Annotated in this window: 98 protein-coding genes and 2 pseudogenes (2 of these 100 running past the window's edge); 28 read left to right on the top strand and 72 right to left on the bottom strand. The window is 66.2% G+C overall.

Annotated elements, in window-relative coordinates:
• The 3 genes from ACSBPQ_RS11970 to ACSBPQ_RS11980 all read right to left on the bottom strand — a co-directional run.
• Window positions 1-2,698 carry the 5' portion of a diguanylate cyclase gene (locus tag ACSBPQ_RS11970; protein WP_442682359.1) on the bottom strand. It extends 242 nt beyond the left edge of the window, so 2,698 of the gene's 2,940 nt are visible here — the first part of the coding sequence; it begins with the start codon at window positions 2,696-2,698; its stop codon lies beyond the left edge, outside the window.
• Window positions 2,699-2,806: 108 nt separating this feature from the next.
• Window positions 2,807-5,968 carry an efflux RND transporter permease subunit gene (locus tag ACSBPQ_RS11975; RefSeq protein ID WP_442682360.1) on the bottom strand — a complete coding sequence of 1,054 codons (3,162 nt, stop codon included), beginning with the start codon at window positions 5,966-5,968 and terminating at the stop codon, window positions 2,807-2,809.
• 3 nt (window positions 5,969-5,971) lie between these two features.
• The gene (locus ACSBPQ_RS11980) at window positions 5,972-7,102 is read right to left on the bottom strand and encodes an efflux RND transporter periplasmic adaptor subunit (protein ID WP_442682361.1); all 1,131 of its coding nucleotides are present in this window, start codon (window positions 7,100-7,102) and stop codon (window positions 5,972-5,974) included.
• Window positions 7,103-7,206: 104 nt separating this feature from the next.
• Here ACSBPQ_RS11980 and ACSBPQ_RS11985 point away from each other — a divergent pair, with 104 nt between their 5' ends.
• The 3 genes from ACSBPQ_RS11985 (at window position 7,207) to ACSBPQ_RS11995 (ending at window position 10,031) form a co-directional block, all read left to right on the top strand.
• Window positions 7,207-7,869: a TetR/AcrR family transcriptional regulator gene (locus ACSBPQ_RS11985; RefSeq protein ID WP_442682362.1), complete on the top strand. Its 663-nt coding sequence runs from the start codon at window positions 7,207-7,209 to the stop codon at window positions 7,867-7,869.
• Between the two features lie 136 nt (window positions 7,870-8,005).
• Window positions 8,006-8,653: a protein-L-isoaspartate O-methyltransferase family protein gene (locus ACSBPQ_RS11990; protein WP_442682363.1), complete on the top strand. Its 648-nt coding sequence runs from the start codon at window positions 8,006-8,008 to the stop codon at window positions 8,651-8,653.
• Window positions 8,654-8,672: 19 nt separating this feature from the next.
• Window positions 8,673-10,031, top strand: a complete 1,359-nt coding sequence (locus tag ACSBPQ_RS11995) for a TolC family outer membrane protein (protein ID WP_442682364.1) — start codon at window positions 8,673-8,675, stop codon at window positions 10,029-10,031.
• 117 nt (window positions 10,032-10,148) lie between these two features.
• On the opposite strand, the gene bcsZ (ACSBPQ_RS12000) is transcribed toward ACSBPQ_RS11995, so the two are convergent.
• The 16 genes and pseudogenes from bcsZ (ACSBPQ_RS12000) to ACSBPQ_RS12075 form a co-directional block, all read right to left on the bottom strand.
• Window positions 10,149-11,282, bottom strand: a complete 1,134-nt coding sequence (gene bcsZ, locus ACSBPQ_RS12000) for a cellulose synthase complex periplasmic endoglucanase BcsZ (protein WP_442682365.1) — start codon at window positions 11,280-11,282, stop codon at window positions 10,149-10,151.
• Window positions 11,266-13,161, bottom strand: coding sequence for a cellulose synthase subunit BcsC-related outer membrane protein (locus ACSBPQ_RS12005; RefSeq protein WP_442682366.1), 1,896 nt, complete (start codon window positions 13,159-13,161; stop codon window positions 11,266-11,268). Before ACSBPQ_RS12005 ends, bcsZ (ACSBPQ_RS12000) begins: the two co-directional genes overlap by 17 nt.
• Window positions 13,158-13,334: a cellulose biosynthesis protein BcsR gene (gene bcsR / locus ACSBPQ_RS12010; RefSeq protein ID WP_442684578.1), complete on the bottom strand. Its 177-nt coding sequence runs from the start codon at window positions 13,332-13,334 to the stop codon at window positions 13,158-13,160. Before bcsR ends, ACSBPQ_RS12005 begins: the two co-directional genes overlap by 4 nt.
• Window positions 13,334-13,597 carry a cellulose biosynthesis protein BcsG gene (gene bcsG, locus ACSBPQ_RS12015; protein WP_442682367.1) on the bottom strand — a complete coding sequence of 88 codons (264 nt, stop codon included), beginning with the start codon at window positions 13,595-13,597 and terminating at the stop codon, window positions 13,334-13,336. The genes bcsR and bcsG (ACSBPQ_RS12015) overlap by 1 nt, the downstream gene beginning before the upstream one ends.
• Window positions 13,598-13,673: 76 nt before the next feature.
• A pseudogene (gene bcsG / locus ACSBPQ_RS12020) lies at window positions 13,674-13,856 on the bottom strand (cellulose biosynthesis protein BcsG); the annotation flags it as partial.
• Window positions 13,857-13,891: 35 nt separating this feature from the next.
• Window positions 13,892-15,070: a nicotinate phosphoribosyltransferase gene (pncB, locus tag ACSBPQ_RS12025; RefSeq protein ID WP_442682368.1), complete on the bottom strand. Its 1,179-nt coding sequence runs from the start codon at window positions 15,068-15,070 to the stop codon at window positions 13,892-13,894.
• A gap of 78 nt (window positions 15,071-15,148) precedes the next feature.
• Window positions 15,149-19,561, bottom strand: coding sequence for a cellulose synthase subunit BcsC-related outer membrane protein (locus tag ACSBPQ_RS12030; protein WP_442682369.1), 4,413 nt, complete (start codon window positions 19,559-19,561; stop codon window positions 15,149-15,151).
• Window positions 19,543-20,712 (bottom strand): cellulose synthase complex periplasmic endoglucanase BcsZ, encoded by a 1,170-nt coding sequence (bcsZ, locus tag ACSBPQ_RS12035; RefSeq protein ID WP_442682370.1) that lies wholly within the window; start codon window positions 20,710-20,712, stop codon window positions 19,543-19,545. Before bcsZ (ACSBPQ_RS12035) ends, ACSBPQ_RS12030 begins: the two co-directional genes overlap by 19 nt.
• Window positions 20,713-20,714: 2 nt before the next feature.
• On the bottom strand, window positions 20,715-23,027 hold the full coding sequence (gene bcsB / locus ACSBPQ_RS12040; protein WP_442682371.1) for a cellulose biosynthesis cyclic di-GMP-binding regulatory protein BcsB: 2,313 nt from the start codon (window positions 23,025-23,027) through the stop codon (window positions 20,715-20,717).
• Complete coding sequence (bcsA, locus tag ACSBPQ_RS12045; RefSeq protein ID WP_442682372.1) at window positions 23,024-25,174, bottom strand: UDP-forming cellulose synthase catalytic subunit; 2,151 nt, start codon at window positions 25,172-25,174, stop codon at window positions 23,024-23,026. Before bcsA ends, bcsB begins: the two co-directional genes overlap by 4 nt.
• Window positions 25,175-25,265: 91 nt before the next feature.
• Window positions 25,266-25,586, bottom strand: coding sequence for a hypothetical protein (locus tag ACSBPQ_RS12050; protein ID WP_442682373.1), 321 nt, complete (start codon window positions 25,584-25,586; stop codon window positions 25,266-25,268).
• A gap of 22 nt (window positions 25,587-25,608) precedes the next feature.
• Window positions 25,609-26,067: a cellulose biosynthesis protein BcsD gene (gene bcsD / locus ACSBPQ_RS12055; RefSeq protein WP_442682374.1), complete on the bottom strand. Its 459-nt coding sequence runs from the start codon at window positions 26,065-26,067 to the stop codon at window positions 25,609-25,611.
• A gap of 307 nt (window positions 26,068-26,374) precedes the next feature.
• Window positions 26,375-27,211 carry a glycosyltransferase family 2 protein gene (locus ACSBPQ_RS12060; RefSeq protein WP_442682375.1) on the bottom strand — a complete coding sequence of 279 codons (837 nt, stop codon included), beginning with the start codon at window positions 27,209-27,211 and terminating at the stop codon, window positions 26,375-26,377.
• Window positions 27,208-28,071 carry a glycosyltransferase family 2 protein gene (locus ACSBPQ_RS12065; RefSeq protein ID WP_442682376.1) on the bottom strand — a complete coding sequence of 288 codons (864 nt, stop codon included), beginning with the start codon at window positions 28,069-28,071 and terminating at the stop codon, window positions 27,208-27,210. The genes ACSBPQ_RS12060 and ACSBPQ_RS12065 overlap by 4 nt, the downstream gene beginning before the upstream one ends.
• A gap of 188 nt (window positions 28,072-28,259) precedes the next feature.
• The gene (purL, locus tag ACSBPQ_RS12070) at window positions 28,260-32,141 is read right to left on the bottom strand and encodes a phosphoribosylformylglycinamidine synthase (protein WP_442682377.1); all 3,882 of its coding nucleotides are present in this window, start codon (window positions 32,139-32,141) and stop codon (window positions 28,260-28,262) included.
• Between the two features lie 133 nt (window positions 32,142-32,274).
• Window positions 32,275-33,066: a DsbC family protein gene (locus ACSBPQ_RS12075; RefSeq protein WP_442682378.1), complete on the bottom strand. Its 792-nt coding sequence runs from the start codon at window positions 33,064-33,066 to the stop codon at window positions 32,275-32,277.
• A 209-nt stretch (window positions 33,067-33,275) separates the two neighbouring features.
• Between ACSBPQ_RS12075 and ACSBPQ_RS12080 the strand changes: the two genes are divergently transcribed.
• Window positions 33,276-33,740 (top strand): RDD family protein, encoded by a 465-nt coding sequence (locus ACSBPQ_RS12080; RefSeq protein ID WP_442682379.1) that lies wholly within the window; start codon window positions 33,276-33,278, stop codon window positions 33,738-33,740.
• A 14-nt stretch (window positions 33,741-33,754) separates the two neighbouring features.
• On the opposite strand, the gene lptG is transcribed toward ACSBPQ_RS12080, so the two are convergent.
• Together lptG and lptF are read right to left on the bottom strand one after the other, a co-directional pair.
• Window positions 33,755-34,858, bottom strand: coding sequence for an LPS export ABC transporter permease LptG (gene lptG / locus ACSBPQ_RS12085; protein WP_442682380.1), 1,104 nt, complete (start codon window positions 34,856-34,858; stop codon window positions 33,755-33,757).
• Entirely contained in the window at window positions 34,855-35,937 is a 1,083-nt protein-coding gene (gene lptF / locus ACSBPQ_RS12090) for an LPS export ABC transporter permease LptF (protein ID WP_442682381.1), read from the bottom strand. The genes lptG and lptF overlap by 4 nt, the downstream gene beginning before the upstream one ends.
• Window positions 35,938-36,042: 105 nt before the next feature.
• On the opposite strand from lptF, the gene ACSBPQ_RS12095 reads away from it, so the two are divergent.
• From ACSBPQ_RS12095 to ACSBPQ_RS12110, 4 genes are all read left to right on the top strand, one after another.
• Window positions 36,043-37,515, top strand: a complete 1,473-nt coding sequence (locus ACSBPQ_RS12095; protein WP_442682382.1) for a leucyl aminopeptidase — start codon at window positions 36,043-36,045, stop codon at window positions 37,513-37,515.
• Between the two features lie 84 nt (window positions 37,516-37,599).
• A complete protein-coding gene (locus ACSBPQ_RS12100; protein WP_442684580.1) occupies window positions 37,600-38,025 on the top strand; it encodes a DNA polymerase III subunit chi in 426 nt (141 codons plus the stop codon).
• A 10-nt stretch (window positions 38,026-38,035) separates the two neighbouring features.
• Window positions 38,036-38,224, top strand: a complete 189-nt coding sequence (locus ACSBPQ_RS12105) for a YqaE/Pmp3 family membrane protein (protein WP_442682383.1) — start codon at window positions 38,036-38,038, stop codon at window positions 38,222-38,224.
• 34 nt (window positions 38,225-38,258) lie between these two features.
• Window positions 38,259-41,099 carry a valine--tRNA ligase gene (locus ACSBPQ_RS12110; protein ID WP_442682384.1) on the top strand — a complete coding sequence of 947 codons (2,841 nt, stop codon included), beginning with the start codon at window positions 38,259-38,261 and terminating at the stop codon, window positions 41,097-41,099.
• A gap of 51 nt (window positions 41,100-41,150) precedes the next feature.
• Here the strand turns inward: ACSBPQ_RS12110 and rimI are convergent, their stop codons facing one another.
• The 3 genes from rimI to pssA are packed head-to-tail and all read right to left on the bottom strand — an operon-like array spanning window position 41,151 to window position 42,873.
• Window positions 41,151-41,648, bottom strand: coding sequence for a ribosomal protein S18-alanine N-acetyltransferase (gene rimI, locus ACSBPQ_RS12115; protein WP_442682385.1), 498 nt, complete (start codon window positions 41,646-41,648; stop codon window positions 41,151-41,153).
• The gene (locus tag ACSBPQ_RS12120; RefSeq protein WP_442684581.1) at window positions 41,645-42,037 is read right to left on the bottom strand and encodes an alanine acetyltransferase; all 393 of its coding nucleotides are present in this window, start codon (window positions 42,035-42,037) and stop codon (window positions 41,645-41,647) included. The genes rimI and ACSBPQ_RS12120 overlap by 4 nt, the downstream gene beginning before the upstream one ends.
• 56 nt (window positions 42,038-42,093) lie before the next feature.
• The gene (gene pssA / locus ACSBPQ_RS12125; RefSeq protein ID WP_442682386.1) at window positions 42,094-42,873 is read right to left on the bottom strand and encodes a CDP-diacylglycerol--serine O-phosphatidyltransferase; all 780 of its coding nucleotides are present in this window, start codon (window positions 42,871-42,873) and stop codon (window positions 42,094-42,096) included.
• An 82-nt stretch (window positions 42,874-42,955) separates the two neighbouring features.
• Between pssA and ACSBPQ_RS12130 the strand changes: the two genes are divergently transcribed.
• From ACSBPQ_RS12130 to ACSBPQ_RS12140, 3 genes and pseudogenes are all read left to right on the top strand, one after another.
• Window positions 42,956-43,342 carry a DUF4124 domain-containing protein gene (locus tag ACSBPQ_RS12130; protein ID WP_442682387.1) on the top strand — a complete coding sequence of 129 codons (387 nt, stop codon included), beginning with the start codon at window positions 42,956-42,958 and terminating at the stop codon, window positions 43,340-43,342.
• A gap of 86 nt (window positions 43,343-43,428) precedes the next feature.
• Complete coding sequence (locus tag ACSBPQ_RS12135) at window positions 43,429-45,123, top strand: proline--tRNA ligase (protein WP_442682388.1); 1,695 nt, start codon at window positions 43,429-43,431, stop codon at window positions 45,121-45,123.
• A gap of 195 nt (window positions 45,124-45,318) precedes the next feature.
• Window positions 45,319-45,693, top strand: a pseudogene (locus tag ACSBPQ_RS12140) (H-NS histone family protein); the annotation flags it as partial.
• 72 nt (window positions 45,694-45,765) lie between these two features.
• Here ACSBPQ_RS12140 and ACSBPQ_RS12145 read toward each other — a convergent pair.
• The gene (locus ACSBPQ_RS12145; RefSeq protein WP_442682389.1) at window positions 45,766-47,025 is read right to left on the bottom strand and encodes a threonine/serine ThrE exporter family protein; all 1,260 of its coding nucleotides are present in this window, start codon (window positions 47,023-47,025) and stop codon (window positions 45,766-45,768) included.
• An 84-nt stretch (window positions 47,026-47,109) separates the two neighbouring features.
• Here ACSBPQ_RS12145 and ACSBPQ_RS12150 point away from each other — a divergent pair, with 84 nt between their 5' ends.
• The 4 genes from ACSBPQ_RS12150 to ACSBPQ_RS12165 are packed head-to-tail and all read left to right on the top strand — an operon-like array spanning window position 47,110 to window position 50,620.
• Window positions 47,110-48,222: an MlaE family ABC transporter permease gene (locus ACSBPQ_RS12150; RefSeq protein WP_442682390.1), complete on the top strand. Its 1,113-nt coding sequence runs from the start codon at window positions 47,110-47,112 to the stop codon at window positions 48,220-48,222.
• 4 nt (window positions 48,223-48,226) lie between these two features.
• Window positions 48,227-49,039, top strand: a complete 813-nt coding sequence (locus tag ACSBPQ_RS12155) for an ABC transporter ATP-binding protein (protein ID WP_442682391.1) — start codon at window positions 48,227-48,229, stop codon at window positions 49,037-49,039.
• 1 nt (window position 49,040) lies between these two features.
• Window positions 49,041-49,967 (top strand): MlaD family protein, encoded by a 927-nt coding sequence (locus ACSBPQ_RS12160; RefSeq protein ID WP_442682392.1) that lies wholly within the window; start codon window positions 49,041-49,043, stop codon window positions 49,965-49,967.
• A complete protein-coding gene (locus ACSBPQ_RS12165; protein ID WP_442682393.1) occupies window positions 49,964-50,620 on the top strand; it encodes an ABC-type transport auxiliary lipoprotein family protein in 657 nt (218 codons plus the stop codon). Before ACSBPQ_RS12160 ends, ACSBPQ_RS12165 begins: the two co-directional genes overlap by 4 nt.
• Here the strand turns inward: ACSBPQ_RS12165 and ACSBPQ_RS12170 are convergent.
• Complete coding sequence (locus ACSBPQ_RS12170; protein ID WP_442682394.1) at window positions 50,565-51,179, bottom strand: alpha-ketoglutarate-dependent dioxygenase AlkB family protein; 615 nt, start codon at window positions 51,177-51,179, stop codon at window positions 50,565-50,567. The two genes, ACSBPQ_RS12165 and ACSBPQ_RS12170, sit on opposite strands and share 56 nt — an antisense overlap.
• A 116-nt stretch (window positions 51,180-51,295) precedes the next feature.
• Here ACSBPQ_RS12170 and ACSBPQ_RS12175 point away from each other — a divergent pair, with 116 nt between their 5' ends.
• The gene (locus tag ACSBPQ_RS12175) at window positions 51,296-53,368 is read left to right on the top strand and encodes a glycoside hydrolase family 99-like domain-containing protein (RefSeq protein WP_442682395.1); all 2,073 of its coding nucleotides are present in this window, start codon (window positions 51,296-51,298) and stop codon (window positions 53,366-53,368) included.
• A gap of 38 nt (window positions 53,369-53,406) precedes the next feature.
• Here the strand turns inward: ACSBPQ_RS12175 and ACSBPQ_RS12180 are convergent, their stop codons facing one another.
• Window positions 53,407-54,039, bottom strand: coding sequence for a CoA transferase subunit B (locus tag ACSBPQ_RS12180; protein WP_442682396.1), 633 nt, complete (start codon window positions 54,037-54,039; stop codon window positions 53,407-53,409).
• A gap of 1 nt (window position 54,040) precedes the next feature.
• Window positions 54,041-54,778, bottom strand: a complete 738-nt coding sequence (locus ACSBPQ_RS12185; protein WP_442682397.1) for a CoA transferase subunit A — start codon at window positions 54,776-54,778, stop codon at window positions 54,041-54,043.
• Window positions 54,779-54,923: 145 nt separating this feature from the next.
• On the opposite strand from ACSBPQ_RS12185, the gene ACSBPQ_RS12190 reads away from it, so the two are divergent.
• A complete protein-coding gene (locus tag ACSBPQ_RS12190) occupies window positions 54,924-56,270 on the top strand; it encodes a phosphomannomutase (RefSeq protein WP_442682398.1) in 1,347 nt (448 codons plus the stop codon).
• A gap of 8 nt (window positions 56,271-56,278) precedes the next feature.
• A complete protein-coding gene (locus ACSBPQ_RS12195; RefSeq protein WP_442682399.1) occupies window positions 56,279-57,682 on the top strand; it encodes a mannose-1-phosphate guanylyltransferase/mannose-6-phosphate isomerase in 1,404 nt (467 codons plus the stop codon).
• A 99-nt stretch (window positions 57,683-57,781) separates the two neighbouring features.
• On the opposite strand, the gene rfbD is transcribed toward ACSBPQ_RS12195, so the two are convergent.
• Genes rfbD through rfbB form a run of 4 tightly spaced genes read right to left on the bottom strand, consistent with a single transcriptional unit; the run spans window position 57,782 to window position 61,186 of the window.
• Window positions 57,782-58,681, bottom strand: coding sequence for a dTDP-4-dehydrorhamnose reductase (gene rfbD, locus ACSBPQ_RS12200; RefSeq protein WP_442682400.1), 900 nt, complete (start codon window positions 58,679-58,681; stop codon window positions 57,782-57,784).
• Window positions 58,678-59,235, bottom strand: coding sequence for a dTDP-4-dehydrorhamnose 3,5-epimerase (rfbC, locus tag ACSBPQ_RS12205; protein ID WP_442682401.1), 558 nt, complete (start codon window positions 59,233-59,235; stop codon window positions 58,678-58,680). The genes rfbD and rfbC overlap by 4 nt, the downstream gene beginning before the upstream one ends.
• Complete coding sequence (gene rfbA / locus ACSBPQ_RS12210) at window positions 59,232-60,119, bottom strand: glucose-1-phosphate thymidylyltransferase RfbA (protein ID WP_442682402.1); 888 nt, start codon at window positions 60,117-60,119, stop codon at window positions 59,232-59,234. The genes rfbC and rfbA overlap by 4 nt, the downstream gene beginning before the upstream one ends.
• Before the next feature lie 11 nt (window positions 60,120-60,130).
• Window positions 60,131-61,186, bottom strand: a complete 1,056-nt coding sequence (rfbB, locus tag ACSBPQ_RS12215; protein ID WP_442682403.1) for a dTDP-glucose 4,6-dehydratase — start codon at window positions 61,184-61,186, stop codon at window positions 60,131-60,133.
• A 244-nt stretch (window positions 61,187-61,430) separates the two neighbouring features.
• Here rfbB and ACSBPQ_RS12220 point away from each other — a divergent pair, with 244 nt between their 5' ends.
• The 4 genes from ACSBPQ_RS12220 to ACSBPQ_RS12235 all read left to right on the top strand — a co-directional run bounded on the left by ACSBPQ_RS12220 (window position 61,431) and on the right by ACSBPQ_RS12235 (window position 64,883).
• Entirely contained in the window at window positions 61,431-62,177 is a 747-nt protein-coding gene (locus tag ACSBPQ_RS12220) for an electron transfer flavoprotein subunit beta/FixA family protein (RefSeq protein WP_442682404.1), read from the top strand.
• Complete coding sequence (locus ACSBPQ_RS12225; RefSeq protein WP_442682405.1) at window positions 62,177-63,115, top strand: electron transfer flavoprotein subunit alpha/FixB family protein; 939 nt, start codon at window positions 62,177-62,179, stop codon at window positions 63,113-63,115. The genes ACSBPQ_RS12220 and ACSBPQ_RS12225 overlap by 1 nt, the downstream gene beginning before the upstream one ends.
• A 114-nt stretch (window positions 63,116-63,229) precedes the next feature.
• Window positions 63,230-63,922, top strand: coding sequence for an NAD-dependent epimerase/dehydratase family protein (locus ACSBPQ_RS12230; protein ID WP_442682406.1), 693 nt, complete (start codon window positions 63,230-63,232; stop codon window positions 63,920-63,922).
• Window positions 63,915-64,883, top strand: coding sequence for a glycosyltransferase (locus tag ACSBPQ_RS12235; RefSeq protein WP_442682407.1), 969 nt, complete (start codon window positions 63,915-63,917; stop codon window positions 64,881-64,883). Before ACSBPQ_RS12230 ends, ACSBPQ_RS12235 begins: the two co-directional genes overlap by 8 nt.
• 55 nt (window positions 64,884-64,938) lie before the next feature.
• Here ACSBPQ_RS12235 and ACSBPQ_RS12240 read toward each other — a convergent pair whose 3' ends face one another.
• The 24 genes from ACSBPQ_RS12240 to ACSBPQ_RS12355 all read right to left on the bottom strand — a co-directional run bounded on the left by ACSBPQ_RS12240 (window position 64,939) and on the right by ACSBPQ_RS12355 (window position 92,100).
• Window positions 64,939-65,775, bottom strand: coding sequence for a glycosyltransferase family 2 protein (locus tag ACSBPQ_RS12240; protein WP_442682408.1), 837 nt, complete (start codon window positions 65,773-65,775; stop codon window positions 64,939-64,941).
• Window positions 65,775-66,242: a GtrA family protein gene (locus tag ACSBPQ_RS12245; protein ID WP_442682409.1), complete on the bottom strand. Its 468-nt coding sequence runs from the start codon at window positions 66,240-66,242 to the stop codon at window positions 65,775-65,777. The genes ACSBPQ_RS12240 and ACSBPQ_RS12245 overlap by 1 nt, the downstream gene beginning before the upstream one ends.
• A 115-nt stretch (window positions 66,243-66,357) precedes the next feature.
• On the bottom strand, window positions 66,358-68,145 hold the full coding sequence (locus ACSBPQ_RS12250) for a hypothetical protein (RefSeq protein ID WP_442682410.1): 1,788 nt from the start codon (window positions 68,143-68,145) through the stop codon (window positions 66,358-66,360).
• Window positions 68,138-71,467 carry a glycosyltransferase gene (locus ACSBPQ_RS12255; protein ID WP_442682411.1) on the bottom strand — a complete coding sequence of 1,110 codons (3,330 nt, stop codon included), beginning with the start codon at window positions 71,465-71,467 and terminating at the stop codon, window positions 68,138-68,140. Before ACSBPQ_RS12255 ends, ACSBPQ_RS12250 begins: the two co-directional genes overlap by 8 nt.
• 52 nt (window positions 71,468-71,519) lie before the next feature.
• Entirely contained in the window at window positions 71,520-72,887 is a 1,368-nt protein-coding gene (locus ACSBPQ_RS12260; protein ID WP_442682412.1) for an ABC transporter ATP-binding protein, read from the bottom strand.
• Complete coding sequence (locus tag ACSBPQ_RS12265; protein ID WP_442682413.1) at window positions 72,877-73,755, bottom strand: ABC transporter permease; 879 nt, start codon at window positions 73,753-73,755, stop codon at window positions 72,877-72,879. The genes ACSBPQ_RS12260 and ACSBPQ_RS12265 overlap by 11 nt, the downstream gene beginning before the upstream one ends.
• A complete protein-coding gene (locus ACSBPQ_RS12270) occupies window positions 73,694-74,860 on the bottom strand; it encodes a cystathionine gamma-synthase (protein ID WP_442682414.1) in 1,167 nt (388 codons plus the stop codon). Before ACSBPQ_RS12270 ends, ACSBPQ_RS12265 begins: the two co-directional genes overlap by 62 nt.
• A gap of 159 nt (window positions 74,861-75,019) precedes the next feature.
• A complete protein-coding gene (locus tag ACSBPQ_RS12275) occupies window positions 75,020-76,108 on the bottom strand; it encodes an acyltransferase family protein (protein ID WP_442682415.1) in 1,089 nt (362 codons plus the stop codon).
• A gap of 286 nt (window positions 76,109-76,394) precedes the next feature.
• The gene (locus ACSBPQ_RS12280; RefSeq protein ID WP_442682416.1) at window positions 76,395-77,795 is read right to left on the bottom strand and encodes a hypothetical protein; all 1,401 of its coding nucleotides are present in this window, start codon (window positions 77,793-77,795) and stop codon (window positions 76,395-76,397) included.
• Window positions 77,796-78,420: 625 nt separating this feature from the next.
• Complete coding sequence (locus ACSBPQ_RS12285) at window positions 78,421-80,643, bottom strand: type II secretion system protein GspD (protein ID WP_442682417.1); 2,223 nt, start codon at window positions 80,641-80,643, stop codon at window positions 78,421-78,423.
• 80 nt (window positions 80,644-80,723) lie between these two features.
• Window positions 80,724-81,179, bottom strand: coding sequence for a hypothetical protein (locus tag ACSBPQ_RS12290; RefSeq protein WP_442682418.1), 456 nt, complete (start codon window positions 81,177-81,179; stop codon window positions 80,724-80,726).
• The gene (locus tag ACSBPQ_RS12295) at window positions 81,176-81,826 is read right to left on the bottom strand and encodes a hypothetical protein (protein WP_442682419.1); all 651 of its coding nucleotides are present in this window, start codon (window positions 81,824-81,826) and stop codon (window positions 81,176-81,178) included. Before ACSBPQ_RS12295 ends, ACSBPQ_RS12290 begins: the two co-directional genes overlap by 4 nt.
• Window positions 81,819-82,841, bottom strand: coding sequence for a hypothetical protein (locus ACSBPQ_RS12300; RefSeq protein WP_442682420.1), 1,023 nt, complete (start codon window positions 82,839-82,841; stop codon window positions 81,819-81,821). Before ACSBPQ_RS12300 ends, ACSBPQ_RS12295 begins: the two co-directional genes overlap by 8 nt.
• Window positions 82,834-83,901: a general secretion pathway protein GspK gene (locus ACSBPQ_RS12305; protein ID WP_442682421.1), complete on the bottom strand. Its 1,068-nt coding sequence runs from the start codon at window positions 83,899-83,901 to the stop codon at window positions 82,834-82,836. The genes ACSBPQ_RS12300 and ACSBPQ_RS12305 overlap by 8 nt, the downstream gene beginning before the upstream one ends.
• Entirely contained in the window at window positions 83,891-84,493 is a 603-nt protein-coding gene (locus ACSBPQ_RS12310; protein WP_442682422.1) for a prepilin-type N-terminal cleavage/methylation domain-containing protein, read from the bottom strand. Before ACSBPQ_RS12310 ends, ACSBPQ_RS12305 begins: the two co-directional genes overlap by 11 nt.
• Window positions 84,490-84,912: a PulJ/GspJ family protein gene (locus tag ACSBPQ_RS12315; protein ID WP_442682423.1), complete on the bottom strand. Its 423-nt coding sequence runs from the start codon at window positions 84,910-84,912 to the stop codon at window positions 84,490-84,492. The genes ACSBPQ_RS12310 and ACSBPQ_RS12315 overlap by 4 nt, the downstream gene beginning before the upstream one ends.
• Entirely contained in the window at window positions 84,899-85,264 is a 366-nt protein-coding gene (locus ACSBPQ_RS12320; RefSeq protein WP_442682424.1) for a type II secretion system protein, read from the bottom strand. The genes ACSBPQ_RS12315 and ACSBPQ_RS12320 overlap by 14 nt, the downstream gene beginning before the upstream one ends.
• A gap of 37 nt (window positions 85,265-85,301) precedes the next feature.
• Window positions 85,302-85,748, bottom strand: a complete 447-nt coding sequence (gene gspG, locus ACSBPQ_RS12325; RefSeq protein ID WP_442682425.1) for a type II secretion system major pseudopilin GspG — start codon at window positions 85,746-85,748, stop codon at window positions 85,302-85,304.
• Window positions 85,749-85,764: 16 nt separating this feature from the next.
• A complete protein-coding gene (locus ACSBPQ_RS12330) occupies window positions 85,765-86,967 on the bottom strand; it encodes a type II secretion system F family protein (protein ID WP_442682426.1) in 1,203 nt (400 codons plus the stop codon).
• Between the two features lies 1 nt (window position 86,968).
• Complete coding sequence (locus ACSBPQ_RS12335) at window positions 86,969-88,672, bottom strand: GspE/PulE family protein (protein WP_442682427.1); 1,704 nt, start codon at window positions 88,670-88,672, stop codon at window positions 86,969-86,971.
• Between the two features lie 64 nt (window positions 88,673-88,736).
• Entirely contained in the window at window positions 88,737-90,113 is a 1,377-nt protein-coding gene (locus ACSBPQ_RS12340; protein ID WP_442682428.1) for a pyridoxal-phosphate dependent enzyme, read from the bottom strand.
• Between the two features lie 168 nt (window positions 90,114-90,281).
• The gene (locus ACSBPQ_RS12345; protein ID WP_442682429.1) at window positions 90,282-90,500 is read right to left on the bottom strand and encodes a YdcH family protein; all 219 of its coding nucleotides are present in this window, start codon (window positions 90,498-90,500) and stop codon (window positions 90,282-90,284) included.
• 332 nt (window positions 90,501-90,832) lie between these two features.
• On the bottom strand, window positions 90,833-91,714 hold the full coding sequence (locus tag ACSBPQ_RS12350) for an OmpA family protein (protein ID WP_442682430.1): 882 nt from the start codon (window positions 91,712-91,714) through the stop codon (window positions 90,833-90,835).
• Window positions 91,714-92,100: a DUF4398 domain-containing protein gene (locus tag ACSBPQ_RS12355; RefSeq protein WP_442684582.1), complete on the bottom strand. Its 387-nt coding sequence runs from the start codon at window positions 92,098-92,100 to the stop codon at window positions 91,714-91,716. The genes ACSBPQ_RS12350 and ACSBPQ_RS12355 overlap by 1 nt, the downstream gene beginning before the upstream one ends.
• A gap of 98 nt (window positions 92,101-92,198) precedes the next feature.
• Between ACSBPQ_RS12355 and ACSBPQ_RS12360 the strand changes: the two genes are divergently transcribed.
• On the top strand, window positions 92,199-93,332 hold the full coding sequence (locus ACSBPQ_RS12360) for a PilT/PilU family type 4a pilus ATPase (RefSeq protein WP_442682431.1): 1,134 nt from the start codon (window positions 92,199-92,201) through the stop codon (window positions 93,330-93,332).
• Window positions 93,333-93,676: 344 nt separating this feature from the next.
• On the opposite strand, the gene smeE is transcribed toward ACSBPQ_RS12360, so the two are convergent.
• Both smeE and ACSBPQ_RS12370 read right to left on the bottom strand, forming a co-directional pair.
• Window positions 93,677-96,820 carry a multidrug efflux RND transporter permease subunit SmeE gene (gene smeE / locus ACSBPQ_RS12365; RefSeq protein ID WP_442682432.1) on the bottom strand — a complete coding sequence of 1,048 codons (3,144 nt, stop codon included), beginning with the start codon at window positions 96,818-96,820 and terminating at the stop codon, window positions 93,677-93,679.
• Between the two features lie 12 nt (window positions 96,821-96,832).
• Window positions 96,833-98,014 carry an efflux RND transporter periplasmic adaptor subunit gene (locus ACSBPQ_RS12370; RefSeq protein ID WP_442682433.1) on the bottom strand — a complete coding sequence of 394 codons (1,182 nt, stop codon included), beginning with the start codon at window positions 98,012-98,014 and terminating at the stop codon, window positions 96,833-96,835.
• A gap of 226 nt (window positions 98,015-98,240) precedes the next feature.
• On the opposite strand from ACSBPQ_RS12370, the gene ACSBPQ_RS12375 reads away from it, so the two are divergent.
• Together ACSBPQ_RS12375 and ACSBPQ_RS12380 are read left to right on the top strand one after the other, a co-directional pair.
• A complete protein-coding gene (locus tag ACSBPQ_RS12375; RefSeq protein WP_442682434.1) occupies window positions 98,241-98,921 on the top strand; it encodes a TetR family transcriptional regulator in 681 nt (226 codons plus the stop codon).
• A 244-nt stretch (window positions 98,922-99,165) separates the two neighbouring features.
• Complete coding sequence (locus ACSBPQ_RS12380) at window positions 99,166-99,576, top strand: hemerythrin domain-containing protein (protein WP_442682435.1); 411 nt, start codon at window positions 99,166-99,168, stop codon at window positions 99,574-99,576.
• 130 nt (window positions 99,577-99,706) lie between these two features.
• On the opposite strand, the gene hslU is transcribed toward ACSBPQ_RS12380, so the two are convergent.
• From hslU to ACSBPQ_RS12420, 8 genes are all read right to left on the bottom strand, one after another.
• Entirely contained in the window at window positions 99,707-101,080 is a 1,374-nt protein-coding gene (hslU, locus tag ACSBPQ_RS12385) for an ATP-dependent protease ATPase subunit HslU (RefSeq protein WP_442682436.1), read from the bottom strand.
• Window positions 101,081-101,191: 111 nt separating this feature from the next.
• A complete protein-coding gene (gene hslV / locus ACSBPQ_RS12390; protein WP_442682437.1) occupies window positions 101,192-101,743 on the bottom strand; it encodes an ATP-dependent protease subunit HslV in 552 nt (183 codons plus the stop codon).
• Window positions 101,744-101,793: 50 nt separating this feature from the next.
• On the bottom strand, window positions 101,794-102,138 hold the full coding sequence (locus ACSBPQ_RS12395; RefSeq protein WP_442682438.1) for a DUF3079 domain-containing protein: 345 nt from the start codon (window positions 102,136-102,138) through the stop codon (window positions 101,794-101,796).
• 113 nt (window positions 102,139-102,251) lie between these two features.
• Window positions 102,252-102,929, bottom strand: a complete 678-nt coding sequence (locus ACSBPQ_RS12400; protein WP_442682439.1) for a DUF484 family protein — start codon at window positions 102,927-102,929, stop codon at window positions 102,252-102,254.
• Entirely contained in the window at window positions 102,926-103,777 is an 852-nt protein-coding gene (gene dapF, locus ACSBPQ_RS12405; protein WP_442682440.1) for a diaminopimelate epimerase, read from the bottom strand. The genes ACSBPQ_RS12400 and dapF overlap by 4 nt, the downstream gene beginning before the upstream one ends.
• On the bottom strand, window positions 103,770-103,979 hold the full coding sequence (gene lptM / locus ACSBPQ_RS12410) for an LPS translocon maturation chaperone LptM (RefSeq protein ID WP_442682441.1): 210 nt from the start codon (window positions 103,977-103,979) through the stop codon (window positions 103,770-103,772). Before lptM ends, dapF begins: the two co-directional genes overlap by 8 nt.
• Window positions 103,980-104,073: 94 nt before the next feature.
• Window positions 104,074-104,478 (bottom strand): YbaN family protein, encoded by a 405-nt coding sequence (locus ACSBPQ_RS12415; RefSeq protein ID WP_442682442.1) that lies wholly within the window; start codon window positions 104,476-104,478, stop codon window positions 104,074-104,076.
• A gap of 17 nt (window positions 104,479-104,495) precedes the next feature.
• A complete protein-coding gene (locus tag ACSBPQ_RS12420) occupies window positions 104,496-106,607 on the bottom strand; it encodes a S9 family peptidase (RefSeq protein WP_442682443.1) in 2,112 nt (703 codons plus the stop codon).
• Between the two features lie 127 nt (window positions 106,608-106,734).
• On the opposite strand from ACSBPQ_RS12420, the gene ACSBPQ_RS12425 reads away from it, so the two are divergent.
• A complete protein-coding gene (locus ACSBPQ_RS12425) occupies window positions 106,735-107,922 on the top strand; it encodes a pyridoxal phosphate-dependent aminotransferase (protein ID WP_442682444.1) in 1,188 nt (395 codons plus the stop codon).
• 92 nt (window positions 107,923-108,014) lie between these two features.
• Here ACSBPQ_RS12425 and ACSBPQ_RS12430 read toward each other — a convergent pair whose 3' ends face one another.
• Both ACSBPQ_RS12430 and ACSBPQ_RS12435 read right to left on the bottom strand, forming a co-directional pair.
• Complete coding sequence (locus ACSBPQ_RS12430) at window positions 108,015-110,162, bottom strand: prolyl oligopeptidase family serine peptidase (RefSeq protein WP_442682445.1); 2,148 nt, start codon at window positions 110,160-110,162, stop codon at window positions 108,015-108,017.
• Between the two features lie 68 nt (window positions 110,163-110,230).
• Entirely contained in the window at window positions 110,231-110,548 is a 318-nt protein-coding gene (locus ACSBPQ_RS12435; RefSeq protein WP_442682446.1) for a hypothetical protein, read from the bottom strand.
• A gap of 139 nt (window positions 110,549-110,687) precedes the next feature.
• On the opposite strand from ACSBPQ_RS12435, the gene ACSBPQ_RS12440 reads away from it, so the two are divergent.
• Window positions 110,688-111,287, top strand: coding sequence for a lipocalin family protein (locus ACSBPQ_RS12440; protein WP_442682447.1), 600 nt, complete (start codon window positions 110,688-110,690; stop codon window positions 111,285-111,287).
• Window positions 111,288-111,383: 96 nt separating this feature from the next.
• Here ACSBPQ_RS12440 and ACSBPQ_RS12445 read toward each other — a convergent pair whose 3' ends face one another.
• Window positions 111,384-112,349, bottom strand: coding sequence for a helix-turn-helix transcriptional regulator (locus ACSBPQ_RS12445; protein WP_442682448.1), 966 nt, complete (start codon window positions 112,347-112,349; stop codon window positions 111,384-111,386).
• A gap of 161 nt (window positions 112,350-112,510) precedes the next feature.
• On the opposite strand from ACSBPQ_RS12445, the gene ACSBPQ_RS12450 reads away from it, so the two are divergent.
• Window positions 112,511-113,287, top strand: coding sequence for a DUF481 domain-containing protein (locus tag ACSBPQ_RS12450; protein WP_442682449.1), 777 nt, complete (start codon window positions 112,511-112,513; stop codon window positions 113,285-113,287).
• A 113-nt stretch (window positions 113,288-113,400) separates the two neighbouring features.
• On the opposite strand, the gene hemC is transcribed toward ACSBPQ_RS12450, so the two are convergent.
• The 3 genes in view from hemC to ACSBPQ_RS12465 are tightly spaced (at most 40 nt apart) and all read right to left on the bottom strand, a layout consistent with a single transcriptional unit that may run on beyond the window.
• A complete protein-coding gene (gene hemC, locus ACSBPQ_RS12455; RefSeq protein ID WP_442682450.1) occupies window positions 113,401-114,312 on the bottom strand; it encodes a hydroxymethylbilane synthase in 912 nt (303 codons plus the stop codon).
• 31 nt (window positions 114,313-114,343) lie between these two features.
• Complete coding sequence (locus ACSBPQ_RS12460; protein ID WP_442684583.1) at window positions 114,344-115,084, bottom strand: LytR/AlgR family response regulator transcription factor; 741 nt, start codon at window positions 115,082-115,084, stop codon at window positions 114,344-114,346.
• 40 nt (window positions 115,085-115,124) lie between these two features.
• Window positions 115,125-115,343, bottom strand: the 3' end of a protein-coding gene (locus ACSBPQ_RS12465) for an alpha/beta hydrolase (protein ID WP_442682451.1). 444 nt of this gene lie beyond the right edge of the window; only the last 219 of its 663 coding nucleotides appear in the window; its start codon lies beyond the right edge, outside the window — the gene reads right to left on this strand; it ends in the stop codon at window positions 115,125-115,127.

Raw genomic sequence — 115,343 nt, forward strand, 5'->3', positions numbered from 1 at the left:
CGCCGCCATGGCGGGAAATGAACTGGCCGCTGCCCAGCTGCAGCTGCAGCAGGCCGGCCACATCGCGCAACACCCGGTCGCCGGCAGCGTGGCCGTGGACATCGTTGATGCGCTTGAAATGATCGATATCCACCAGCGCCACGGTCAGCGGTGCATCGCTGCCATCGCCCAGCAGGTACTGCAGGTGCGCATTGGCCGCGCGCCGGTTGGGCAGTCCGGTCAGCGCATCGTGGGTCGCCTGGTGGGCAAGCTGGTCCAGCAGCCGGTCATGTTCGGATGCGGCCTGCTCCAGCGCCCGGTTCTTCTCGCTCAGCTCGCGGGTGTGGCTGGCTATCTCCCGGGCCAGCTGCCGCTGCCGGCGCCGGTATGCGGCCGTACGCCAGCGGATGAACAGCACCAGCAGGCCGGCTGCGGCCACCAGCAGCAATGCCTGCATCCAGGGCCGCTGCCAGTAGGGCATTGCCACCTCCAGCGACAGCGTGGCCTCGCCGATGCGCCGGCTGTCGGTCCAGTCCAGCGGCAATGGCATCGACTGGATGCGCAACCGGTAGCGGCCCGGCGGCAGGCTGGTATAGACCAGCTCGGTGCGGCTGCCGGCTTCCACCCAGTCGGTATCGAACCCTTCCAGGCGATAGCGGTAGCGCAGCTTGTCCGGCGCCCGGAATCCGAGCCCGCTGTAGCTGACCGCGATGCGCTCCACGTCGCGGGGCAGCAGGTAATGGCTGCGCAGCGGCTGCTGTGCACCATCGATGCCGACACTTTCAATGGCCATCGGCGCGGTCTGGTCACGCCGATGGTCGACCCGCTGCGGATCGATCAGCGCCAGACCGGCGGACGTGGCGAACAGCAACTGCCCGTCGGCGGTCTTCCAGCCAGCTGGTGAAGAGGCGCCATTGGCCTGGGAACTGGGCATGCCGTCGCTGTGGTCGACCACATGCACCGCCAGCCTGGGGCGCGCGCCTGCGGCCACCGCGATCAGGTCGTGCCGGTCCAGCCGGAACACCCCCTGGTTGCTGGACAGCCACAGGTGATTGGCGCCGTCATCGAGGATGCGGAACACCCGGTCGCGCGGCAATCCGCTGGCGTGATCGAACACCTGCAGCGACAACCCACGGCGGCGCAACAGGCCGCGATCGGTGGCGATCCACAGATCACCATTGCCATCGCCGAGAAAATCGAAAACATAGCGCGCCGGGAAATCCCGCCCGGGGCCGGGCCATGCCTCCACCCGCCCGGCCGCATCGAGGGACGCCATGCCGTTGTCGGTACCGATCCACAGCACACCGGCCTGATCGCGGTACAACGCGTGGACCACTGCTGCCGGCAGTCCCTGTTCGACACCGTAACGCTGCAGGTCACCGCGCTGGTGGCGATAGAGGCCATCACTGCTGCCGATCCACAAGGTGCCGTCATCCTCGGCCAGCAGGGCCCGCACCAGCGGCTGCACCGCTCCTGGCAGACGCACCTGACCCAGTACCCGGCCCTCGCCGTCCAGCTCGAAAACCCCGCGATCGTAGGTCCCCGCCCAAAGCTTTCCGGGCTGCTGCGCCAACGCTAGCACCGAGGCCTGGCGTGCCACTCCCGGCTCCAGCGGCACCATCGACAGCATGCCGTCACGTTGGCGGTCCAGGCCTGCGGAGTGGCCGATCCAGATCGTGCCATCGGGCGTCTGCATCACCGCGCGGACATAGTCCGACCCCAGCCCATCGGCGACCGTCAGTCCACTGGCCGCCCCCTCGTCGATGCGGAACAGGCCATCGGTGCTGCCCGACCACACCAGTCCCTCGCGGTCGATCAACAACGCCTGGCTGACATGGCCAGGCACCGGCAGCGGCTCGACGCCCCCGTCCACATACCGTTCAAGCCGTCCGGATGACAGGCTCATCCACAGCGCGCCGGAAGCATCGAGGCGGACCGCATCCACGCGTTCGCCGGCCTTCAGCTGCTCGATCCCGCCATCCACATGCAGCCAGTGGATGCCGTCATCGGCAGCGACGATCCAGCCCCCACTTCCATCGTCGATGAAATCACGCACCACCCAGCGGGACGATCCCTTCCACGGCTGCAGCTTTCCCTGCAGCGCGCGATGGATACCCGCTTCGCTGGCGATCAGCACCCCGCCTTCGGGATCGGCGCGCAGCGCGGTCACTTGCACTGGCGGCAACCCCAGCCGGCTGCCGGCATCTTCCAGCTCACCGCCGGGCAACAGCCGGTACAGATGGCCGGGGGTGGCGATCCACAGCACGCCTTCGTCATCCGGCAGCAGCGCCACCACGGAAAGGTTGCGCGCGTCCTCCCCGCCCAGCGGCTGCCACTGGCCCTTGTGATAGCGGTACACGCCATTGCTGGCGGTGCCGAACAGCATCGCGCCATCGGCTTCGGCCACGATGCTCAGGATTCCCGACAGCTCCACACCCGGGGTGTTATGGCGATCGAACACGGTGAAATGGCGACCGTTGAAACGCACCACGCCTTCCCAGGTACCGATCCACAGGAAGCCATCACTGCCCTGCGCCAACGACTGCACCAGGTTGTGCGGCAGCCCTTCCTCCATGCCCCAGCCGACCACGGTATGCCGGCTGCCGGCCTGCCCCGTCACGGGCAGCAGCGCCGCAAGCAGCAGCATCAACGCGACCAGCACCCCGCCGCGTGCCCGCCCGGCACGGGAATTGCGGTTACACGGGAAAATCGGCAGCACGTTCGCATCCAGTCACAACGGTCCCCCCGCCTGTGCGCCAATTTACCATCGCCCGGGGCGGCCGCCCCGCATGGGGGCGGCACCCGTGGGCAGCCACCGGGATGGGCGTCAGCGGCCGGCCTCTTCCGGCTGTACCCGGAACCAGGCCGCGTACAGCGCCGGCAGGAACACCAGCGTCAGCACCGTGCCGACAATCAGCCCGCCCATGATCGAGATCGCCATCGAGCCGTAGAACGCGCTGCGCGAGAGCGGGATCATCGCCAGCACCGCCGCCAGCGCGGTCAGCACGATCGGCCGGAAACGGCGCACGGTGGCATCGATGATCGCGTGCCAGCGGTCATGTCCCGCATCGATGTCCTGCTGGATCTGATCGATCAGGATCACCGAGTTGCGCATGATCATGCCGGCCAGCGCGATCGTGCCCAGCATCGCCACGAACCCGAACGGTACCCGGAACAGCAGCAGGAACAGGGTCGCGCCGATGATGCCCAGCGGTGCGGTCACCAGCACCATCGCCGCCCGCGAGAAACTGCGCAGCTGCAGCATCAGCAAGGTCGCCACCACCGCCAGGAACAGCGGCAAGCCGGCCTTGATCGAATCCTGCCCGCGCGCCGAGTCCTCGACGGTACCGCCGGTTTCCAGCAGGTAGCCGTCCGGCAGCGCGGCGCGGATCTGCGCCAGTGTCGGCAGGATCTGCTCGACCACGCCCACCGGCAGGGTGTCATCGCCGATATCGGCCCGCACCGTCACCGTCGGCAGGCGGTCGCGATGCCAGATGATGCCGTTCTCGAAAGTGGATTCCAGCGTCGCCACCTGCGCCAGCGGCACCGCCGCGCCGCTGGCCGTGGGAATGGCCAGGCTGGCGAGCATCTCCAGCCGCGCGCGTTCATCCTCGGGCCCGCGCAGCAACATGCCGATCTGGCGGTTGCCTTCGCGGTAGGTGCTCACGTTCATGCCCGACAGCGAGCTGGTCAGGAACTGTGCGACCTGCGCACTGCTCACGCCCAGCGCTCGGGCACGCTCCTGGTCCACCACCAGCCGCACCACCTTGCTCGGCTCGGACCAGTTGAGGTTGACGTTGGCGGTGTGCGGATTCTCGCGGACCTTGTCGGCCACTTCGCGGGCGATGGCCTGCACACGGTCGATGTGCTCGCCGGAGACGCGGAACTGCACCGGATAGCCCACCGGCGGGCCGTTCTCCAGCCGGGTCACGCGCAGCTGCACGTCGGAGAACTGTGGCACCACCTCGTCCAGCAGCCACTGGCGCACGTCCTCGCGCGCGTGGATGTCATCGGCCAGCACCACGAACTGGGCGAAATTGGTCGCCGGCAGCTGCTGGTCCAGCGGCAGGTAGAAGCGCGGCGACCCGCTGCCGACATAGCCGACGAAATTGGCGATGCCGCTGCGCTGCTTCAGCAAGGCCTCGAACTTCTCCGCCTGCGCCTGCGTGGCGGTCAGCGAAGCGCCTTCGGCCAGCTCGATGTCCACCATCAGTTCCGGCCGGGTCGAGTCGGGGAAGAACTGCTGCGGCACGAAGCGGAACATCACCAGCGAGAACACGAACAGGCCGATGGTGGCGAAGATCACCAGCCAGCGCCGGCGCAGGCTGGCATCGAGGAAGCGGCGGAAGCGCTGGTAGAACGCGCTCTTGTACGGGTCGTGGTCGTGCGCCAGCTGCTTGGGCGCGATCAGGTTGGCCAGCGCCGGATTGCGGTCGGCCCAGCGCAGCCGCAGCGCGTGCCAGCGCCCGGCAAGCGTACCCGGCTTCGGCGGCTGCGGGTTGTGCAGGTCCGGCAGCATCTTGTCGCCCAGGTACGGGATGAACAGCACCGCGGCGATCCACGACACCACCAGCGCGATGGTCACCACCTGGAACAGCGAGCGCGTGTACTCGCCAGTGCTCGATGCGGCGGTGGCGATCGGCAGGAAGCCGGCGGCGGTGATCAGCGTGCCGGTCAGCATAGGGAACGCGGTGCTGGTCCAGGCGAAGCTGGCCGCGCGCAGGCGGTCATAGCCCTGCTCCATCTTGGTGGCCATCATCTCCACCGCGATGATCGCGTCATCCACCAGCAGGCCCAGCGCCAGCACCAGCGCGCCCAGCGAGATCTTGTGCAGGCCGATGTCGAAGTAGTGCATCACGAAGAACGTCATCGCCAGCACCAGCGGAATGGTCACCCCGACCACCAGCCCGGTACGCAGGCCCAGCGAGAAGAAGCTGACCAGCAGCACGATGATCACCGCCTCGGCCAGCACCTGCACGAACTCGCCGACCGATTCCTCCACCGCATGCGGCTGGTCGGACACCTTGCGCAGCTCCATCCCGGCCGGCAGCGTCTTCTGCAGCCGTTCGAATTCGGCATCCAGGGTCGCGCCGAGTTTGAGGATGTCACCGCCCTGCTTCATCGCCACCGCGATGCCGATCGCGTCCTCGCCCATGAAGCGCATCTTCGCCGAGGCCGGATCGGCAAAGCCGCGTTTGACCTGCGCGATATCACCCAGATGGATGGTGCGGTCGCCGGCGCGGATCGGAAACTGTTCGATCGCCTCGACCGAATCGAACTGCCCGGTCACGCGCAGCTGCACGCGATCACTGGCGGTTTCGAAGAAACTGGCTGGCGCAACCGCATTCTGCTGCGCCAGTGCCTGTTGTACCTGCTGCAGCGAGATGCCCAGCGTGGCCAGCTTGGTGTTGGACAACTCGATCCAGATCTTCTCGTCCTGCAGGCCGAGCAGATCGACCTTGCCCACGTCGGCCACCCGCTGCAGTTCCAGCTGGATGCGGTCGGCATAGTCGCGCATCAGCGCGTAATCGAAACCCTTGCCGGTCAGCGCATAGATGTTGCCGAAGGTGTCGCCGAACTCGTCGTTGAAGAACGGCCCCACCGTTTCCGCCGGCAGCTGGGTGCGGATGTCACCGACCTTCTTGCGCACCTGGTAGAACAGCTCGGGCACGTCCTTGGAGCGCATCGAGTCGCGCGCCATGAAGATCACCTGCGATTCGCCCGGCCGCGAATACGACTGGATGAACTCGTACTGGCCGGTGTTCATCAGCGCCTTCTCGATCGGCTCGGTCACCTGCCGCGAGACCTGCTCGGCGGTGGCGCCGGGCCACAGCGTCTGCACCACCATCGCCTTGAAGGTGAACGGCGGATCTTCGGACTGGCCCAGATGCTTGTACGACCAGGCACCGATGACCGCCATGGCGATCATCACGAACAGCACCAGCGGACGGTTGCCCAGCGCCCACTCGGAAAGATTGAAGCGGCGCACGCCTCACTCCCCCTGCCGGGTGGCAGCAGCCGGCACGAGTACCGGCTGGTTCTTGCGGTCCACGGCGATCACCGCCTGGCCTTCGCGCAGCAGATGACCGCCGGCGGCGACCACCCAGTCATCGGCTTTCAGGCCTGACAGCACCGGCACCTTGTCCGCGCCGTAGGCACCCAGCACCACCGCGCGCGCCTTCAGCGTGCTGCTGGCCGGCTCCACCACCCAGACACTGCTCTGCTGCGACGAACCGCTCTGCTGCACCGCTGCCAGTGGCACGCTCAACGCCGCCTGCCTGTCCCCGGTCCCGGTAGCGAACACCCGCGCGCTCTGGCCCAGTTCCACCGCATCCAGCGCTTCCGCCGCCAGACTCACCCGCGTCGCGTACGTGCGCGCCTGCGGATCGGCGACGGCCGCGATCTCGCGGATGCTGCCGGGCCAGCGCCGGCCCGGCTGGCTCCACAACTCGACCTGCACCGGCTGGCCGACCCGGAAATCACGGATGCCGCCTTCCGGCAGCGCGATCGCCACCTCGCGGGCGCCGGCAGCGGCCAGCGTATAGACGGTCTGCCCCGCCGCCAGCACCTGCCCGGCCTCGGCCTGGCGGGTGGCGATCACCCCGTCCTCGGGCGCACGCAGCTGCGCATAGGCGGCCTGGTTGCGCGCAACCTCCAGATTGGAACGCGCGGCGTTGGCCTGCGCCTGCGCGGCCTTGAACGCGGCGGCCTGCGCGTCCAGCGCGGAGCGGCTCACCAGTTGCTGCGCCGCCAGCGCCTCGTAACGCTTGTGGTCATCGCGCGCCCGCACCAGATCGGCTTCGGCCGCCGCGTATTGCGCCTGCGCTGCACGCGCCTGCAGCGCGTAGTCGGCTGCGTCCAGTTCCGCCAGCAGTTGCCCCTTCTTCACCTGCGCGCCGGCATCGACATGCCGCCGCAGCAGCTTGCCGCCGACACGGAACGACAGCGCGGCTTCTTCGCGTGCGCGCACTTCACCGGGGAACGCCAGCGCCGCCGCCCCTTGCCCGGCATCCGGCTGCGTCACCAGCACCGGCACCGCTGCCACCGCGGCGGGTTCGGAGTTGCCACAGGCGGCAAGCATGACCATCAGCAGGGTGCCGCCAATCCATCGAACATTTTTCATGGGGAGGAGTCGCATTGTGTGGGGGAAGGTGACGGCAGTTGCCCGCCGTTACTGTACGGATTGGTATGGTATAAATATCAAACCAGCTGGTCTAGTATTACCTGATGTCCTCCCGATCGCACGCCCCTGCCCACGCCAAGCCCACCGCCCGCGGTGCCGGTCCCGGCCGCCCGAAGGATCTGGGCAAGCGCGCCGCCATCCTCGAGGCCGCCAAGGAGCTGTTCATCGAACAGGGTTTCAATGGCATCAGCATGGATGGCATCGCCGCCGCCGCCGGTGTCTCCAAACTCACGGTGTACAGCCATTTCGGTGACAAGGAGACGCTGTTCTCCGAGGCCATCCAGGCCAAGTGCGTGGAAATGTTGCCTGATGAGCTGTTCGTCACCGACTGCGAGGGCCCGTTGCGCGACCAGCTGCTGGGTATCGCCGAGGCGTTTTTCACCCTGGTCAGCAGCGATGCGGCCATTGCCACGCAACGGACGATGATGACCGCCGAGACCGACGACCGGATCCGCCAGATGTTCTGGCAGGCCGGCCCGGCCCGTACCGAGGCGGCGCTGGCCGACTTTCTCGCCGCCCGCGTCGCCCGCGGCGAGTTGCTGATCGACGACCTGCAACTGGCCGCGCGCCAGTTCTTCTGCCTGGTCAAGGGCGAGTTGCACGCCCATATGATGTGCGGCCTGTGTCCTGCGCCCACCGCGCTGGATGCCCGCGCCCACATCACCGCCAGCGTCGACTTCTTCCTGGCCGCCTATGCGCCGCGCTGACAACCTGAACGAACCGGTGGTCGTGATGACTTCCGGCACTGCGGGCCGGGCGGGACGGCAGCGATGCTTGCCCCGCACCTGCGCCTCCTAACCGGTAAAATGGCCGGCCCACTGCGCCGGAATGATGAGCTTTCCCATGACGATCGATTACGCCCACGCCCGTGAAATGATGGTTGAACAGCAGGTACGTCCGTGGGACGTGCTCGACACCCGCGTGCTGGAGGTCCTGGCCCGCCTGCCGCGCGAGGCCTTTGTCGCTGAAAGCCACCGTGCGCTGGCCTATGCCGACGTCGAACTGCCGCTGGGCCATGGCCAGAAGATGATGAAGCCGGTCATCGAAGGCCGCATGCTGCAGGCACTGGACCTGCAGCCGGGCGATGAAGTGCTGGAAGTCGGCACCGGCAGCGGTTTCATCACCGCCTGCCTGGGCGATCTCGCCCGCGAAGTGCTGAGCCTGGAGATCCAGCCGGAACTGGCCGAGCGTGCGCGCCAGAACCTGGATGCCACCAAGCTCGGCAGCAACGTCCGCATCGAAGTCGCCGACGCGCTGGACTGGCAGACACAGCGTCATTTCGACGCGATCTGCATCACTGCCGCGGTGGACACGATCCCGCCGCAGTTCCTCAAGCTGCTGCGTCCGGGTGGCCGCATGTTCATCATCCAGGGCAACTCGCCGGTGATGGCAGCACAGCTGGTCAGGGCCGATGGCAGCATCGAGTCGCTGTTCGAAACCGATATCGCCTATCTGCAGGGCGCCGCTCCTGCTCCCCAATTCCAACTCTGAAACATCCAAGGAAGCCGCAATGACCCGCCGATCCCTCGCTCTTGCGCTGGCAGTCGTCCTTACGCCCCTGACTTCCCACGCCACCGATCTGCTGCAGGTCTACGAGATGGCCCGCAACGGCGATCCGCAGCTGTCCTCGGCCGAATCCGAACGGCTGTACACCAAGGAAGGACAGGTGCAGGCGCGGGCGGCACTGCTGCCGCAGATCAATGGCGATGCATCGCTGGGTCGCACCCGTACCGAGCTGGACGGCATCAGCGGTTCGACCACCAGCAAGAGCCGCGATTACCGCGTCACCGGCAGCCAGACCCTGTTCAACTGGAGCCAGTTCGCCAACCTGCGGGCGCAGCGCGACATCAGCAAGGCCGCCGACTTCACCCTGGATTCGGCCAATGACGAACTGATCGTGCGCTCGGCCACCACCTACTTCAACGTGCTGGTGGCGATCGAATCGCTGACCGCGGCGCAGACCAACGAAGCGGCGGCCAAGAAGCAGTTCGACTACGCCGACAAGCGTCTGGAAGTGGGCCTGGCGCCGATCACCGACGTCCACGAAGCCCGCGCCCAGTACGACCAGGCCCGTGCCAACACCATCCTGGCCCGCAATGCGCTGGAAGACGCCTATCAGGCCCTGACCGAACTGACCGGCCAGCCGGTGCGTGGCCTGCGCGGCCTGCCGGAAGACTTCCGTCCGGAACTGCCGGCCAACCGCGGCAATGTCGACCAGCTGGTCGCCGAGGCTATCAGCCGGAATCCGGCACTCAAGGCGCAGGAGCTGCAGGTCAGCGCCGCCGAATCCAGCGTCTCGGCCGCCCGCGGCAACCACTACCCGACCCTGTCACTGGGCGGCAGCTGGGGCAAGAACGCCAGCTGGGGCGACAGCATCGGCGGTTCCTCGCGCACACCGGACAGCACCAGCAACACGATCGGCCTGACCCTGAGCGTGCCGATCTTCGCCGGCGGTGCCACCCAGTCGCGCGTGCGCCAGGCGCTGGCCCAGCGTGACATGACCCAGGATGGCTACGAGCAGCAGAAGCGTGCGCTGGACCGCAACACCCGCAACGCCTGGCAGACGGTCGTGGCCGGCATCAGCGAAGTGGAAGCCCGCCGCCTGGCGGTGGTGTCGGCGCAGAGCGCCTATGACGCCTCGCAGGTCGGTCTGGAAGTCGGCACCCGCACCGTGCTGGACGTGGTGCAGAACCAGCGCACCCTGTTCCAGGCGCAGCTGGACTACGCGCAGGCGCGTTACAGCTTCCTGCTCAGCCGCCTGCAGTTGAGCCAGGCCGTGGGCAGTGTCGACATCGCCGAAGTGCAGGAGATCAACCGCCTGCTGACCCACGATGCCGAAGCCAGGCTGCTGCCGGAAAGCAGCCAGTAAGCGACACGCCGTGCAACCGTCACCTTGCGCGCGGGGTGACGGCACAGGAAAGGGAGCATGTACGCATGCTCCCTTTTTGTATCCACGGTTTGCACAGGTGACGGTTGCGCCGCGGGATCAATGCCAACGTGGCCGCAACCGGCCATCCACGGCGAAGCGGTAGCGGCCTTCGGCCCAGCCGCGACCGAACAGGGTCAGCATCTGCGCGTAGTAGGCGGGCGCGTCGCGGCGCTGCTGCTCGTGCGTGGGCAGGTTGGACTGCAGCGTCTGCGCCAGCGTGCGTTCCCCCTGCGCCAGCAGGTACGGCACCAGCGCCGCGCGGAATCCGTAACCGCCCTCGCCACTGCCTGCACCGCTGCCGGTGTCGACCTTCTCCCACATCGGCCCGCCACCACGCAGCCGCTGCAACGGCCCGGACAACACTTGCAGCTGCGTACGGAACAGCGGATCGCGCGGTGACAGCAGGCCCGCCCACAGGTAGCAGCGGATCGCGTCGTAACTGCCGACCGCGCCCTTGACCGGATCGGTGATGAAGCCACCGGCGCGCCACGCCGCCCAGTCGGGAGCGAAACCGTGCGGCGCGCTCCGCCGCAGCAGTTCCATGGTATTGGCGGCCAGCGCCGCCCACGGCCCTCGGCCATCGACCGCGGCGAAACGGCGCAGCAGCGGCAAAGGCAGGTAACTCGGATTGATGCGGGTGGTGCCATCCTCGACGAACCCGTGCGGGCCCGGCAGCAGCATCGGCCCCAGTCCCGGCAGGTCGACGATCTCCACACGCCGTACCTGCGCCAGCATGTCCGCACCGATGCGCTCCAGCGCGGGGCGGCGCCACAGGCGGCCGCCTTCAAGCAGACCGTAGGCCAGCCACAGGTCCGAATCCGCGGCCGGGTTGTCGTCCAGCACGCCCCAGCCGCCCTTGCTGTCGCGCCCCCACAGCCACGCCGGCAGGCGCTTGCCCATGTCGCCGTCGGCGAGGTTGTCCACCGTCCAGGCCAAGATGCGGTCAAACAGCGCCTGGTCGTTGTCGACCAGGGCGAAGAACAGCGCGTACGACTGGCCTTCCGAGGTCGAGCGCAGGTCGTCCTGGCTGCGGTCGATCATGCGCCCGTCGGCGCTGAGGCTGCTGTCCACCAGCACCCGCCATTCCGGCCAGCCGGTGTCCGCGCATGCGGCTGGCAAGACGCCCAGAAACGGTACGGCGGCCATCGCCTGCAGCAGCGCGCGGCGTGTGAGGTCAGCGGAATTCGCCATAGGACACCAGCGGTGAGACCGGTAGCGGCAGATTGCCCTGCCAGGGTTTCAGGGTGGAGCGCAGATAGATCTGGAACGTGTTCGGCGAATAGTCCTGGCTGCGCTGCACGGTGCCGGCGGCACCGAGTACCAGGCGGTCACCAAGCCGGCGCTCGACCGCCATGTACAGGCGGTGGCCGGTACCGGCGCTGCTGGAGTCGGCGGTGTACAGGCCGGCCGGGTCCAAGGTGAGCGGGCCGAACAGCGGCTGCAGCTGTTCGATCACCCGCCCGATCAGCGACTGTTCGGGGAAGCGGCTGATCGACGCGGTGCGCGCATTGGAAACACTCAACGAAGCATCCACGCGCAGCGACCAATCCTGGTTGCGCCAGGCCAGGCTCAGCGGCACGCTCAGCGAGGCGTAACGCTGCGGGCTGTAGTAACCGCCCTGCCCCAGCGAATAGCCGCCCAGGTCGTACGCGTAACGCCAGTACATGCCGGTCAGGCCGACGTCCAGGCGCAGGTCCGGGCGCTGGATCAGCTTGTGGTACCAGCCGGCCATGGCGCGCGCGCGGTCGTTGTCCATCACGTTGCGGCCGGTCAGGCGGTGCCAGCTCCAGTTCGACCAGATGCCATTGCGGCCGCCTTCGTCGTAGCCGAGGCTGAAGGTCACGCCGTTGGCGGTGACGCCGCCCCAGACGATGCCGCTGCGCGGGTCGATGGCGCCGGCCTGCGACAGCAGCGAGTTGGTCATGGGCCGCCGCGAGAGCGTGGCGCCCCAGCCGAGCCGGCCGAGGTCGCCGTTGACGGTGACGCCGCCGAGCCAGTTGCCGACCGCGTAACCGGCGGGCGTATGGCCGATGTCGAGGTTCCAGCGGTCGTCGAGGGTGCGCCAGCCCACCGCGAAGCCGGCGCTGGAGTTCATGCGCTGGCGCAGGCGGGTGTCGCAGCCCGGCGCCTGCAGAGAGCTGCCGTCGGGGCGCAGCAGCGAAAGGTCGCAGCTGCCGAAGTCCTGGTCGTGGAAGCCGTTGGCGTCGGTTTCGAAACGGCGCGCATCCAACCGCACCTGTTCCAGCCGCGCCCAGCCCAGTCCGCCGGCGAACGGCGCGTCGAGGTGGACAATGCGGGTGTCGCGCGAGAGCCTGGAGATGCCCGGCGTGCCGTCGCTGCGCCGCCCCGAGTCCTGCATCACGGTCAACGTCGGGTTCTGCTGCTGGTACAGCGTTTCCACGTCGCTGCGCAGGCTGCGGCGCAGCCACTCGTCGCCGGCGGTCTCGCGGCTGGCGAAGGTAAGCGCGCGGTTGTCGCGCGGCTGCGCCTGCTGTGGCGCGATCAGCCCGTCTTCCTCCATCGCGCGGGCGTACATGTCCAGCGCCTGTTGCGGATCGCCGGCGCGCAGCAGCCGCGCCAGGCGCAGGTTGCGCAGCTCGTCGGCGTAGAGCGCGCGCTGCGCCGCCGGCAGGCTGGCGGCATAGGTTTCCAGCTGGGACGGATCGGTGCGCCCGTAGAACTGCACCAGCTTGCGGATCACGTTGGCGTCGTTCGGCGCGATGCGCCGCGCGGCCTGCAGCTCGCTCCAGAGCCGCGGTGCCTGCCGCAGGCGCTCCTCCACCGCTTCGACCTCCTCCGCATCGGCGAGCGCCCCATGGGGCAACAGTGCCAGCCCCGGCATCGACTCGAAGGCGGCATCACGCCAGTCGGCATCATCCAGCCAGGCCCGCGCCCAGCCCAGTGTTTCGGCCATGGGCAGGCCCAGGTGCAGGCCAAGCAGGTGGTCGGGGCTGCATTCGACCAGCAGCACCCGTTCCCCCTGCGCGTGCAGGGCATGACCGAGCGCGACAACCATCGTCGTCACCCCGACGCCACCACGCACCCCCTGCAGGGACAGCGTGGTACTCATCGCCGCGGCTCCGCCGCCAGCTCGGCGAACAGCGGCCAGCGCGCAAGCGCCTGCGACCGCGCGCGCTGCGCGGAGAAGTCCAGGTACGGCAGCTCCGGCATCTGCAGGTGCTCGCGCAGGATGTCGATGTCATCCAGTACCGAAGTCAGGTTCATATCCGGTCCGATCGTCATCACCGTTTGTCCTCCGGGTAGGGCGTCCAGTCCTGGCCCTTGAGCTGCAGCCACGGCTTGCCGTCGTACTCCATCACCTTGGCGCCTTCGTTCTCCGACACCGACGGGGTCGTCGGCAGCCCCTGCAGCAGGCCGTCCCAATTGCGCTCGCCGGCGCTGGCCTGGGCGTTGAGCGCATAGATCCGCGTCACCAGTTCGGACAGCGCCAGGTAGCTGCTCGGGGCGGTCACGTGGCGCGGACCGGCCGCAGCCGGGATGCCCATGCCGACCAGCTTCACCCCCACCCGGGACGTGGGTGATGGACGGGCTGGGGATTTCGCGCATGCCCGGGATCTGCATGCGGTCGCCGTGCAGGGCCGCACCGTGCTCGGGCACCACCACCTCGCGGCGTCCGTTCTTCTCCAGCACGTCGATGAACCCCTGCAGGTCGCCCAGCATCATCTGCGCGCGCCTTAATATCAGTTGCTCACCGCGACATTGACACAGAACACTTCCACAGCGCATGTAGAACGTCACATTCATTTTTGTGATGAATGGGTAACCATAGCCGCCCTTGTTCAGGGCGCTGGCGGCAAGCCGAATACCTGCCGTAGATAGGCCAGATATCCCGGGTCGTCACACATGCTCTTGCCCGGCGAATCGCTCAGCTTGGCCACCGGCTGGCCATTGCAGCGGACCATCTTGATCACGATGTTCAGCGGCGTCGGGCCGAGGTCGTTGGTCAGGTGGGTGCCGACGCCGAACGCCAGCTGGCAGCGGTCGCGGAAATAGCTGTACAGGCGCATCACCTTCTCGATGTTCAGGCCATCGCTGAATACCAGGATCTTGCTGGCCGGGTCGGTGCGATTAGCCTTGAAGTGCTGCAACATCCTGTCGCCCCATCTGAAGGGGTCGCCGGAGTCATGCCGTACACCGTCGAACAGCTTGCAGAAGTACATGTCGAAATCGCGCAGGAACGCATCCATTCCGACCACGTCCGACAACGCGATGCCCAGATCGCCGCGATACTCGCGCGCCCACGACTCCAGCGCCGCCACCTGCGAGTCACGCAGACGCGGCCCCAGCGCCTGGAACGCCTGCAGATATTCGTGCGCCATGGTGCCGTGCGGGGTCATGCCGTAGATGCGGGCGAAGTGCACATTGCTGGTGCCGACAAACTGCGGCCCCAGCGCATCCCGCAGCAGCGGCAGCATGTGGCCGTGCCACTGCCGCGAATAGCGGCGGCGGCTGCCGTAATCGGCGATGCGGCAGTTGTCGAAGCCCGGCGTATCGCGCAGCAGCGCCGCCTTGGCCTGCAGGCGGCGCTCGCCTTCGGCGAAGTCCGGCGTCGTGGTGTTGCGGAACCAGACCTCGTTGATGATCGCCAGCAACGGCACCTCGAACAGGATGGTGTGCAGCCACGGCCCGGTGATATCCAGCTCGATCTCGCCGGGCACGGTTTGTGAGGCGCGCAGGTCGATGTACTTGCGGTCCAGATGGAACAGGCCGAGGAAATCGATGAAATCCGGTTTCACGAAACGCAGCCGGCGCAGGTAGTCCAGCTCCTCGGCGCTGAAGCGCAGGCTGCACAGGTGGTCGATAGCCGCATTGATCTGGTCGAGGTAGCGCGCCAGATCGATGCCGGGCGTGCGGCACTTGAAGCGGTACTGGACGAGGGCACCGGGATGCTGGTGCAGCACCGCCTGCATCATCGTGAATTTGTAGAGGTCGGTATCGAGCAGGGACGGGATGATCATGGGCGCATTATGCGCCGCCCTCCCCTGCGCACCGCGTGCAGGACGCGCCCGGCCCGGGCCGGGCGCGCGCATGGACGTTTATTCGTCGCCAGCGTAGGGCGAGCGCAGCGGCCGCGGCTGCTTGCCCAGGCCCGAGCCAAGACGGTCGAGCAGGAAACGCAGGTAGAGATTGGTGCCGAGCTGGCGGTAGTCCCGGGCATTGTTGAATTCCATGCGCCCGCCCAGGAACAACTGCGAGGACAGTTGCCACTCGGCCGCTGCACTCAGGTTGTAGGACACGCCGGTCTTGGTTTGGCCGTCATAGACCGGCGCCACATAGCGCGGGGTCAGGCCCAGCAGCGCCGCCAGCGATGCTGCATCGTAGGCCTCCTGCTGCATCACCGGGTCCAGCGGGAAGTAATCCGCCGGGTCTTCCTTGAAGCTCTGTACGCCGACGCTGGCATCGATCTGCCAGGCCAGGCGCTGCGCGGCGTCGCGCCCGTTCCAATGCAGCGGCACGCTCACGTCGACGTAGCGCTGCGGACTGAAGTAGCCGCCGTGGCCATAGGTGAAGCCACTGAGGTTGCGGTCGTACTGCATCGCGGTCAGGTTCAGGCCCGCGGTCAGCGACTGGTTCGCCGTTTCCAGCGCATGCACATAGACCCCGGCGCCCAGTTCCTGGCGGTCGTTGTCGGCCACGTGGGTGCCCTGCAGGCGATGCCACGCCAGGCTCGCGTAGCCACCGAGCAGGCCGTTGTCGACGGTCGCGGCCATGCGTGCGCCGGTCGCGGTGACGCCCCCCCATTGCAGGCCGTTGCGCAGATCGCTCACGCCGGCGAAGGACAGCAGGCTGTCGGTGACCGCACGCCGAGAAGCTTCGCCCGACCAGGTCAGGGTGTCGCCGATCTGGCCGCGGTAACCGAGGCCGCCGACGATGTTGGATTCGCCAAAGCCCAGCGGCGTGGTGCCGACATCGGCGCTGAAGCCGCCCTGCTGGAACCCGACCGACACGCCGGCGCCGCTGGCATCCTGCGACCCCAGGCGGCGCGCGCCGGCGGCATTGGCCACCATCGCGTACAGCGTGTCCTGGAAGGCCAGCGGGGTCTGCGAAGCGCTGCTGCCGCCAGCCAGGGCCTTCAACTGGGCCTGTTCGGCCGCGCTGAGTCCACGCAGCAGAGCGCTGTTGCCGAGTACCTGCCGGGCGATGTCGGCGATCGGCGTATTGCCTAGGTCGCGGCCGAGCATGTAGTCCGGCAGCGGATCGGCATACAGCAGTTCCAGCGTGGCCTGACGGCGCTCGGCCGCGGTGAGCGTGGCGTCGGTCTGGTTGAACAGCTCCTGGTAGCGGCCGTTGTCCAGCGCACGCTCGTAGATGAGGTTGCGGGTCGCGGTGGTGGCGCCGTTGGTCAGCAGGGTCTGGTACAGCGACGATCCGACCAGGTCGTCGACCGGAGCCCGGTCGGCGGCGAGCGCGCCGGACAGGGCCAGTTGCGGACCTGCGCCGAAACGGCTGCTGGAGGCGTAGGCGGCGTAGGCGCGGCCGGCATCCAGCACCGTCGGCGTCACCGAGACCTGGAGCTTGCCGTCGCCGACGGCGAAGCGGGCTTCCAGCGGCACCTGCAGATCGGCCAGCTGCCCCAGCCCGGCCTCGCCGTCGCGGCTGCGGTAAGCAGCGCCGGCTGCCAGCGCGCTGCTGTTGTCGGCGCGCAGTTCGCGCAGTTCATCGATCACGCCGCGCACCGGCGCGGGTGCCGACAGTGGGCCGGTCATCGAGGCGGAAGCCACGGCGCGTTGCGGCACCGGCGCGGCGGGAGCGGCGGCGAGCGCCAGCACCGGTGCCGGCAGGCCATCGGCACCGATCTGCGGCGCAGGCAGGGCCGCCGCAGCCAGCGGCGCATTGCCGGCGAGCGCGGCGGCGCTGGTCGGCAGCGGCGCGGGATCGGCGCGCAGGGCGACCGGCCGGGTATTGCCGCGGGTGATGCCGGCAAAGGGATTGAAGGCGCGGCCACCGCCGGCCAGGGCGGTACTGGCGCGCGGATAGCCATTGTCCAGTTGCCCGGCACCACGCGCGGCGGCGGCGATGGCCGCCTTGAAGTAGCTCTCGGCACGCCGGTTCTTGCCCGCCGAGCGGTACACGCGGCCGGCCGCGGCCAGCACTTCCGGCGACTGCGGCGACTGCGCCAGCGCCTGCTCCAGGTACTGCTCAGCGGTCCCCAGGTCGCGCATCGCCGCGGCGCTGCCGGCCGCGGCCACCATCCCATCGACGTCGCCCGGGGCCAGCTGCAGCTGCTGCTGGTACAGCGCCAGTGCCTGGCCATGATCGCCGGCCGCGGCATACAGGCGCGCGAGCGCGGCGATGGTCTGCGGATCCTGCGGCTGCTGCGCCAGCACCGGTGCCAGCACCTCGTAGGCGCCTTCCAGGTTGCCGAGTTCGCGCAGCGCGTCAACCTGGCGCAGCACATAGGCGCTGCGCAGCTCCTGCAGGCGCTTGAGCTGGGGCGCAGTGAGATCGGCCTCGCCCAGCTGCCGCAGCAGGGCCGCCAGTTCGGCGTCCTGGCGTGCGCGCAGCAGCACCTGGCCGTACTGCAGGCGCTCCTCCACGCCGGGGTTGCCCTGCATCAACCGCTGCGCCAGCGCCAGCGCGCGCTGCTGGCTGCCGATGTCCGCATAGGCACCCGCCAGCGCCGCCGCGATGGCGGGCTGGGCAGCGCGCGGGCCCAATGCCGATTCGGTCCGGGCAAGCAGCAACTGCGCCTCGCCGACCCGGTTGCCCTGCACCAGCGTGCGCGCCTGAGCGGCCTGCAGCTGGACCCAGGCGGTGTCGTGCAGCGCGCTCATCTCCGCATCGCGCGATGCCGCCGGGATCTTCTCCAGCAGCGCCCAGGCGCCGTTCCAGTCGTTGCGTTCGCGCGCGAACAACGCCTGCGCGAACAAGGCCTGCGGCGAGCTTTCGTCCTGCGCGCGCAGGCCGGCCATGAGACCATCGGCCTGGTCCGGGCGTCCCTGCCGCTGGTAGAGCCGGGCGAGTTCCAGTCGCAGCCACGGATCGCGCGGCTGCTGCAGCACGGCATCCTCCAGTTCGATCTGCGCCATCTCCAGACTGCCCGAGGCGATCGCCTGCTGCGCACGGGCGCGGGCCAGGTTGGCCCGCAGCATCGCTGCGCCACCGGCGCGTTCCTGCTGTTCCGGGGTCAACCGGTCGAACAGCGCCGCCGCCTCGTCGGCGCGCCCCAGACGGCCGAGCAGGCCGCCCAGCCCCTGCAGCGCACCGGCGTTGCCGGCATCCAGCTCCAGCGCCCTGCGGTAGCTCGCCTCGGCCGTGGCGGCGTCGCTGGCGCCCAGCAGGTCGCCCAGCAGTACATGGCCGGTGGGTTCCTTCGGCTGCAGGGCGATGGCCTCGCGCACCTTCGCGACCGCCTCCGGCCCCGGTTGCCGGCGCGCCTCCTGCAGGACCAGCCAGTAGCGCGCGGCGTTGGCCGCACTGCGCCACTTGCCGTTGGCCGATGCCGCCGGGCGCAGCAGTTCGGCGGCCTCGCCGAAACGCTCTTGGCGCAGCCGCACCGAGCCCAGCCCGCCCATTGCCTCGGAATTCTTCGGCTGCGCACGCAGCACCTGGGCAAAACGCGCCTCGGCCACATCCAGGGTACCGGCCTGCAGAGCGCGGAAACCCTCGCCCAACAGGCGCTGGTTCGGATCCGGCGCCGCTTCCGCACGCGCTGCCTGGTCGCGCAGCTGCGCCTGCCGCGCGGCGATTTCACGGTCGTTCGGCTGCTGTTCGAGGAAGGCCTGGAACAGCGCCGCGTCGGCACGGGTGGCGTTGAGCCACAGCAGCGCCTGGCGCCAGGCGGCGCGCGCCGGACCGGCGGTGTCCTGGCGCTGGCTGAGCGTCCTGAGCTGGGCGATGCCCTCGCGCCGGCTCGGTTCACGGTAGGTCAGCACCTGCGCCAGCGCGAGCGCGGCGGCGCCGTTGTCGCGGTCGGCAGCCACCAGCCGGCGCAGGCCGTCGCGCGCGCGCGCCCAGCCATCCTGGGTGCCGGCCAGTACCTGGTAATACTCCAGCGCGAGGTTGTCCGGCGGCCCGCCGGCGCCGAACACTTCGTCGTAGGCCTTGATCGCTTCGGCATAGCGGCCGGCCGCGGCCGCGCCGCGCGCCGCCTGCAGCGAGCCCGCGCCGGCGGCGGCGCCGCCACCGGCAAGCGCCGCACGCAGCCGCGCGGTCTGCGCCGCCGACGGGTGCTTGGCCTGCAGCTGCTGCAGGCGCCGCTGCGCGTCGCCGCGGCGCCCCTGGTTCAGGTCGATCATGCCCAGACCCAGAAGCGCATCGGGCTGCGCCGGGTCGGCCGCCAGCAGCTTGCGCCATGCATCGGCGGCCAGATCCTCGCGCCCTTGGTCGAGCCAGTAGTTGCCCTGGTTGACCAATTGCTGCGTGGACGCGGCGTTCTGGCTCCATGCCGGGGCGGTCAGCACGCACAAGCCGAGCAGGCAGAGGGGTTTCAGGTTTTTGCGGAACATGTGTGACTCCACGCGGGCAGCAGGCGCCCATCGGCAGCAAAACGGAAACGGCGATCCATCCAGCCGCGCCCGAACAGCACCAGGACGCGGTCGTAATAACCAAGGGCGTCGGCCGCGGGGCCTGGCGCCGGAATGTGGGCGGCCTGCGCGGCGGCCATGGCCGGTTGGCCCAGTGCCGACAGGTAAGGCAGCAGCGCGGCGGAGAAGCCGGCCGGCGCGGCGCCGGTACCGGAACCGCTGCGCGTCTGGATCTTCTCGGCGAAACCGCCCTGGGCGCGCAGCAGCCGTACCGGGCCCGGCAGCGCGTCGAGCAGTTGCCGCCGCAGCGGTTCGCCCGGATCGGTCATGCCCGCCCACAGGTAGCAGCGGATAGCGTCGTAACTGCCCACCGCGCCCTTGGATGGATCGGCCACGAAGGCCTCGCCGTTCCAGGCGATCCAGTCCGGCGCGAAACCGGTCGGCGAGGCCGCGCGCAACATCGCCACGCTGCGTTCGGCCAATCGCGCCCAAGGACCGCGCGGCTCCACCGCGGCGAACCGGCGCAGCGCGAACAGCGGCAGGTAGCTGGGATTGAGGATCCAGCGGTCACGGTGCACGAAGCCGCGGTTTCCCGGCAGCAGCATCGGGCCGAATTTCGGCAGCTCGACCACTTCGGCGCTGCGCATCAGCCCCAGGATCTGGCGCCCGGCCTGGGCCAGCCCGGGCCGGTTCCACAGGCGGCCGGCCTCGAGCAGTGCGTAGGCGATCCACAGTTCGCCGTCCGAAGCGGTATTGCCGTCGAGCACGCGCCATTGCCCGTCGCCGGCGCGTCCCCACAGCCACGCCGGCAGGTTTAGGTCCGGGCGCCCGCCGCACAGGTGGCGGCGCGTCCACGCCAGAATGCGGTCGAACAGCACCGGGTTGTTGTCCACCAGCGCGAAGAACAGCGCGTAGGACTGCGACTCGGACGTGCTGCGCTGGTCCGGGTAGGAAAAATCGATGACCCGTCCGTCGTCCTGCACGTGCCGCTGCACGAAAGCGTGCCAGTCGCGCCAGGGCGTGCCGCAGGCGATCGCCGCCGCCCGCGCCGGACAGGCGGCCAGCCCCGCCGCCGCGGCCACCAGGCCGAGGACGTCGCGCCGGGACAGCATGGCCGGACCGTCCTCGCCCATGCTCAGCCCGCGACCTTCAGGCGCGCGCGCGCATGCCGGCGCAGCAGCCAGCCGGCCAGCATCGCCAGCAACAGGCACGCCAGCCCCACGCCCAGCGCCATCCATAGCGGGTGATGCGCGAAGAACCAGCGCAGGGCCAGCAGCGGCGGCAGCTCGCCGACGTAATAGGTCTGGTTGCCGGCCAGGCTGCGCACCTTCTCGCCGTGCAGCAGGACCACGCTGCCCTGAAAGTCGCGCAGGCGCTCGGGATCGAACCACGCCTCGAACAGGCGGCTGACATGGCCCGGTTCGTCGGCCATCAGCGCCACGACGCTGCGCCCCTTGCGCAACGGCGATTCGAAGCCCATCAGCAGCAGGTCGCCTGGCTCCGGGCGCAGGCCGACCTCGGCCACCGTCGGCAGGTCGGTACGGCGCGCGTCCGCGGAAAGGAAGGCCGGCATCTTGTTGAACAGCCAGTCGGAGAGGCTGAAGCCGCGCATCTGTGCGCCGTCGCCAACCGGCATCACCTCGGCCCAGCGCGCGAACAGCGGCTGGCTGCGCCGCGAGCCGAGCACCAGCAGGTCCTGGTCGGCGTGTTCGTCGACCTGCCGCGCCTGGATGAAACGCGTGCGCAGCGCCGGGTAGCCCGTCGAGGCGCCCATGCGCCCCAGCAGCGCCAGTGCATTGGCCACGTCGTCGCCGTTGGCGTTGTCGGGCATCACCAGCGCGCTTTCGGACAGGTCGGCCATCCGCGTGAAGGGGAAGCCGGCATTGCCGAAGGCGGCCAGGTTTGGCATCGCCATGTAGTGCGCGAAGCCGCTCAGGTCGATGGTGGAGGAATCGTCGATCGAAGCCGAGACGTCCGGGAAGGTGTTCTTGCATTCCTCCGCGCGCGGGCGGTCGAAGAAGAAGTGGAAACGCAGCTGGCTGCTGGCCGACAGCGGCCCGGTCGGCAGCAGCAGCGGCTGCTGGATCGGCATCGCGCCGCGTGCGCCCAGCTTCTGCCACATCTGCCGCGGCACCGAGGTGGCCAGCGGCCGGCCGTTGAGCGGCAGCGTGGTGACGAACGCGTCGTTGATGCTGATGTTCAGCGCCGACTTGTCCGCGCCTTCGGGCAGGGTGTAGCGATAGCGCAGGTCCACCGGGATGCCGTCCTTGCGCCACACGAACAGGTCCGGCGGCAGCTGCAGGCCGATGCGGATCAGGTCCGGGTTGTAGCCGACAACGTTGAGCTCGCTGGTGCTGCGCACCAGTTCGGAAAAACGCACCGGGCGATCGCTGGGCACCCAGTTGGGCGCGTCGTAGGGCTTGCGCGGCGCGACCTCCTTGACCTCGCGCAGGGTGGCGCTGGCGCCGGACAACGGTGCCCCCAGCGCCAGCGCGGTGGCTGCCGCGCGCAGTTCGGCGTCGTCGCGCCCTAGCACCAGCAGCAGCTTGCCACCGGCATCATTGGGGTTGGTCGCCACCGCCAGCGTCGGCCCGGCCACCTCGGGCAGCACCAGCCCGGCCGGCAGGTTGCGCGGCGTCGCCACGACCACGGCATTGCCGCGTACCGGCAAGACGCCAGTCGAGACCGGGAACATCGCGCCACGGTAGCCGGCCAGCGCGCCAAACCACGAGGACACGATGCCCGCGGCCTGCAGCTGGCCATTGGCCGGCTGCCCGGCGAACACGAACGGCAGTTCGAGCCGGCGGGTGTCGCGCGAGTCGAAGAACGGCACCGGCAGCAGCGCCAGGTCGTTGCTCAGCGGCAGCGGCAACCAACCCAGTTCGAGATAGCTGGCGCTGTCGATGTTGGCCCACAGGCTGGTGTGGTCCGGGTCCTCGCACTCGCGGGTGTAATGGCCAATCAGCTGCAGGTTGACGCGGTTGTAGTCGGTCACCAGGCGCGGGTCGATGGCCACATCGCGCTCGACCGGCCGGCCAGCCTCCTCCACCGATACCGGCAGCGTCGCCACGGTCACGTCGTTGACGGTCACGCGCAGGTGCGACAGGTCGGGCAGCAGCGCCGGCGAATAGGTGTATTTCAGGTGCAGCGCGGCGTGGTCGACGACCTGGTCGCTGCGGATCGAGAACGGAATGCCGGCCGTGCCCTGGATGCCGCGCAGGGTCACCTCGTAATCCAGCCCCAGCTGCTTGAGCGTGGAGCGGCTGCGCTGCAGCGGCAACCCCGGCACCGGCTGAGCGGCGGCGGGCTCGGCTTGCAGGCCCGGCGGCGGCGCGGTGACCGGCACCTGTGCGTGGGCGGCACCGGCCAGCAGAGTCAAGGCGAACGCCAGCGAAGCGCAGCGCGCCCGCGCGGCAGAGATCAGTGGTGTGTGCAGGCAATGCTTCATGCGGTTTCTCCGGGAGCGGGCTGGGACTGGCCGTCATGCCGCCCCCTGGTGATGACGAATCGGCCCAAGCGGTGGAAGCCACGCAGGCTGGCGCGGAGCACGTCGGACAGCGAGCGCAGGAAGGTGTCGCGTTCGTGCCGGCCCCATAGCGAGACCCAGATGTCGGCGCGGGCGAAGGTGGAAGCAATCAACCAGCGCTCCTGCTCGATATTCAGTTCGCTGAACTGCAGGCTCAGGCCTTGCGCGTCGCGGTCGTGGCGCACCACGGCCGGCAGGCGGTGGCTGCGCTGGCGATGACGCAGTTCGATCTCCACCGCTATGTCCGGCGGTATCGGCTGCGGCAGGTCCAGGCGGATGGCCATGCCGCCAGTGGAGAAATCGACCGTACTGCAGGGCAGCGCCTGGCCGTCGGGCAAATGCAGCACCGCCTTCATTTCCAGCGGCACGCGATGGGCGCGGCGGATCTGGCGCTGCTCGCTGCAGGTGGCAATCACCGCGCCGAGCATGATCATGTTGTAGAAGGTCCAGCCCAGGTTGAGCCAGATGGTGTTGACCTCGCCACTGCTGTCGGCCAGCACCAGCCTGACGATGCCGGCGACCACGCCGGCCAGGTTGAGCAGCAGCAGGAACAGGTATGGGCGGGCGATCTGCGCGTCGAAATAGCTCTTGTGGACCAGGCCGCCCTTGGCGGTGACGTTGAACTTGCCTAGCCGCGGGTTGATCACCGCCATCAGCGTCGGCCGCAGGATGTACCAAGCCAGCGCCGTCTCGTACACCTCGTTCCACAGCAGGTGGCGGTGCGCGCCCTGAATGCGCAGGTTGGTCAGGCTGGCCTGTGCCAGGTGCGGCAGGGCATAGGCAAAGATCATCAGCGCCGAGGCATGGATGACGTGCGCGCCGAAGAACAGGAAGGCCAGTGGCGCAGTGAGGAAGATGATGCGCGGCAATCCGTAGAAAAAGTGCAGCATCGCGTTGGTGTAGCAGAGGCGCTGCATCAGGCTCAGGCCGCGGCCCAGCAGCGGATTGTCGACGCGGAAGATCTGCGCCATGCCGCGCGCCCAGCGCGTGCGCTGGCCCACGTGCGCCGAAAGACTCTCGGTAGCCAAGCCGGCGGCCTGCGGCACAGGGATGTACGCGCTACGGTAGCCGGCGCGGTGCAGGCGGATGGCGGTATGCGCGTCCTCGGTCACCGTTTCCACCGCCACGCCGCCCACTTCCTCCAGTGGCGCGCGCTTGATCACCGCGCACGAACCGCAGAAGAAGGTGGCGTCCCACGTGTCGTTGCCGTCCTGCAGCAGTCCGTAGAACAGCTCGCCCTCGTTCGGGACCTTGCCGAAGGTGCCCAGGTTGCGCTCGAACGGATCGGCGGAGAAGAAATAGTGCGGGGTCTGCACCACCGCCAACCGCGCGTCGTGCAGGAACCAGCCCATCGACATCTGCAGGAAGGAACGTGTCGGCACGTGGTCGCAGTCGAAGATGACGACGTATTCGCTGTCGCTCTTCTTCAACGCGGCATTGATGTTGCCGGCCTTGGCGTGGTTGTTGTTGGTGCGGGTGACGTAGTTCACCCCCACTTCCTCGCAGAATGCGCGGAATTCCTCGCGGCGGCCGTCGTCGAGCAGGTGGATCTTCAGCTTGTCGGCCGGCCAGTCCATCACCGTCGCTGCAAGGATGGTGGTGCGCACCACCGACAGCGGCTCGTTGTAGGTGGGAATGAACACGTCCACCGTCGGCCACTGTGACTGGTCCTCGGGCAACGGCAGCGAGCGACGGTGCAGCGGCCAGACCACCTGGAAATACCCCAGCACCAGCACCACGAACGCATAGACCTCGGCCATGACCAGACCGAAGCCCAGGGTCAGGTCGACCAAGCTGCCCATGCCCATGGTTTCGGTCAGGCGCCACCACATATAGCGGCTGGACATGACCAGCGACAGCCCCATCAGCACTAGCGGCACGATGCGGTTGCTGGCACGGCGCAGGCACAGGCCGATGACGAACACCGCCAACGAGAACAGCAACTGCTGCGCCACGTTCAGCGGCACGGTGACGACGAACGCGCCAAACAGCCCGCCCACCAGCACCAGTGCGGCCAAAGCAACGCGGGCCAGAGCCTGCGAGCCCTCGGGTCTGATCGAAAGTCTCATGGTTTTTCCCTCTGCGCCGCCCGGTCGGGGCGGCCATGCCGGTCCGGGCCCGCCTCCACGGCGTCCCTGCCCGGCGTTGGAGCCCCTTCGCCTACTGCCCGCGCAGCCGGATCAGGGGACTGTCATCCGCGATGGCTCCGCCGGTCTCGGCAAGCCTGCGGAACAGCTGCGACAGCGGCGTGTCCGCTGCCACAGCGACGCCAGCAACCGAGGCCGGGGGCATACCCGCTTCCTGCGGAATCAGCACGTCCGCCGCCGCTTTGGCCGGTCGTGCGGCCGCCGTGGGCTGGGGCAGAGCGGCCTCGGAGAAATCCCGGTACTCCGGCCTTCTCTTGCCGTCGCCAAGCTTCATGAACAGCCCCGCCACGTCATCGTCGCATCCCGGGGGGCCCATCGAATGATCCCTGCTCATGCCACACACACCTTTTCCATCGTCAGAACACCCGCGCAACGGTAAAGATCGAAAGGTCGCGGTTCTCCGTCGCCAGATGGCGGACATCGAGAACGGCCAACATACCGGCAGCGCGCAACCAGTGACGGTAGGCGCCTTCGAGGAAGCCATGCTGCCAGCCGTTGCCCGGCCCCAGCGCCACGGCAAACGGCGAGCCGGCATGCACGATGCGCAGTTGGTCATGGCGTTCCTCGAACGCCGCCCATCCCCACTCGCATCCGCTCCAGACGGCATTGACCGACGCCTGCAGGGCCTCGACCGTGGCGGCGGGCGGCAATGGATGGGCGTCGGCAAAACGCTGGCCGATACGCGCCATGAGGCGTGCCGACTCTTCATCCGGCAGCGCCTGGTCGAACTCGACCGCCATCGCGCGCAGGAAACCGCGCCACTGCCGGGCACAGGAACGGTCACGGTAACCATCGAGCAACTCTGCCGGATTCACCGGATCACCCCCTTGTGCACCGCCACCTTGCCTACGCAGCCCATCCCGCCCTCTCTCGCGAACCACAAAAAGAATTACGGATTAGATCACACTTTCAATCTCGACCCATGGAGCAACCGACGCGACAGACCCATGCCGCCGCGCCATCATCTTTCCACGGGGATGGCACAGCTAAACACACGACCGTAAGAGAGCGGCGGCCAGATGGCACCGCCTTTGCGGGGTGGCGTCGGAAATGCCGGAAAAATGAAGACGCCGCACCGGCATGGGCGGCGGCCCCACCAGGAAAGCCGGCCAGGCGAACCGGTTATCGACGGCGCAGCAGCCTGGGAACCTGCACGACCGCATGCGCCCAGATCGCACACCACACGCCGAACCTTACCGGCAGCGGACGCCGTGGCGCCTCGAACTTGCGGAAATAGCGCCACAGCCCGCGATGCTTGTGCCATTCGACAAAAAACGGACGCGAACGGCTGGACACCCCGCGCACATGCAGCACCTTCAAGCCGTTGGCGATCGCCACCGTGGCTCCGGCCTCGCGCGCGCGCCGGCACAGGTCCAGATCCTCGGCATGCAGGCGATAGCCGGCATCCCAGCCGCCCAGCCGCTGGAACAGCTGCCGCGGCAGCAGCAGCAACGCGCCGGACAGCGCCTGCACCGGTTGCAACGGCTGCGCGGGATCGGCGGGCACCGCCAACCGCGAGCCACGCCCCGGATGCCGCAGCATCGCCGCAAAATCCGGATCACGGCGGCGCACCGCCGCATCGGCCTGGCCGTTTTCATCCACCTGTTCCACGCCGAGCAGGCAATCGCCCAGCGGCTGTCCCAGTTCGCGCAACCGTACCAGCGTGTCCGTCTCGACCATCAGGTCCGGGTTGACGAACGCCAGCCACGCCGCGCTGCTGTCTTCTGCACCCTGGTTGCAGGCGGTGGCAAAGCCGGGATTATCCGGATTGGCGATGAAGCGCACGCGCGCATCAGCCAGTGCATGCCGCTGGGCGATGGCCAGCGAGCCGTCATCGGATGCATTGTCGACCACGCGGATCTCGGTCACATCGCGCGCTTCCCGCAGCCGCTGCAGGCACTGGTCCAGCGTGCTCGCGCTCTGGTAGCTGACGACAACAACGGCAATCGAATCGCTCACACCGGCTCCACGCCTGGAAGGAAAGCACAGGCCTCGAACAGGTCGCGCTGGGCAGCGTCGATTATCGACTGTGCGCACAACTGCTGCAGCTGCGCGCGATGGGTCGCCAGTGGGTCGTCCATCAGGAAGGCGGCCAGCCGTGTGGTCCAGACCGGCCAGCGGCTGCCCAGCACCTCCATGTCGCCGTCGGCCGGCTGGCCTTCGCCGCAGCGCGCGACAAAGGCGTTGTCACACAGCACATTGCGCCAGCCCAAGCCACTCATGCGCAGGCTCAGGTCCACCAGCGCGGCGTACCACGAGGCATAGCTCTGTGTATCCAGGCCACCGGCACGGCGCCGCGCACTGCCGCGGATCAGCACTGCATGGGTGATGGCCGAGGGCAACTCCGGATGCAGCAGCGGCATCGACGCACAGGCCAGGGCCAGCCGCGCCGGTTCCTGCGGCAATGGATTCAGCTCACCGGTGCGGGGCCACGCCACCGTCTCGCCGGCATTGCTCCACGGTGTCGCGGTGGCAATGGAGGCATCGCGCGCGAGGCAGTCGGCGAGGTGTTGCAACCAGCCCGTCAACGGCAGCGCATCCGGCGCCAGCACCGCCACGTCGGCATCGCCACAGGCCTGCAGCATCTGCTCAAGGTGCATGGACTCGCCGATACCGCGCGGGCGACGCGTGTATTCGGCCTGCAGCCGCGTCTGCGCCAACCACGATTCGATCACCGTCTGCACCCGTGGTCCGCCACGTGCATCATCGGCCAGCCACACCGGTGTGCCGGCCGGTGTGGAACCTTCCAGAGCGGCCAGGCAGGCATCGAGCGCGACATCGTCCACGCCCACCGGCAACAGGATTACCGGCAGGCTCATGCGTGCGCCCTGCATGGAACGGGTGATACGGAAGTGGTCATCGCCGGTGTCGTCCTCGTGCTGACACGACGAACTCTAGCAGCGGACAGCCGCCCTGCAGGCGCGACGCAAGTCGCGACAAGGTTTTCCCGGTGAAGCCCGGTCGCGATTCGCGTCGCTCCTGCAGGTGATGTTGCTGGTGGTGCGGCTCAGCCGCACCACACCCGCGCATTGCGGAACATGCGCAGCCACGGCGAATCCTCACCCCAGCTGGACGGCGCCCAGCTCAGGTTGATCGTGCGCGGGGTGCGTTCCGGATGCGGCATCAGGATGGTGACGCGGCCATCGGTGGTGGTCAGCCCGGTGATGCCGTCGGGCGAACCGTTCGGATTGAGCGGGTACTGCGTGGCCACCTTGCCATCGCCATCGACGTAACGCAGCGCGATGCCGGCTGCGGCCTGGTCGGCGGCGCTGTCGAACGCGGCACGGCCCTCGCCGTGCGCCACCGCCACTGGCAGGCGCGAGCCGGCCATGCCCTGCAGCAGGATCGATGGCGACTCCTGCACTTCCAGCAGTGCGGTACGCGCCTCGAACTGCTCGCTGGCGTTGCGCAGGAACTTCGGCCAGTGCGTGGCGCCGGGGATGATGTCCTTGAGCTGGCTCATCATCTGGCAGCCGTTGCACACACCCAGCGCGAACGTATCCGGGCGGGCGAAGAACGTGGCGAACGCCTCGCGCAGCGCCGGACGCTCCAGGATCGAGGTCGCCCAGCCACGGCCGGCACCGAGCACGTCGCCGTAGCTGAAGCCACCGCAGGCGGCGATGCCACGGAAGTCGGACAGCTGCACGCGGCCTTCGATCAGGTCGCTCATGTGCACATCGAAGGCATCGAAGCCGGCGCGTTCGAAGATGTTGGCCATCTCGATCTGGCCATTGACGCCCTGCTCGCGCAGGATCGCCACCTTCGGGCGGGTGCCGGCAGCCATGTACGGCGCAGCCACATCCTCAGCCGGATCGAACGTCAGCTTCGGCTTCAGCCCCGGTGCGTTGAAATCACGCGCGATGGCCCGCTCCAGGTCGGCCATTTCCGGGTTGTCACGCAGCTTCTGCATCGCATGGGTCACCGACCACCAGGCGTCGAACAGCTCTTCCCAGCGCCATTCCACCAGGCTCTGGCCATCGAGCTGCACGCGCACTACCGGCGCGGTGCTCGGCCGGGCGATGCGCTGCGCGCATTCGGTCAGCGCGTGGCGTTCGACCAGATCGGCAAACGCGGCGCGGTCTTCCTTGGCAATTTGCACCACCGCGCCCAGCTCCTCGTTGAACAGGCTGCGGAACGGGTCATCGCCCCAGGCATCGAGCACGATGTCCAGGCCCAGACGCGAGGCGAACGCCATTTCGCACAGGGTGGCAAACGCGCCGCCGTCGCTGCGGTCGTGGTAGGCCAGCAGCAGGCCGGCCTCGCGCGCATCGTTGATCAGTTCGAAGAAGGCGCGCAGGCGCTGCGGGTCGTCCAGGTCCGGCACTTCGCCGCCGAAGGCCGGCAGTGCGCTGTGGTCGGCCTGGGTCTGCACCAGGATCGAACCGCCCATGCGCTGCTTGCCGGCGCCCAGCCCGATCAGCCACAGCTCGCTGTCGGTTTCGCGGTCGAGCAGCGGGGTCAGCTGCTGGCGTGCATCGGCCACCGGCGCAAACGCGCTGATCACCAGCGACACCGGCGACACCGACTTTTCGGTCTTGCCATCTGCCTGCCACTGCGCCTGCATCGACAGCGAGTCCTTGCCCACCGGGATGCTGATATCCAGCTGCGGGCACAGCTCCATGCCCACCGCCTTGACCGCGTCGTACAGCAGCGCGTCCTCGCCGTCGTGGCCGCAGGCGGCCATCCAGTTGGCCGACAGCTTGACCGTCTCCAGCGACAGCACCGGCGCGGCGCACAGGTTGGTGATGGCCTCACCGACGGCCATGCGTGCCGAGGCGGCGGCATTGAGCAGCGCCAGCGGCGTGCGCTCACCCAGCGCCATCGCCTCACCGGCATAGGTGTCGAACCCGGCCAGGGTGATGGCGACATCGGCCATCGGCAGCTGCCACGGGCCGATCATCTGCTCGCGTGCGGTCAGCCCGCCGACGCTGCGATCGCCGATGGTGACCAGGAAATTCTTCGATGCCACGGTCGGGTGCGCCAATACGCGAAGGCCCGCCTCGCGCAGATCGATGCCGGCGGTCTTCAGCTGCGGCCAGCGCGGCGCGGGCGGATGTGCGGTATCGCGGTGCATCTTCGGCGCCTTGCCGAACAGCACGTCCATCGGCAGGTCGATCGGCGCATCGGCCGGGATGTTGCCCGGCGTGGCACCGTAGGCGACCACCAGATGTTCTGCCGTGGTGGCAATGCCAACCGCAGCAAACGGGCAGCGCTCGCGCGCGCAGATCGCGGCGAACTCGGCCAGCCGTTCCTGCGCCACGCCCAGTACATAGCGTTCCTGCGACTCGTTGCACCACAGTTCCAGCGGCGACAGTGACGGATCGTCGGTCGGCACCTTGCCCAGGTCGATCACGCCGCCGACCCTGGAGTCGTGCAGCAGTTCCGGAATGGCGTTGGACAGGCCACCGGCGCCGACGTCGTGGAAAAACTTGATCGGGTTGTCGGCGCCCATCGCCACGCAGCGGTCGATCACTTCCTGGCAGCGGCGTTCCATTTCCGGGTTTTCGCGCTGCACGCTGGCGAAATCCAGGTCCTCGGCGCTCTCGCCCGAGGCCACCGACGAGGCCGCGCCGCCGCCCAGGCCGATCAGCATCGCCGGGCCGCCGAGCACGATGACCGCATCGCCATCGCGCAGCTGCAGCTTGTCCACCTGCACGCGGTCGATCGCACCAAGCCCGCCGGCCAGCATGATTGGCTTGTCGTAGGCGCGGGTGATATCGCCTTCCGGCAGTTCGAAGCTGCGGAAATAGCCCAGCAGGTTCGGACGGCCGAACTCGTTGTTGAACGCGGCACCGCCCAGCGGGCCGTCGAGCATGATCTCCAGCGCCGGCGCCATGCGCGGGTTCAGCGCACGCGGCGCTTCCCACGGCTGCGGCAAAGTCGGAATGCGCAGGTGCGAGACCGAGAAGCCGGTCAGGCCGGCCTTGGGCTTGCCGCCACGGCCGGTTGCGCCTTCGTCGCGGATCTCGCCACCCGCACCGGTCGCCGCGCCCGGGAACGGCGCGATCGCGGTCGGATGGTTGTGGGTTTCCACCTTGATCTGGAACGCGCTGGGCACCACCGCCTCGCTGCGGTACTGGCCGCTGGCCGGATCCGGGCGGTAGCGCGCGGCCGGCTCCCCGGCGATCACCGCAGCGTTGTCGCTGTACGCGCTCAACGTGTGCTGCGGGGTCTGCTGGTGGGTGTGCTTGATCATCTTGAACAACGAGCGGTCCTGCTCCTGTCCATCGATGGTCCAGCTGGCGTTGAAGATCTTGTGGCGGCAGTGCTCGGAATTGGCCTGCGCGAACATCATCAGTTCGACATCGGACGGATCACGGCCCAGCTCGCCATAACGCTGGCGCAGGTAGTCGATCTCGTCATCGGCCAGCGCCAGACCCAGGCGCCTGTTGGCGTCTTCCAGATCCGCCAGCGCGATCCGCTCCAGCGCGCCACGCGCCGGGTGGCTGAACAGTGCCTGCGCCTGGTCGATATCGGCCAGCAGCGACTGCGTCATCGGATCGTGCAGCAGCTTGGCCACGGCGGCCTGCTGTGCCGGATCGGACGGCCAGCCGGCCAGGTCGATGCGGGTACCGCGCTCGACGCGCTCGATCGCTAAACCGGCGCCACGCACCAGCTCGGTGGCCTTGCTCGACCACGGCGACAGCGTGCCCAGCCGGGGCACCACATAGCGCGACACCGCGCCATCGGCCCGTTCGCTGGCCTGTGGCTGGCCCTGCAGGATGCGACCGAGCGTTTCCCGGTCGACCGCGCCGGCATCGGCGGCCTGGGTGAAGTAGACGTGCCATGCACCGGTGATACGCAGATCGGCGGCGATGGACTGCAGGCGGGATTCAAGACGTTCGCGGCGGAACGACGAAAGGGCAGCTGCGCCCTCGAGGACGATCATGTCCGGGAGACCATGGTGGGAATCGGGCCCGCCATTGTACCGGAGCCGGCGCCCGGCCGGCTCCTCCACTGCTCATCGACCCGGCCGCCGCCCACGTGGTGGGAACGGCGGCCATTACAACGGGATTTCCGCCTCAGCGGGCGCCGCCCGCCGGCAGCCGGTCCAGCGCGGCCTTGATCTGTGCCGGGGGCAGATAACCGCCCAACTGGCTGCCATCTGCAGCGAAAATCGCCGGCGTGCCGTTGATTCCCAACTGCTGGCCCACCGTGTACTGCATCGCCACCGGGTTGGTGCAGTTCTTCGCCGCCGGTACGGCACCACCCTTGGCGGCGGTCAACGCGGCCTTGCGGTCGCTCGCGCACCACACCGAGACCATGTCGGTGTAGTCCTTGCTGCCCAGGCCCATGCGCGGGAACGCCAGGTATTCCACGGCAATGCCGTTGCGGTTGAGTTCGGCGATGTCCTGATGCAGCTTGCGGCAGTAGCCGCACTCGGTATCGGTGAACACGCTGATGGTGTGCCTGGCGTTCGGCGGCGCGAACACGATCCGGTCCGCGTGCGGGAGCGTGGCCAGCAGCTTGCGGCGGTACGCCAGCAGGCCTTCGCTGGTGGCCATGCCGCGCTTTTCGATGTCATACGGCTGGGACTGCATCAGGAAGCGGCCATCGTCGCTGACGTACATCACCTGCCCGGACACGATGACTTCCCGGAATCCCGGAAACGGCGCGGCACCGACGTAATCGGGATTGAAATTCGGGTCCAGCTGCTTGAGCGCATCGCGCACCCGCTTGGCGGCGGCGTCTTCAGACACCGGCGCTGCCGCCGTGGCCGAAGTGGCGACCGTGGTCGCGGCAGGCGACGCCGGCTGGGCGCAGGCGGAGAGGCTGATCGCGCCCAGCAGCGCGGCAATGACGATTCGTTGCATGTAGGGTCCAGGTGCAGACGGAAAACCCGGGGATTCTCGCACACCCCGGCACCGGCACCGTCCGCGGGATCACCGGCCAGATGGCAGACGCAGGCGCCCCCGTGCATCTGGCGGCACCGCTACGGAGACGGCTTGTCGCCACCTGGCGACATCCGGTGCCTGCGACGTGCGCGGTCCACCCGGCGAGCGCCAGCCTTTATGCTTTCCCGATGACCGCACCGAACTCCCCCCGCAATCGCCCGCCCACCCTGCTGCTGCGCCGGCTGGCTGCGCTGTTCTACGACTTCTGGCCCGCCCTCGCCCTGTGGATGCTGGTGTCGGCGCTGTTCACCGTCGCCTACACCGTTGCCGGTCATCCGCCCCGGGAAAACATCGCACCGCTCAGCGCCCTGCAGTGGCTGCTGTGGCTGGCGTGCTGGGCCAGCACCGGTGTCTACGCGACACTCAGCTGGCGCTACGGTGGACAGACGCTGGGCATGCGCCCCTGGCGGCTGCACCTGCGCGCTGACAACGGCACCCCCTCCATGGCGCAGCTGTGGAAGCGTTACGTGCTTGCCACCCTGTCACTGGCCTGTGCAGGACTGGGCTTCTGGTGGGTGCTGTTCGATCCCGAGCGGCGCACGCTGCACGACCGCCTCAGCGGTACCCGGCTGGTGTTTGTGCCCAAGCAGTAGCCCGACCGCCGCCGCTATCGACGGCGGCGGAACAGCCAGTGGGAGATCAGCAGCATCAACACCGGCGGCAACGCATAGGCGATGCGGTAGTCGAACTTGAGCGCGCCGGCCATGCGGCTGAAGAACATCTGCAGCAGCAGGAAACCCAGCGCGAACAGCATGCCGATGAACAGGCGCTTGCCCATGCCGCCGCTGCGCAGCGAGCCGAAGGCGAACGGTACCGCCGCCAGGCACAGCGCCAGCACATTCAACGGATAGAACCAGCGGCCCCAGTAGGTGTCCTCGTAGTCGCGCGCATCCAGCCCGTTGCGGCGGCGGTATTCGATGCTGGTGCGCAATTCGGCCACGGACAGGTTGCGCGGCTTGGCCAGCCCGGCCGCCAGCGCGGTCGCGTCGAGCCGGGAGTCCCACGGTTCGCTCTCGGCCGTTGTCCGCGTGACCGAGCGCTCGCCGAAATGGTCATGCCGCACATTTTCCAGTACCCAGCCATCGGCGTCGTGGCGTGCACTCTTTGCGTGGGTCAGCGTTTCCAGCCGTCCATCCGGGTCCAGCTGATACAGGCGCACGTCGTGCAGCACCAGCCGGGTGCCGCCGTCACTGGTCAGCTGCTCCTCGCCGGTCTGTGCGTTCAGGAAGCTGTCGCCCTCACGCGCCCACAGGCCGGAGTAGCGGGCCATCGCCATATCGGTATTCCAGCGCGCGCTGTTTTTCAGCACATCGGCGCGGTTTTGTGCCCACGGCGACAGCGTTTCGCCATTGACCACCATCACCACGGTCAGCAGCGACAACGCGATCGCCACCGATACCGCGATCCGCCGCCGTGACAGCCCCAGCGCACGCAACGCGGTCAGTTCCGAGGTCGCGGCCAGTTGTCCCAGCCCCATCAGCGCACCGATCACCGCCGCCATCGGAAACAGCGTGTAGGCACGGCGCGGCACGGTATAGGCGGCCCAGGCCACCGCATGGCCGAAGGTATAGCTGCCGGTGCCGATGTTCTTGGCCTCGCCGGAAAGCGCCAGGGTGGCATCGAGCCCCAGCAGCACCATCCAGACCACCAGCACCGTCAACAGCACGGTGCGGCCGATGTACAGATCGTGGATACGCGGTGTCAGCTTCATGCCGCCGCCCTCCGCCGACGCGACAGCTGGCCGTCACGGAAATACAGCCACAGCGCCAGCCCGAGCAGCGGCAGGCTCAGCCACCAGAGCCCCGCCTGTAGCGGCAGCTTGCCGGTGGCCAGCCACTGCTGGCCGCTGATCATCAGACTGACCCCCACCACGTAGGCCAGGAAGGCCAGCATGATGCTGCCGTAACGCTGTTGCCGTGGCGCACTGCGGGCCAGCGGCAGGGTCAGCAGCGCGAATGCCAGCGCCAGCAGCGGCGGGGTGATGCGCGCATGCAGCTGCGCCCGCGCCTCCGGACGGTCATCACCGAGCAGTCGCAGGGTCGGCAGCATCTCCGGATCGTCCTGGTCACGCGGCTCATCACGGTCGGGCAAGGCGACCTCGTTGCTGGCATAACGCATCAGGCGGTAGTCCAGCTCGCCGTTCTCCGGGCCTTCGACGCGGTAGCCATCCTCCAGCCGCAGGAAGCGCCGCCGCTCACCCTCGAAGAACATCGAGCCGTGATTGGCCGATACCACGTCGATGCGGCCGTCCTTCTGCCGTTGCATGAACACCTTGCCCATCCGCGTCCCGTCCTCGCTGAGCGAGGCCAGGTAGACGATGCCGCCGCCCGGCAGCGGAGTGAACTGCCCCGGCTCCAGCCCGGCCACCACCATCGAGCGGCTGGCGTTTTCCACCATCGCATCGGCGGTGCGCCCGGCCCACGGTCCCAGCCACAACGAGCACATCCCCACCAGCAGCACCACCGGCACCACCAGCAGCAGGATCGGCTTGAGCAACCGTTTCGGACCGACGCCGATGGCGGTCAGCACCGCCATCTCCGAATCGCGGTACAGCCGCGCGATCGCCAGCGCCAGGCCCAGCATCAGCGCCAGCGGCAGGATGATCGGCAGGTAGGCGATGAACTGCAGGCCCAGCTGCGACAGCAGCAGCCCGGCGGGCATGCGGCCATCGGCGATGCGGCCGAGGATGTCCACCAGCACCCCGCCGACACTCACCACCAGCAGAACGGTCAAAGTGGCCAGAAAGCTCTGGATGAAGTCACTCAGCAGGTAGCGGTCAAGCTTCGCCATGGGGTCGGTGGTTTAAACTCTCGGTTTCGTCCGCGGTGTACCCGGCCACGATGGCCGGGCACGAATCGACCGCGATTGTACGGATTTGGCAACGGAATCTGATCAATGTCTCTGCAATTCACCCTGAACCACGCCGCCGCAACCTCCGCCGAGGTTGACTGCGTCATCGTTGGCGCCTTCTCCGACAAGTCGCTGTCCCCGGCCGCACAGGCGCTGGATACCGCGTGCTCCGGCCGCATTTCGGCGCTGCTGGCGCGTGGCGACATCAACGGCAAGACCGGCACCACCTCCCTGCTGCACGATCTGGCCGGCGTTACCGCCCCGCGCGTGCTGGTGATCGGCCTGGGTGATCCGGCCAAGTTCGGCGTGGCCCAGTACCTCAAGGCCATTGGCGACGCCGCCCGCGCCCTGAAGAGCGGCGCCACCCGCAGCGCCCTGCTCACCCTGGCCGAGCTGCCGGTCAAGGAGCGCGATACGGCGTGGAACATCCGCCAGGCGGTGATCACCGCCAACCACGCCAGCTATCGCTACACCGCCACCCTGGGCAAGAAGAAGCCCGAAGCGCCGGGACTGGAAACGCTGGCGATCTCCGGCAGCGATGACACCGCGCTAGCGCAGGGCCAGGCCATTGCCGCCGGCGTGGAATACGCCCGCGAGCTGGGCAACCTGCCGCCGAACTACTGCACCCCGGCCTATCTGGCCGAGTCCTCGGTCAAATTCGCAGCCGGACACGACGGTGCCGAGGCCGAGATCCTCGACGAGGCGCAGATGGAAGCGCTCGGCATGGGCTCGCTGCTGTCGGTGGCGCGCGGCTCGGCCAACCGCCCGAAGCTGGTGGTGCTGAAGTGGAACAACGGCGGTGACGCCAAGCCGTACGTGCTGGTCGGCAAGGGCATCACCTTCGATACCGGCGGCGTCAACCTGAAGACCCAGGGCGGCATCGAGGAAATGAAGTACGACATGTGCGGTGCGGCCAACGTGATCGGCACCTTCGTCGCCGCCGTGACCGCCAAGCTGCCGCTGAACCTGGTGGTGGTGGTGCCGGCGGTGGAGAACGCCATCGACGGCAACGCCTATCGCCCGTCGGATGTGATCACCTCGATGTCGGGCAAGACCATCGAAGTGGGCAACACCGACGCCGAAGGCCGCCTGATCCTGTGCGATGCGCTGACCTACGCGCAGCGCTTCGAACCGGCCGCACTGGTCGACGTGGCGACCCTGACCGGCGCCTGCATGGTCGCGCTGGGCCACCAGACCGCCGGCCTGATGAGCAAGCATGACGATCTGGCCAACGAACTGCTGGCCGCCGGCGAGCACGTGTTCGACCGCGCCTGGCGCCTGCCGCTGTGGGACGAGTACCAGCCGATGCTGGATTCGACCTTCGCCGACGTCTACAACATCGGCGGCCGCTGGGGTGGCGCGATCACCGCCGGCTGCTTCCTGTCGCGCTTCACCGAAGGCCAGCGCTGGGCGCACCTGGACATCGCCGGCGTGGCCAGCGATGAAGGCAAGCGCGGCATGGCCACCGGCCGTCCGGTCGGCCTGCTGAGCCAGTGGCTACTGGATCGCCTCGCTTAAGGCAAAACCGGCGAAACCGGGGTCAGAGTGGGTTTTTCTTGAAAAACCCACTCTGACCCCACCTCACCCCTCCTACCCGATGACCTGATGCGCGCCGACTTCTACCTGATCGCCAAGCCGCGTTTTCTCACCGAGCCGCTGAAGCTGGTGTGCGAACTGGCCCGCAAGGCCAACGACGGCGGCCTGTACACGCTGGTGCTGGCCCGTGACCAAGCCCAGGCCGAGGAGCTGGACGAGCTGCTGTGGTCCTTCGACCCGGACGCCTACATCCCGCACCAGATCGTCGGCGAGGACGTGGACGAGGAGGAGGCCATCGTGCTGATCGCCACGCCGGGCGCCGAGGCGCCGCAGCGGCCGCTGGTGATCAACCTGCGCGACGAGCCTTACCTGGGCAGCTGCGACCGCGTGCTGGAAGTGGTGCCGGCCGATCCGGCCGCGCGCGAACCGCTGCGTGAGCGCTGGCGCCAGTACAAGGCCGCCGGCTACACGCTCAACAAATACGACATGTAAAGGAATACCCATGCGCCTGCTGATCGCCATCCTGCTGCCGTGGCTGGCCTTCTTCACCATCGGCCGCCCCATTTCCGGCATCGTCTGCCTGATCCTGCAACTGACCCTGATCGGCTGGCTGCCCGCCGCCATCTGGGCCGCCTACGCGGTCAGCCAGTACCACACCGACCAGAAGATCAAGCGCGCCCTCGGCCGCTGATCGCCCTTCCCCGCCTTTTTCCGGTTTTCCCCGCATGACCCAACTCGCCTCCAGCTACGACCCCAAATCCTTCGAAACCGATCTCTACGACGGGTGGGAGAAGGCCGGCCACTTCAAGCCGTCCGGCAAGGGCGAGCCCTACACCATCCTGCTGCCGCCGCCGAACGTCACCGGCACCCTGCACATGGGCCATGCGTTCCAGCAGACGCTGATGGATGCGCTGATCCGCTACCACCGCATGCGCGGCTACGACACGCTGTGGCAGGTGGGTACCGACCACGCCGGCATCGCCACCGAGATGGTGGTCAGCCGCAACCTGGCACTGGAAGGCAAGGGTGAAACCCGCGATTCGCTGGGCCGCGACGGTTTCATCGACAAGGTGTGGGAGTGGAAGGCGCACTCGGGCAACGTGATCGAAGGCCAGATGCGCCGCCTCGGCACCTCGGCCGACTGGTCGCGCAGCACCTTCACCATGGACCCGGGCCCGAGCGAAGCGGTGATCGAATCGTTCATCCGCTGGCACGAGCAGGGCCTGATCTACCGTGGCCAGCGTCTGGTCAACTGGGACCCGGTGCTGAAGACCGCCATCTCCGACCTGGAAGTGGAAAGCGTCGAGGAAGACGGCTTCCTGTGGTCGATCGCCTACGCGCTGGAAGACGGCGCCAGCTACGAGCACGTCGAGTTCGATGCCGACGGCAACGAGACCCTGCGCGAAACCCGCAACTACCTGGTCGTGGCCACCACCCGTCCTGAAACCCTGCTGGGCGACACCGCGGTGATGGTCCACCCGGAAGACAGCCGCTACGCGCACCTGATCGGCAAGCGCGTGACCCTGCCGCTGACCGGCCGCAGCGTGCCGGTGATCGGCGACGACTACGTGGACAAGGCGTTCGGCACCGGCGTGGTCAAGGTGACCCCGGCGCATGACTTCAACGACTACCAGGTCGGCGTGCGTCACTCCCTGCCGATGATCAACCTGTTCACCCCGGTGGCCGCACTCAACGAGAACGCGCCGGAGAAGTACCGCGGGCTGGACCGCTACGAAGCGCGCAAGGTGATCCTGGCCGAACTGGAAGACCTGGGCATCCTGGTCGAGACCAAGGCGCACAAGCTGCAGGTGCCGCGTGGCGACCGTACCGGCCAGGTGATCGAGCCGTACCTGACCGACCAGTGGTTCGTGAAGATGGACGGGCTGGCCAAGCGCGGCCTGGAACTGGTCGAAGGTGTTGATGGAAAGCCGGGTTCGATCAAGTTCGTGCCGGGCAACTGGATCAACACCTACCGCCACTGGATGGAGAACATCCAGGATTGGTGCATCAGCCGCCAGCTGTGGTGGGGCCACCGCATCCCGGCGTGGTTCGACGAGGCTGGCAACTGCTATGTGGGCCGCAACGAAGCCGAAGTCCGCGCCAAGGCCGGGCTGGGCGATGACGTGGTACTGACCCAGGACAGCGACGTGCTGGAGACCTGGTTCTCCTCGCAGCTGTGGCCGTTCTCCACGCTGGGCTGGCCGAACGAAGCGGCTATGACCGAACGTGGCTTCGACCGCTACCTGCCCTCGAACGTGCTGGTCACCGGCTTCGACATCATCTTCTTCTGGGTGGCGCGCATGATCATGGCCACCGACAGCTTCACCGGGCAGATCCCGTTCAAGGACGTCTACATCACCGGCTTGATCCGCGACGGTCAGGGCCAGAAGATGTCCAAGTCCAAGGGCAACGTACTCGATCCGCTGGACATCATCGACGGCATCACCATCGACGACCTGGTCGCCAAGCGCACCCATGGCCTGATGCAACCGAAGATGGCCGAGAAGATCGAGAAGGCCACCCGCAAGGAATTCCCGGACGGCATCATCGCCCACGGCGCCGACGCGCTGCGCTTCACCATCGCCGCGCTGGCCACCCACGGCCGCGACATCAAGTTCGACATGAGCCGCGCCGAGGGCTACAAGAACTTCTGCAACAAGTTGTGGAACGCCAGCCGCTTCACCCTGATGAACACCGAGGGTGCGAGCTTCAGCGGCGCGCCGCAGCCGCGTACCGACGCCGAGCGCTGGATCCTGGCGCGTCTGGCCACCGTTTCGGCTGAAGCGCAGCAGCATTTCGCCGACTACCGCTTCGACCTGCTGGCACAGGCGCTGTACGAGTTCGTCTGGAACGAGTTCTGCGACTGGTTCCTGGAGCTGACCAAGCCGGCGCTCAATGGCGACAATGCCGAGGACGCGGCCAGCACCCGCCACACCTTGCTGTACGTGCTTGAAGCGGTGCTGCGCCTGCTGCACCCGCTGACCCCGTTCGTCACCGAGCAGCTGTGGAAGCAGGTCGCACCGCGCCTGGGTCTGCAGGTCGACACGCTGTCGCTGCGCAGCTATCCGACCGCCGCCGAGTTCACCGGCGACTACGCGCAGGCCGAGGCCGACGTGGAATGGTTCAAGACCATGGTCAGCGCGCTGCGCCGCGTGCGCAGCGAACTGAACGTGCCGCCGTCCAAGCAGATCAGGCTGCTGCTGCAGGGCGGCAGCGCCGCCGACCGCGGCCGGGTCGAGCGTTTCACCGCGCAGCTGCGCTTCCTGCTCAAGCTTGAGGCGGTCACCTGGCTGGCCAGCGATGAGGCCTGCCCGCCGGTGGCTCCGGCCGTGGTCGGCGAGCTGAAACTGCTGGTACCGCTGGAAGGCCTGGTCGATCTGGACGCCGAGCGCGCGCGTCTGGACAAGGAAATCGCCCGCGTCTCGGCGGAGAAGGAAAAGAGCCAGACCAAGCTGTCCAGGTTCACCGACAAGGTGCCGGCGGCGGTGGTCGAACAGGAGCGCGTGCGCCTGCTCGACTGGGAAACCCAGCTGGCCGGCCTGCAGGAACAACGCGCCAAGCTGTAAGCAGGCGACATCAGGATGGTATGCAGGCGCCGCCTCCGGGCAGCGTTTGCATTACAGCGGCGGCATCGTATCGATGTCGTCGGCCACCAGCTCCACCGCCATCACCAGCGCGTCCTCGCGCCCGTTGGCGGCCGGGTAGTAACGCGGCCGGCGGCCGATCTCGTTGAACCCTTCGCTTTCATACAGCGCGATGGCCGGGGCATTGGACGGCCGCACTTCCAGGAACACCCGCAGCGCGCCCCGCTGGCGCGCCAGTTGCACCAGCTCGCGTAGCAGGCGGCGGCCATACCCATGCGACTGGCGGCGCGGATCGACACAGACATTCAATACATGGGCTTCATCGGCGGCGAGGCTGAGCATGCCGTAGCCGACCAGGCCATCACTGGATTCCAGCACCCGGCCCGGATAACCGGCACGCAGGCAGTCCAGGAAAATGCCGCGGGTCCACGGATACGGATAGGCGCGCAGCTCGATCTCCATCACCGCATCCAGATCGCCCTCGTGCAGGGGACGCAGGATCGGTGCGCCTGCCGACCCCGGCACACTCATTGCGGACGTTTCCGCAGTGCCCGCAGCTGTGGCCACAGCGCGCGTTTGGCGGCCGGGTTGGCCCGCAGTTCGGCCAGCGGCCAGCTGTCCATCAATGCGCGGGTTTCCGGCTCGTTCGGATTCAGGCCCGAGGCCCTGAGCAGCGCAATCTGCAACCGGTCCGGCATCCGGAATCCACCGGCCCGCCGACCCGACGCAGCTGGGGTCGGCGTGGTGACCGGCGCCTCGGGCACATTGCCGGCAGGCACCTGCCGTGGCGGCTTCGCGGCCGGCCGGGGCGGCAACGGCGCATCGTCGCCGGTGAATACCGGCACGGACTCCCGCACCGGCATCGCCACCGCCGGTGGTGCATCCAGTGCGCCGCCGGCCAGATAGACGCTGTAACCCATCGCCTGCAACCATGCCTGCTGCTGCGGCGACCACACCGGCTCGGGCGAAAACGCGATCACTGCACCTTGTCCGCCGGCGGCCGCCACCGCTGCAACAGCCACATCACGGGGCCGGACAGCGCATAGATCACGCCGACCACGAACAGCACCCGGCCCGGATCCAGCACCATGATGGCGATGGCGATCGGCACCAGTGCCAGCACCACGAACGGCACCCGCTCCGAGCGCGGCCCCTTCTCGCTGCCGCCCTTGAAGCTCCAGAAACGGATGCGGCTGACCATCAGCAGGCCGGAGACAATCGTCACCGCCAGCGCCACATAACGCAGCTGCTCGCCGCTCCAGCCCAATTCGCCATCGGCAAAGGCCCAGACGAAGGACATCATCAGCCCGGCCGCGGCAGGACTGGCCAGACCCACGAACCAGCGCTTGTCGACGGTGCCGACCTGGGTGTTGAAGCGGGCCAGCCGCAGCGCCGCGCAGGCCGCGTACAGGAAAGCCGCCGACCAGCCGACCCGGCCCAGCACATCGCCATCGAACTTCAGCGAGGACAGTGCCCAGTGGTACATCACCAGTGCCGGCGCCATACCAAAGCTGACCAGATCGGCCAGCGAGTCGTACTGCACGCCGAATTCGCTGCTGGTGCCGGTCAGCCGGGCCACACGGCCGTCCAGGCCGTCCATCACCGCCGCCACGAACACGGCGACGCTGGCGTGGACGAACTGCCCGTTGGAGGCGGCGATGATCGCGTAGAAACCGGCGAACAGGCCGGCGGTGGTAAACAGGTTCGGCAGCAGATAGATGCTGCGCGAACGCGGGGGTGGTCTCATTTCGTCCATGCAGGGAGTTTAATCGACTTGCCAGCCTCGTCACCGGATGCTGCAATCCGGGCTCACCTTGGATCTGCTGCCCGGAGTTGCCATGCGCACCCTGTCCCGCCTCTGCTGCCTGCTTGCGCTCGCCAGCGCTGCCACCGCCAGTGCCGGCAACCTCTACAAGTGGAAGGACGCCAATGGCGTCACCCAGTATTCCGAGCGCCCGCCGACCGGACAGAAGTATGAAACCCGTCGCGTCACCAGCAGCGGCGCCACCGTGGTCGAAGCACCTGCCGCGGAAAGCACCGAATCCGAGCAGTGCCTGTCTGCACGCAGGAACATGGAGCTGCTGGCCGGCAGTGGCCCGGTGATGCAGGACACCGACGGCGACGGCAAGCCGGATGCGACGCTCGACGATGCCCAGCGCGCGGCGCAGAAACAGCTGGCCGAATCGGCCGCGGCGGTCTACTGCAAACCCGCCGCCAAGACCTGAGCCGGCGCGCGTCGCCACCGCAGTGCCCCACCGGTGCGGAGAGACTGGCAAAATAGGCGATTCCGCCGTTTTGCGAAGCCTCTCCCATGCGCCTTTCCCGGTTCCACCTGCACACCACCAAGGAAACCCCCGCCGACGCCGAGTTGGTCAGCCACAAGCTGATGCTGCGCGCGGGCATGATCCGCAAGCTGGCCTCGGGCCTGTACACCTGGTCGCCGCTGGGCCTGCGCGTATTGCGCAAGGTGGAGGGCATCGTCCGCGAGGAAATGGACCGCGCCGGCGCGGTGGAGCTGCAGCTGCCGACCATCCAGCCCAAGGAACTGTGGGAAGAAACCGGGCGCTGGGAGAAATTCGGCGGCCAGCTGCTGAAGATCAAGGACCGCAAGGAGCAGGAATACTGCTACAGCCCCACCGCCGAGGAAGCGGTCACCGACTTCGCGCGCCAGGAACTGTCCAGCTACAAGCAGCTGCCGGTCAATTTCTACCAGATCCAGACCAAGTTCCGTGACGAGATCCGCCCGCGCTTCGGGGTGATGCGTTCGCGCGAGTTCCTGATGAAGGACGCCTATTCCTTCCACCTGGACGAGGCCAGCCTGATGGCCGAATACGAAAACATGAAAGCCGCCTACACCCGGGTATTCACCCGGCTGGGGCTGGATTTCCGCGCGGTGCAGGCCGATTCCGGCGCCATCGGTGGCGACGCCTCGCAGGAATTCCACGTGATCGCCGATTCGGGCGAGGACGCGCTGGTGTTTTCCACCGGTTCGGATTATGCGGCCAACGTCGAAGCGGCGATCGCCGCCGACCCGGCGCCGCGCCCGGCTGCCAGCGAAGCCCTGCGCAAAATCGATACCCCCACCCAGAAAACCTGCGAGGAAGTGGCCGCATTGATGGGCATCGCCCTGCAGCGTACGGTCAAGTCGGTGGCGGTGATGACCAGTGAAGACGCGTTCGTGCTGGCACTGGTGCGCGGCGACCACGAGGTCAACGAGATCAAACTGGCCAAGGTCGACGGCCTGGCCGGTTACCGCATGGCCAGTGAGGCCGAGATTGCCGAGTATCTGGGCAGCGAACCCGGATTCCTCGGCCCGCTGCAGCCGCGCAAGACCATCCGCGTGGTGGCCGACCGCGACGTGGCGGCAATGGCCGATTTTGTCGTCGGCGCCAATGAAGCCGGCTTCCATATTGCCGGCGTCAACTGGGGCCGCGATCTGGCCGAACCGGAAGTGGCCGATATCCGCAATGTGAAGGAAGGCGACCGTGCCCGGGATGGTGGCGAGCTGAAAATCGCCCGCGGTATCGAAGTGGGCCACGTTTTCCAGCTCGGCCGCAGCTATGCCGAGGCATTGAAGGCCACCGTACTGGATGAAAACGGCAAGGCCACGGTGATGGCGATGGGCTGCTACGGCATCGGTGTCTCGCGGATTGTCGCGGCCGCGATCGAACAGAACCATGATGATGCCGGCATTATCTGGCCGGCCAGCATGGCGCCATGGCAGGCGGTGGTGTGCATGATCAATCCGAAACAGGATGCCGCGGTCACCGCGGCTGCCGAGGCGCTGCTGGCCGAGCTGCAGGCCGCCGGCATCGACGCCGCGCTGGATGATCGCGGGCTGCGCCCCGGCGCCATGTTCGCCGATATGGAGCTGATCGGTATCCCGCACCGCATCGTGGTTTCCGAGCGCGGGCTGGCGGCAGGAACCTACGAATACCGTGCCCGCTCGGCAAGCGAGGCCGAGAATCTCGACAAGACGGCGCTGCTGGCCAAGCTCAGCGGTTGAACGACGCGCTGGACAACCGTTTTGATGCAAAGGTTTGATGCGAAGGCCGGGACATAATCCCGGCCTTTTCATTCCACCCTCACACCCTGTCGATAATATTTTGATTGAAACCGGCAAGCCGCTCCCGGTATGCTCTGCCCGCTGCCACGGAATGGCTCCACCCTTTCAATCATTATTATCCGGAGTAGCTATTCGATGAGTATCGATCTTTCCAGCCTGTCGGCCAAAGAACTTTCCACCCTGATCCGCGATGCACAGAAGCGCAGGACGGTCGTCGCCAAGCGCCAGCCGCTGGCCAAGGCCCGTGCCCAGGTGATCGCCGCCGCGAAAAAGGCCGGCTACACGATCGAGGAACTGTTCGGCGTCGATGCACCGGCCGCCAAGACCGCACGTGCTGGGAAAACCGCCAAGAGCGCCAGCAAGGCCGGCCGCAAGGTGGCCAAGGTCGCTCCGAAGTATCGCAACCCGGCCAATGCCGAGGAGACCTGGACCGGTCGTGGCAAGCAGCCGCGCTGGCTGGCCGAATACACCAACAACGGCCGCAAGGTCGAGGAATTCCTGATCCAGAAGTAAGCGGGAACTCCAGAGTGACGAAAACGCCGGCAATCGCCGGCGTTTTCATTTACCCAGGTGCTCACCCGGTCACAGGTTCTTCCGCGCCGGAATCAGCAGATTGCCGAACAGCAGGCCGGCCACCAGCGCCATGACCACATTCACCACGGTCAGCATCGCCGATTCTCCGGCGTTGACGTTCTGCTGCTGCACCAGACTCAATACCCCGCGCAGGCTGGTGCTGCCGGGAACCAGCATGATGATACCCGGCAGACGCACGATCGCGCCCGGCCGGTGCAACAGGCGGCCAAACAGGTTGCCGGCCGCGGTCACCGCCATCGCCGCCAGGAAAATACCCGCCGGTATTCCCCACATCTGCCCGCCATAACGGGAGATCGCATAACCGCTCACCGAGGCGGCGATCACCCACGGATAATCCCGCCGGCTGGCCCGGAACAGCATCGCAAACGCGAACGAGGCCACCAGCACCGCGCCCCATTCCACCCAGTCCGATTGCGGCCGCGAGGCGCGGATGACCGGTTCCAGCCCGAGGATGCCGGTGATCGTCACCGCGATCATCGCGCCCACGGTGAGTTTCATGATCGTGGTCAACGCACCGGCAAACCGCGCGGTACCCGATACCCAGTGCTGGCTGGCCAGCTCGTTGACCGCATTGGTCAACGACATGCCCGGCAGCAGCACCACCAGCGAGGCGATGATCACGGTATTGAGGTTGAGCGGACCGATGAAGGTGGCCACCAGCACCGCCACGAATCCGGCCAGCATCGCCGCCAGTGCCTCCCCGGCCTCGCGCGAGGCGGTACGGCGGTCGGTGTAGAACAGCATCAGCCCGATCAGCAGGCCGGTAACGCCAGCGGTGGCGATATCCAGCCACGGCAGTCGCCACAGCCCGGCCACGCCGGCCGAGCCGAGGCCGAACGACAGCAGCATCTGGATCCTGCCGGGTATCCCCGGGTCCTTGTCGAGCTGGCGCAGGGCGGTATGGCCCTGGGCCAGGCTCATCTGCCCGCCGGCCACCGCCTCGGCGATCTGGTCGGCCATCGCCAGCTTGTGCAGGTCGTTGTCGCCCGGCCCCAGACGGATCACCCGGGTAATGTCGCTGGAACCGATCTTGCAGGTCGGGTCACTGAAACTGAGGATCAGCCCGGTCGGATTGGACCAGGGCTCACAATCCAGATCCAGCCGCTGCGACAGCGCGACCACCGCCGCTTCCAGCCGCTGGGCGGTCGTTCCGTAGCTGTGCAGGCGCCCGGCGATCTCCGCGACGAAGGCCACGCGCTGGGCATAGGTGGCCCGGTTGGATACGACGACAGTGGGTTCGGCAGACATGTCCGTTAGTATCACCCGGAAGCGCCACGCTTACTCATCCTTGCGCGACAAAGGACACGCTATGCTCGGCAGCCGATGCCGCCCATGAAAGACCCGCAGCCACCCCGTTGCCTGATCGATCCGGAGGTCGAAGGCCAGGTCCGGCTGTCCGGCAGCTGGACGCTGGCCACCGCGTTGCAGGCGGGCGAGGTTCTGGGCGCGATGGACAGGCCGGTGCGCAGCGTGGACGCGCGTGCCATCGATGCGCTGGATTCGGCCGGCGTGCTGCTGCTGCTGCGCTTCTCGCACCAGGCCGGGATTGCCGACGACGCCCTGCAATTCCGCGATGAGCACCAGGCGCTGGTCTGCACCATCGAGGAGGTCGCCGACGAACGCCCCAGGCCGGCCCGCGATTACGGCATTGTCGCCGCGCTGGAGCGCCTGGGCCGCTCGGTCCACGCCATCGGCCGCAACATCGTGGTGCTGGTCAATTTTCTGGGCGAGAACCTGGTCAAACTGGCCCGCCTGCTGCCACAGCCACGACGTCTGCGTCTGACCGCCACCGTCAGCCAGATGGAAAGCGTCGGCCTGGACGCGGTGCCGCTGGTGGTATTGCTGTCCTATCTGGTGGGCGCGGTGATCGCCTTCCTCGGCTCGACCATCCTGCGCGACTTCGGCGCGGAGATCTTCGTGGTCGAACTGGTCAGCATCGCCTTCCTGCGCGAGTTCGCGGTGCTGCTGACCGCCATCGTGCTGGCCGGGCGCACCGCCAGCGCCTTCACCGCACAGATCGGCGCGATGAAGGCACGCGAGGAGATCGACGCGATCCAGACCCTCGGGCTGGACCCGATCGACCTGCTGGTGCTGCCGCGGATCATCGCGCTGCTGGTGATGCTGCCGCTGCTGACCTTCGTGGCGATGCTGGCCGGCCTGGCCGGTGGCGTGACGGTGGGCGCGTTCGACCTGGATATCCCGCCGCAGATGTATCTGGCACGCATGCACGACACGATCGAAGTGCGGCACATGCTGGTGGGGCTGGCCAAGGCGCCGGTGTTCGCTCTGATCATCGCGCTGATCGGCTGCCTGGAGGGCCTGAAGGTGGAAGGCACCGCGCAGTCGGTCGGCGAGCGCACCACCTCCAGCGTGGTGCAGACCATATCGCTGGTCATCATCCTCGACGCGCTGGCCGCGTTGTGGTTCATGCACATGGACTGGTGAGGCGATGGCGACCGTGACAGACACCGGCATTTCCCGCACCGAGGCTCCGGCGATCCGCGTGCGCGGGCTGGTCAACCGCTTCGGCAGCCAGACCGTCCACGACGGCCTGGACCTGGACGTACGCCGCGGCGAAATCCTCGGCATCGTCGGCGGCTCGGGCACCGGCAAATCGGTGCTGATGCGCTCCATCCTGGGCTTGCGCAAACCCGATGCCGGGCAGATCGAGGTACTGGGCGTGGACGCCCGTTCGAGCGCCGCTGCCGACCGCCTGCAGATCGAACGCAATACCGGCGTGCTGTTCCAGGACGGCGCCCTGTTTTCCTCGCTGACCGTCGGCGAGAACGTGCAGGTGCCGCTGAAGGAACATCATCCCGAACTGAGCGAGCGCTGGCATTACGAGCTGGCGCTGCTGAAGGTGAAACTGGCCGGCCTGCCCGCCGATGCGATCAACAAACTGCCCTCGCAGCTGTCCGGCGGCATGCGCAAACGTGCCGGGCTGGCCCGTGCGCTGGCGCTGGACCCGCCGCTGCTGTTCCTGGACGAGCCCACCGCCGGGCTCGATCCGATCGGTGCGGCCGCCTTCGACCGCCTGATCAAGACCCTGCAGGAAGCACTCGGCCTGACCGTGTTCCTGATCACCCATGACCTGGACACGCTCTACGCCATCTGCGACCGCGTGGCGGTGCTGGCCGACCAGAAGGTGATCGCCAATGCGCCCCTGCCCGAGATCGAACAACTCGACCACCCGTGGATCCGCGACTACTTCCACGGCCCCCGCGCCCGCGCCGCGCGCGGCCAACTGACCGAGCACGCCTGATATGGAAACCAAAGCCAATTACGTCCTGATCGGCGCCTTCACCCTCCTCGTCGGCATCGCGCTGCTGGCCTTCGGCCTGTGGGCCGCCAAGTACTCCTCCGACCGGACCTGGCAGCAATACCGGGTGGTGTTCGATGAAGCCGTCACCGGCCTGTCGGTCGGCAGCCCGGTGCAGTACAACGGCATCGCCGTGGGTTCGATCACCGACCTCTCGCTCGCGCCGGAAGATCCGCGCAAGGTGATCGCACGCATCCGCCTGAATTCCACCACTCCGGTGAAAACCGACACCCGCGCCAAGCTGGCCATCACCAGCCTGACGGGGCCGGCGATCATCCAGCTCAGTGGCGGCACCCCGCAGGCCGCCAGCCTCACCGCCGTGAGCAAGGAGGCGATCCCGACCATCGCCACCACGCCCTCGGCATTGCAGAACATCACCGATGTGGCCAATCGCGTGGTCGAGCGCATGGACCAGCTGCTCAGCGACGAGAACGTGGACAGGATCTCGGCGACGCTGGGCCATCTGGAAACCATCAGCAGCGGGCTGGCCGATCGCGACCAGGGCACGCAGGCGCTGCTGGTGGAAGCCCGCGACGCCGCGCGCAAGCTCAACGCCACACTGGCCACTGCCAACGGCGCGCTGCAGAACCTGGATCAGAACGTGTTGCGCCAGCTGCCCGCCACCCTGGACAAGCTTGACACCAGCTTGGGCAAACTGGATTCGGCCGCCGGCAATGCCGATGCCATCCTTGGCGAGAACCGCGCGGCCATCAACAGTTTCGCCAACGATGGCCTGGCCCAGCTCGGCCCCACCCTGACCGAACTGCGCGGACTGATCCGCGACCTGCGCCGGGTCAGCGACCGGCTGGAGAACAATCCGGCGCGCTACCTGCTCGGCCGTGATGCCCCGAAGGAGTTCGAACCGAAATGAAGCCGTCCTTTTTCATCCGACTGATCGCACCGCTGTGCGTACTGGCCTTGGCCGGCTGCTCGCTACTGGCCGGCGGTGACCGTCAATCCATCACCATCTACGCCCCACAGGTACGCGTGCAGGCCGATCCGGCCTGGCCGCAGGTCGACTGGCAACTGGCCATCGCCAAGCCCAGCGCCGCACGGCTGGTGGACAGCCCGCGCATCAGCGTCCGGCCCACTCCCGGTGAGCTGGAGGTCTACCGCGGCGCGACCTGGTCGCAACCGGCCACCGACCTGCTGGAAGACACCCTGCTGCGCGGCTTCGAGGATTCCGGCCGGATCGACGCGGTGGCGCGCATCGCCGCCGGCATCCGCTCGGACTACAAGCTGACCACCGACGTGCGCCGTTTCGAAGCCGACTACCGTGGCGGCGACCTGCCCGCGGCCACCATCGAGCTCAACGCCAAACTGATCCACAGCCTGGACCAGCGCGTGGTCGCCGCACGCACCTTCGTGGTTGCCGAGCCGGCAGCCTCCACCGACATTCCCAGCGTCGCCCGTGCCTTTGAAACCGCCTTGGACAAGGTCGCCAGCGAACTGATCGGCTGGACCCTGCTCAGCGGCCAGCGCGACGAGGCGCGGCAGTCGCCGCCACAACCCGGCGGAAAGTGAGGTTGATGCGCTCGCCCAGCGGACGCGCGGTTTTGGGCAGGGCATGCTGCCAGTCGCGCTGGGAATCGCCGGCCATCACCAGCAGGTCACCATGGCCCAGCAGGAACTCGCGCTTGTGGGAATGGTCATCGCGCCGGCGCAGCAGGAAGCGCCTGGGCGCTCCCAGGCTCAGGGAGGCGATCACCGGACGCTCTCCCAGCTCCGGCTCGTCGTCGCTGTGCCAGCCCATGCTGTCACGGCCATCCCGGTAACGGTTGAGCAGGACGCTGTTGAAGCGGCTCCGGCAGGCCTGCTGCAGACGCTCACGCAGCGGTAGCAGCGCGGGCAGCCATGGCGATGGGGCAAAGTCCGCGCCCGAATAGCGGTAATGCGCATCGGCATCCCCCATCCAGCAACTCAGCCGCGGCGAATCCACCCAGCGCCCGAACAGGCGGATGCGGTGCACCTGCCAGGAAACGCCATCCTGCAACGTGCGATACAGCCCATCGGCCTCCAGCGCAGGCAGCCAACCTGGCAAGTAATGGACCCCACCATCGGGAAGATTGCCGGTGAACAACATCTGCTCACGCTAGCACGGGGTTTGCCGCCATGATCGGCAGCACCGAAAATGCCCTCTCAGTCACACCTTGGAATACTGATGCCCGCATCCACCTCATGCCTGTCTGAACATACCCGATGAGCATCCGTCGTCTGCGCCAGGCGCTGTTCCCATTGCTGCGCGCAGTATTCCGGGCACTGCCCCTTTCACAGAACCAGCGGGATCGGCTGCGCACGCGCTGGCTCAGCCAGCATGGCAACTGGATACCGCCTCCGCCCAGGGGCCAGCAGGACAACAGCGCCTCTGCGTTCCGCGCCAGCGCACAACTTCGCGGTCGTGCCGACGAGGCCGCCATTGGTCATGTTCCATGGCGCCCGGGAACACTCCCCTCGCCGATGCCGGCAATACTGATTGCCTTCTACCTGCCGCAATTCCACTGTTTTCCTGAAAACGACAGCTGGTGGGGCAAGGGTTTCACCGAATGGCGCAACGTCACCCGTGCCCTGCCGCAATTCGAGGGGCATGTGCAACCGCGCCTGCCTGCCGACCTCGGCTTTTACGACCTGCACAACCCACAGGTAATGCGCGATCAGGCCCACCTTGCTAGCGAGTACGGGATTGGTGCCTTCTGCTTCTATTTCTACTGGTTCAGTGGCCGCACTTTGATGGAAGCACCCCTGCTTCATTGGCTGTCCGATGACAGTATCGAGCTACCGTTCTGCCTGTGCTGGGCCAACGAAAACTGGGCGCGGCGCTGGGATGGCCGCGACGAGGATATTTTGATTGCTCAACAGCACAGCGCCGAGGACGATCTGGCATTCATCGAGCACATCGCGCCCTACCTGCGTGACCGGCGGGCACTGAAAGTCGATGGCCGGCCGATGCTGCTGGTGTACCGACCACAACTGCTGCCTGATGCGCGTGCAACCGCCGGGCGCTGGCGCCGATGGTGTCGCGAGAACAACGTGGGCGAAATCCACCTGGCCTATGTGCAGGGTTTCGAACGTCCGGATCCGCGCAGCATCGGCTTCGATGCCGCCGTCGAATTTCCGCCCAACATGAGCAATCCGTCTTCGTTGTCGGCGCAGCAATGGCTGATCAATCCCGACTTCCACGGCGATGTACGCGACTGGCGGGAGCTGGCCAGCGAGATCGCCGCACGGCCACTACCGGACTATCCGCTCTACCCCGGCGTGAATCCCGGCTGGGACAACGAAGCGAGGCGCTCCGGAAAAGGCCGCATCTACCTGCATGCCTCTCCACGCGGCTATCGCGACTGGCTGCATGAAACGGTATACGGCCGTCTTTCAGCGGCAGCTCCAGAGCAGCGCCTGGTTTTCATCAATGCCTGGAACGAATGGGCTGAGGGCGCCGTATTGGAACCGGATGCCCGGCTCGGCCATGCATGGCTGGAGGCCACCCGGACAGCACTGGCACCAGCACGCACGCCGCCACACCCTTCCCGACCCTGCGCCGTCATCCACGCCTGGTATCCGGAGGTGTTCGCCGAACTGCTACAGGCCTTGCAGGCCAGCGGGCTGACGTGGCGTCTGGTGATCACCACCACCCACGAGCGGCATGCGGAAATAGAGCAGCTACTTGCCACGCACAGCATGCAGGGTGAAATCCATGCGTTCGCCAATCACGGCCGCGACATCCTGCCATTCCTGCACGTGGCAGAAACCCTGCTGGAGGAGGGCGAAGACATCGTGCTGAAGCTGCATACCAAGCGCTCCACCCACCGCCAGGATGGTGACCAGTGGCGCAATGAAATAGTCGACCGTCTGCTTGCACCGGATCGCGCCGCCCGCATCGTCGATGCCTTCAACGCCGATCCTGCGCTGGGCCTGGTTCCTCCGGAAGGGCACGTGCAACGGCTGGACTATTTCTGGGGCGCCAATGAACGCAATGTACGCAGCCTGCTTACCCGCTTCGGGCTTCCGCAAGCCGATACAAGCAAGGATTGCTTCATCGCGGGCAGCATGTTCTGGCTACGCCTGGCCGCACTGCGGCCGATGCTTGATACACACCTTCAGCCCTCCCTGTTTGAAACGGAAGCCGGACAGGTGGATGGCACCTTGGCACATGCGATCGAGCGGACATTCACACTGGTTGCCCACCATGCCGGTTTCGTCCAGAAAGACGCTGCTACCTTGCTGGGCCTGGCGCACAACGATGACACGCCGTATGCCTACGCCAAACGCAGCTGATACAGGCAAGGGGCCGCAATACGGCCCCGCAACCGTCATCAGGTGCGCCGGAACGGCACGCCGGTCTTTTCTTTCAGCTCCTCATCGCTGACGCCCGGTGCGGCTTCCACCAGCACCAGGCCGTTGTCGGTAATGTCGAACACGGCCAGATCGGTGATGATGCGATCAACCACCCGCACGCCAGTCAGCGGCAGCGTGCAGTCGGCCAGGATCTTGTGTTCACCGTTCTTGGCGGTGTGCTCCATCAGCACCACCACGCGCTGCACGCCGGCCACCAGATCCATTGCGCCGCCCATACCCTTGACCATCTTGCCCGGCACCATCCAGTTGGCCAGGTCGCCCTTGTCGGTGACCTGCATCGCGCCGAGGATCGCCAGATTGATGTGGCCGCCGCGGATCATCGCGAACGAGTCGTGGCTGCCGAAATAGCTGGCACCGGCACGCGCGGTGACAGTCTGCTTGCCGGCGTTGATCAGGTCCGCGTCCACCTCGGCTTCGGTCGGGAACGGGCCGATGCCAAGCAGGCCGTTTTCCGACTGCAGCCAGACATCCACACCTTGCGGGATGTGGTTGGCCACCAGCGTCGGCAGGCCGATGCCCAGGTTCACGTAGGCGCCGTCGGTCAGCTCACGCGCGGCGCGCTGCGCCATTTCGTCACGGGTCCAGGCCATCTCACTTGCCTCCTTCGGTACGCACGGTGCGCTGCTCGATGCGCTTCTCCGGCGTTGCGTTCAATACGATGCGGTCGACATAGATGCCCGGCAGGTGCACCTGGTCCGGATCGATGGCGCCCACCGCCACGATCTCCTCCACTTCCACCACGCAGACCTTGCCGGCCATCGCGCAGGCCGGGTTGAAGTTGCGCGCGGTCTTGCGGAACAGCAGGTTGCCGGCCTCGTCGGCCTTCCATGCCTTGACCAGCGACACATCGGCCTTGAGCGCGGTCTCCAGCACGTAGTGCTTGCCGTCGAACTCACGGGTTTCTTTGCCCTCGGCGACGACGGTGCCGTAACCGGTGGCGGTAAAGAAGGCCGGAATACCGGCCCCGCCGGCGCGCAGGCGCTCGGCCAGGGTGCCCTGCGGATTGAACTCCAGCTCCAGCTCGCCGGCCAGGTACTGCCGCTCGAACTCCTTGTTCTCGCCCACGTAGGACGAAATCATCTTGCGGATCTGCCGGGTTTCCAGCAGCTGGCCGAGGCCGAAACCGTCGACGCCGGCATTGTTGGAAATCGCGGTCAGACCCTTGACCCCGCTGTCACGCAGCGCTGCGATCAGGGCCTCGGGAATGCCGCACAGGCCGAAGCCGCCGACCGCAAGGGTCTGCCCGTCGGCCACGATGCCGGCCAGCGCCTCGGCAGCGGAGGCATACAGCTTGCCGCGCTTGCCGGTCGGGGTAGAGAGATCGCTCATCGCATCACGCCCACAGTAACCAAGGATGCGCGCATTCTAACGACGTTCCCGTACCACCCGCCTTGGACCTTCGTCCAGCCCACAGACAGCCAGTTCCGCAGAGGGCGACTAAACTAGGCGCCTTTATTCCAGCAGGATGCATGCAATGCCTCTCCCCGCCTTCAAGGCCTATGACATCCGCGGCCGCGTGCCGGAAGAACTCAACGAAGACATCGCCCGGAAAGTCGGCAAGGCGCTGGCGGCCCAGCTCGGTGACGGCCCGGTGGTGCTGGGCCATGACGTGCGTCTGACCAGCGCGGACCTGCAGGAAGCGCTGGCGGCCGGCCTGCGCGGCGCCGGCCGCGAGGTGATCGACATCGGCCTGTGTGGCACCGAGGAGGTCTACTTCCAGACCGACCACCTCGGTGCGGCCGGCGGAGTGATGGTCACCGCCAGCCACAATCCGATGGATTACAACGGCATGAAGCTGGTGCGTGAGCAGGCCCGGCCGATCAGCTCCGATACCGGCCTGTTCGCCATCTCCGATGCGGTCGCCGCCGACACTTCGACACCGCAGCCACCCACTGCCGGCCAGCGCACCGAACATGACAAGAGCGCCTATATCCGGCACCTGCTCGGCTATGTGGATGTCGCCGCGCTCAAACCGTTGAAGCTGGTGGTCAATGCCGGCAACGGTGGTGCCGGCACCGTGATCGATCTGCTGGCGCCGCACCTGCCGTTGGAGTTCGTGCGCATCTGCCACCAGCCCGATGGCAGCTTCCCCAACGGCATCCCCAATCCGCTGCTGCCGGAAAACCGCGAGCTCACCGCACAGGCGGTGCGTGAACACGGTGCCGATTTCGGTATCGCCTGGGATGGCGACTTCGACCGCTGCTTCTTCTTCGACCACAACGGCCGCTTCATCGAGGGCTATTACCTGGTCGGCCTGCTGGCCCAGGCCATCCTTGCGCGCAACCCGGGCGGCAAAATCATCCACGACCCGCGCCTGACCTGGAACACGGTGGAAATGGTGGAGGCCGCTGGCGGCGTGCCGGTGCTGTGCAAGAGCGGCCACGCCTTCATCAAGGAGAAGATGCGCGCCGAGAATGCGGTGTATGGCGGTGAGATGAGCGCCCATCACTACTTCCGCGAGTTCGCCTATGCCGACTCGGGCATGATCCCGTGGCTGCTGATCGTCGCGCTGGTATCCAGCAGTGGCCTGTCACTGGCCGAACTGGTGGAAGAACGCATGCAGAAATTCCCGTGCAGCGGCGAGATCAACTTCAAGGTCAGCGATGCCAAGGCCGCGGTGGCCCGGGTGATGCAGCACTTCGCCGACCAGTCGCCGGTTCTGGACCACACCGACGGCGTCAGTGCCGACTTCGGCAGCTGGCGCTTCAACCTGCGCAGCTCCAACACCGAGCCGCTGCTGCGCCTGAATGTCGAAACGCGCGGCGATGCGGCACTGCTTGCACAGCGCACCCGCGAAATTTCCGACCTGATCACCGCCTGAGAACCGCTATGAGTCCGATCCTGCCCGTCATCCTTTCCGGTGGTTCCGGTACCCGCCTGTGGCCGTTGTCGCGCGAAGCGTATCCTAAGCAGTTCCTGCAGCTGGTCGGCAACAACACCATGCTGCAGGCCACCTGGCTGCGTGTGGCCGACGTGGCCGCTCAGGCGCCGATCGTGGTGGCCAACGAGTCGCACCGCTTCGTCGCCGCCGAGCAGCTGCAGCAGGCCGGCACCGATCCGACCGCGATCCTGCTCGAACCCGTCGGCCGCAATACTGCCCCGGCGATCGGCGCGGCGGCGCTGGAGGCCCGCCGCTATGGCGAGGACCCATTGCTGCTGGTACTGCCCTCGGACCACCTGATCAACGACATCGGCCGCTTCCACCAGGCCATCGCCCAGGCCGCCGCCATCGCCGATGCCGGCAAGCTGGTGACCTTCGGCATCCAGCCGACCGCGCCGGAAACCGGTTACGGCTATATCAAGGCCGTGCCCGGCGACGGTCCGCGCGCGATCGAGCGCTTCGTCGAGAAGCCCGATCTGGAAACCGCGCAGGCCTACGTCGCCTCCGGCGAGTACTACTGGAACAGCGGCATGTTCCTGTTCCGCGCCTCGCGCTATCTGCAGGAGCTGCAACGCCTGCAGCCGCAGATCCTTGCCGCCTGCCAGAACGCATGGGAAAGCGCCCGCCGCGACACGGATTTCATCCGTCTTGACAGCGAGGCCTTCAGCGCCAGCCCGTCGGACTCGATCGATTATGCGGTGATGGAAAAGACCGCCGATGCCGCCGTGGTGCCGCTGGACGCCGGCTGGAGCGATGTCGGCTCGTGGACCGCGCTGCGTGATGTCTCCGAACAGGATGGTGACGGCAACGCGCATCATGGCGACGTCATCGCCATCGATTGCCACAACACCTTCGCCTACGGCGAGCGTCTGGTCGCCATGGTCGGGCTGGACGATGTCATCGTGGTCGAAACCGACGACGCGGTGCTGGTCGGCAAGTCCGAGCGCATGCAGGAAGTGAAGGACGTGGTCGCCCGGCTCAAGGCCGACGGCCGCAGCGAGGCCACCTGGCACCGCAAGGTCTACCGTCCGTGGGGCGCCTACGACTCCATCGATCATGGCGAGCGTTTCCAGGTCAAGCGCATCACCGTCAAACCCGGCGGCACGCTGAGCCTGCAGATGCACCACCACCGCGCCGAGCACTGGATCGTGGTCAGCGGCACCGCCGAGGTCACCCGCGGCAAGGAAGTGCTGCTGCTCACCGAAAACCAGAGCACCTATATCCCGCTGGGCGTCACCCACCGCCTGCGCAACCCCGGCAAACTGCCGTTGGAGCTGATCGAAGTGCAGTCGGGCAGTTATCTGGGCGAGGATGACATCGTGCGCTTCGAGGACACCTACGGGCGCAGCTGAGTCGCCAACTGCAGCCAATCAAAAAACCCCGGGGAAACCCGGGGTTTTCTTGTTGGCGACACTGCTGTGGCTACGCGTCAGCATGTCCGAAACCACGAATCATGCCGAGGCGATTTCGCCCATTACCCGATGCAGGCCTTCTTGCCACGTGGGCAGCACGATGCCGAAATCCCGCTGCAGCTTGCGGTTGTCCAGCACCGACCAGGCCGGGCGCTTGGCCGGCGTCGGATACTCCGCGCTGGTGATCGCCTGCACGGTCGGCGCCTTCGCCAGTACGCCGGCAGCCACCGCCTCGACAAAGATCGCCTCGGCGAAACCATGCCAGCTGGTCTGCCCCGATGCCGTCAGGTGCCAGGTGCCGGACAACTGCCCGGGATGCTGCAATGCCTGCGCGGTGACATCGGCGATCAACGCCGCCGGTGTTGGTGTGCCGATCTGATCGGCGACCACACGCAATTCGTCACGCTCCGCCCCCACCCGCAACATCGTGCGCAAGAAGTTGGCCCCATGCGAGGCATACACCCATGCGGTGCGGAAGATCAGATGACGGCCACCGGCGGCACGCACGGCCTCTTCGCCATCGCGCTTGCTGGTGCCATACACACCCAGCGGCGCGGTGGCGTCTTCCTCGCGATACGGCACCACTCCTTCACCGTTGAACACGTAATCGGTGGAGTAATGCACCATCGGCACCCCGTGCGCCGCGCACCAGCGCGCGATCACATCCGGCGCCTGTGCGTTGACGGCGAAGGCCGCCTCAACGTCCTGTTCAGCGCGATCCACCGCGGTGTAGGCTGCCGAGTTGACCACGATCGCCGGCTGCAGCCGGTCCAGCAGCAGCACCAGACTTTCCGGACGGCTGAAATCGGCCACTTCACAGGTGTTGCCATCGGGCAAGCGACCACTGCGTGTGGTTGCGACGACCTTGCCCAGCGGTGCCAGCGCACGCAGCAACTCCTGCCCCACCTGGCCATTGCCACCAAACACCAGCACGGTCATGGGGTGTAGACCGGCAAGCGGTCTTCGGCGATGTCCTTCAGGAACGGCGCGCTTTCGTCCTTGGCCGACAGGGTTGGCGCACTGATCGGCCAATCCACGGCGATATCGGCGTCATTCCAGCGCACGCCGGCATCGAAATCCTTCAGATAGACCTCGGTGCACAGATAGCTGAACACCGCGCGCTCGGACAGCACCGCAAACCCGTGCGCGAAGCCTTCTGGAATCCAGAACTGGCGTTTGTTCTCCGCGCTCAGCAGCACCGCGTCCCACTGCCCGAAGGTCGGCGAGCCACGGCGGATATCCACCGCTACGTCATACACCTCGCCTTCCAGCACGCTGACCAGTTTGCCCTGCGGCCGTGGCCACTGGTAATGCAGGCCGCGCAAGACACCTTTACTGGAAGCAGACACGTTGCTCTGGACAAATTTGTCGGGCAGCCCCAGCGCCTTGAAACGCTCCGCATTCCAGGTCTCGAAAAAGAAACCACGCTCGTCACCGAACACCGCCGGCTCGATGACCACGCAACCCGGCAACTTCGTTTCAATCACTTTCACGGAACCACTCCACGCAACGCGAGTTTCTGCAGGTACTGGCCGTAGCCATTCTTGATCAACGGAGCCGCCAGCGCCTGCAGCTGCTCGGCGTTGATCCAGCCCTTGCCGAAGGCGATCTCCTCCGGGCAGCAGACCTGCAGACCCTGACGGGTCTGGATGGTCTCGATGAAATTGGACGCCTCCAGCAGCGACTGGTGGGTGCCGGTGTCGAGCCAAGCATAGCCACGGCCAAGCGGCTGCAAGTGCAAATTGCCTTCGTCGAGATAGCGCTGGTTGAGATCGGTGATCTCCAGTTCGCCACGCGGTGAGGGCTTCAGCTCGGCGGCATAGTCGCTGGCGTTGCCATCGTAGAAATACAGGCCAGTCACCGCATAGTTCGATCGTGGATCTTCCGGCTTCTCCATCAGCCCGATCACCTTGCCATCCTTGTCGAATTCGGCCACGCCATAGCGTTCCGGATCATTGACCCAGTAGCCGAACACGGTGGCACCACTGCTGCGCTCATCGGCGCGCTTGAGCACCTCGCGCAGGCCGTGACCATGGAAAATGTTGTCACCCAGCACCAGACAGCTCGGTTTGCCGGCCACGAAATCGCGGCCGATCAGGTAAGCCTGCGCCAACCCATCGGGACTGGGCTGAACGGCATACTGGATGTCCATGCCCCACTGCGAGCCATCGCCAAGCAACTGCTGGAACAGCGCCTGCTCGTGCGGCGTATTGATGATCAACACCTCGCGGATGCCGGCCAGCATCAGCACGCTGAGCGGATAGTAGATCATCGGCTTGTCGTATACCGGCAGCAGCTGCTTGCTGACCCCCTTGGTGATCGGATACAGGCGGGTGCCGGAGCCGCCAGCGAGGATGATGCCCTTGCGTTGTGTCATGTCCGCCCTCCTCAGGCGTCGGTACCGATACGCTGCAGACGGTAGCTGCCGTCCAGCACGCCGTTGACCCAGTCCTGATTGTCCAGATACCAGTCCACGGTGAAGGCGATGCCGTGCTCGAAGGTGTAGGCCGGCTCCCAGCCCAGTTCGTTCTTCAACTTGGACGCATCGATCGCATAGCGGCGGTCATGGCCCGGACGATCGGCGACATAGGTGATCTGGCTGCTGCGCGGCTGGCCATCCGCGCGTGGGCGGCGCTCATCGAGCAATGCGCAGATGGCCTGGACCACTTCGATGTTCTGCTTTTCCGAATTGCCGCCGACGTTGTAGGTCTCGCCCACCCGGCCCTTGGCCAGCACGGTGCGGATCGCCTCGCAGTGGTCGGCGACGAACAGCCAGTCACGCACCTGTTTGCCATCGCCATAGACCGGCAGCGACTCGCCGGCCAGCGCCTTGGCGATCACCAGCGGGATGAGCTTTTCCGGGAAGTGGTACGGACCGTAGTTGTTGGAGCAATTGGTGGTCAGCACCGGCAACCCGTAGGTGTGATGGAACGCGCGCACCAGATGGTCCGACGCCGCCTTCGAGGCCGAGTACGGGGAATTCGGTGCATACGGCGTGGTTTCGGTGAAATAGCCGGTGTCACCCAAGGTGCCATAGACCTCGTCGGTGGACACATGCAGGAAGCGGAAAGCCGCCGCCCTGTCAGCCGGCAGCGTTTTCCAGTAGTCACGCACCGCTTCCAGCAGGCCCAGGGTGCCGACCACATTGGTCTGGATGAAGGCACCGGGCCCGTCGATCGAACGGTCCACATGGCTTTCCGCAGCGAAGTTCAGCACCGCGTCGGGCTGGTGCTCGGCCAGCAGGCACGCAACCAGTGCGCGGTCGCCGATATCGCCATGCACAAACAGATGCGCCGGGTTGTCCTGCACGCTGGCCAGGGTCTGCGGGTTGCCGGCGTAGGTGAGCAGGTCGAGGTTGATGACCCTGATGCCGCGGGCAACCGCCTCCAGCACGAAATTGCCGCCGATGAAGCCGGCGCCGCCGGTTACAAGCCATGTAGCCACGCGTTGTTTCTCCTGAAATTACAGCTGCCAAAGCAGCAATGATGCGCACAAGGATATAACGCAAGGTTCCGCCGAGGCTGGACCATTGACAACGCGCGGGCAGTGACGACAATTTGTCCGGACATTTGAATTTCCCCAACACCACCATACGCATTCGCATGGAACCTGTATCCCGGCTAGAATCGGGAAAATCTGTCCCCGGCCGCGCCGGCCCCCCATCAGCAACCGAAGGACCCCGCAGCACATGAAAATCCTCGTCGCGTACAAGCGCGTGGTGGACTACAACGTCCGCATTCAAGTCAAGCCGGATGGCTCCGGCGTGGTCACCGATGGCGTCAAGCTTTCGCCGAACCCGTTCGATGAAATCGCCCTGGAAGAAGCCCTGCGCCTGCGGGACAAGGGCATCGCCACCGAAGTCGTGGTCGCCACCATCGCCCCGGCCGACGCCCAGGCGCACCTGCGCAACGGCCTGGCCATGGGTGCCAACCGTGCCATCCACGTGGTCACCGACCAGGCCATCCAGCCGCTGACCGCCGCCCGCACCCTGCTCAAGCTGGTGGAGAAGGAGCAGCCGGATCTGGTGATCCTCGGCAAGCAGGCCATCGACGACGACGCCAACCAGACCGGCCAGATGCTGGCCACGATCTGGGGCCGTCCGCAGGCCACCTTCGCCTCCAAGGTGGAGATCGCCGACGGCAAGGCCACCGTGACCCGTGAGGTCGACGCCGGCCTGGAAACGCTGGAAGTCGATCTGCCGGCCGTCATCACCACCGACCTGCGCCTGAACGAGCCGCGCTTCATCAAGCTGCCGGACATCATGAAGGCCAAGGCCAAGCCGCTGGAAACCCTGCAGCTGGCCGAGCTGGGCGTTGAAGCCGCCGACACGTTCAAGACCACCCACTACGCCGCACCTGCCAAGCGCAGCAAGGGCGTGATGGTGAAGGATGCCGCCGAGTTGGTGGCCGCACTCAAGCAGAAGGGGTTGCTGTAATGGCCAAGATTCTCGTCATCGCCGAACACCTGGACGGCAAGCTCAACAGCGCCGTTGCCAAGACTGTGTCGGCCGCCGCTGCCATCGGTGGTGAAATCGATGTGCTGGTGCTGGCCGCCGACCCGGCCGCCATCGCCGCCGAAGCTGCGCAGATCGCCGGCGTCAGCAAGGTGCTGACCTTGGCCAACCCGGCCAACGAACACACCTTGGCCCAGGTACAGGCCCCGCAGATCGCCAAGGCCGCCGCCGGCTACAGCCATGTGTTCGGCGCCTCGACCACCGCCGGCAAGGATCTGATGCCGGCCGTGGCCGCGCTGCTCGGCGTCAACCAGGTATCGGACCTGATGAGCGTCGAAGGCCCGCACACCTTCAAGCGCCCGATCTACGCCGGCAACGCCATCATCACCGTCGAGGTGCCGGCCGACCAGGTGGTTGTGGCCACCGTCCGCGCCGCCTCCTGGCCGGAAGCCGCCAAGGGCAACAGCGCGCCGGTCGAGGCCATCAGCGTTGACGCCACCCTGCCCTCGCACACCCGCTTCATCGGCCTGGCCGCCGGCAAGAGCGACCGCCCGGACCTGCAGAGCGCCAAGCGCGTGGTGTCCGGCGGCCGTGGTGTCGGCTCGGAAGAGAACTTCAAGGTGATCTACCAACTGGCCGACAAGCTCGGTGCCGCCGTCGGTGCCTCGCGCGCCGCCGTGGACGCCGGCTACGTGCCCAGCGACATGCAGGTCGGCCAGACCGGCAAGATCATCGCCCCGGAGCTGTACATCGCCGTGGGCATCTCCGGCGCCATCCAGCACCTGACCGGCATCAAGGACGCCGGCACCATCGTCGCGATCAACAAGGACGGCGACTCGCCGATCTTCGAAGTGGCCGATATCGGCCTGGTGGGCGACCTGTTCACCCTGCTGCCGGAGCTGGAAGCGGCATTGGGCTGATCTTGCAACCATTCCGCTGGCGGACAGTTTTCCTGCCGTCAGCGGAAATCGGGCTGTTACCATGCGGCCCACGCGACAATGATTCGCGCAGAGAACTCCCAACCAGTACACGAAGTGATCATCGGTAACGGCCTACTTGCCCACAGTTTTTCCAGCCGCTACGCAGATCGTGGCGATGTGGTGGTATTCGCTTCCGGGGTATCCAACTCCACCGAAACGGCGCCCGCTGCATTCGCACGCGAACGGGAAATGCTTGCCCGCGCCATGGCTGCCCGCGATGCGACGCTGGTCTACTTCAGCAGTTGTGGCGTCACCAGCGCACAGGAAACGGCCTACATAGCCCATAAGCGGCAGATGGAACAGCTTGTAGGCTCGCACCCCCAGGGGCTGATCCTCCGGTTGCCACAGGTGGTTGGCCGGTCCGCCAACCCCAATACGCTGACCAATTACCTGGCCGCGGAAATCCTTTCCGGCCGCACCCTCTCGGTGTGGCGATATGCGGATCGCAACCTCATCGATATTGACGATATCGTACCGATCGCGTCCGAACTCATCGAGAACCGCGCCGCCTATCCATCATGCGTGGCGATCGCATCCACACACACCATACGCATGCCGGACCTGATTGATCGCTTCGAGGTGATTCTCGGAAAAAAGGTCTCCATGGAAATTCTCGAAAAGGGTGAATCACTCGTGATCGATACTTCGATCAGCTCGCATATCGCCGAACGCCTGGGCATCGACTTCGGCCCGGGTTACGTCGAAAGGCTGTTGCGCAAATATTACGGGAACCCGGCAAATGCTTGAGCTCTCTGTCGTCATCCCCGTCTATGGCAGTGCCGGCATATTGCCGGACCTTCTGGGCAGGCTTGAGCAGGTCCTGATCCCCACACTTGGCGCGGACTGTTTTGAAGTCATTCTCGTACACGACTGCGGCCCGGACGATGCCTGGTCGGTAATCGCCGACGAAGCAACCCGCCTTCCTTGGCTTCGCGGCATCGATCTGCGGAGGAACGCCGGCCAGCACAACGCCATCATGGCAGGGCTTGGCATCGCGGGTGGTCGCTGCATCGTCACCATGGACGACGACCTGCAGCACGATCCCGCCGACATTCCGCGGATCCTCGATGCCCTGCACCAGGGCGCGGATCTTTGCTACGTGGAGTTCGAAGACAAGAAGCACGCCATGTGGAAGCGCGCCGGAAGCAAATTCAACGACATGGTCGCCGCGCGCCTGCTGAAGAAACCCAGCGGCCTGTATCTCTCCCCGTTCCGTGGCTTCGTGCGCGAACTGGGAGAGGAGGCACGCCGTTACCAGGGCCCATTCGTCTACCTGGATGGGCTGCTGATCCAAAGCACCAACCCCCGGCGCATCACCACCATCACCGCCAAGCATCATGCACGCAGCGATGGGCGCTCGGGCTACAGCCTCAGCAAGTCGATCTCGCTGTGGCTGCAGATGGCCACCAGCTTCTCGATCGTGCCATTACGCTTCGTCTCCCTGGCAGGCATGGCGGCGTCATTCGTCGCTTTCCTGCTGGCAGTGGCGGTGTTCTGGCAGAAGCTGAATACCCCGCACCTCGCAGTCGGCTGGCCCTCTTTGATCATCACCATCCTGTTCATGGGCGGACTGCAGTTGCTCGCGCTAGGTGTGATCGGTGAATACACCGGCCGCATCCTCCTGAACATCAACAACCGGCCCCAGTATGTAGTTGGCCGCACCGTGAACCTGGACGCCGGCGAGGGCGGGTACTCCACCCGCAATTGAAAGCAGCACGGCACAACAACCTGCCCCACACAGCATTGTGCGGGCGCAGCCGTGTTCACTCGCCGCGCATGCGCCGGCCCAGCCACAGATAGGTCAGCCGCCTGGCATGCGCCATCAGCCGCGCCCTCTGGTTGCCAATCCATAGCGCTCCTGCTGACAGTAGTGACGGGTCGGCAGCCGCCAGCGACCGGTGAAAATCAATGGCCTGTCGCGCCTGTTCATGCATCAGGCGCACGCTCCACTGCCCGGCATTGATACGGAAGCTGGCCAGGCTGCTGCGCAACGCCACCATGTCTCCCTGCAGCAGGATGGCGGTGTAGCTGGCCTGATCGATCAAATAGGGGTAGCGGTTGTCCCAGCCACCGGTCGCAAGCAAGCTGCGGCGGAACAGTACGCATCCCGGCTCACCGAACAGGTTGGTACCGGCCACCACCGCCGCCCGCACCGCATCGCGCCCCTGCACCAAGCCATCGAGCCGGCCCAGTCCACGCGCAGCGATCACTACCTTGCCCTTCGCATCAACCAGGTCGCGTTTGCAGGCCACCAGCACTGCCGATGGATGGGCATCCAGTGCAGCAACCTGCCGGCTCAACGCATCCGGGGCGATCAGATCATCGCCGCAAACCAGCTTCAGCAATTCGCCACGCGCCTCTTGGCTCACACGATCCCAGTTGGCCTTGGCACCGCCGCCCGGAGGGGTTGGGGAGAGCACCCGCACCCGCGGGTGCCCGGCATAATGGCGCAGCAGTTCTTCGGTGCCGTCATTGGAAGAGTGATCCGCGACCACCAGTTCGTAATCCTGGTAGTCCTGCGCCAGGATCGAATCCAGCGTCTGCGCCAGATACTCGATATTCCTGTACGCAGGTACCACTACCGAAACACGCGGATGCATCATTGCTTCTCCCTGGAGCGCGACTCCGGCGTGCGCCGGAAAGAAAAATATTTGTGGCCGACATAATTGAACGCCACCACCAATGCCGTTATAACGATTTGCACGGGAATCGGAGGCAGCCCAAGCACATCCGCCAATACCGCCAATGCGGCCATGTTCAGCAGCAAGCTTCCGATATTGACGCTGGTGAAACGCATGAAGTCACGCCAGATGTTTCCCTTTACCCGAAAAACCAGTCGGCGATAGACGAAAAAAACCAATATCAGCGACACGATCCAGGCGATGCCGAGGCTTAACACTGCGGGCACTTCCGGCCCAAACAACAACACCAGACTCGCAAACAATGCCGTGCTGAAAGCGGTATTCGCGCCACCCACCAGCAGGAACAGCACACGCTGGTCCTTGATCAGGCGCTGCAAAGGCCCCGGAGATCCCGAGTCCGGCAGTGGTGAGCGACGTCCACTCATTGCTCCTGGTCCACCGGCAATCCGGCAAGATGATCGGCAATGCCAACTGGCTGACAGACAAGATCAAGCCTTGCGGCAAGGCCGCCCATATATATCGACAACGGGTTTTTCCTGTTCACATGCCCTCCTGCGACGGACACAGGATCGCCAGCGGCCCCACAAACACACCCAGCTCACGGGTATCCGCACTTTGGCCCAATCGGGCTGGTTGACTGGTCCCGTTGGTCCGCAGGGAAAGCAAACCCTTTTGCAACGGCAAATCGACGGCCACATTGGTCGATACGCCCGGGCGTACGGATACATCTTCATGTCTGCCATCGGGCGTGGCGAACGTCACGACCCGCTCCGGGAAATCCTCCGGCAGATAGATATCCATACTCAGCTTGCAGGGGCATCCCGGAACCGCCAGAAATGCGTCGGCGGCCATCCATGCCCCCCCGTTTTCTTCGTCATACCAACCCCGACCGCGCGTCAGAAGCCCGGGATCACAGTCGGCGGAAGAAGTGGCCTCATGAAAGGGACCCAGCTTTTCTTCCTGCATCACCCGGCTGGCCGCACGCGCATCTCCCAAGGGAGCCTGGAGGGTTGCGGCGGCCTGTTCGTCAGGAACCTGCTGCAACAGCGCGCGGTTCATCGCGCTGAAAACAGCCGCACGATACGGCGCTGCACGCCATTCATATCGGTAGGTGAAATATTGCAAAAGCAATATGAAGAAAAAAATCGATATACCCAGGAAGGCTGTCAATATGCGTACTTTCTTGGGGTTCCCCAGCATCAATGCCAGCCACATCAACCCGATAGGGAACAGCACCAGATCCATGTAATAGCGGGAAGCCAGCATCGCAGCCGCTCCATCGGCACCACGGCCAAGTGCCAGTGCCAATGCGGTTGCTCCCGCATAGGCCAACAATGCCAGCGGCGTGGTGTCAGACAAGCGCCTGCGCCGGCTTGCCAGCACCGCCAGAATCACTACAGCGGCGAGCATCAACAACATACCCATCGCTTGCTGCGCGGATATCGACAGGTTAAGGCGCGCCGACGTTTCTGGCGGAATCACCGCTGCGCCCAAGGCCGATGCCACCAAACGCGGCAATTCGGAAAGCCGCACCCCGGCCGCCGCCAGCTCTCCGGACGATGCTCCTGACAGGCTGATACCCACATACACCGCCAAAGCCACCCACAACAGCAAGACCGGCAGGGTGCGATATAACCAATACCGCCCTGTTCGGCTGGCGGCCAGCAATTGCAAGGTGGCACCACCCACGAATGCGAAGCTCCAGCCCATGGTCACCAGCATTACAAGGAACGGCCCGAGCAGCATCAGCAGCAGCCCTTGCCAGCGCATCGACGAATCTGCGTCCATCCTCAGGAACGAGGAGTACAGGACGAAGTACATCACGATGGCGGCATTTTTCACCCACAGCGACAAGCCCAGATCCAGCGTCAGCAATTCGAATCCGGCACCGCTGAACAGCAGGACCGGAATCAACATGCAGAACAGCAGGCAACCCAGTCCTCGCCACAGGCTCGAAGGCTCCGGCTCCCGCCTCAACCAGAACAGCCCCGCCAGCCCAAGCGTCAAACTCGACAACGCGATGGCGACACCGGTCAGGCGGCTCGCCCACAAGGCGTCGTAATGAAGCAGCTTGATGTTGGCGTAAATGAACGCCTCATTGACCAGCCCCTGGTGGGCACTGCCAACTCCCCATAACTGGGACAAGGCCACGCGCCCTTGTTCCCATCCGTCAAGGAGTGCAATTACCCGCAGCGTATCCATGTAGGGCGCCACAGGCATGGCACGCAGCAGATACAACTGGTGCAGGACCAACAGGCCCGCAACCACCACAAGTAGTACCCGTTCTCCGTTCCGAAAGAAGTCTGACCGGAGCATCGTCTTATCCATTGCCTTCAAGCAGGGAATCAAGCACCCGCCACAACGCCTGCTCGGAATAGTTTCCGGTGATGAACTCCACCGACTGTTCGGAAATGTCGCGCCACAGTTTCTCATTCTCCAGCAGCGCGACCAGGTGATCGGCCAGGATATCGGCTGCATCGGCATGCGGCAGGAACGCTGCCGCCGCCAACCCCTGCACGCCTACCGATGTGGTCACCATCGGCAGGCCATGGCGCATGCTTTCCAGCACCTTGCCCTTCATGCCGCCACCAAAGCGCAGCGGCGCCACCGCAACCCGGCAACGCGCGTAGTAATCCTCGAGTACCTCGTCGCTGACGTATCCGGTGACATGCACGTCCGCACAAGCCAGATCCCAGACATCGGCCGTCGGGTTGGCGCCCACCAGGTGCAACTGCACGCGGGGATGCCGCTCACGCACCCGCGGCAGGATGTCATGCACCAGCCAACGGGCCGCATCCACGTTCGGCGCATGGGCGAAACCAGCCACGAACAGGATGTCCTGCCGTCCAGCGGGCCCCTCCCGGTAAGCCTGCACCACGTCAGGATAGCCATACAGCGGTACGGTCAACGCCTGTGCACGCCCTGCATTGGTACGCAGCCATTCGTTCACATGCGCGGTTTCGTCATCGGAGGGATACAGCACCACGTCGGCATCACGCCACATGGCCCACTCCTGCCCGCGTACCTGCTCCATGTCCCGCTGGACACGTGGATCAGCAGCGAGCCGCAACTGCTGCTCAAGGCGGAGATGGTGGATGTCATGGCCGTAGTACAGCACCCGTGCCTTGCTGTGTTCACGCAACGCCCGCAGGTAATTCACCGCCACATGCGGGCGGTTGAGGATGGCGGCATCGAGATACCTGCCGTTTTCGCTCACCCAATCCTCGAAGCGCTCCACATATTCCGGCCCGTGCATCACCTCCACGCCCAGCGCCTGCAACGCGGGGGCATAGTCGGGGTCGTAGTTGAGGTTGTCGGGCCAGAACTTGACGTTGCAGCCATTGGCGACCAGCAGTTCCATCACCTGCCAGGTCGCACGCGAGCCCGCATCGCGGTCCGGCTGCGGCACGTAGTGATCCACCACCAGTACTGTCGAATGACGGAACTGGCCACGGTCACGGGCAAGGAATACATGCTGGCCATTGTCGAAGTGGCCCTGTTCAAGCACCGTGCGCCAGCGCTCCAGGAACTTCAAGCCATTGCTGACCTGATGGGCCTTGATGCCGCTGCCTTCGTCCGTGCCGTTGGAGATACCTTCGAAATGCACCACCACCGACGCGGGCTGCAGATAGACCTGCAATCCCGCTTCCCGCACCCTGAACGCGATATCCGTGTCCTCGTAGTACGCCGGCACGTAACGCTCGTCGAAGCCGCCCAGCTTTTCCCACAGCGCACGCGGCAACATGATCGAGGCACCGGACACGTAATCGACGGTTTTCAGATAGCCGTACTGGGCTCGTGCCGGATCGTCCAGCCGTCCATGGTTCCAGGCGCTGCCATCCCTCCAGACGATGCCGCCAGCTTCCTGCAGACGGCCGTCGGGATAGACCAGCTTGGACCCGACCAGGCCGGCATCAGGCTTGCGCGTAAACACATCCAGCAGCGCATCGAGCCAACCTTCGGTGACCTGCGTGTCGTTGTTGAGCAGGTAGATGTATCGCCCATTGGCAATGCCGGCCGCCGCATTGCAGGAGCGCACGAAGCCCAGGTTGGACGGATGCCGCCGATAGACCAGTCCCGGCACCTGCGCCAGACGGTCGATCTGCGTATCACCGGAAGCATCCTCCGCCACGATCACCTCCACCGCCGCTGCCGGCAGGTTGTCGGCAATGGAACGCAGGCAGGCCGCCGTATAAGGCAGATTGCCGTAGGCGGGAATGATGATCGATACCTCGGGGTCGGCGGCATCGGGGAACGCAAGCCCCGTCAGATCCACTTCCACGGGAGGCGGTGGCACTTTCACCTGCTCGTTCGCAGGCAGGTGATCCTGTGCGAGCAACCGCCTGCCCAGCGGTCGCAACAGCGCCATCCCCGGCAATCGCGCCAGTCGACTCTGGCGGAACGCACCCGCCAGCGACTGCCAATCGCCACGCAGCAGTCGTGCCACGCCACGCAGTGGCCGGGTCAGTCGCCAGGAGCGCGAACCCATTACCAGCGCAAGCGTCTGCTCCACATGCTCGATGTGCCGCTGCTGTACCTGGATCGTCCGTACCGATTGCGCCTCGCTTTCCGCACTGCGCAGTTCCAGCGCCGCGTGCGTGGCTCGCAGTGACTGCAGATCCGCATCCAGCTTCCTCGCCCAGTCCGTGCGCGCTCCCAGTTCACTGTTGACCCGATCCAGTTCCGCACCTGCCTCCGCCAACGACAATCCCAGTTCGTCCATGCGATGGCTGTACTGCTCGCATTGCGCCTGCAGCTGCCGTGCCTGCTCGGCGCCCTCCGCCAACGCGCGTCGCTGTGCCGCATGCAGGCCGGCGTATTCGGCCAGAGCATCGGCCAGCGGTTGGTTCTCCATCGCGATGGCCGATGTGGCTACCTGCAATTCGTCCCAGGAAACCGGTTGCTGCAACATCAGTTGATAGAGGGACACCGCCACCTGCCATTCCGGTGCGGGATCAGCTTCGGCCTGATGATGGCGGTCATCACCACTGATGAATTCGCGGATCCGTGCAGCTTGGCTGTCCGTCAGCGCCGGCGCCGGCAATTGCAACGCATCGACCAGCGCCTCGATCTCCCTGGCCGGATCGGCCAGCAGCCGCGGATAGGCCAGCACGCACCTGGTCAGCGTTGCGCTGTCGGCAATCGCATCGGAAACATGCCGCACCCACAATTCGCGCGAAAGCGCTTCGGGCCAGCGATTGCGTGCCCAGAGCGAGTCCGCGACCTCACGCGGGTCACGCGCCACCATCACCGCACTGACACTGATGCCCAGTTCGGCCAGCAACGGCAGCCACAGTGGCAACAGCCGGCACAGGCGCGGGTCCTTCATCGCCCACAGCGGCTGCCCACCGAACTCGGCCAACAGCAGTTCGCGCAATTGTTCGCGCGCCACCGCTGTTGCCGGCACATCCAGCCAGCCCTCTGGCAACGGACGCGGATCGTCCCAGCTGCGGCCAAGTGCATCAAGCAGGCGCTCGTGGATATCCACCACACCGGCGTGTTCCCAGAACCCCTTGGGATTGTCCGGACCGGGCGGCATCAAGTCCCGCCCAAGGAACACACCCCGTAGCGCCAGCGCTCCGGTCACAGCCGAGGTACCACTGCGGTGCATGCCCAGTACCAACAGGGCGTGCGAATTGCGTTGATTCATTTCCTTTCCTTCATACATGCCCGGGACTGCCGCCAATGGCCACGCGGCCTCATCAACCCGTTGCTTCCTGCACCTTTATCCCGGGCGATATGCCGAAATCCACCATGCCCGTGGCCAGTGAATCCCGCTTTGCCAGGATCCGGAACATCACCGCATCGACAATACGTGCAAGATATTTTTCTTCGTCACCAAGAATGGTGACTACCCCGGCGTTGAGGAAATACACACCGGCCTCCATGGCCGCACGGAAGCGGAAACGGACCTCCACCACGCTGCCGCGCATGAAGAATTCGTGGGGTGCATCCGCCGGAGTGGATACGCCCCCTCCCAGATCCAGGCCACGCAGGGTCCTGATCATCATGCCGAAGCGGACGGCTGCGGCCGACGCTTCGAAATGGACTTCGTAGGCATAGACATACTCGCCACCGCCGGTCAGGACATTGACCTGGCGCCCGTCCAGCGTCAGCAGACGCGGCGAAAGTATCCTGCAATCGAGCGAGGGATAGTCCACCACGGTGGTCGACACCAGGCCCGGATCAAGGAACGCCTCATCGTCATCCGGCCCTTCAGGCATAACGGGCGGCTGCTCGCTCCCGCCCGCTTCAGCAGCCCCTGCCGTCGGCGCTTCGTCCTCGCTCTCATCCTCCCGCTTGGCCGCGGCGTGGATCATCCGGTGATATGTCGAAACTATCTTCTTCGGCTCGCCTTCACAGACCAGCCGCCCCTTGTCGATCAGCAGTGCGCGGTTGCAGACCTCGATCACATGGCTTGCCGAATGCGACACGAACAGTACCGTGGCACCTGCATCCCGCAGCGACTGGATCTTGAGATTGCACTTGCGCTGGAACGCCTCGTCGCCTACCGACAGGGCCTCATCCACCACCAGAATCTCGGGGTCGACATGCGCGGCCACCGCAAACGCCAGCCGCATGTACATGCCGCTGGAATAGTTTTTCACCGGCTGGCTGATGAACTCACCGATATCGGCGAACGACAGTATCCGATCGTACCGCTGCTCCATCTGCTGCCGGTCCAGGCCCAGAACGGCCCCGTTGAGGAACACGTTCTCGGCCCCGCTCAATTCGGGATTGAAGCCGGCACCGAGTTCGAGCAACGCAGCGACCCGGCCATTCACCTGCACACTGCCCTCGGTCGCCGTCAACGTGCCACAGATGATCTGCAGCAAGGTCGACTTGCCCGCCCCGTTGCGACCGACGATTCCGACTTGGTCACCCCGGCGCACCTGGAAACCGACATCACGCAATGCCCAGAATTCACGGTAGTAGCGCCGCTCCGCCATTCCCGCCAACGAGGCCAACCGCGGCAGCACGAACTGCTTGAGGCGGTCTGAAGGATGATTGTAGAGGTGGTAACACTTGCCCACCCCATCCACCGAGACGGCGTAATCGTCAGAGGACATCGGCGAACCCCTTGCGGGTGCTCTGGAACCACCAGAAACCCAGCCATGCCAACAACACGCTTGCGAGCAGCGCCACAAGGTACCCGCCCAGATCCGGCAGGGTACCGAACACCAGTACGCCCCGCGCCACATCGACCATATAGCCGATCGGGTTGAGCCGTATCAGGTCACGCATGCTTTCAGGCACCGCGTCGATCGGGTAGAAAATCGGCGAAAGGAATAGCAGGCCGGTCACCGCCACGCCCACCATCTGCCCGACATCGCGCAAATACACGCCCAGCGCGGACAGCAACCAACCCAGCCCTAGCGTCCCGATCAGCAATGGCAGCAGCATCAACGGCAGCAGCAGCGCGGTCAGCGGTGGTGGCCCGATCAACAGCCACGAGATCACCACCCAGACCAGCATGCTGGCCACGAAGTGGAACAACGCACCACATAAGGTGATGACCGGCAGCAACTCGAGCGGAAATACCACGCGCTTGACGTAGTTGGCATTGGCCACGATCAGGCCTGGCGCCCGGTTGACACATTCGGCAAACAGATTGAACACGGCCAGCCCGGCGAACAGGACCACCGCGAACTTCGCCTTGTCCGCATCGTCGCTGGTTCCCCAGCGCGACTGGAATACCACCGCGAACACAAAGGTATAAACCGCCAGCATCAGCAACGGAGTGATCGCCATCCATGCCATGCCCAGCAGCGAGGCCCGGTAGCGTCCGGCAATTTCCTGCCAGGCCAACTGGCGTATCAACCCGCGGTTGCGCACCAGCGTGGCAACCAGGGCGCGCGGAGCGCCGGAATGCAACTCAACCATGCTTGCCTTCGCCGGCCAGCGCGGTCTGCAGGTCCTCGCGCAGGTCATGGACATCCTCGACCCCGACACTCAACCGCACCAGCGCATCGCTGATGCCCAACTGCGCACGGCGCTCCGGCGGAATGGAGGCGTGGGTCATCACCGCCGGGTGGTTGACCAGGCTTTCCACGCCGCCGAGGGATTCGGCCAGGGTGAACAGTTCGGTCTTCTCGCAGAAACGCTTGGCCGCTTCGAAGCCCCCCTTGAGCACGATCGAGACGATGCCGCCGTAGCCGGCCATCTGCTTGTCCGCCAATTCATGCTGCGGATGCGACGGCAGGCCCGGATAGATCACCTTTTCGATGGCCGGATGCGTTTCCAACCACTGCGCCAGTTCCAGTGCACTGGCGCAGTGCGCCTTCATGCGCAGCGGCAGGGTCTTCAGGCCACGCAGGGCCAGGAAGCTGTCGAACGGGCCTTGTACGCCACCCACCGAGTTCTGCAGGAAAGCCATCTGCTCGGCCAGCTCGGCGTTGTCGCCGACCACGACCATGCCGCCGACCATGTCGGAATGACCATTGAGGTACTTGGTGGCCGAATGCAGCACCAGGTCCGCGCCCAGTTGCAGCGGGCGCTGCAGCATCGGCGAGGCGAAGGTGTTGTCCACCACCACGAGCAGGCCATGGCGCTTGGCGATGGCGGCGACCGCGGCGATGTCGACGATCTTCAGCAGCGGGTTGGTCGGCGTTTCGATCCACACCATCTTCGTCTTCGGCGTGATCGCCGTTTCAAACACGGCAAGATCGGTCAGGTCGACGAAGCTGAAATCCAGCCCCGCGGTGCGGCGGCGCACGCGCTCGAACAGGCGGAAGCTGCCGCCGTAGATGTCATCCATCGCCACCACGTGACTGCCGGCATCCAGCAGCTCGATCACCGTGGAGCTGGCGGCCATGCCGGAGGCGAAGGCGAAACCGCGGCTGCCGCTTTCCAGCGTCGCGACGCAGCGCTCGTAGGCGAAGCGGGTCGGGTTGTGGGTGCGCGAATACTCGAACCCCTGATGCACGCCCGGGCTGGACTGCGCATAGGTCGAGGTGGCGTAGATCGGCGGCATCACCGCGCCGGTGCTTGGGTCGGGCGACTGCCCGCCGTGGATGGCCAGCGTTGCAAGACGGTAAGCCATGAGCGCCGCTCCGTAATGGGAAACGGGCAATGATACCTGACGTCATCCTGCCGTCAGCTGAGTCCACCAACCGCGCGTAGAGCCGGGCACCGCCCGGCTGGGGCTTGCCCGGCGTATCGGCCGGATCGCCGGCAACGCCCAGCGTGGCGATGCCACGCTCTACCGGCCGGTGGGCCGGGCGCGGTAATGCACCCCCCGCCAGGGGCGCTCAAACAGCAGGAACGAGATCATGGCCGCCGACAACATGCCCGCCAGCAGCAGGATCAGGCCTGCCGCCCCCCATTCACGCAGGCCCAGCGCATTGGCCGCCTGCAATACCGGCATATGCCATAGATAGGCACTGAAACTGACCACGCCTGTCAGCCGCATGGGGGCACAGGCAAAGAAGCGCGCCAGCGCGCCCCCTCCCCACAGCACCGCCAGCAGCAACAGCCCCCACCCCATACCGAATGCCGTGAACCAGCGGTGGTTGAGTTCCGGATCATAGTTTCCGCCCCGCAGCAGGGCCCAGAGTGAGGGTGTGGCCAGCACCAGCAGCCCCAGCAGCAACCACGCCAGCACCTGCCATAGCCGCCGCCAGCGCGCCAACCCCGGCCACGCCCCATGTACCCAGGCAGCGGCGACACCACACAGGAATACCACCAGATAAGGCCCCAGTTGCACGCCGTTGGCAGGCGCCTGCGCGGCGGGCCAATGCCAGCGCGCCAGCAGCACCAGCAGCACCAGCAGCAACAGCCCCAGCCAGCGCCCACCGGGCAGGGCGCGCAGCAGCGCCAGTGCACCGACGATCAGCGGCAGCCACAGGTAGAAGCTGAATTCCACCGGGATCGACCACAGCACGCTTTGCCCTTCGCGCAGGGCCAGATGGCCCAGCAGGGCGGCGTTGTCGATCTGGTAATGCCAGTCGCCGATCCCCGCCCGGGTCAGGGACCAGCTCGACAGCAGGATCACCAGATACAGCGGCCAGATGCGCAGCACCCGGCGCAGCGCGTAGTTGATCCAGTAGCGCCGGTTGGCCAGGCTGGCCAAGGGACGCGCCAGCATGGCGTGGGCAAGCAGATAGGCGCTGAGCACGAAGAACAGGTACACGCCGCTCTTGCCGATGCCCGACAGGTTCGGCCACGGCAACCAGCCGGCGTTGGACAGGTGCGAACCGATCACGATCAGCACCGCCAATCCGCGCAATCCATCCAGCGGCAGCACATGCGCCGTGCCGGCCGTGGCCGGCGCCAGAAACAGCCTGCGCATCATCTTTGCCATTCCATCCGCCCTGTAGCGCCGGGCAACGCCCGGCGGATCGTCATGTCACGCGTCCCGACCACTACGCCCATCCGGTGTACCAGCCACCTGCAGCGCCGGGCAACGCCCGGCGGATCGCAAGGCCACGCGCGGCAACCACCGAATCGAAACCTGCGAACCATCCCGGGCACGTCCCGGCGCGGCGTTGCCGCGCTCTACAAAAATCAAGGGGTTCCACAAAAGGAAAGGCCCGCCGAAGCGGGCCTTTCCGTGTTGCGTTCAACCAATCAAACGATTAGTTGCTGGCCGGACGAACCAGGACGTGGTTGCTGATCGAGCCCGAGGTCGGGTTGACGATCTGGTACAGGCCTTGGATCTTGTCGTTCGGACCAGCCACGTCCACATTCAGGGTGGCGCGGTTGCTACCCGTGAACACGGTACGCAGGTCGTCGATGACCTTGGTGCCGTTGGCCGGAATGACACCGGTCAGCGTACCAGCGGTCAGGGTCACACCTTCTTCGCTCATCAGCGAGATGGTGTAGTTACGAGCAGCGGCGCTTGTGTTGGTCAGCACCAGACGGCTCAGCCAGCCATCCGGAACCTGAACCAACGGAGCCTGCAGGTTGGTGCCGTTACGGATGATCTCACCAACATTGGTATCAGCCAGAGTCGCCAGCGAGTAGGTGCTCGAATCGGCGTTAACTGCGTTCAACGAGGCGGTGTAAGCGCTCGCCCAGATCACCGGGTTCCAAGCCGTACCAGTACCGGTCAGCTTGGTGATGACGAAGTTACCGCTCAACCCATTGGAGAGGTCGAACACAGCTTCATCAGCGGCCAGATCAAGAGCGCCACCACCAAAACCAACAACACGCGCTGCGGCAGCACCATTGTACGGCGCATTGCCCGAGCTACGAGCCAAGCTGAAATCACCGGCGATGGAGACAGTGGTCGCATCAGCCGAATTATCCAGCAGGTCGGTCACAGCAATCGCGGTACCAACAGCCTTCAAGGTGCCGGTGACGTCGATACCCAGACCAGCGTTCAGCGTAGCAACGGCCACGCCACCGGTGAACTGAGTGTAGCTGCCATTAGTAGCATTGACGTCAGCAGTCGCCGTACCCGGGGTACCAACCCACTTCAAGCTCGGGGCGAAGGTCAGGTACTTACCCGAAACCGAACCGCCCGAGATCTTGCCGGTGTCGCCACCAGCCTGTGCCTGCGACGGCTGATCGTACAGCGAAACCGTGACATTGGCGTCAGCAATGCTGGTCAGCTTGACAGCTGCCGGCAGCGTAATGACGACATTGCCACCTGCGCCAGCCGCACCAGCGGTGATGGAGAAGGTGATCACATTGGTACCGACGCCGTTCACAGCACCCGGGGTCAACGCACCGGTACCGCCAGTAGCCGTCGGGGTGAAGCTCTGGAACAGGACGTGCGAGGGGGCTTCAACGCGGATGTAGCGCACTTCGTTCGGGGAGTACGCATAACCGCTCAGCCACTTGATTTCCGTGCCGCTTGCAGCAGCAAAGGTGGTTGCACTGGCGGAGGTGCTGCCCGTCTTGATTTCCTGAGCGTACTTACCAACGGTGCCAGCGATAGTGGTGGCGTTGCCCGAGGTAAAATCAACTGCAGCAGCATTGCCGGCGAACAGGCCGCCAACGATGGCGGCGACGAGAATTTTCTTGTTCAACATTAGAGTGAAACTCCTAAGCTTAGGTTTGTTGTTTGTATACAACCACATCACTGGACACCACTCGCCGCTCGCATGCACGTGCCGGCGCCGGCACTTGGAGTTGAAAGCTTATCCGGAAATCCTCCCGAACCTCACTCCTGACCCCGTTTCTGCGCATGCCATCCAACACATTTGCGCAGTCCCCAGTGCCGCAGAACTATAGGGGGGCGTTAAGCGCGCGTCAATACATATAACCGCGACAGAAGTAGTGTTTTCCCCTATTGACCTACATGAATTGCGCGGCCTGCCGCAACACCGTCATGGCAAGGCTTTGTCGCACTGGCAACACCCGGCCGGGCATGCACAGATGCTGTTCCAGCAGGGGGATATCCCTGCCCATGTGCAGGGCTGGAGCGGTGTTTCGACAGTGCCGGGAGACGCCCGGCGGAGGGCGTTGCCGGTGGTGCGGCAGCGGGGCGGTGCCGCGCCCTACAGGCGGAGCCGGCAGTGCCACGGCGGGGCCATGCCGCACCCCGCATGTGCCGGACCGGATTGCTGGCCCGATAGCGCCAAGCGGGGCATGCCCGGCAAGGCGCATGGCAGCGGACAGGCCTGGGGCATGCCACAGCGGGGCGACGGCTCCGTGCTACGGCTGCGGCGGGGCGTCTGCGGCCGGCTGGCGGCGCAGGCGCCCATCCCCTTCTTCCCCGGTGCCGAAACGGGCGCGGATGGCATCGGTGATGGCGCGGGTCTGCGCGGCATCTTCCACCACATAGGGAGTGATGAGCATCAGCAGCTCGGTACGGGTGCCAGTGCGTTTGGCGCTCTGGAATGCCTTGCCCAAGATCGGAATGTCGCCCAGCAACGGCACCTTGGTCTTGCCCTCACTGCGGGTGCTGGAAATCAGGCCACCAAGCAGGGTGCTTTCGCCATCGGCCAGGCTCAGGCTGGTGTTGAGCTTGCGGCTGAATACGCTGGGCGAGGAAATTTCGCTGGTGTCGGTGGGCGTGGCCTCACTGACTTCCTGGCTGATCTTCAGGTCCACGCGCTGGCCGGAATGCACCACCGCCTCGATATCCAGCAGCACGCCGGTCTTGCGGTACTGCACGGACTGCAGGATGGAGCTGTTGCCGCCCGTGCTGGGCAGGTCCGGGGCGGTGGCCTGGCTGGTGATGATCGGCACTTCGGTACCGACATCGATGCTGGCCGATTCGCCGCTTTTCACCAGAATGCGCGGGGTGGAAAGGATGGAGACGCGGCTGTCCTTGGCAAACAGGTTGAGGATGGCCTTGACCTGGCCGGAGGAGGACACGCCCTGCCATACCAGGCCACCGCCACCGGCGCCGACCAGCCCCTGCAGCGCGGTGAGCGGGCCGGTCATGCCGTCAACGCTGACGTTGCGCAGCGCCCACTCCACGCCATGGCTGAATTCGTCGGTCATGGTGACCTCGGCCACGGTGACCTCGATGACCACCTGCCGGGCCGGCTGGTCCAGCCGCGCCAGCACGCCCTGGATGGCACGCCAGCGCTGCGCATCGCCCTGGAAGACGATGACGTTGCGGATGGGATCAATCGCCACCTGCCCGTCCGGGCTGCTGATACCGCTGGCACGCGCGGCGGCATTGCCGGCGTCGGCAGTGCGGGCAGCACCCATTTCACCACCACTGGCAGCCTGCTGGCCGGGGCCTGCCCCGGCGCCCGTGCGGGGGGCACCGGCCGCACCGCCGCCGAGCAGGGTCTGCAGCACCGGCAACAGGGTTTCCACCGTGGTATGGCGTGCGGCATACAGGTACATGCCGCCGCCGGCATTGTCTTCGCTGGGCTGGTCGAGCCGGTCGGCCCATTCCTGGGCGGCCTTGAGCGCGGCTTCCGATTCACTGAACACCAGCAACGCGTTGGCCGAGGACACCGGCACGAAGGTCACCACGCCGCCGGTACCCGGGCCCGTCTTGACCGCGATACCCTGCCCCGTCAGCACCTCGCGCAGGTCTTTGGCCAGCAGGTCCGCCGGCACGTACAGCGGGTTGATGCGCAGCGAGCGCTTGCCGACCAGGCCACCGCCATCCAGGGTCATCACCGCGCTCATGGCGGCACGCACGGCATCACCGGGGCCGCTGATCAACAGGGCGTTGGCCTCGACCAGTTCGGTGAAATTGACCTGGTGGCTGCCGAACAGGTTGCGCACCTGGGCGGCGATCACGCCGGGCTGGGAGATTTCCAGCGGCATGGCCACGAACACAGTGCGCTGGCCCGCCGGCACGTCCGGCAGCGAGCGGGTGGCGATCAGCGCGGGCAGCTCACCACCGCCGCCCCTGCCTTGGCTGGCCGGCTGGAATTGCAGCACGCCACCCAACTCGTTGATCTTGACCCCATAGGCGGCCAGCACCTCCTGGGCGATGGTGTAGGCCTTGGCCGGTGACTGCGGTTCGGTCAGGCTCAGGCTCAGCAGTTCGGGACGCGCACGCAGCGACTGGTCGATCTGCACGCCGAAGCCCAGTTCCATGCCGTACACGACATTGATGAAGGACTCGATGGAGACGCCTTCCAACACCAGCGCCACCGGGCGCTTGCGCGGAATGACCCGGGGCACCGGGCTGGGCGCCTGCACGGCCTCGGCAGTGGCGGCCGCAGCCTTGGGCGGAGACAGCACGGGACCTTCTTCGACCAGCGGCCGCTTGCGGACAACAGCGTGTTCACCCTCAAGTACCTCACCGCTGCTGGCCGCCTCTTTCGGCGCACGCAGGGGCTCGGGGAACCGCACCGCATTGCTGGCGCAACCGGCCAGCAGCGTGAGCAGGAAGACCCCCGAAAAAGCGCGCCAGGCAGCCTGCCGGTTGCGCGACTGGGCCCCATGCGACCGATTCATCATGCTGCTACTCACTTTGCTCGAAGCTTGCGCAAGGTTGCGCCGGATACGACGGACCCACCCAGGACGATGCACGAGGAGGATCACTGTCCACCCTGGAATTCATTGAAAATCTCACGCTGGCGTCGCTCACCATCGGCATCCAGCCAGACGACGCGGCGACCGTTCACCTGCAGCACATGGCCGCCATCCGGCAAACGCCCACCGGCACCGAGGCGAACCACGCCGGTGCCATTGACCTGGAAGATGGCCATATAGTTCCGCCCTTCCTTGGACACGCCCACCGGCATCGGTGGCGGCGGTGGCGGCGGTGCCGCTTCGACCGCAGCCGCCGTTGGTGCACCCCAGGGAGCACGCTCCTGCCAGGTGGCGCTGGCGGCGAGCAGATCATCCTCCCCGCTCCAGCCATCGCGCCATGCCTGCGCCGGCGGCTCCGGTGCCACGACCGCGGCCGGCGAGGCACCGAACCAATAGCTGGAAAGCCCGCCCAGAAGCAGGGCCAGGACGATGAGGACAGCGTTGCGCAGGTGGATTTTCATCGGGCCAGATCCGCTGCATCGGGATGGGTGGGAGCATCGCCGCGCGAATCAGGCGCCTGTGGCGACGCGCCGGTGACCGCCACGGCCTTGCGGTAATAGCTGCGGAACGTCACCACCACCCGCGGAGCGTCACCTTCGGCGATTTCAATGCGCTCCACCTGCACCCACGGCAGTGCTTCGGCCAGCGCACGCATGAAGGCTTCGTGGCCACGGTTGGGCAGCGTGCCCTCCAGGCGCGAAATCACCTGCCACATGTCGGGATAGCCCTCCACGTCGACCGTGTCTTCCACCTTTACTGCGGCGTCACCCACCTGCTGTTCGGCCGCCAGGCGGGTCAACCATGCCTGTGACTCGGCCTGGGCCATGCCCCGGCCGGCGACCTCCGGAATCCTCGCGATGACCGCCTCCAGCAATTCAGCGGCCTTTTGCGCACGCTCGGGCCACCAGCTCTCCTTGCGCATGCCTTCCAGGCGGGCAAGCATCTCCAGGTCATCTGCATGGGCAACCATGCGCTTGTGCACCTGGTCCGACAGCAGGAACAACCCCTGCAGGCCAAGGATGGCCGCGATCACCAGGGCGCCGTAGCGCAGTCGCGGGTTGCCGCGCCATTCATTGCGCAATTGCTGCCATCGGCGCTGGTCACTCATGGCCCGCCCCCTTCGGATCCGCGCCCGCATCCGTGCCGGCAGGCAATTCGAACGCAAGCTGCATCACGCCATTGGCCAGCGGTTTCACGGCGACACCGGACAGGCGTGGATCTGCGTCAAAGGCGATGACGAACGCGCGCGGATCGGTTTCGCTGCTGCGTACCGTGGTCTGCAGCTTGTTGGCTTCGCGCCGCCAGTTCAGCAACGTGCTGCCCTCGGGCAGATGGGATGCCATGTCTGCCATCAGCAGGTAGTCGTCGTTGGATGTGCGCAACGCGCTCAGGTGCTGCAACTGGGCCTGCGCCTGCTCGGCCTGCTCCCTTGCAGCAAGAAGAGGACCCACTTCCGCACGCATGCGCTCTACACGGACGGACAGCTGATCACCTGCCGCCTGCCAGCGCAGCAGCGAGGAAAGTTGCCAGCCCAATCCCGCCGCCAGCGCGGCAAACAGCAGCAACCATGCGAATTTCTCGTCAAACAGGCCCGCCAGACGCTGGGCCCAACTGGTTTCACCCCACGGCCGGTTCGACCAGGGCAGATGGATGGGCTGGGGTACTTCCTGCAACGCAGCCGGGTCCTGCCCGGTGGAGCGCACAAAACGCATCCATGCTTCGGCGCCGGGCACCTGCTCCCACCATTGGCTGCTGACGAGCACGCCGCCGTGCCAGTTCTGCGCTTCGTAGCCCCGGGAAAGCTCCAGCAAGCGCACGCCACCGGCCGCTGGCGGCGCCAGCAAAAGGCTCTCCGGAATCCAGTTTCGCTCGTATGCCGGCACTTCGGCCTCGGGCGCCGCCCAGAACCAGAAATGCGCAATGCCCCCTGTCCAGGCCATGCAGGAAAGTGCGGAAGGAGAAGGTTTGTGGCGGATCATGGCCAGCTTGCCCGCCTGCATGCGTTTGCGCGCGGGGAGCTGGTGCAGGTCTTCACGCCGGTATTGGCACTCGCCCCTGCCTACCACCCATTGCCGGCCACCGAACGGGCCGCCACGCAATACGCATCCTTCGGCGTCACCCACCAGGCGTCTTGTCGGCAAAAAGAGGGCTGCCAGTTTGTTCCACAGGTTCATTGAGTAAGGGGCGAGCGATGGGATAGGCGGCCAGGATCGACCAAGGCCCCTGCTGGTCCGCAAGGGGCGTCAATCTTACATGCATCCGCCAGGCCGCGCCCGTACGCCGCCACAGGGTTATCCGCAGCGTATCGTCCGCCACATAGCGGTAGTCCAGCGCATCATCTCCCGGCACCCGCAGGGCCAGCCGTGCCTGCAAATCCATGGTCGAGGTGAAGGGCCGCTGGCGCCGTTGCTCCACCAACCGCAGGCATGCCTCGGGACAACCGGGGATGCGTAGCGGGAGCAATTCCTCCGGCATGGTGTTGGGATTGATGCCGCCGGTGTAATACGGGGTGATGTGCTCGATCATGGCACCGAGTGTTTCGGGAGGCAGGCTGTCCCACCCCATCACCAGTGCCAACTCGCCAGGTACCAGCAGGCGGCGGTTGGGCGGCGGCCGCCGGTGTTCCTGCGTGTACTCCCGGGCTTCGGCGCCATTGACCCGGGTCAAGTCGTCCGGGTCGATATAGTCAAGCAGGGTATCGCGCAGCCGCGGCCAGCGCTCCGGCCGGACGCCATACAGATCGAGAAAACGGTCCAGCCCGGAAGGATTGGGCCAAACCATCGCGAACAGGCCGGCTTCATCCTGCAATGAGAACTCGGCACTTCCCAATCCCTTGTAGGGACTTCCATCCAGCCGCAACTCACCGCCGACAGGATCACGGGCGAGGCCGCCGAATTCGCTCAACCGCCGGTATGCCAGCTCGTCTTCGCCCAATGCACGGGTGGGTTGGCCAGCCAGGGTCTTTTCCCGGGTGGCCATCAGGTACAACAGGGTGTCCCGGGTCTCATAGAGGGACGCTTCGTCCTCGAACTGCCCGCGCGCTATCTGGGCATCCTGCACCTGTGCGACCGCCCACAACGTCATCAGTGCCACCGCAATGGTGATGCCGGCAAGAATCCACAAGGTGACCGCGAGGATGAACCCCTCGGGCCGTGCAGCCAGTCGTGAGCCATCAAATCCCACTGCTGCCAACCTCATCCAGTTTCAGTTTTTCAGGATCCAGGCCATCGGCCATGATCGGCACCAGCCAATCCAGGGAGCCTCGCGCCGTGCTGGCGGTGAAGCGGACCATCTTGGGCGGCGATTTGTGGTCTTTCCATTTCCACTCGTCCACCCAGGCACCGTCCTCGTCCAGATAGGAAAAGGCCGCATCCTTCAACGGACCTTCGACGATCACGACATCCGGCACTTTCACGTCGGCATAGTGCAGGCGGCCGCCTTCCAGCCACCAGCGCACGCCGGAAAACCCCTGCGCAGCCAACGGCGACGGCGTGGAATACTCGATCGACTCGCGGGTTCCCAATGTCCCGTCGCCCTGCTCTTCCAGGTCACGCTGCAGGCCGGCCACCGTCTCCCGGAACCACGCTTCCTGCAGGCCGGCAACGCGGTTTTCACCATCGAAACGCAGCAGGCGGGTGCGCAGGCTCATGGCCTGGCCCAGTGCCTGCATCAGGATGGTGACCAGCAGGGAAACGATCACCAGGGTGACGATAGCCTCAAGCAGGGTAAAACCCCGCTGGCGCATACCGGGCCGGATCAGGCGCACGACACTCATAGCTGTGCTGGCTCCCTGACCTGCCTGTAGCCGACCTTGCGCAGGTGGAAGGACGCGGAAACGCCCTCTTCGCCACGGACATCCACGGTCACATCGTACAAACCGACCTGGTATAAGCCAGCCTGCAGGTAGCCGGTCATCGCGTCGCGCGGTGGCTCGACAGGCTCGGACTTCCACTCGAGCACCATCCCCCCCAGCCGTTTCTCGCCAGTGGGCGCCAGCCCTGGGTTCACCACTTCCATCCAGGCGAGGGCATTACGCATAGCGGTATCGTTCTTGCGTGCGTTTTCCGCCCTGAGCGCCATCTGGATGGACTGGTTCATCGCCGCAAACAGGGCCAAGCCCGCGGTGGCAACAATTGCCAGCGCGACAATGGCTTCCAGCAGAGAAAAGCCCCTGGCCGACTCAAGGGGGCGCATCGGAAATCCTGCAGTCGGGTGTGCCCAGCATCCAGCGCTCCTCTCCCACCGGCGTGGTGATATCCAACAGCGCCGGCGCGCAGTAGCCGTTGGCGGCGACCTGCAACCGGTCGAGTACCTGGACACTCCAGCCCTGGGGGAGTTCCAGCCCGGGAAGAGACAGCGCCTGTCCCTTGTCGATCATGAAGGGCGTGCCATCGCGACGCGCCAGCAAGGGCAACCGCTCCAGTTGCCTGATGGCCTCGGCCCGTTCGCCGCTGCGACTGATCGCATCAACCGTATTTTTCAGGCGTGGTGCGACCAAGGCAGTCATGAAAGAAATCAGCGCAAGTACGACCAGCAATTCCAGCAACGAAAAGCCCCCTTCCGGGGCACTCGTGGCCCAACCATCACTGACCCTGCGGCAGGAAGCCCACATCGGTGTCGTTGCCTTCGCCGCCAGCCTTGCCGTCGGCTCCAAAGGAATAGATCGCGAACGGCATCCCGTCGCGACCCGGGATGGCGTACTGGTAGGGATTGCCCCAGGGATCGGCCGGCACCCGTTCATCCAGGTAGGGACCACGCCAACGCGCCTTCGAGCGATCATCCGCCGGTGCGGTGTAGAGCACGGCCAGGCCTTCCTCGGCGGTCGGCAAGCGTCCCACCTCCAGGCGGAACGTCTCGATCGCGCCACGCAGCAAGCGGGTCTGGGTTTCGGCGACCTGCACCTTGGAACTGTCTACCCGGCTGAACAGGCGTGGGCCCACCAGGCTGGCGATCAGGCCGATGATCACCAGGACCACCAGCATCTCCAGCAGGGTGAAACCCCGCGTGCGTCGATATCCACGCAACTTCATCTTTTTCTCCGAATCTTCAAATTGGAACATCGTTTACGCTCGTGATCGCAAGAATGATCGCCGTCATGATCACGCCGACCACGACGCCAATGAGGATGATCGCAAGCGGCTCGATCAACTGCAGCGCGCGCTTCATGCGATCACGCCCCGTGGCCTCATACAACCCGGCCAACGCCGACAGCAGCTTGGGCAGTTCGCCGCTGGCCTCGCCCACCGCCACCAGATCATAGCCAGTCGGGTTCAGTGCGCGGTGCTCGCGCAGGGCGGCCGACAGGGTCATGCCGCCCTTGACGCCCTTGACCACCGCCGAAAGCCGATTGCGCAGGAAACCGAAGCGCACTGCCGCCGCCGACAACCCCAGCGCACGCACCAGCTCGACCTTGCCCTCCAGCAGCGCGGCCAGGGTACTGGCCCAGCGGCCGACTTCGGCCTCCAGCACCCACTCTCCGATGACCGGCAACTTGATGAGCGTCTCGGCCAGCTTCTCCCTGAAACCGGGAAGGCCGAACAACGCGCGGACCACTGCCGCAAGGGTGACCACCGCGCCGGCAACCCACCATGCATGCGAGCTGAGCCACACCCCGGTACTGATGACCCAGCGCGAAAGGGCGGGCATGCTCTCCCCATGCTGGGTCAACAGGCCTCCGAAGCGCGGAACGACCCACATGAAAATGATGCCGACGGCCGCCACGCCCGAAAGCATCAGTACCGCCGGGTAGATCATCGCCCCGGTCATTTCCTGGCGGACGCGCTGGTCGTACTCGAACTGGCGGACACCGCCGCGCATCGATTCGGCCATGCGTCCCGTCGCCTCGCCGGCCTGCATCAGCTGGTGCAGGTACTCGGGCACGGGGAGCCTGGATTCGCGCAATGCGGTGCTGAAGCTCTCGCCCCGACGCACCGCCTTCTCCATCGAAGCGAATGCGCTGGTCAACGAGGGATGGTGGCTGGACTTGGCCAGCGACGAGAGGCAGGTCACCAACCCCACGCCCGCCTCCAGCAACGCAGTGAACTCCTGCAGCACGAGCTGCAGTTCGCGCGTGGAGGCGTTCTTGCGTCGGCTGGACAGCGAGCGCCCGCCCTTGATCTGCCTCAGCGAATAGGGCGTCAACCCCATGCTGGCCAGACGCCGAGTCGCATCCGCTTCGGAGGACGCATCCACGGCGCCGGTCAGCGTGCTGCCGCTGCGATCCAGCGCTTCGTAACGAAACTGCGCCATCTCACTCATCGGATGCCATGCCGCCGGTGACGCGCACGACTTCCTCCACGGTGGTCAGGCCAGCACGTGCCTTCAGCAAGCCATCATCCCGCAAGGTTCGCCCTCCCTGTGCGTTGGCGAGGCTGCGCATCTTCTCCGCAGTCGCGCCCGCGATGACCAACTCCTGGAGCTCGGGCGTCACGTCCACCAGTTCATAGATACCCAGGCGTCCGCGATACCCCGTGCCTTGGCAGCGCGGGCATCCAACCGCCTCCTTCCAGCAGGCCTCGGCGCCATCGCCCGCCAGCGGACCGACCATGTGTTCGAACACCGGCAATACCACCGCCGGCCTGCTGCAATGCGGGCACAGTCGGCGCACCAGTCGCTGCGCCTGGACTGCACGCACACTGGTCGCAATGAGGAAAGGCTCCACGCCCATGTCAACCAGTCGCGTGAACGCGCTCACCGCATCGTTGGTATGCAGGGTCGAAAGCACGAGGTGACCGGTGAGGGACGATTGGACGGCAATTTCCGCGGTCTCCAGATCGCGGATTTCGCCGATCATGATGACGTCCGGATCCTGCCGGAGGATGGCGCGCAGCGCCCGCGCGAACGTATAGCCGATGTCCGAATTGGCCTGGATCTGGGTGACGCCTTCCACCTCGTACTCCACCGGGTCCTCGACGGTGATGATCTTGCGGTCGCGCTGGTTCATTTCCTCCAGCGTCGCGTAAAGCGTGGTGGACTTGCCCGAGCCTGTCGGGCCGGTCACCAGGACCACGCCGTGCGGCTCGGCTGCCCAGGTACGGAACAGAGCGAGGTCGCGCGGGGAGAAGCCCAGCCTCTCCAGGCTCAAGTCGTCCCGCTCCTTCGGCAGCAGGCGCAGCACGATCGATTCGCCGTGGACAGCCGGCACCGCCGAGGCGCGCACGTCCACTTCCTGACCACTGACGCGCACGCTGAGCCGGCCGTCCTGCGGCAGGCGACGCTCTGCGATGTCCATCCCCGAAATGAGTTTTACACGGGAGGCTACCGCCGGATAGCGACTGGCCGGCAGCACCATGCGCGTATGCAGGATGCCGTCGGTGCGCAGGCGCACGTTGAACACCGTCTCTTCCGGCTCGATATGGATATCCGAGGCACGCTGGTCCATCGCCTGGGCAAGGATGTTGTTGACCAGTTCGATGACGGGCGCTTCTTCAGCGAGTTCACGCAGGTGGCTCACGTCGTCATCCAGGTCCATGTCACCACGGGCGCGGGAATTGCCGACCATGTCGATCAGTCTTTCCGTTTCCTGCGAGCGGGTCAGACGCCACGCCCATGTCTGCGCGAAGGCCTTGTCCAGGGCTTCGTTCACCGAAGGATCAAGCGGATCCCGCGCCACGGCGAGGATCTTTCCTTCACTTGCCTCCCAGGCAACGACTCCATTGTCCAGCCACCATTCGAGGCTGTAGCCGGCGCCATTGAGCACCGAACGCACGTCCTCGCCACTGGCGGGCCATTCCTCGCCAGCCAGCATCGGGATGTTCAACTGGTCGGACAAGACCGGGACCAAGGAGTCTTCCGACAACGCGCCCAGCCGCACAAGCACGCTGCCGATGCGACCGCCGAACTGGGCCTGGAAGGCAAGCGCCTTGTGCACGTCACCCGCGCTGACTATTTGCCGATCAACAAGCAGCTCGCCCAACAGGCGGTGGTGCGTCGCAGGTGTATGGCTCGCATTCATGCTGTTCTGCATTTTGTTCCAATCAATCGAAAGCCCGAACCCGGTTCTTCTGCTTCCGTGAAGATCACTGCACCCGACGCCGCAGGTAGTTTAACAGGTCGATCCGGGTGATCAGACCGAGAAAGGCGTCACCATCGGTGATGATCGCCACCTGGCCACGGTCGAACACCGTCAGCAGCGCCTCGATCGGTGATTTGACGTCCAGCCGGTCCAGCTTGCTGACCATCGCCACCGAGACCGGATCGCGAAAGCGGGCCTCGTCGCCGTAGACGTGCAGCAGCACGTCACTCTCGTCGATGATGCCGACCAGCTGGCTGCCTTCCATCACCGGCAGCTGGCTGACGTCGTACAGCTTCATGCGCTGGTAGGCGGTGGTCAGCAGGTCGTTGGGGCCGATCACCACGGTGTCGCGCTGCCCGTAGGGGCGCAGGATCAGGTCGCGCAGGTCGCCGTATTGCGGGCGCTGGATGAAGCCGTTGTCCAGCATCCAGTAGTCGTTGTACATCTTGGACAGATACTTGTTGCCGGTATCGGGCACCAGCACCAGCACCTTCTTCGGCGCGGTCTGCTCGCGGCAGTACTTCAGCGCGGCGGCCAGCAGGGTGCCGGTGGACGAGCCACCGAGGATGCCTTCCTTGCCCAGCAGCTCGCGCGCGGTGTGGAAACTCTCCGCATCAGTGATCGCATAGGCCTTGGTGACGCGGCTGAAATCGGAAATCGACGGCAGGAAGTCCTCGCCGATGCCTTCCACCAGCCAGCTGCCCGACTTCTCGTTCAGCGTGCCCTCGTTGATGTATTCGGCCAGGATCGAGCCGACCGGGTCGGCCAGCACGATCTCGGTGGCCGGCGAATGGGTGGCCAGCACGCGGCTCAGGCCGGTCATCGTGCCCGAGCTGCCGCAGCCGACCACGATGGCGTCCAGCCCGCCCACTTCGCCCATCTGCGCAAGCAGCTCCGGGCCGGTACCGAACTCGTGCGCGGCCGGGTTGTCTGGGTTGCCGAACTGGTTGATGAAATAGGCACCGGGCGTCTGCTCGGCCACGGTCTTGGCCAGGTCCTGGTAGTACTCCGGGTGGCCCTTGGCCACATCCGAACGGGTCAGCACCACTTCGGCGCCCATCGCCTTGAGGTTGAAGATCTTTTCCCGGCTCATCTTGTCCGGGACCACCAGGATCAGCTTGTAGCCCTTCTGCTGGGCCACCAGCGCCAGACCCAGGCCGGTGTTGCCGGCGGTGCCTTCGACCAGCGTCGCACCGGGCTTGAGATCGCCACGCTGCTCAGCGGCCTCGATCATCGACAGGCCGATGCGGTCCTTGATCGATCCTCCCGGGTTCGAACTCTCCAGTTTCAGGTACAGCTCGCAGACGCCGGCATCCAGGCGCTGGGCCTTGACGATGGGCGTGTTGCCAATGAGTTCGAGGACGGAGGAATGGATGGCCATGGGATTGCCTTGCATCGCGCCGCACAGCGGCCGGACCGGCGATTATCCGCTGGATGGCGCTGGAAGTCAGGCAACGCCCGGTTATCAGCCCAGGCCGGAAAGCAGCGCGGGCGACAACAACCGGGGAAGGTCGCCATCGCCCGCGAGGAGCCTCAACGTGGGGAAGGTTCAGTTCAACGTACTTTCATAGATCCGCAGCAGCTTCTGCTTTGCCAGCAGTTTCTCGCGTTTCATCTGTGCCAGTGTCGTGGCATCGATCGGAAGCACTCCCAGTCCTGCGTCCGTGCACTTCTTGTCCAACTTCCGGTGTTGCTGGTAGAGCTGCTTGAACTCGGGATCGGCTTTCATCAACGCATCGATTTCGCTCTGCGGCTGCCCTTCAAACATGACTACCTCCTTCATGCAGATACACAAACGCCCCGGCCTTGCGGCACGGGGCGTTGCGGGATGGAGCACCGGGACAATGCCTGCGGAATGGAACCCTCCATCGGCCCCCGGTCGTCCTGCCGGATGCTGCCCGGTACTGGTTCGCGCCACAGATACATCGGCTCGGCCCTCCGCTGTCCGGACGACGAAATTGCCGCCCGGACGATTGACCCTACGCCTGCAAAATAGTTCCGGCAAGTGCTGTGGCGAACTGTCGGGGCAATCCGGGCAAACCGGCACAGTCAGCTTCGCAAATCCAACAAAAACCTAACGGTTTCAGGCGATTGTGAAGCTCACGGGGCAACGATGACTTCCGCCGAACGCGCCCGGGTCGCGGCAGCCTTCTTGCCACTGACCTGGATGCGGTTGGCCGACACGCCCGCCGCCACCAGCGCATCCTTCAGCGCCTGCGCGCGGCGCTGGCCAACGCCGTTGGCACTGTCGTACGCCTCGATCGTCACCCGGCCCTTCTTGCCGATGTTCAGGTATTCGGCCAGCGCCTTGGCCTGGTTGCGCGCAGCGCTGGACAGCGTTGCCTGTCCGGCGGCAAAGGCGTCTCCGGTCAGGGTGAACACTTCGCCACGGTTGTTGAAGCGGGAGGCCGGCAGCGCGTGGCCGGAGACCAGCTCGGCCTCTTCGCGGGCGAGTTTGGCCGCGTTCTGCTGGGCGGCGGACAGCCGTGCGGCCTGCTTGCCGGCGACGCTGGACAGGGCGGTTTCCGCATCCTGGCGGGCGAGGATCTCGGCCTCGGCCGCCAGCCGCATGCGCTCGGCCTCTTCCGCCTGGATCTGCGCCTGCACCCGCAGCCGCTCGGCTTCCTGCCGGGCACGCGTGGCTTCGCGACGGCTGGCCTCGATCAGCAACTCGCTGCGGGTCCGTTCCAGCTGGTCCACTTCACGCAAGGCCACGGCGGTGCGGGCGCTGGCTTCGGCAATGGCGACCCGGCGCTCGGCCAGATAGCGGGCGTTGTCCAGATCCTTGCGTCTGGCCTTGGCCAGCGTGGCAATCGCCTGCTGCGCCTGCAGCTTCTCGAATGCGGCAACATCCGCGGTGCGCATGTCCGCCTGCAATGCGACCAGACGCTGGTTCAGCGACGCCACCGCCGGGTCCTCGGCCGCCACTGCCAGCAGCGGCAGGGCCAGCAAACCGGCCACGATGAAATTCCGGATGATCATCAGCGGCCCTCCCCTGTCGCCAGCTGGCGCTGCAACTGGCGCACCTCGGCCTGGCGCTGGGCCAGTTGCGTCTGCGCCACGGCTTCTTCACTCTGGGCGCGGGCCAGATCGGCATCGGCCGCCGCACGCAGGGCCAGCATCGGCGCCTGCTTGCGCTCACGGCGATCAGCCGCCGCACGCTGCGCCTGCTCCAGCTGCTGGCGGGCCATGGCCATCATGTCGGGGGCGTATTGATCGGCATCGGCGCGGTCGGCGCGCTCTACCGCCTGCTGGGCGGCCAGCAATTCCGCCGCCCCCGGATCCTGCGCGAAAGCACCGCCGGACAAGGCCAAACTGCAAACTGCCGCATACAGAAAACGTCGTAATTGTGCGAAGCTAGGTTTCATTGGGGAGCCGCTGCCAGAAAGATTGTGCGCGGCCATTGTGGTCAAGCCTGCGGCGTGCTTGCAACGGCACGCGGCCGTTTGTTGGGGAAACATTGCGCATGGATATCGGCTATTTCCTGAAGCTGATGACCGAAAAGAACGCTTCGGACATGTTTTTGACCACCGGAGCGCCGGTCTACATCAAGATCGAGGGCAAGCTGTATCCGCTGGGCAATACCGGCCTGCCGCCGGGCATGGTCAAGAAGATCGCCTATTCGCTGATGGATGAGGGCCAGGTACCGCAGTTCGAACGCGACCTGGAGCTGAACATGGCCATCGCACTGGCCGATACCGGCCGTTTCCGCGTCAACGTGTTCAAGCAGCGCGGCGAAGTGGGCATGGTGATCCGCGCGATCAAGAGCCGCATCCCCAGCATCGAGGAGCTGAACCTGCCGCAGGTGCTGAAGGACGTGATCATGACCCCGCGCGGACTGGTGCTGGTGGTCGGTTCGACCGGCTCGGGCAAGTCGACCTCGCTGGCCTCGATGATCGACCACCGCAACAGCACCTCTACCGGGCACATCCTCACCATCGAGGATCCGATCGAGTTCCTGCACAAGCACAAGATGTCGATCGTCAACCAGCGCGAGGTCGGCCTGGATACCCATGCCTTCCACAACGCGCTGAAGAACGCCATGCGCGAGGCGCCGGACGTGATCCTGATCGGCGAGATCCTCGATGCCGAGACCATGGAAGCGGCCATCGCCTTCGCCGAAACCGGCCACCTGTGCCTGGCCACGCTGCACTCCAACAACGCCGACCAGACCATCGAGCGCATCCTCAACTTCTTCCCGGAAAGCGCGCACAAGAACGTGCTGATGAACCTGTCGCTGAACCTGCGCGGGGTGATCTCGCAGCGTCTGGTCAAGGGCAAGGATGGCCGCCGCCGCCCGGCCACCGAGGTGCTGATCAACACGCCGATGATCCGCGACCTGCTGCGCCGGGGTGAAGTCCATGCGCTCAAGCAGGCGATGGAGGAGTCGCTGGAAGAAGGCATGCAGAGCTTTGACCAGTGCCTGTTCCGGATGGCCAAGGACGGCATCATCGAGCAGGAGGAAGCGCTGCGCGCAGCCGACTCGCGCGACGGCCTTGCCCTGAAGTTCCGCCTGTCCGAAGGCGGCAGCGGCGAGCACGACCCCTATGCGGACTTCAGTGCCGCCGCGCCTGCACCTGGCATCAGCCACGGCTTCTGATCCGAGCGGAGCGCGCCGGCCACGCAGCGCCTGGCCGCCCACTGATACACCAACGCCCCGGTCCCGGGGCGTTTTTTGTGCATGCAACTGACCGGCAAGCCCGGTGGCAACTGCGCAATCTGCGGACGTCAACTCCCTGCACTCCGACCAGCCGTCGAACCCGTCAGCCGCCGTCTCCATGTGAGCCGCGCAGGCATCGGCCGGCGATGGACATGCGCCCGAACCGCACCCATGAACCCGGCCTGGTGTGCCGGCCTCAAACGGACAACGCCCCTTGCGGGGCGCTGTCCATGGCAGGTTCTGTCCGGTGGCTGGCCGGCAGCGTCAGCCGATGTCGGCCGCCGTCACTCCTCGTGCCCGGCGTTTCTGGCCAACTGCTTGCGGTTGAACACGCGCTGCACCACCAGGAAGAACAGCGGGATGAAGAACAGGCCAAGGAAGGTGCCGACCAGCATGCCACCGAGCACACCGGTACCGATGGCACGCTGGGCACCGGAGCCTGCACCCGTGGCGATGGCCAGCGGCAACACGCCCAGGCCGAACGCCAGCGAGGTCATGATGATCGGGCGCAACCGGTCGCGGACCGCGTGCATCGTCGCCTCGATCACACCTGCCCCCTTCTCGAGGTGCTCCTTGGCGAACTCGACGATCAGGATCGCGTTCTTGGAGGTCAGGCCGACCGTGGTCAGCATCGCCACCTGGAAGTACACGTCACGCTCCATGCCGCGGAACGTGTTGGCCAGCACCGCGCCGAGGATGCCCAGCGGCGCCACCATCAGCACGGCGGTCGGCACGCTCCAGCTTTCATACAGGGCGGCAAGGCACAGGAACACGATCAGCAGCGACAGCGTGTACAGCAGCGGCGTCTGCGAACCGGCCTCGCGTTCCTGGTAGGACACCGCGGTCCACTCGATGCCGAACCCGGCCGGCAGCTGCTTGGCCAGCTTTTCCACTTCCAGCATCGCATCACCCGAGGCCACGCCCGGCGCGGCCTCGCCCTGGATTTCCAGCGCCGACACGCCGTTGTAGCGCTCCAGGCGCGGCGAGCCGTAGTCCCAGCGCTGGCTGGCGAAGGCCGAGAACGGCACCATTTCGCCGGCGCTGTTCTTCACCGTCCACAGGTTGAAGTCCTCCGGATTCATGCGGAAGCCGTCATCGGCCTGCACGTAGACGCGCTTGATCCGGCCACGGTCGATGAAGTCATCGATATAGCTCGAGCCCCAGGCGGTGGCCAGGGTGCTGTTGATCGCATCCAGCGACAGCCCATGCGCGCCGGCCTTGGCCACGTCGATGTCCAGGCGCAGCTGCGGAGTGTCATCCAGCCCGTTCGGACGCACGTTGGCCAGCTTGTCGCTCTGCCCGGCCAGGCCCAGCAACTGGTTGCGCGCGGCCACCAGCGCATCGTGGCCGGCACCGCTGTTGTCCTTCAGGAAGAAGGTGTAACCGGAGGCGATACCCAGCTCCGGCATCGCCGGCGGCGGGAAGGCGAAGATGAAAGCGTCCTTGATCTGTCCCAGCGCCATCATCGCGCGGCCGGTGATCGGGCCCACGCCCTTGTCATCCGAACGCTCGTCCCAGTCCTTGAGCTTGACGAAGGCCATGCCCGAGTTCTGGCCCATGCCCGAGAAGCTGAAGCCCTGCACCGAGAACACCGACTCCACGGCGTCCTTCTCGTTGGTCAGGAAATGGTCTTCCAGCTTGTAGATCGACTCCAGTGTGCGTTCCTGGGTGGCACCGACCGGGGCGTTGACCAGCGCCATCAGGATGCCCTGGTCCTCATTGGGCAGGAACGAGCTGGGCAGGCGCACGAACAGCAGACCCATCACCACCGTCAACGCCAGGAACACCACCATGAAGCGGCCCGGGCGGTGCAGGATGCCACGCACACCCCGCTGGTAGCGGCCGCTGGTGCGATCGAAACCGTTGTTGAACCAGCTGAAGAAGCGCCCCGCCAAGCCGGTGCGGACGACGTGGTGCTCGCCCTTCTTCAGCGGCTTGAGCATGGTCGCGCACAGCGCCGGGGTCAGCACGATCGCCACCAGCACCGACAGCGCCATCGCCGACACGATCGTCGCCGAGAACTGCCGGTAGATGACGCCGGTGGAGCCGCTCATGAACGCCATCGGCACGAACACCGCCGACAGCACCAGGCCGATGCCGACCAGCGCGCCGGTGATCTGGCTCATCGACTTGCGCGTGGCCTCCAGCGGCGAGAGTCCTTCCTCGGCCATGATGCGCTCGACGTTCTCCACCACCACGATGGCGTCATCGACCAGCAGGCCGATCGCCAGCACCATCGCGAACATGGTCAGCATGTTGATCGAGAAACCCAGCACCGCGAGGATGCCGAAGGTGCCCAGCAGCACCACCGGCACCGCGATGGTCGGGATCAGCGTGGCGCGGAAGTTCTGCAGGAACAGGTACATCACCAGGAACACCAGCACGATGGCCTCGACCAGGGTCTTGACCACGCCCTTGATCGACACCCGCACGAACGGGGTGGTGTCATACGGGATCACCGCGGTCAGGCCGGGCGGGAAGTTGGCCTTGAGCTGCTCCAGCGTCTGGCTCACGCCCTCGGCGGTTTCCAGCGCATTGGCGCCGGTGGCCAGGGTGATGGCCAGGCCCGAGGCCGGCTTGCCGTTGTAACGGGTGACGAAGTCGTAGGTTTCCGCGCCCAGCTCGACCCGCGCCACGTCGCCGAGCTTCAGCATCGAGCCGTCGGTTTCGGTACGGATGACGATGTTGCGGAACTGCTCCGGCGTCTGCAGGCGGTCCTGCGCGTTGATGGTGGCGTTGAGCTGCTGGCCCTTCACCGCCGGCGCACCGCCGAGCTGGCCCACCGCCACCTGCGCGTTCTGCGCGCGCACCGCGGCGGTGATCTCCTCGATGGAAACCTTGTAGCTCTGCAGCCGGGTCGGATCCAGCCAGATGCGCATCGCGTACTTGCCGCCGAACACCTGGATCGAGCCGACGCCCGGCACGCGGCTGAGTGGATCCACGACATTGGAACCGACATAGTCCGAGATGTCGTTCTCATCCATGCTGCCGTCCTCGGAAACGAAGCCGAGCACGTTGAGGAAGCCGGAGGCGGACTTGGCGACGTTGATGCCCTGCCGCTGCACTTCCTGCGGCAGCAGCGGCATCGCCAGCTGCAGCTTGTTCTGCACCTGCACCTGGGCGATGTCGGAGTTGGTGCCGCTCTCGAAGGTCAGGGTGATGCTGGCTTGCCCGTTGGAGGAGCTGTTGGACGAGAAGTACATCAGCCCGTCCAGGCCCTTCATGTTCTGCTCGATGATCTGCGTCACCGAGTCCTCGACCACCTTGGCCGACGCGCCCGGATAGCTGGCGGTGATCGACACCGACGGCGGCGCGACCTCCGGATACATCGAGATCGGCAGTTTGAGCATCGCCAGCGTACCGGCGAGCATGATGATGATGGCGATGACCCACGCGAAGATGGGCCGGTCGATAAAGAAGCGTGCCATGAGGTTCTCCGCTTACTGCTGGGCGGCCGGCGCCGCGGCAGGCGCGCCAGCGGGCTTGGCGGTTTCGGCACCCTTCTCGGTGGCCTGGACCGGCATGCCCGGGCCGATCTTCTGCAGGCCTTCGACGATGACCTTGTCACCGGCCTTCAGGCCGCTCTCGACCAGCCACTTGTCGCCGACGGTGCGGCTGACAACCACCTGGCGCACGGCGACCTTGCCCTCGTCATCGACCACCATCGCCGACGTGTTGCCCTTGGCATCGCGGGCGATGCCCTGCATCGGCACCAGCAGCCCGTCCGGACGCACGCCGCTGCCCACCACCGCGCGCACGAACATGCCCGGCATCAGCACATGCTCGGGATTTTCCACACGCACGCGCAGTCCGTAGCTGCCGGTGGATGGATCGACGCTGACTTCGGAAAACTCCAGCGTGCCCTTGTGGGCGAAGGTGCTGCCGTCTTCCAGCACGATGTCCACCGGCAGTTCCGAGGCGCCTTGCAGGCGGCCTTCGGCCATTTCCCGGCGCAGCTGCAACAGCTCGGCCGAGGATTGGCTGACATCGATGTAGATCGGATCCAGCTGGTTGATCGTTGCCAGCGGCGTCGCCTGCCCGGCGCTGACCAGTGCGCCCTGGGTGACCGAGGACTTGCCGATCTGGCCGCTGATGGGCGCGGTGATGCGCGCGTAGCCCAGCGTCACATTGGCCGCATCCAGCGCGGCGCGGGCGGCCAGCACGTCGGCATCGGCCTGCTTCCACGCCGCCTGCGCGTTCTCGTCGTCCTGCACGCTGATCACCCTGCTCTTGACCAGCTCGCTGCTGCGGCGCGCGGCCAGCCGCGCGGCGTTGGCGCTGGCCTGGGCGCGGGCCAGGTGCGCGCGGGCACTGTTGGCCTGTGCGCGGTAGGCGGCGTCATCAAGCTGGTACAGCGGCTGGCCTTCCTTCACCAGGCTGCCTTCGGTGAACAACCGCTTGGCGACAATGCCGCTCACCTGCGGGCGCACTTCGGCCACCTGGTAGCCGTTGGCGCGGCCTGCCAGCTCGCGCTTGAGGGTGACCGGCGCGGGCTTCAGGGTCACCACGGTGACCTGGCCCGGCCCGCCCTGCTGCGGTGCCTCACCGCCTTTGCAGGCGACCAGCGCCAGGGACAGGGCAAGAGGAAGCACGAGGAAACGGCTGTGGCGGAGGGGCGACATGGGGAAAGACTCGCTAGGGAAGGAGAAGTGCACGCGACAGACGGGGCAGGAAGGGTGCCGTTGCCGTAGGGACTGTGCCTACGTTACGGGTTCCACCCTCAAGACCGCCATCTTCCACGCACACGCGCACGGCGGTGCGAAGCTGGACGCGGAATATACATACATACACGCATGTCTGTAAACGGATACAATTCAGGGCGGTTTCATTCCCGATGTGTGCAGCGTCATGGCCAGAAAGACCAAAGAAGAAGCCCAGGCTACCCGCGAAGGCATCCTCGATGCCGCACTGGAGTGCTTCCATGAACACGGCGTGGCCGGAACCTCGCTGGCGGCCATCGGCCAGCGCGCGGGCTATTCGCGCGGCGCGGTGTACTGGCATTTCAAGAACAAGACCGAAGTGCTCGAAGCGATGATCAACCGCGAGCGCACGCCTTTCATCAAGCGCCTGCGCCGCGCCTATGCGGCGCACCGCAGCACCCCGATCGAGGACCTGCGTTCGGCGATGCTGGTGTCGCTGGACGAGTTGGCCGGCGACCCGTGTCTGCTGCGGATGATGGAGATCATGCTGCGCAATGACCTGAGCGCGGAAAGCGTGGCCATGCAGCGCCTGCAGAATGACTACGTCACCGAGGAGATGGGAATCTTCGAGCGCGCGCTGGAGCGTGCCCAGGAACTGCAGCAGCTGCGGCCCGGCGTCGACATCCGGCAGCTGGCGCGCATCCTGCATGCCACCCTGACCGGAATCATGACCGCTGCGATGCTGCTGAAGCCGCCGATGTTCGACCTCACCGGTGACAGCCGCGAAGCGCTGGACGCGCTGCTGTCCCATTACGTGAATCCCGGCGTCTTCACTCCCGGCGCCAAACCGCAGCCGCTGCCAGCCACGGACGCCGACGAAGTGGAGTAATCGCGGGCTGCAATGAACGCCGGCGTGGATCTGCGCGAAAGCGCAGGCAGGCAGCACCGCTATCGGCCAGACCACTGACAGAAAGCGGCCTTCAGCGCGCAACGGCCCGCGGACATGCGCCTGCCACGCCGTAACCCGGTCAGCGGACGCTTCCGGCATCCACGTGTGACCAGCTCAAGCCTTGCCCGGTGCAGCCGCTATTCCATGGACCGAACATCGACCCGGAGGCAGGCGGGCAGCAACCATGGATATCCAGAGATACGACCGTGACCACCGGCAGATTCTTTCCCAGATCGACGCACTGCGGGCACTGTCACAGGCGGGTATTGGCGAAAATGCCGAGGCCATCAGCGACCTGATCATCAGCACCGCCAGCCACATCAAATTCCACCTCGCCGCCGAAGACCAGGTGCTGTATCCAGCACTGGCCCGCTGCAAGGATCCGGCGACCGCCGCACTGGGCGAGCGCTACCGGCTGGAGATGCAGGGACTGGCGGCATCGTTTGCCCGGTTCGTGCAGCAGTGGCGCGTACCGGCCCGGCTGGCGGCCGACCCCGAGGGTTTCCGGCGCGCCGCCAACACCGTGCTCAGGGCGCTGTTCGAACGCCTGCAGCGCGAGAATGCCGAGCTGTACCCGGCCGCCCGCTTGGCCTGAGCAGGTACCACTGGCCTGCCCCTGGGCTACCAGGGAACCTGACGCCTGGCGGCACCGCCTGATCCAGAGGTTGTCCCACGAAAAACGGCAGCACTTGCGTGCTGCCGTTGTCGTTCCACTTCGGGAAGGTTTACAGGATGTAACGGCTCAGGTCCGGGTCCTGCACCAGCTCACCCAGCTGGCTGTCCACATACGCGCGGTCGATCGTCACCTTGTCACCATCACGGTCTGGCGCCTCGTAGCTGAGCGTATCCAGCAGCCGCTCCAGCACCGTGTGCAGGCGGCGCGCACCGATATTCTCCTGACGCTCGTTGACCTGTGCGGCGATCTCGGCCAGGCGATCGACCGCCTCATCACTGAACTCGACCTGGACGCCCTCGGTCGCCATCAGCGCCACGTACTGCCGGGTCAAGGCGGCCTTGGGCTCGGTGAGGATGCGCACGAAATCGGCCTTGCTCAGCGCGTCCAGTTCCACCCGGATCGGGAAACGGCCCTGCAGCTCCGGGATCAGGTCGCTGGGCTTGGCCAGATGGAACGCACCAGAGGCGATGAACAGGATGTGGTCGGTCTTGACCGTGCCGTACTTGGTCGACACGTTGGAGCCTTCCACCAGCGGCAGCAGGTCGCGCTGCACGCCTTCGCGCGAGACATCACCGCCACCGACGTTGTCACCGCGCTTGGCGACCTTGTCGATCTCGTCGATGAAGACAATGCCGTGCTGTTCGCAGGCCTCGATCGCCGCCTCGCGGATATCGTCCTCGTTGACCAGCTTGCCGGCTTCTTCCTCCATCAGCAGCGGACGCGCGGCCTTGATCGACAGCGTGCGCTTGTTCGACTTGCCGCCACCGAGGTTGGCGAACATCGAGCGCAGCTGCTGGCCCATCTCCTCCATGCCCGGCGGAGTCATGATGTCCATGCTGACGTTGGCGGAAATCTCCAGTTCGATCTCGCGCTCGTCCAGCTCGCCGGCGCGTAACATGCGGCGGAACTTGATGCGGGTCTCGTTGTCGGCCGCCGACGGCTCGTTGCGTGCGGCCTCGGCATCGAAGCCGATCCCGGCACTGCGGCGCGGCAGCAGCGCATCGAGGATCCGGTCCTCGGCCTTTTCCTCGGCCTGGGTGCGCACGCGCACTTTGGCCTGTTCGCGGTACAGCTTGACCGCGGTGTCGGCCAGATCGCGGATGATCTGTTCCACGTCCTTGCCGACGTAGCCGACCTCGGTGAACCGTGTGGCTTCCACTTTCACGAACGGCGCGTTGGCCAACGTCGCCAGACGACGCGCGATCTCGGTCTTGCCGACGCCGGTCGGGCCGATCATCAGGATGTTTTTGGGCATCACCTCGTTGCGCAATTCCGCTGGCAGCTGCATGCGCCGCCAGCGGTTGCGCAGGGCGATGGCGACCGCACGCTTGGCGTCATGCTGGCCGACGATGTGGCGGTCCAGCTCCTGCACGATCTCGCGCGGGGTCATGGTGGCGGAGGAGGTTTCGATCTTGTGGTTCATGGTGCTTCCCCGGAAGACAGGAACGTGTGGGAGGAACGGGCAACGGAGAAGGACGAGGAGCCGGAACGCGGTGGCATGGCCACGGGTTCCCCCTTCCTCGTCATTTCCTGCTCAGAGCTCCTCCACCACTACGTTGGTGTTGGTGTAGATGCAGATGCCGCCGGCGATATTGATCGCCTCGGTCGCCACCGCCTTCGCGTCCAGCGCGGTATGCGTCAACAGCGCGCGTGCCGCGCTCAATGCGTACGAGCCGCCGGAACCGATGGCGATGATGCCGTCCTCCGGCTCGATCACATCGCCGGTGCCGCTGATGATCAGCGAGGTTTCCCGGTCGGCCACCGCCAGCAGCGCTTCGAGCTTGCCCAGACGGCGCTCGGTGCGCCAATCCTTGGCCAGTTCCACCGCCGCACGGGTCAGCTGGCCGTGCTTCTCGAGCTTGGCTTCGAACAGTTCAAACAGGGTGAAGGCATCGGCGGCGGCACCGGCGAAACCGGCCAGCACCTGGCCATCACGGCCGAGCCGGCGCACCTTGCGCGCGTTGCCCTTCATCACCGTGTGGCCGAGGGTGACCTGTCCGTCGCCGGCGATCGCCACATGTTCGCCGCGGCGCACGCAGCAGATAGTGGTGGCGTGAAAAACGTTCGGGTTCTGGCTGGGGTCCATATGGCCTCCGGAATACTGTTCAACGGTAATGGGGTCGGAAGCGGACGCGATCAACCCGTCCCTTGGGCATGTCGCGACAGCCCGCGTTCAGCGCTCCCATCACCCACACCATTCCCGTCGGACAAGGCACGACTGCCGCACGCCAGAGCGCACCGCCTGATCCGCACCCGCCGCATCATCGCAACACGCCATGGCCCGAGCCTGCCGTGGTTCGGACGATCCGGCTCCAGCTCGATGCCCCAGGCGAGGAACCAGGCTTCCCCATCGGTCTCGATCGGATGCCGGGTACGCCCGGAACCGTTGCCGCAGGCCAGCGCTTCGGCGCCGCAATAGCGGTCACAGCCCCGGCAGATGCGCTCGTGATGCCTGGGTTTGAGCGGCAATGGCCTGGCCATTGCGATCCCTCCACGACGGGCCTCCACACTGCGCGACCGCCATCGGCTGCGCACTGATGCGGATCAAGCCAAGGGCTGCCGGGCCGGGGACACCCGGCGCCGCACCACCGTATTCACGCCTGCTGGAAACGCTGCAGGCCCGTGGCCAGTGCCTCGCCCATCATGCGCAGGAACAGCGTGCCCATCCCCGGGTAGAACCGGTTCGGATCGTGGCTGCCGACGGCGATCAGCCCGACCCCCGGCAGCGGCAGCAGGGCGGTGGAGGACACCTCGCTCATCCGCTCGCCATACAGGACCTGGTTCTTCTCCTGTTGCAGCCGGCCGCAGATCGGTTCGCCGTCGGTCAGGCAGTCGTGGAACGGTGCCAGCCGCGGATCGTCCATCGCGATCACCTGCAGCCATGGCACCTGTTCTAGCTCCGGCACCGGCTGCAGGCTGACGATGCTGACCAGGTCACCGGCGAAGTCCTCCTCCAGCGAGGCGGCCATCGCCTTCAGGGTGTCGGCGGCGCTGCCCTGGCGCATCAACGCCAGTGTCAGCTGATGGGTACGCACCGCCAGCCGCTCGTTGATCTGCGCATTGCTGCCAAGGTCGGCCAGCCGCCGTGACAGCTCGCGGTTCTTGTCGCGCAGCACTTCCAGCTGGTAGCTGGCCAGCGAGGCGGTGGGACCGTCATCGCGCGGCACCACCAGGCTCAGCGCCAGATCGGGAAACTGCTTGAGGAAACCCGGATGACGTCGCAGCCATGCCGCGACTTCATGGGCACCCATTTTTTCGACTGCGTCGCTCATCCCATCCACTCCCCATCGAATACGAAGGCCGCCGGTCCGGACATCACGATTTCGGCAGCGTCATCCGGCCACTGGATACGCAAATCGCCTCCCGGCAGCGAAATGATCGCATCACGCCGCAGGCGACCGCGCCGCATCAGCACCACGGCCGCGGCGCAGGCACCGCTGCCGCAGGCCAGCGTTTCGCCAACACCGCGCTCGAACACCCGCAGGCGGGCATGGCCTGCATCGACAACCTGGGCAAACCCGACATTTACAGACTGCGGAAACGAAGCGTGCTGCTGCAGCAGCGGGCCGATCCGCTCCACCGGCGCGGCATCGACCAGTCCGACTTCCAGCACCACATGCGGGTTGCCCATGGATACCGCGCCGAAGTGCAGGCTCTCGCCTTGCAGCGAGATGACGTACTCGTCGCGCACATGCGCAAATCCCTGCAATGGAATCCGTCCCGGCTCAAGCACCGGCCGGCCCATCGCCACCGCGTAATCACCGTTGGCCAGGCGCTGAACCGCATGCCGGCCGGCCGGGCTGTCGATGCCGAACCTGTCGCCCTGCGCCGCACCGTCGCGCACCAGCCAGGCGGCGACACAGCGCGCACCATTGCCGCATTGCTGCGAGCTGGAGCCGTCGGCGTTCCATATCCGGTAGGACGCCACCGCGCCTTCGTCGCGCGGCGGCTCGATGGTCAATATCTGGTCGCAGCCGACACCGCGGTGACGGTCGGCCAGCCGCGCCGCCAGCGCCGCATCCGGCGGCAGGTGGCCTTCACGCAAGTCCAACACCACAAAATCATTGCCGGCGCCATGCATCTTGCTGAAACGCAATTGCCCCGGAGCGGTTTTACCCATTATTCGCATCGGAGCCGTCGGCATCACCATCGACACCCTCATCGACCGGCTCCACGTCCTGCGGCTCCGGCACGATCTCCTGCTCCTCCACCGGCACCGGCTTCTGCGGCAGTACCAGCGGCCCCTTGTTGCCGCATGCGCTGAGAGCCGGCAGCGCGCAGGCGGCTGCAACGAACATCATGAAACGGATGGATTTGTTCATGCCGCAGAGTATATCCACTGCCGTGCCATGGCTGCCGCCGGCCTGCGCTGCCGGCAATGGCGGCGATTCATCCGCCAGCCGATCGCCGCCGGCGCTACTGCCCGGGTGGCAGCGGCCGCAGCCACAGCCAGGTGCAGACGCAGGCCATGCTGGCAACGGATAGCCATTTCACCCACGGCAGCGGCACGAACCAGAGCATCAGCGCCGCGGCCAGCATCATGGTCAGCGTGGCCAGCCACTTGGCCTTGCGGCTGACCGCGCCGTGCTGCTCCCAGTTGACGATCAGCGGACCGAACTGCGGATGCGCCAGCAGCCAGCGATGCAGGCGTTCGGAGCCACGCGCCGCGGCCCAGACTGAAAGCAGCACGAACGGCGTGGTCGGCAACACCGGAAGCACGATACCGACGATGCCGACCCCCAGGCTGGCATAGGCCAGCAGCCACCACGCCCAGCGCAGGCGCGGGCGACGTGGTCCGGCTGCGGGCCGACTCCCGGGCATCAGCCGCCGGCCGCCACTCAGTCCGCCACGCCCAGCTGCGCCAGCACGAAGGCGAAGGACTCGGCCTGTTCGCGGTAGCGCTGGAAGCGTCCGGACTTGCCACCGTGGCCCGCTTCCATGTTGGTGCGGAACACGATCGGCAGCTCGCCGGTGTTGAGATCACGCAGGCGCGCCACCCATTTGGCCGGCTCCCAGTACTGCACCTGAGAATCCCACAGGCCGGTACCGACGAACAGCGACGGATACGCCTGTGCCCGCAGGTTGTCGTAGGGCGAGTAGCCGAGCATGTAGTCGTAATACCGCTGCTGCTCGGGATTGCCCCACTCGTCGTACTCGTTGGTCGTCAGCGGGATGCTGGTGTCGAGCATGGTGGTGACCACGTCCACGAACGGCACCTGCGCCACCATCACCCGGTAGTCGGCCGGCGCCTGGTTGGCCACCGCGCCCATCAACAGACCGCCGGCGCTACCGCCGGAAGCGGCTACCCGATCCTTCGCTGCCCAGCCCTGCGCCACCAGCGCGCGGGTGACATCGACAAAGTCGTTGAAGGTGTTCTGCTTGTTGAGCAGCTTGCCGTCCTCGTACCACGCCCGGCCCATTTCCTGCCCGCCGCGTATGTGGGCGATGGCGTAGACCACGCCGCGGTCGAGCAGACTCACCACGCTCTGGTTGAAGCCCGGGTCCATCGAAATGCCGTAGCTGCCATAGGCGTACTGGTACAGGGCGGCCGTGCCGTCCTTCCTGAAACCCTTTTTATAGACCAGCGACACCGGGATGCGTGCGCCATCGCGCGCGGTGACCCAGACCCGCTCGGTCTGGTACAGCAACGGGTCGTAGCCGATCACCGGCTGCTGCTTGAGCTGGCGGCGCTCGCCGGTCTTCACGTTGAGCTCGTAGGTGGTGGCAGGCGTGGTCAGCGAGGTGTAGCTGTAACGCAGCCAGTCGGTATCCGGTTCGGCATTGACCGACAGTCCCATCGAGTAGGCCGGCTCGTCGGCCTTGACGAACTCGCTGCGGCCATCGGCAAACGCCAGGCGCAGGCGCTCCAGCGCATCGGCACGCTCGGCGATGGCGGTAAAACCGTCGAACAGCTCGAAGCCTTCGATCAGCACCTGCGGATCATGCGCGATCCAGTCCTGCCACTGTGCGCGCGAGGTGGCGCCCTCCGGGGCGGTGACCAGCTTGAAATTCTGCGCGCCATCGGCATTGGTGCGGATCACCCAGCGGCCATCAAAGTGGTCGGCGTCGTACTCGACATCGCGCTCGCGCGGCGCCAGCACGGTGAACTCGCCCGGGTTGGCGGCCGGGGTGTAACGCAGCTCCGAGGACACCGTGCTGTCCACGCCGATGACGATGTAACGGTCGTCACGGGTGCGGTCGATGCCCATGTAGAAGCTGTCGTCAGCCTCCTCGTAGACCGTCACGTCGGCACTGGCCGGGGTGCCGAGCACATGCTTTTTCACGCGCACGGTGAGCAGGGTTTCCGGATCGTTCTCGACGTAGAACAGGGTGCGGTTGTCATCGGCCCAGACCACGTTCGGCGCGGCGCCCTCGATCACATCCTCGAGCAGCTGCCCGGTTTCAAGATTCTTGAAGCGCAGCGTGTACTGGCGGCGGCCGACGCCGTCCTCGGCCCAGGCCAGCAGGCGGTTGTCGCGGCTGATGTCCATGTCGCCAACGCTGAAATAGCCCTTGCCCTCGGCCATCGGGTTGAGGTCCAGCAATACTTCCTCAGGCGCCTGCATGTCGCCCTTGCGGCGCGCATGGATGGGGTAGTCCTTGCCGGTCTCGTAGCGGGTGTAATACCAGTAACCGCGCTCGCGGTACGGCACGCTGGCATCGTCCTGCTTGATGCGGCCGACGATCTCGCCATAAAGCTTTTCCTGCAGCGGCCTGAGCGGCGCCATCAGCGCGTCGGTGTAGGCGTTCTCGGCGTTGAGGTAGGCCAGCATCGCCGGATCTTGGCGACTGTCGTCACGCAGCCAGTAGTACTCGTCCTGGCGCTGCGCCCCGAACGGTGCGGTGACCGTATGCGGACGTTGTTCGACATCGGGCGGAACCGGCAGGGCGGACGCGGCGGCGGTGTTCATCATCAGGCTGGCAACCAACAGGCAAAGGAGGGATTTCATGATCGGGCACCGTGTGGACGGACGCAGCGGCGCCCGGGCGATGGCCGACAGTGTGCCCGAGATGGCTGCCCCGAGAAACGCCAGCCATGGCGGCAGCGGCGGCGGAACCGCAGCTTATGATGGCGGCATGAACACTTCTTCGCTCTACAGCCGCCGCAGCCAGGAGATCGCGCCGTTCCACGTCATGTCGCTGCTGGCGCGTGCCAATGCGCTGGAACAGGCCGGCTTTGATGTGATCCATCTGGAGATCGGTGAACCGGATTTCACCACCGCCGCACCGATCATCCACGCCGGCCAGGCCGCGCTGGCCGCCGGCCATACCCGCTACACCGCCGCCCGTGGCCTGCCGGCGCTGCGCGAGGCCATCGCCGGCTTCTACCGCGACCGCTACGGCCTGGCCATCGATCCCGAGCGCATCCTCATCACCCCGGGTGGCTCCGGCGCTCTGCTGCTGGCCTCCAGCCTGCTGGTCGATCCCGGCCGGCACTGGCTGCTGGCCGACCCGGGCTATCCGTGCAACCGCCACTTCCTGCGCCTGGTCGAAGGTGCCGCACAGCTGGTGCCGGTGGGGCCGCAGACCGGCTACCAGCTCACCCCGGAGCTGGTCGGGCAGCACTGGAACAGCGACAGCGTCGGCGCGCTGGTCGCCTCGCCAGCCAACCCCACCGGCACCACACTCGATGCCGGCCAGCTGGCCGCGCTGTCGGGCGCAATCAAGACGCGCGGTGGCCATCTGGTGGTCGACGAGATCTACCACGGCCTGACCTACGGCTTCGACGCCCCCAGCGTGCTGGAAGTGGATGACGAGGCCCTCGTGCTGAACAGCTTTTCCAAGTACTTCGGCATGACCGGCTGGCGGCTGGGCTGGCTGGTGGCGCCGCCACAGGCCGTGCCTGAGCTGGAGAAACTGGCGCAGAACCTGTACATCAGCGCACCGTCGATGGCCCAGCATGCGGCACTGGCGTGTTTCGAACCGGAGACGATCGCGATCTTCGAACAGCGCCGCGATCAGTTCCGCCAGCGCCGCGACTACCTGCTGCCGGCCCTGCGCGAGCTGGGCTTCCGTATCGACGTCGAGCCGCAGGGCGCGTTCTATCTGTACTGCGATGTCAGCGCGTTCACCGACGATGCGCAGGCGTTCTGCGCGCACTTCCTGGAAACCGAGCATGTGGCGTTCACGCCGGGGCTGGATTTCGGCCAATACCGCGCCCACCAGCATGTGCGCATCGCCTATACCCAGGACGTGGCACGGCTGCAGGAAGCGGTGAGGCGCATTGCGCGGGGTCTGGAAAGCTGGGACAGCCGGCCCCGCTAACGCGGGAGCATTCATCCCCCGGACCTGCAGGAGCGACGCAAGAAAAACGCCACCCGGAGGTGGCGTTTTCCCGGATCAGAACGGCAGGAACATCACTTCCCGCCCAGTTGCTCCCACAGGAAGCTGTAGGCCAGCGCCTGCATGTGCGCGGCCTGCGCGTTGTTGGCCGCACCGCCGTGACCGCCTTCGATGTTCTCGTAGTACGTCACGTCCTTGCCGGCCTCGATCATCTTCGCGGCCATCTTGCGGGCATGGCCCGGATGGACGCGGTCATCGCGGGTGGAGGTGGTGAACAGCACCGGCGGGTAGCTCTTGGCCGGATCGAACAGGTGGTACGGCGAGAAGGTCTGGATGAACTCCCAATCGGCCGTATCCGGGTTGCCGTACTCGGCCATCCACGAGGCACCGGCCAGCAGGTGGCTGTAGCGCTTCATGTCCAGCAGCGGTACCTGCACCACCACCGCACCGAACAGCTCCGGGTACTGGGTCAGCATGTTGCCGGTGAGCAGGCCGCCGTTGCTGCCGCCCTGCACGCCCAGATGCTTGGGCGAGGTGATGTTGCGGCGGACCAGATCCTGCGCCACCGCGGCGAAGTCCTCATAGGCCTTGTGACGGTTCTGCTTCAGCGCCGCCTGGTGCCAGCGCGGACCGTACTCGCCACCGCCACGGATGTTGGCCACGACGTAGACGCCGCCCTTGTCCAGCCAGGCGCGGCCCATGCCGCCGGAATAGCCCGGCGTCAGCGAGATCTCGAAACCGCCGTAGCCGTACAGCAGCGTCGGGTTGGAGCCATCCAGCTTCATCGCCTTGTCGTGCACCACGAAGTACGGCACGCGGGTGCCGTCCTTGCTGGTGGCGAAGTGCTGCTCGATCACCTTGCCGCTGGCGTCGAAGAACGCCGGCATGGTCTTGAGCACTTCCGGCTGCTGGCCGATGTCGGCAAGGGACAACGTGGTCGGGGTCAGGTAGTCGGTGACGGTCATCCACACCGCGTCGCTTTCATCCGGGTCCACCGCACCGATGCCGATGGTGCCGAACGCCGGTGCGCCGGTGAAATCACTGGACACCCAGCCATCCTTGCCGTGGGTCAGCACCTTCAGGCGGTTTTTGACGTCATCGAGCACGTTCAACACCACGTGCGATCTGGTCCACACCGCGCGGGCCAGCGAGGTGCTCTCCGTCGGCGCGAACAGCACATCGAACTCGCGCTTGCCGGCAATGAAGTCGTCGAACTTCGTCGCCAGCAGCGAGCCGGCGGCGTAGGTCGTGCCACCCACGGTCCACGGCTCGCGCAGCTCCAGCGTCAACCATTCGCGATGCACGCCCTTTTCGGCCGAATTGGGCGCATCGACCTTGGTCAGGGTGGGCGCTCCTGCGCATCCTGCGCCCGCGCCACTCGCACATCCATGTGCATCGTCTGCGCCGATCAGGAACAGCTCGTTGTTGTAGAAGGCCAACGTGCGGCTGACGAAGTTGCGCTCGAAGCCGGGCGTGTCGTCGTGCATCGCCGAGATGTACATGTCCTCCGGCTTGCCCTCGTACACGGGGGTGGACGCCGACAGCGGCGTGCCGCGCTGCCAGCGCTTGACCACGCGCGGATAGCCGGAGGTGGTCATCGAGCCGTCACCGAAATCGGTGTAGACGAACACGTTGTCCTGGTCGATCCAGCCCAGCCCGCCCTTGGCTTCCGGGCGGAAGAAACCATCCTTGATCCAGTCCTTCTTCGACAGGTCGAACTCGCGGGTGACGTCGGCGTCGGCGCCGCCGCGCGACAGCGCGATCAGGCAGCGGGTGTATTGCGGGCGCAGGCAGTTGGCGCCATGCCACACCCAGTTCTCGCCTTCGGCCTTGTTCAGCGCGTCCAGATCCAGCACGGTTTCCCACAGCGGCTCGGCCTTGCGGTACTCGGTCAGCGTGGTGCGGCGCCAGATGCCACGCTCATGCTGCTTGTCCTTCCAGAAGTTGTAGTAGTAGTCGCCGATCTTCTGCACGCCGGGGATCTTGGCGTCCGAATCAAGCACCTCGCGGATGCCGGCCTCCATCTGCTTGAACTGCGCGCTGCGCGCCAGCCGGCCCTCGGACTCGGCGTTGCGCTCCCGGACCCAGTCCAGCTGCCTGTCGCCGGTGACGTCCTCCAGCCAGGCGTAGTTGTCCCCGGCGGGGTCAGCGGCCATGGCGGCGCCGGCCAGGCCGGAGGAAAGCAGCCCTGCGACAAGGCAGGCGGAGGTGATTCTGGACATGTTGGCTCCATGCGGACATTAGGCCGCGAACGCTAGCACAGCCGTTCCCGCCCTCCCCCTGTCAAAGGTCAGGCCGCCTGTCCCCAGCGTGGACGCAGCGGGCGCCGGGCCCGTCGCGCCTGTGGACCGCGACGCCGCTTGCCGGCACCGTTGCCCCCGCGCCATGCCGCCGGCAAACGGAAACGGTACAGCGCCCACCACGCCACCAGCGGCATGCCCACCAGCCACAGCGGCAGCCAGCCGATCCACTGGCTGTAGCCTCGCGCGGCCGGCCACACCAGCACCAGTGCCAGCCCGGCCAGCGCCACCTGCCGGACAGTACGCACCACGTGCGGATCGGGCTGCTGGCGGGAGCGGCGGGATGACGGGGCGGACAGGTTGGACATGACGTACTCCGGCAACAGAAGTGTGGTGGAGTGCATCCTCACCGCCTTCCATCTCATGGACTGCGACCTGCCATTGACGCGCCCGTCGCTGCCCGCCCAACATGCTGTCCACCCATCCCTTCCGGTGTCCCAGTCCGCAATGCGATCCATTCCAGCGTTTCTGTCCGCCCTGTTGTTGAGCCTGACCCTGCCGCTGGCACCCGCCCATGCACAGCAGACCCCTGTGGCGACGCCGGTTGCGGAGGGAGATGCCGATGGCCCGCTGGACCTGCAACGCTTCATGGGCCGCTGGTATGTGATTGGCCGCGTACCCAACTTCGTCGAGCGCGGCCATGTCGCCAGCATCAACACCTACACCCTGCGCGAGGAGGACAAGGTCGCCATCAGCTACCAGTTCCGTGAAGGCTTCGGCGAGCCGGAGGAGCAGATCCAGATCCGCGCCAAGGTCGATGAGGACAGCGGCAACCGCCGCTGGCGCACCTGGTTCTACAAGGTGGTGCCCACCCGTTCGCGGATCCTGGAAGTGGCCCCGGACTACTCCTGGGCACTGATCGGCTACCCGGGGCGCGAGATGGCCTGGATCTTCGCCCGCGAGCCGGACATGGATGCCACGCTGTACCGCCAGCTGGCCCAACGCCTGCGCGACAGGTACGAGGTCAACACCGACAAGCTCAAGCGCGTGCCGCAGCGCCCCGACCAGGTGGGCAAACTGGGGTTCGAGGTTCCCAACCGGAAATAACCGTTCCCATCCGCCGGCACACTGGCCGGCGACCATAACTGGGAAAGCCCGACGCCATGGCGCCGGGCTTTTTCGTGGGCGGCGGTCGCAGCCGGCTCAGTCGTAGTTGCCCAGCGCCAGCGCGAGCAAGGTCTTGGCCTGTTCACGCAGGGACTGCGGCTCGACGATTTCCGCATCCGAGCCGTAATGCAGCACGTCCATCAGCAGCTCGCGCGAGACGCTGTACGGCACCTTCAGCTCATACCGGCCATCGGCCAGAAAACGCCCCTGCTGCCTGGAGTGCCAATGCTCATCGGCCACCCAGCGCGCGGCCTTGGCGCTGAACACGATGGTCGCCCAACCCTTGGGCGCACCGGAGAAGATGCCGTAGCCGGCGCCCAGCTGTTCATCCAGCTCGCTGTCGGGGATGTCACGCGCGGCCTCGTCGACCACCCGCGCCTTGTGGATGCGGTCCACCGCGAAACTGCGCACAGCTTCCCGGTTGTGATCCCACGCATCCAGATACCAGTTGTCGCGGTAGTGGGTGATGCGTTGCGGTGACACCGTGCGCCGGGTCGCCTCGTCGGTGGAACGGGCGCGGTATTCGAAGGACAGCTGCTTACGCTCCAGCACCCCCGAGGCGACGGTACGGAAGCTGGCTTCATCCAGCTTGCGGCCGCGATGCGGGATGACCCGGACCCGCTCCACCGGCCAGGACGAGGCCCCGGCCTGGGTGGCCAGCAGGCTTTCGATCCGCTGCTGCAACGGCGCCAGCACCGAAGAGAGCACCCCGCCACCGGTGCGCGCCAGCAGGTGCTGCGACGCCAGCAGCGCGTGCAGCTCCTCGGAGCTGAGCCACAGGCCCGGCAGCTCGAAGCGTTCGTTCTCATCGCTCTGGTAGCGGAAGCCGGCCTCGCCGTCGCCCTCCACCGGTGCCATCAGCGCATCGCGCAGAAAGGCCAGATCACGGTAGACCGTGGCCCTGGAACACCCCAGTTCCTCCTGCAGCCGTGCCACCGTGACCGGGTAGCGGGCGGACTTGAGGAGACGATGCAGCGCATTGATGCGTTCATAGCGGTCCATGCCGCCGATTATGTCCGACTCGACGGCGCAATGGAGCCACGCCGCAGCCGGCCGCTTCCGCAACCGCGGATGAAGTGCCGTTTCCGCCTGAACCGGTCAGTGGCGACGCCTCCGGTATCATCAAAACGCCTCCCTTTTCCCCTTGCCCTGGAGACCGATTGATGTCCCTGCGTGTTTCTCTGATTTTGCCGCTGCTGCTGTGTGCGCCACTGGCCTGGGCCGACGAAGCCGCCGACGCGGCCGCGATGTCTTCCCCTTGGAGTGGCAGCGGTGGCGAGCTGGGCTTCGCCTCGGCGCACGGCAACAGCACCACCGAGAGCTTCAACGGCCGCCTGAAGCTGCGCCACAGCGACGACGACTGGGTGCACAGCATGGACCTGTTCGGCCTGCGCTCCAGCGCCCAGTACAAGCAGACCGCCGACGACGGCACCGTCACGCGCAAGCGCCAGACCACCGCCAACCGCTATACCGCCAGCGCCGGCAGCGCGCTGCAGCTGGGCGAGCACCGCCAGCTGACGGCCACGGTGCGTCATGAAAACGACGATTTCGCCACCTACGACCGCCAGAGCAGCTTCGGTCTGGGTTACGGCACGCGCCTGATCGGCAGCGAGCGGGTGACGCTGGATACGCAGGTCGGCCCCGGTGTGCGCCGCTCGCACAACGCCGAAACCGACAAAAGCCGCACCGAACTGATCGGCCGCGGCCTGTTCGACCTGAAGTTCTCGATCACCGACAACACCGAGCTGGTCAACACCCTGCTGGTGGAATCGGGCTCGTACAACACCTTCGCGCAGAACGATTTCGGCGTCGCGGTGAACATGAACCAGCACTTCGCGCTGAAGGCCGGCTGGCAGGCGCGTCACAACAGCGACGTCTCCGAGGACAAGCGCAAGACCGATACGCTGACCACGATGAACGTGGTCTACAGCTTCAAGTAAGCGCTCGCGTCCACCTCACGGAAAAGCCGGCGCAAGCCGGCTTTTCCGTATCTGTCCGCTGGAGAGCGTCGCCGCGACTGCCGTCGCAGCCACGACATGCCCCTCGCCGTGGCTCAGCGCAGCAGTTCGCCCGCGCCCGCTTCCAGCAGCTGCCGCGCCACCGCGCGGCCCAACGCTTCCGGATCGCTGGCCGGACCGGTCGCCTCGGCACGCACGATGCGGCCATCGCTGGCGCCGCCGACCAGTCCCTGCAGCCACAGTGCATCGGCACCCTGCCACTGCGCGAATCCCGCCACCGGCACATGGCAGCTGCCATCCAGCGCACGGTTCATCGCCCGCTCCGCCTCCACGCAGGTGCGCGTCGCAGCGTCGTCCAGCGCGGCCACCAGCGCGATCACCTCGGCCGCATCCGCGCGACATTCCACTGCCACCGCCGCCTGCGCCGGTGCCGGCAGCCATTGCGGCGCACGCAGGCGGTCGCGGATGCGCTCGCCCAGCTCCAGGCGGTCCAGGCCGGCACAGGCCAGGATGATGGCGTCATGCTCGCCGGCATCCAGCTTGGCCAGGCGCGTGTTGACGTTGCCGCGCAGGTCGCGCAGCTGCAGGTCCGGACGCAGGGCGCGCAACTGGGCCTGACGGCGCAGCGAGGAGGTACCGACGCGGGCCCCCTGTGGCAGCGCATCCAGCGTGGCGTAGTGGTTGGAGACGAAGGCGTCGGCCGGATCGGCGCGGGTCAGGATCGCCGACAGCACGAACGGCGCCTCCAGCTCCATCGGCACGTCCTTGAGCGAATGCACCGCGCAATCGGCTTCGCCGCGCAGCATCGCCAGCTCCAGCTCCTTCAGGAACAGGCCCTTGCCGCCGATCGCCGCCAGCGAGCGGTCGAGGATCTCGTCACCGCGGGTGCTCATCGGCACCAGCGTGACCTCCAGCCCCGGATGGGCCTGGCGCAGGCGGTCGGCGACGTGTTCGCTCTGCCACAGGGCAAGCGGGCTCTTTCGGGTAGCAATGCGCAGGGTAGTCATGGCGCCATTATCGCCGCAGCCGGCGCGGGGGTCACAATTGCGGCAGTTGCTGCTTCAGGTTGGCCACGCAACGGCGGCTGACTTCCAGTGTCTCGGGCACATCCCGCAGCACCGCGTGCACCTGCCCTGTGGCGATACGCCGCAGTTCCAGCAGCCGCTCACGCGCCACCAGGCAATTGCGGTGGATGCGGATGAAGCGGGCGGGGAACTCATCCTCCAGCGAACGCAGCGATTCCTCGATCAGGTCCTGCCCGCGCGCGTGATGCACCACCACATACTTCTCGTCGGCCTGCAGATAGAAGATGTCCTCCACCGGAATCAGCCGCAGGCTGCCACCCAGCTTCGCGCACAGCACACGCCGCGCCTGCCCTCCCGCCGCAGGCGCCGGATCGCGCCCGGCGACAAAGGCACGCACGCGCTCCAGCGCCACCGCCAGCCGCTCGGCGCGGATCGGCTTCATCAGGTAATCGATCGCCGCCGCCTCGAACGCCGACAGCGCATGCGCGTCGTAAGCCGTGCAGAACACCACTGCCGGGCGTGGCTGGAACTGCGCCAGATGGCGGGCGGCCTCGAGCCCGTCGATACCGGGCATGGCGATATCCAGCAAGGCCAGCTCCGGCTGCAGCTCGGCGCAGGCCTGCAGGGCTTCGGCGCCATTGGCGACCTCGGCCACCACCGTCACCTCCGGATGGGCGGCCAGCAGCAAACGCAGGCGCTCGCGTGCCAGCGGCTCGTCATCGGCGATCAGTACTTTCATTCCATCCCCCGGGATTTGAGCGCCTGTCTGCCAGTCGTGGGCTCCCCGCCCCCGCTCAGCCTTCGAAACGTTGCTGCAACCACTGGCCGAGCGCGTGGATCTCCTCGGCGCAGACCTGGTGGGCCATCGGATAGCGGTGCCATTCCAGGTCGAACCCGAGCTGCTTGAGCACCTGCATGCTGTGCTCGGCGACCTGCACGGGAATCACCGGATCGGCGCTGCCATGGGCCATGAACAGCGGCTGGGTGTTGGCCCCGTCCACCAGCTGGCTGGC

It is taken from the genome of Stenotrophomonas sp. JC08 (assembly GCF_052180205.1).
GTDB lineage: Bacteria > Pseudomonadota > Gammaproteobacteria > Xanthomonadales > Xanthomonadaceae > Stenotrophomonas.

Coding starts and splice junctions, on each gene's coding strand:
- ACSBPQ_RS11980 (WP_442682361.1), bottom strand. CDS start 7,102: ATGAAAAATGTTCGATGGATTGGCGGCACCCTGCTGATGGTCATGCTT.
- ACSBPQ_RS11985 (WP_442682362.1), top strand. CDS start 7,207: ATGTCCTCCCGATCGCACGCCCCTGCCCACGCCAAGCCCACCGCCCGC.
- ACSBPQ_RS11990 (WP_442682363.1), top strand. CDS start 8,006: ATGACGATCGATTACGCCCACGCCCGTGAAATGATGGTTGAACAGCAG.
- ACSBPQ_RS11995 (WP_442682364.1), top strand. CDS start 8,673: ATGACCCGCCGATCCCTCGCTCTTGCGCTGGCAGTCGTCCTTACGCCC.
- bcsZ (WP_442682365.1), bottom strand. CDS start 11,282: ATGGCGAATTCCGCTGACCTCACACGCCGCGCGCTGCTGCAGGCGATG.
- ACSBPQ_RS12005 (WP_442682366.1), bottom strand. CDS start 13,161: ATGAGTACCACGCTGTCCCTGCAGGGGGTGCGTGGTGGCGTCGGGGTG.
- bcsR (WP_442684578.1), bottom strand. CDS start 13,334: ATGACGATCGGACCGGATATGAACCTGACTTCGGTACTGGATGACATC.
- bcsG (WP_442682367.1), bottom strand. CDS start 13,597: ATGGGCATCCCGGCTGCGGCCGGTCCGCGCCACGTGACCGCCCCGAGC.
- pncB (WP_442682368.1), bottom strand. CDS start 15,070: ATGATCATCCCGTCCCTGCTCGATACCGACCTCTACAAATTCACGATG.
- ACSBPQ_RS12030 (WP_442682369.1), bottom strand. CDS start 19,561: ATGTTCCGCAAAAACCTGAAACCCCTCTGCCTGCTCGGCTTGTGCGTG.
- bcsZ (WP_442682370.1), bottom strand. CDS start 20,712: ATGGGCGAGGACGGTCCGGCCATGCTGTCCCGGCGCGACGTCCTCGGC.
- bcsB (WP_442682371.1), bottom strand. CDS start 23,027: ATGAAGCATTGCCTGCACACACCACTGATCTCTGCCGCGCGGGCGCGC.
- bcsA (WP_442682372.1), bottom strand. CDS start 25,174: ATGAGACTTTCGATCAGACCCGAGGGCTCGCAGGCTCTGGCCCGCGTT.
- ACSBPQ_RS12050 (WP_442682373.1), bottom strand. CDS start 25,586: ATGAGCAGGGATCATTCGATGGGCCCCCCGGGATGCGACGATGACGTG.
- ACSBPQ_RS12065 (WP_442682376.1), bottom strand. CDS start 28,071: ATGAGCCTGCCGGTAATCCTGTTGCCGGTGGGCGTGGACGATGTCGCG.
- purL (WP_442682377.1), bottom strand. CDS start 32,141: ATGATCGTCCTCGAGGGCGCAGCTGCCCTTTCGTCGTTCCGCCGCGAA.
- ACSBPQ_RS12075 (WP_442682378.1), bottom strand. CDS start 33,066: ATGCAACGAATCGTCATTGCCGCGCTGCTGGGCGCGATCAGCCTCTCC.
- ACSBPQ_RS12080 (WP_442682379.1), top strand. CDS start 33,276: ATGACCGCACCGAACTCCCCCCGCAATCGCCCGCCCACCCTGCTGCTG.
- lptG (WP_442682380.1), bottom strand. CDS start 34,858: ATGAAGCTGACACCGCGTATCCACGATCTGTACATCGGCCGCACCGTG.
- lptF (WP_442682381.1), bottom strand. CDS start 35,937: ATGGCGAAGCTTGACCGCTACCTGCTGAGTGACTTCATCCAGAGCTTT.
- ACSBPQ_RS12095 (WP_442682382.1), top strand. CDS start 36,043: ATGTCTCTGCAATTCACCCTGAACCACGCCGCCGCAACCTCCGCCGAG.
- ACSBPQ_RS12105 (WP_442682383.1), top strand. CDS start 38,036: ATGCGCCTGCTGATCGCCATCCTGCTGCCGTGGCTGGCCTTCTTCACC.
- ACSBPQ_RS12110 (WP_442682384.1), top strand. CDS start 38,259: ATGACCCAACTCGCCTCCAGCTACGACCCCAAATCCTTCGAAACCGAT.
- rimI (WP_442682385.1), bottom strand. CDS start 41,648: ATGAGTGTGCCGGGGTCGGCAGGCGCACCGATCCTGCGTCCCCTGCAC.
- ACSBPQ_RS12120 (WP_442684581.1), bottom strand. CDS start 42,037: ATGGGTTACAGCGTCTATCTGGCCGGCGGCGCACTGGATGCACCACCG.
- pssA (WP_442682386.1), bottom strand. CDS start 42,873: ATGGACGAAATGAGACCACCCCCGCGTTCGCGCAGCATCTATCTGCTG.
- ACSBPQ_RS12130 (WP_442682387.1), top strand. CDS start 42,956: ATGCGCACCCTGTCCCGCCTCTGCTGCCTGCTTGCGCTCGCCAGCGCT.
- ACSBPQ_RS12135 (WP_442682388.1), top strand. CDS start 43,429: ATGCGCCTTTCCCGGTTCCACCTGCACACCACCAAGGAAACCCCCGCC.
- ACSBPQ_RS12145 (WP_442682389.1), bottom strand. CDS start 47,025: ATGTCTGCCGAACCCACTGTCGTCGTATCCAACCGGGCCACCTATGCC.
- ACSBPQ_RS12150 (WP_442682390.1), top strand. CDS start 47,110: ATGAAAGACCCGCAGCCACCCCGTTGCCTGATCGATCCGGAGGTCGAA.
- ACSBPQ_RS12155 (WP_442682391.1), top strand. CDS start 48,227: ATGGCGACCGTGACAGACACCGGCATTTCCCGCACCGAGGCTCCGGCG.
- ACSBPQ_RS12160 (WP_442682392.1), top strand. CDS start 49,041: ATGGAAACCAAAGCCAATTACGTCCTGATCGGCGCCTTCACCCTCCTC.
- ACSBPQ_RS12165 (WP_442682393.1), top strand. CDS start 49,964: ATGAAGCCGTCCTTTTTCATCCGACTGATCGCACCGCTGTGCGTACTG.
- ACSBPQ_RS12170 (WP_442682394.1), bottom strand. CDS start 51,179: ATGTTGTTCACCGGCAATCTTCCCGATGGTGGGGTCCATTACTTGCCA.
- ACSBPQ_RS12175 (WP_442682395.1), top strand. CDS start 51,296: ATGAGCATCCGTCGTCTGCGCCAGGCGCTGTTCCCATTGCTGCGCGCA.
- ACSBPQ_RS12180 (WP_442682396.1), bottom strand. CDS start 54,039: ATGGCCTGGACCCGTGACGAAATGGCGCAGCGCGCCGCGCGTGAGCTG.
- ACSBPQ_RS12185 (WP_442682397.1), bottom strand. CDS start 54,778: ATGAGCGATCTCTCTACCCCGACCGGCAAGCGCGGCAAGCTGTATGCC.
- ACSBPQ_RS12190 (WP_442682398.1), top strand. CDS start 54,924: ATGCCTCTCCCCGCCTTCAAGGCCTATGACATCCGCGGCCGCGTGCCG.
- ACSBPQ_RS12195 (WP_442682399.1), top strand. CDS start 56,279: ATGAGTCCGATCCTGCCCGTCATCCTTTCCGGTGGTTCCGGTACCCGC.
- rfbD (WP_442682400.1), bottom strand. CDS start 58,681: ATGACCGTGCTGGTGTTTGGTGGCAATGGCCAGGTGGGGCAGGAGTTG.
- rfbA (WP_442682402.1), bottom strand. CDS start 60,119: ATGACACAACGCAAGGGCATCATCCTCGCTGGCGGCTCCGGCACCCGC.
- ACSBPQ_RS12220 (WP_442682404.1), top strand. CDS start 61,431: ATGAAAATCCTCGTCGCGTACAAGCGCGTGGTGGACTACAACGTCCGC.
- ACSBPQ_RS12225 (WP_442682405.1), top strand. CDS start 62,177: ATGGCCAAGATTCTCGTCATCGCCGAACACCTGGACGGCAAGCTCAAC.
- ACSBPQ_RS12235 (WP_442682407.1), top strand. CDS start 63,915: ATGCTTGAGCTCTCTGTCGTCATCCCCGTCTATGGCAGTGCCGGCATA.
- ACSBPQ_RS12240 (WP_442682408.1), bottom strand. CDS start 65,775: ATGCATCCGCGTGTTTCGGTAGTGGTACCTGCGTACAGGAATATCGAG.
- ACSBPQ_RS12245 (WP_442682409.1), bottom strand. CDS start 66,242: ATGAGTGGACGTCGCTCACCACTGCCGGACTCGGGATCTCCGGGGCCT.
- ACSBPQ_RS12250 (WP_442682410.1), bottom strand. CDS start 68,145: ATGGATAAGACGATGCTCCGGTCAGACTTCTTTCGGAACGGAGAACGG.
- ACSBPQ_RS12255 (WP_442682411.1), bottom strand. CDS start 71,467: ATGAATCAACGCAATTCGCACGCCCTGTTGGTACTGGGCATGCACCGC.
- ACSBPQ_RS12260 (WP_442682412.1), bottom strand. CDS start 72,887: ATGTCCTCTGACGATTACGCCGTCTCGGTGGATGGGGTGGGCAAGTGT.
- ACSBPQ_RS12265 (WP_442682413.1), bottom strand. CDS start 73,755: ATGTCCATGACCTGCGCGAGGACCTGCAGACCGCGCTGGCCGGCGAAG.
- ACSBPQ_RS12270 (WP_442682414.1), bottom strand. CDS start 74,860: ATGGCTTACCGTCTTGCAACGCTGGCCATCCACGGCGGGCAGTCGCCC.
- ACSBPQ_RS12275 (WP_442682415.1), bottom strand. CDS start 76,108: ATGCGCAGGCTGTTTCTGGCGCCGGCCACGGCCGGCACGGCGCATGTG.
- ACSBPQ_RS12280 (WP_442682416.1), bottom strand. CDS start 77,795: ATGTTGAACAAGAAAATTCTCGTCGCCGCCATCGTTGGCGGCCTGTTC.
- ACSBPQ_RS12285 (WP_442682417.1), bottom strand. CDS start 80,643: ATGATGAATCGGTCGCATGGGGCCCAGTCGCGCAACCGGCAGGCTGCC.
- ACSBPQ_RS12290 (WP_442682418.1), bottom strand. CDS start 81,179: ATGAAAATCCACCTGCGCAACGCTGTCCTCATCGTCCTGGCCCTGCTT.
- ACSBPQ_RS12295 (WP_442682419.1), bottom strand. CDS start 81,826: ATGAGTGACCAGCGCCGATGGCAGCAATTGCGCAATGAATGGCGCGGC.
- ACSBPQ_RS12310 (WP_442682422.1), bottom strand. CDS start 84,493: ATGAGTGTCGTGCGCCTGATCCGGCCCGGTATGCGCCAGCGGGGTTTT.
- ACSBPQ_RS12315 (WP_442682423.1), bottom strand. CDS start 84,912: ATGCGCCCCCTTGAGTCGGCCAGGGGCTTTTCTCTGCTGGAAGCCATT.
- gspG (WP_442682425.1), bottom strand. CDS start 85,748: ATGAAGTTGCGTGGATATCGACGCACGCGGGGTTTCACCCTGCTGGAG.
- ACSBPQ_RS12330 (WP_442682426.1), bottom strand. CDS start 86,967: ATGGCGCAGTTTCGTTACGAAGCGCTGGATCGCAGCGGCAGCACGCTG.
- ACSBPQ_RS12335 (WP_442682427.1), bottom strand. CDS start 88,672: ATGAATGCGAGCCATACACCTGCGACGCACCACCGCCTGTTGGGCGAG.
- ACSBPQ_RS12340 (WP_442682428.1), bottom strand. CDS start 90,113: ATGGCCATCCATTCCTCCGTCCTCGAACTCATTGGCAACACGCCCATC.
- ACSBPQ_RS12345 (WP_442682429.1), bottom strand. CDS start 90,500: ATGTTTGAAGGGCAGCCGCAGAGCGAAATCGATGCGTTGATGAAAGCC.
- ACSBPQ_RS12350 (WP_442682430.1), bottom strand. CDS start 91,714: ATGATCATCCGGAATTTCATCGTGGCCGGTTTGCTGGCCCTGCCGCTG.
- ACSBPQ_RS12355 (WP_442684582.1), bottom strand. CDS start 92,100: ATGAAACCTAGCTTCGCACAATTACGACGTTTTCTGTATGCGGCAGTT.
- ACSBPQ_RS12360 (WP_442682431.1), top strand. CDS start 92,199: ATGGATATCGGCTATTTCCTGAAGCTGATGACCGAAAAGAACGCTTCG.
- smeE (WP_442682432.1), bottom strand. CDS start 96,820: ATGGCACGCTTCTTTATCGACCGGCCCATCTTCGCGTGGGTCATCGCC.
- ACSBPQ_RS12370 (WP_442682433.1), bottom strand. CDS start 98,014: ATGTCGCCCCTCCGCCACAGCCGTTTCCTCGTGCTTCCTCTTGCCCTG.
- ACSBPQ_RS12375 (WP_442682434.1), top strand. CDS start 98,241: ATGGCCAGAAAGACCAAAGAAGAAGCCCAGGCTACCCGCGAAGGCATC.
- ACSBPQ_RS12380 (WP_442682435.1), top strand. CDS start 99,166: ATGGATATCCAGAGATACGACCGTGACCACCGGCAGATTCTTTCCCAG.
- hslU (WP_442682436.1), bottom strand. CDS start 101,080: ATGAACCACAAGATCGAAACCTCCTCCGCCACCATGACCCCGCGCGAG.
- hslV (WP_442682437.1), bottom strand. CDS start 101,743: ATGGACCCCAGCCAGAACCCGAACGTTTTTCACGCCACCACTATCTGC.
- ACSBPQ_RS12395 (WP_442682438.1), bottom strand. CDS start 102,138: ATGGCCAGGCCATTGCCGCTCAAACCCAGGCATCACGAGCGCATCTGC.
- ACSBPQ_RS12400 (WP_442682439.1), bottom strand. CDS start 102,929: ATGAGCGACGCAGTCGAAAAAATGGGTGCCCATGAAGTCGCGGCATGG.
- dapF (WP_442682440.1), bottom strand. CDS start 103,777: ATGGGTAAAACCGCTCCGGGGCAATTGCGTTTCAGCAAGATGCATGGC.
- lptM (WP_442682441.1), bottom strand. CDS start 103,979: ATGAACAAATCCATCCGTTTCATGATGTTCGTTGCAGCCGCCTGCGCG.
- ACSBPQ_RS12415 (WP_442682442.1), bottom strand. CDS start 104,478: ATGCCCGGGAGTCGGCCCGCAGCCGGACCACGTCGCCCGCGCCTGCGC.
- ACSBPQ_RS12420 (WP_442682443.1), bottom strand. CDS start 106,607: ATGAAATCCCTCCTTTGCCTGTTGGTTGCCAGCCTGATGATGAACACC.
- ACSBPQ_RS12425 (WP_442682444.1), top strand. CDS start 106,735: ATGAACACTTCTTCGCTCTACAGCCGCCGCAGCCAGGAGATCGCGCCG.
- ACSBPQ_RS12430 (WP_442682445.1), bottom strand. CDS start 110,162: ATGTCCAGAATCACCTCCGCCTGCCTTGTCGCAGGGCTGCTTTCCTCC.
- ACSBPQ_RS12435 (WP_442682446.1), bottom strand. CDS start 110,548: ATGTCCAACCTGTCCGCCCCGTCATCCCGCCGCTCCCGCCAGCAGCCC.
- ACSBPQ_RS12440 (WP_442682447.1), top strand. CDS start 110,688: ATGCGATCCATTCCAGCGTTTCTGTCCGCCCTGTTGTTGAGCCTGACC.
- ACSBPQ_RS12445 (WP_442682448.1), bottom strand. CDS start 112,349: ATGGACCGCTATGAACGCATCAATGCGCTGCATCGTCTCCTCAAGTCC.
- ACSBPQ_RS12450 (WP_442682449.1), top strand. CDS start 112,511: ATGTCCCTGCGTGTTTCTCTGATTTTGCCGCTGCTGCTGTGTGCGCCA.
- hemC (WP_442682450.1), bottom strand. CDS start 114,312: ATGACTACCCTGCGCATTGCTACCCGAAAGAGCCCGCTTGCCCTGTGG.